Origin of the sequence: Candidatus Methanoperedens sp. (genome assembly GCA_027460535.1) — an archaeon.
Classification (GTDB): domain Archaea; phylum Halobacteriota; class Methanosarcinia; order Methanosarcinales; family Methanoperedenaceae; genus Methanoperedens.
In genome coordinates this window covers 1-109,546 of record JAPZAR010000011.1, presented here as the reverse complement: position 1 = coordinate 109,546, position 109,546 = coordinate 1, and the positions used below count along the sequence as shown (strand labels likewise).

Annotated in this window: 142 protein-coding genes and 1 tRNA gene (1 of these 143 cut by a window edge); 94 read left to right on the top strand and 49 right to left on the bottom strand. The window is 45.0% G+C overall.

What is annotated here, in order from left to right; translation table 11 throughout:
* The 5 genes in view from O8C65_05045 to O8C65_05025 are tightly spaced (at most 7 nt apart) and all read left to right on the top strand, a layout consistent with a single transcriptional unit that may run on beyond the window.
* Positions 1-170, top strand: the 3' end of a protein-coding gene (locus O8C65_05045; protein MCZ7356279.1) for a hypothetical protein. 400 nt of this gene lie to the left of the window's left edge; the window shows 170 of its 570 coding nt (coding positions 401-570); its start codon lies off the left edge, out of view; its stop codon occupies positions 168-170.
* Positions 158-1,822, top strand: a complete 1,665-nt coding sequence (locus O8C65_05040; protein ID MCZ7356278.1) for a hypothetical protein — start codon at positions 158-160, stop codon at positions 1,820-1,822. Before O8C65_05045 ends, O8C65_05040 begins: the two co-directional genes overlap by 13 nt.
* Before the next feature lie 7 nt (positions 1,823-1,829).
* A complete protein-coding gene (locus O8C65_05035; GenBank protein MCZ7356277.1) occupies positions 1,830-3,617 on the top strand; it encodes an Ig-like domain-containing protein in 1,788 nt (595 codons plus the stop codon).
* 7 nt (positions 3,618-3,624) lie between these two features.
* Positions 3,625-4,344 (top strand): hypothetical protein, encoded by a 720-nt coding sequence (locus O8C65_05030; GenBank protein MCZ7356276.1) that lies wholly within the window; start codon positions 3,625-3,627, stop codon positions 4,342-4,344.
* 1 nt (position 4,345) lies between these two features.
* Complete coding sequence (locus O8C65_05025; protein MCZ7356275.1) at positions 4,346-5,707, top strand: hypothetical protein; 1,362 nt, start codon at positions 4,346-4,348, stop codon at positions 5,705-5,707.
* A 137-nt stretch (positions 5,708-5,844) separates the two neighbouring features.
* Here O8C65_05025 and O8C65_05020 read toward each other — a convergent pair whose 3' ends face one another.
* Genes O8C65_05020 through O8C65_05010 form a run of 3 tightly spaced genes read right to left on the bottom strand, consistent with a single transcriptional unit; the run spans position 5,845 to position 7,342 of the window.
* The gene (locus tag O8C65_05020) at positions 5,845-6,453 is read right to left on the bottom strand and encodes a ZPR1 zinc finger domain-containing protein (protein MCZ7356274.1); all 609 of its coding nucleotides are present in this window, start codon (positions 6,451-6,453) and stop codon (positions 5,845-5,847) included.
* Entirely contained in the window at positions 6,450-6,818 is a 369-nt protein-coding gene (gene sepF, locus O8C65_05015; protein ID MCZ7356273.1) for a cell division protein SepF, read from the bottom strand. Before sepF ends, O8C65_05020 begins: the two co-directional genes overlap by 4 nt.
* Positions 6,819-6,859: 41 nt before the next feature.
* Entirely contained in the window at positions 6,860-7,342 is a 483-nt protein-coding gene (locus O8C65_05010; GenBank protein ID MCZ7356272.1) for an RNA-binding protein, read from the bottom strand.
* Positions 7,343-7,430: 88 nt separating this feature from the next.
* On the opposite strand from O8C65_05010, the gene O8C65_05005 reads away from it, so the two are divergent.
* The 6 genes from O8C65_05005 to O8C65_04980 are packed head-to-tail and all read left to right on the top strand — an operon-like array spanning position 7,431 to position 10,787.
* Positions 7,431-7,646 carry an LSm family protein gene (locus O8C65_05005; GenBank protein MCZ7356271.1) on the top strand — a complete coding sequence of 72 codons (216 nt, stop codon included), beginning with the start codon at positions 7,431-7,433 and terminating at the stop codon, positions 7,644-7,646.
* A 16-nt stretch (positions 7,647-7,662) separates the two neighbouring features.
* The gene (locus tag O8C65_05000; GenBank protein ID MCZ7356270.1) at positions 7,663-7,833 is read left to right on the top strand and encodes a 50S ribosomal protein L37e; all 171 of its coding nucleotides are present in this window, start codon (positions 7,663-7,665) and stop codon (positions 7,831-7,833) included.
* A gap of 11 nt (positions 7,834-7,844) precedes the next feature.
* Entirely contained in the window at positions 7,845-9,329 is a 1,485-nt protein-coding gene (purF, locus tag O8C65_04995) for an amidophosphoribosyltransferase (GenBank protein MCZ7356269.1), read from the top strand.
* Between the two features lie 52 nt (positions 9,330-9,381).
* Positions 9,382-10,014, top strand: a complete 633-nt coding sequence (locus O8C65_04990) for an Era-like GTP-binding protein (protein MCZ7356268.1) — start codon at positions 9,382-9,384, stop codon at positions 10,012-10,014.
* A 6-nt stretch (positions 10,015-10,020) separates the two neighbouring features.
* Positions 10,021-10,377, top strand: coding sequence for a DUF2073 domain-containing protein (locus O8C65_04985; protein MCZ7356267.1), 357 nt, complete (start codon positions 10,021-10,023; stop codon positions 10,375-10,377).
* Positions 10,377-10,787, top strand: coding sequence for a Zn-ribbon domain-containing protein (locus tag O8C65_04980; protein ID MCZ7356266.1), 411 nt, complete (start codon positions 10,377-10,379; stop codon positions 10,785-10,787). Before O8C65_04985 ends, O8C65_04980 begins: the two co-directional genes overlap by 1 nt.
* On the opposite strand, the gene O8C65_04975 is transcribed toward O8C65_04980, so the two are convergent.
* Together O8C65_04975 and O8C65_04970 are read right to left on the bottom strand one after the other, a co-directional pair.
* A complete protein-coding gene (locus O8C65_04975) occupies positions 10,778-11,212 on the bottom strand; it encodes a hypothetical protein (protein MCZ7356265.1) in 435 nt (144 codons plus the stop codon). The genes O8C65_04980 and O8C65_04975 overlap by 10 nt on opposite strands.
* A 58-nt stretch (positions 11,213-11,270) precedes the next feature.
* Positions 11,271-11,888, bottom strand: coding sequence for a class I SAM-dependent methyltransferase (locus tag O8C65_04970; protein MCZ7356264.1), 618 nt, complete (start codon positions 11,886-11,888; stop codon positions 11,271-11,273).
* Positions 11,889-11,940: 52 nt separating this feature from the next.
* Between O8C65_04970 and thiD the strand changes: the two genes are divergently transcribed.
* A complete protein-coding gene (gene thiD / locus O8C65_04965; protein ID MCZ7356263.1) occupies positions 11,941-13,260 on the top strand; it encodes a bifunctional hydroxymethylpyrimidine kinase/phosphomethylpyrimidine kinase in 1,320 nt (439 codons plus the stop codon).
* Positions 13,261-13,276: 16 nt separating this feature from the next.
* On the opposite strand, the gene O8C65_04960 is transcribed toward thiD, so the two are convergent.
* On the bottom strand, positions 13,277-13,483 hold the full coding sequence (locus O8C65_04960; GenBank protein MCZ7356262.1) for a 4Fe-4S binding protein: 207 nt from the start codon (positions 13,481-13,483) through the stop codon (positions 13,277-13,279).
* A 51-nt stretch (positions 13,484-13,534) separates the two neighbouring features.
* Between O8C65_04960 and aroC the strand changes: the two genes are divergently transcribed.
* The 5 genes from aroC to O8C65_04935 all read left to right on the top strand — a co-directional run bounded on the left by aroC (position 13,535) and on the right by O8C65_04935 (position 17,762).
* Positions 13,535-14,629 carry a chorismate synthase gene (gene aroC / locus O8C65_04955; protein ID MCZ7356261.1) on the top strand — a complete coding sequence of 365 codons (1,095 nt, stop codon included), beginning with the start codon at positions 13,535-13,537 and terminating at the stop codon, positions 14,627-14,629.
* A gap of 21 nt (positions 14,630-14,650) precedes the next feature.
* Entirely contained in the window at positions 14,651-16,264 is a 1,614-nt protein-coding gene (gene sepS / locus O8C65_04950) for an O-phosphoserine--tRNA ligase (protein ID MCZ7356260.1), read from the top strand.
* Positions 16,261-17,112: a shikimate kinase gene (locus O8C65_04945; protein MCZ7356259.1), complete on the top strand. Its 852-nt coding sequence runs from the start codon at positions 16,261-16,263 to the stop codon at positions 17,110-17,112. Before sepS ends, O8C65_04945 begins: the two co-directional genes overlap by 4 nt.
* Entirely contained in the window at positions 17,103-17,387 is a 285-nt protein-coding gene (locus O8C65_04940) for a chorismate mutase (protein ID MCZ7356258.1), read from the top strand. The genes O8C65_04945 and O8C65_04940 overlap by 10 nt, the downstream gene beginning before the upstream one ends.
* Positions 17,388-17,609: 222 nt before the next feature.
* Positions 17,610-17,762: a hypothetical protein gene (locus O8C65_04935; GenBank protein MCZ7356257.1), complete on the top strand. Its 153-nt coding sequence runs from the start codon at positions 17,610-17,612 to the stop codon at positions 17,760-17,762.
* On the opposite strand, the gene O8C65_04930 is transcribed toward O8C65_04935, so the two are convergent.
* From O8C65_04930 to ftsA, 3 genes are all read right to left on the bottom strand, one after another.
* The gene (locus tag O8C65_04930; protein MCZ7356256.1) at positions 17,740-18,120 is read right to left on the bottom strand and encodes a type II toxin-antitoxin system death-on-curing family toxin; all 381 of its coding nucleotides are present in this window, start codon (positions 18,118-18,120) and stop codon (positions 17,740-17,742) included. The genes O8C65_04935 and O8C65_04930 overlap by 23 nt on opposite strands.
* Positions 18,121-18,294: 174 nt before the next feature.
* Positions 18,295-18,780: a tryptophan-rich sensory protein gene (locus O8C65_04925; protein ID MCZ7356255.1), complete on the bottom strand. Its 486-nt coding sequence runs from the start codon at positions 18,778-18,780 to the stop codon at positions 18,295-18,297.
* Positions 18,781-18,792: 12 nt separating this feature from the next.
* A complete protein-coding gene (gene ftsA / locus O8C65_04920; GenBank protein ID MCZ7356254.1) occupies positions 18,793-20,139 on the bottom strand; it encodes a coenzyme F390 synthetase in 1,347 nt (448 codons plus the stop codon).
* Between the two features lie 449 nt (positions 20,140-20,588).
* On the opposite strand from ftsA, the gene O8C65_04915 reads away from it, so the two are divergent.
* Positions 20,589-22,421 carry a tetratricopeptide repeat protein gene (locus O8C65_04915; protein ID MCZ7356253.1) on the top strand — a complete coding sequence of 611 codons (1,833 nt, stop codon included), beginning with the start codon at positions 20,589-20,591 and terminating at the stop codon, positions 22,419-22,421.
* A gap of 189 nt (positions 22,422-22,610) precedes the next feature.
* On the opposite strand, the gene O8C65_04910 is transcribed toward O8C65_04915, so the two are convergent.
* The 3 genes from O8C65_04910 to O8C65_04900 are packed head-to-tail and all read right to left on the bottom strand — an operon-like array spanning position 22,611 to position 23,409.
* The gene (locus O8C65_04910) at positions 22,611-22,964 is read right to left on the bottom strand and encodes a DUF86 domain-containing protein (GenBank protein ID MCZ7356252.1); all 354 of its coding nucleotides are present in this window, start codon (positions 22,962-22,964) and stop codon (positions 22,611-22,613) included.
* Entirely contained in the window at positions 22,961-23,257 is a 297-nt protein-coding gene (locus O8C65_04905; GenBank protein ID MCZ7356251.1) for a nucleotidyltransferase family protein, read from the bottom strand. Before O8C65_04905 ends, O8C65_04910 begins: the two co-directional genes overlap by 4 nt.
* Positions 23,254-23,409 carry a hypothetical protein gene (locus O8C65_04900; GenBank protein ID MCZ7356250.1) on the bottom strand — a complete coding sequence of 52 codons (156 nt, stop codon included), beginning with the start codon at positions 23,407-23,409 and terminating at the stop codon, positions 23,254-23,256. Before O8C65_04900 ends, O8C65_04905 begins: the two co-directional genes overlap by 4 nt.
* Positions 23,410-23,923: 514 nt before the next feature.
* On the opposite strand from O8C65_04900, the gene O8C65_04895 reads away from it, so the two are divergent.
* From O8C65_04895 to O8C65_04865, 7 genes are all read left to right on the top strand, one after another.
* The gene (locus O8C65_04895) at positions 23,924-24,655 is read left to right on the top strand and encodes a hypothetical protein (GenBank protein MCZ7356249.1); all 732 of its coding nucleotides are present in this window, start codon (positions 23,924-23,926) and stop codon (positions 24,653-24,655) included.
* A gap of 41 nt (positions 24,656-24,696) precedes the next feature.
* On the top strand, positions 24,697-25,020 hold the full coding sequence (locus O8C65_04890; GenBank protein ID MCZ7356248.1) for a cupin domain-containing protein: 324 nt from the start codon (positions 24,697-24,699) through the stop codon (positions 25,018-25,020).
* A 339-nt stretch (positions 25,021-25,359) separates the two neighbouring features.
* A complete protein-coding gene (locus tag O8C65_04885) occupies positions 25,360-27,012 on the top strand; it encodes a hypothetical protein (GenBank protein ID MCZ7356247.1) in 1,653 nt (550 codons plus the stop codon).
* Positions 27,012-27,299 carry a hypothetical protein gene (locus O8C65_04880; protein ID MCZ7356246.1) on the top strand — a complete coding sequence of 96 codons (288 nt, stop codon included), beginning with the start codon at positions 27,012-27,014 and terminating at the stop codon, positions 27,297-27,299. The genes O8C65_04885 and O8C65_04880 overlap by 1 nt, the downstream gene beginning before the upstream one ends.
* A gap of 34 nt (positions 27,300-27,333) precedes the next feature.
* Positions 27,334-28,269: a TRC40/GET3/ArsA family transport-energizing ATPase gene (locus O8C65_04875; protein MCZ7356245.1), complete on the top strand. Its 936-nt coding sequence runs from the start codon at positions 27,334-27,336 to the stop codon at positions 28,267-28,269.
* Between the two features lie 5 nt (positions 28,270-28,274).
* A complete protein-coding gene (locus O8C65_04870; GenBank protein ID MCZ7356244.1) occupies positions 28,275-29,216 on the top strand; it encodes an ArsA family ATPase in 942 nt (313 codons plus the stop codon).
* A 73-nt stretch (positions 29,217-29,289) separates the two neighbouring features.
* Complete coding sequence (locus tag O8C65_04865; GenBank protein MCZ7356243.1) at positions 29,290-31,329, top strand: DNA topoisomerase I; 2,040 nt, start codon at positions 29,290-29,292, stop codon at positions 31,327-31,329.
* 2 nt (positions 31,330-31,331) lie between these two features.
* Here the strand turns inward: O8C65_04865 and O8C65_04860 are convergent, their stop codons facing one another.
* Positions 31,332-31,553 (bottom strand): sulfurtransferase TusA family protein, encoded by a 222-nt coding sequence (locus tag O8C65_04860; GenBank protein MCZ7356242.1) that lies wholly within the window; start codon positions 31,551-31,553, stop codon positions 31,332-31,334.
* Between the two features lie 197 nt (positions 31,554-31,750).
* On the opposite strand from O8C65_04860, the gene O8C65_04855 reads away from it, so the two are divergent.
* From O8C65_04855 to O8C65_04830, 6 genes are all read left to right on the top strand, one after another.
* A complete protein-coding gene (locus tag O8C65_04855) occupies positions 31,751-32,101 on the top strand; it encodes a roadblock/LC7 domain-containing protein (protein ID MCZ7356241.1) in 351 nt (116 codons plus the stop codon).
* A 71-nt stretch (positions 32,102-32,172) separates the two neighbouring features.
* Positions 32,173-33,345 (top strand): redox-regulated ATPase YchF, encoded by a 1,173-nt coding sequence (locus O8C65_04850; GenBank protein MCZ7356240.1) that lies wholly within the window; start codon positions 32,173-32,175, stop codon positions 33,343-33,345.
* Between the two features lie 492 nt (positions 33,346-33,837).
* Positions 33,838-35,922, top strand: coding sequence for a minichromosome maintenance protein MCM (locus O8C65_04845; GenBank protein ID MCZ7356239.1), 2,085 nt, complete (start codon positions 33,838-33,840; stop codon positions 35,920-35,922).
* Positions 35,923-35,931: 9 nt separating this feature from the next.
* Positions 35,932-36,216, top strand: a complete 285-nt coding sequence (locus tag O8C65_04840) for a DUF424 family protein (protein MCZ7356238.1) — start codon at positions 35,932-35,934, stop codon at positions 36,214-36,216.
* Positions 36,213-36,872 carry a hypothetical protein gene (locus tag O8C65_04835; GenBank protein MCZ7356237.1) on the top strand — a complete coding sequence of 220 codons (660 nt, stop codon included), beginning with the start codon at positions 36,213-36,215 and terminating at the stop codon, positions 36,870-36,872. Before O8C65_04840 ends, O8C65_04835 begins: the two co-directional genes overlap by 4 nt.
* The gene (locus O8C65_04830) at positions 36,865-37,926 is read left to right on the top strand and encodes a phosphoserine phosphatase (protein ID MCZ7356236.1); all 1,062 of its coding nucleotides are present in this window, start codon (positions 36,865-36,867) and stop codon (positions 37,924-37,926) included. The genes O8C65_04835 and O8C65_04830 overlap by 8 nt, the downstream gene beginning before the upstream one ends.
* Here the strand turns inward: O8C65_04830 and O8C65_04825 are convergent.
* Entirely contained in the window at positions 37,889-39,028 is a 1,140-nt protein-coding gene (locus O8C65_04825; GenBank protein MCZ7356235.1) for a TIGR04013 family B12-binding domain/radical SAM domain-containing protein, read from the bottom strand. The two genes, O8C65_04830 and O8C65_04825, sit on opposite strands and share 38 nt — an antisense overlap.
* Before the next feature lie 35 nt (positions 39,029-39,063).
* Between O8C65_04825 and O8C65_04820 the strand changes: the two genes are divergently transcribed.
* Positions 39,064-39,891 carry a hypothetical protein gene (locus tag O8C65_04820; GenBank protein ID MCZ7356234.1) on the top strand — a complete coding sequence of 276 codons (828 nt, stop codon included), beginning with the start codon at positions 39,064-39,066 and terminating at the stop codon, positions 39,889-39,891.
* 5 nt (positions 39,892-39,896) lie between these two features.
* On the opposite strand, the gene O8C65_04815 is transcribed toward O8C65_04820, so the two are convergent.
* Positions 39,897-40,874: a methanogenesis marker 2 protein gene (locus tag O8C65_04815; GenBank protein MCZ7356233.1), complete on the bottom strand. Its 978-nt coding sequence runs from the start codon at positions 40,872-40,874 to the stop codon at positions 39,897-39,899.
* Positions 40,875-40,959: 85 nt separating this feature from the next.
* Here O8C65_04815 and O8C65_04810 point away from each other — a divergent pair, with 85 nt between their 5' ends.
* From O8C65_04810 to O8C65_04785, 6 genes are all read left to right on the top strand, one after another.
* Positions 40,960-41,319 carry a BlaI/MecI/CopY family transcriptional regulator gene (locus tag O8C65_04810; protein MCZ7356232.1) on the top strand — a complete coding sequence of 120 codons (360 nt, stop codon included), beginning with the start codon at positions 40,960-40,962 and terminating at the stop codon, positions 41,317-41,319.
* The gene (locus O8C65_04805) at positions 41,316-41,996 is read left to right on the top strand and encodes a M48 family metalloprotease (protein MCZ7356231.1); all 681 of its coding nucleotides are present in this window, start codon (positions 41,316-41,318) and stop codon (positions 41,994-41,996) included. Before O8C65_04810 ends, O8C65_04805 begins: the two co-directional genes overlap by 4 nt.
* 24 nt (positions 41,997-42,020) lie before the next feature.
* Complete coding sequence (locus tag O8C65_04800; GenBank protein MCZ7356230.1) at positions 42,021-42,974, top strand: zinc metalloprotease HtpX; 954 nt, start codon at positions 42,021-42,023, stop codon at positions 42,972-42,974.
* Positions 42,975-43,031: 57 nt separating this feature from the next.
* The gene (locus O8C65_04795; GenBank protein MCZ7356229.1) at positions 43,032-43,574 is read left to right on the top strand and encodes a nitroreductase family protein; all 543 of its coding nucleotides are present in this window, start codon (positions 43,032-43,034) and stop codon (positions 43,572-43,574) included.
* A gap of 1 nt (position 43,575) precedes the next feature.
* On the top strand, positions 43,576-43,827 hold the full coding sequence (locus O8C65_04790; protein ID MCZ7356228.1) for a sulfurtransferase TusA family protein: 252 nt from the start codon (positions 43,576-43,578) through the stop codon (positions 43,825-43,827).
* Between the two features lie 609 nt (positions 43,828-44,436).
* Positions 44,437-44,958 (top strand): hypothetical protein, encoded by a 522-nt coding sequence (locus O8C65_04785; GenBank protein MCZ7356227.1) that lies wholly within the window; start codon positions 44,437-44,439, stop codon positions 44,956-44,958.
* Positions 44,959-45,290: 332 nt separating this feature from the next.
* Here the strand turns inward: O8C65_04785 and O8C65_04780 are convergent, their stop codons facing one another.
* Positions 45,291-45,518: a hypothetical protein gene (locus tag O8C65_04780; GenBank protein MCZ7356226.1), complete on the bottom strand. Its 228-nt coding sequence runs from the start codon at positions 45,516-45,518 to the stop codon at positions 45,291-45,293.
* A 47-nt stretch (positions 45,519-45,565) separates the two neighbouring features.
* Complete coding sequence (locus tag O8C65_04775) at positions 45,566-45,823, bottom strand: hypothetical protein (GenBank protein MCZ7356225.1); 258 nt, start codon at positions 45,821-45,823, stop codon at positions 45,566-45,568.
* 57 nt (positions 45,824-45,880) lie between these two features.
* Between O8C65_04775 and O8C65_04770 the strand changes: the two genes are divergently transcribed.
* From O8C65_04770 to rqcH, 5 genes are all read left to right on the top strand, one after another.
* A complete protein-coding gene (locus O8C65_04770) occupies positions 45,881-46,402 on the top strand; it encodes an S-layer protein domain-containing protein (protein MCZ7356224.1) in 522 nt (173 codons plus the stop codon).
* A gap of 3 nt (positions 46,403-46,405) precedes the next feature.
* The gene (locus O8C65_04765; GenBank protein ID MCZ7356223.1) at positions 46,406-47,452 is read left to right on the top strand and encodes an mRNA surveillance protein pelota; all 1,047 of its coding nucleotides are present in this window, start codon (positions 46,406-46,408) and stop codon (positions 47,450-47,452) included.
* Entirely contained in the window at positions 47,449-48,144 is a 696-nt protein-coding gene (locus tag O8C65_04760; protein MCZ7356222.1) for a DUF434 domain-containing protein, read from the top strand. Before O8C65_04765 ends, O8C65_04760 begins: the two co-directional genes overlap by 4 nt.
* A gap of 92 nt (positions 48,145-48,236) precedes the next feature.
* Positions 48,237-49,100 (top strand): RimK family alpha-L-glutamate ligase, encoded by an 864-nt coding sequence (locus O8C65_04755; GenBank protein MCZ7356221.1) that lies wholly within the window; start codon positions 48,237-48,239, stop codon positions 49,098-49,100.
* A 55-nt stretch (positions 49,101-49,155) separates the two neighbouring features.
* A complete protein-coding gene (gene rqcH, locus O8C65_04750; GenBank protein ID MCZ7356220.1) occupies positions 49,156-51,120 on the top strand; it encodes a ribosome rescue protein RqcH in 1,965 nt (654 codons plus the stop codon).
* On the opposite strand, the gene O8C65_04745 is transcribed toward rqcH, so the two are convergent.
* On the bottom strand, positions 51,121-52,149 hold the full coding sequence (locus O8C65_04745; protein MCZ7356219.1) for a hemolysin family protein: 1,029 nt from the start codon (positions 52,147-52,149) through the stop codon (positions 51,121-51,123).
* A 95-nt stretch (positions 52,150-52,244) separates the two neighbouring features.
* Between O8C65_04745 and O8C65_04740 the strand changes: the two genes are divergently transcribed.
* The 3 genes from O8C65_04740 to O8C65_04730 are packed head-to-tail and all read left to right on the top strand — an operon-like array spanning position 52,245 to position 53,876.
* Entirely contained in the window at positions 52,245-52,496 is a 252-nt protein-coding gene (locus tag O8C65_04740) for a KEOPS complex subunit Pcc1 (protein ID MCZ7356218.1), read from the top strand.
* Positions 52,497-52,533: 37 nt separating this feature from the next.
* Positions 52,534-52,890 carry a prefoldin subunit beta gene (locus O8C65_04735; protein ID MCZ7356217.1) on the top strand — a complete coding sequence of 119 codons (357 nt, stop codon included), beginning with the start codon at positions 52,534-52,536 and terminating at the stop codon, positions 52,888-52,890.
* Positions 52,891-52,892: 2 nt separating this feature from the next.
* Complete coding sequence (locus tag O8C65_04730; GenBank protein MCZ7356216.1) at positions 52,893-53,876, top strand: DHH family phosphoesterase; 984 nt, start codon at positions 52,893-52,895, stop codon at positions 53,874-53,876.
* On the opposite strand, the gene O8C65_04725 is transcribed toward O8C65_04730, so the two are convergent.
* Positions 53,853-55,391 carry a 2-isopropylmalate synthase gene (locus O8C65_04725; protein ID MCZ7356215.1) on the bottom strand — a complete coding sequence of 513 codons (1,539 nt, stop codon included), beginning with the start codon at positions 55,389-55,391 and terminating at the stop codon, positions 53,853-53,855. The genes O8C65_04730 and O8C65_04725 overlap by 24 nt on opposite strands.
* Before the next feature lie 377 nt (positions 55,392-55,768).
* Here O8C65_04725 and O8C65_04720 point away from each other — a divergent pair, with 377 nt between their 5' ends.
* From O8C65_04720 to O8C65_04695, 6 genes are all read left to right on the top strand, one after another.
* A complete protein-coding gene (locus tag O8C65_04720; GenBank protein MCZ7356214.1) occupies positions 55,769-56,059 on the top strand; it encodes a hypothetical protein in 291 nt (96 codons plus the stop codon).
* Positions 56,056-56,352, top strand: a complete 297-nt coding sequence (locus O8C65_04715) for a nucleotidyltransferase family protein (GenBank protein ID MCZ7356213.1) — start codon at positions 56,056-56,058, stop codon at positions 56,350-56,352. Before O8C65_04720 ends, O8C65_04715 begins: the two co-directional genes overlap by 4 nt.
* Positions 56,345-56,692 (top strand): DUF86 domain-containing protein, encoded by a 348-nt coding sequence (locus O8C65_04710; protein MCZ7356212.1) that lies wholly within the window; start codon positions 56,345-56,347, stop codon positions 56,690-56,692. The genes O8C65_04715 and O8C65_04710 overlap by 8 nt, the downstream gene beginning before the upstream one ends.
* Positions 56,689-56,829, top strand: coding sequence for a hypothetical protein (locus O8C65_04705; GenBank protein ID MCZ7356211.1), 141 nt, complete (start codon positions 56,689-56,691; stop codon positions 56,827-56,829). The genes O8C65_04710 and O8C65_04705 overlap by 4 nt, the downstream gene beginning before the upstream one ends.
* A 168-nt stretch (positions 56,830-56,997) precedes the next feature.
* Complete coding sequence (locus tag O8C65_04700) at positions 56,998-57,237, top strand: hypothetical protein (GenBank protein MCZ7356210.1); 240 nt, start codon at positions 56,998-57,000, stop codon at positions 57,235-57,237.
* Positions 57,234-57,812: a nucleotidyltransferase gene (locus O8C65_04695; protein ID MCZ7356209.1), complete on the top strand. Its 579-nt coding sequence runs from the start codon at positions 57,234-57,236 to the stop codon at positions 57,810-57,812. The genes O8C65_04700 and O8C65_04695 overlap by 4 nt, the downstream gene beginning before the upstream one ends.
* Positions 57,813-57,851: 39 nt before the next feature.
* Here the strand turns inward: O8C65_04695 and O8C65_04690 are convergent, their stop codons facing one another.
* The 6 genes from O8C65_04690 to O8C65_04665 form a co-directional block, all read right to left on the bottom strand.
* Positions 57,852-58,481: a hypothetical protein gene (locus O8C65_04690; protein ID MCZ7356208.1), complete on the bottom strand. Its 630-nt coding sequence runs from the start codon at positions 58,479-58,481 to the stop codon at positions 57,852-57,854.
* Position 58,482: 1 nt separating this feature from the next.
* A complete protein-coding gene (locus tag O8C65_04685) occupies positions 58,483-58,902 on the bottom strand; it encodes a hypothetical protein (GenBank protein MCZ7356207.1) in 420 nt (139 codons plus the stop codon).
* Positions 58,892-59,881 carry a biotin--[acetyl-CoA-carboxylase] ligase gene (locus tag O8C65_04680; GenBank protein MCZ7356206.1) on the bottom strand — a complete coding sequence of 330 codons (990 nt, stop codon included), beginning with the start codon at positions 59,879-59,881 and terminating at the stop codon, positions 58,892-58,894. Before O8C65_04680 ends, O8C65_04685 begins: the two co-directional genes overlap by 11 nt.
* Before the next feature lie 2 nt (positions 59,882-59,883).
* Positions 59,884-61,368 (bottom strand): acetyl-CoA carboxylase biotin carboxylase subunit, encoded by a 1,485-nt coding sequence (locus tag O8C65_04675; protein MCZ7356205.1) that lies wholly within the window; start codon positions 61,366-61,368, stop codon positions 59,884-59,886.
* 3 nt (positions 61,369-61,371) lie between these two features.
* Positions 61,372-63,090 (bottom strand): sodium-extruding oxaloacetate decarboxylase subunit alpha, encoded by a 1,719-nt coding sequence (gene oadA, locus O8C65_04670; GenBank protein ID MCZ7356204.1) that lies wholly within the window; start codon positions 63,088-63,090, stop codon positions 61,372-61,374.
* A gap of 146 nt (positions 63,091-63,236) precedes the next feature.
* Positions 63,237-64,583 carry an ATP-binding protein gene (locus O8C65_04665; GenBank protein MCZ7356203.1) on the bottom strand — a complete coding sequence of 449 codons (1,347 nt, stop codon included), beginning with the start codon at positions 64,581-64,583 and terminating at the stop codon, positions 63,237-63,239.
* Positions 64,584-64,717: 134 nt separating this feature from the next.
* Between O8C65_04665 and O8C65_04660 the strand changes: the two genes are divergently transcribed.
* Entirely contained in the window at positions 64,718-64,846 is a 129-nt protein-coding gene (locus O8C65_04660) for a hypothetical protein (protein ID MCZ7356202.1), read from the top strand.
* Between the two features lie 5 nt (positions 64,847-64,851).
* On the opposite strand, the gene O8C65_04655 is transcribed toward O8C65_04660, so the two are convergent.
* Entirely contained in the window at positions 64,852-66,015 is a 1,164-nt protein-coding gene (locus tag O8C65_04655; GenBank protein MCZ7356201.1) for a tRNA (guanine(10)-N(2))-dimethyltransferase, read from the bottom strand.
* 40 nt (positions 66,016-66,055) lie between these two features.
* The gene (locus O8C65_04650; protein ID MCZ7356200.1) at positions 66,056-66,568 is read right to left on the bottom strand and encodes an NTPase; all 513 of its coding nucleotides are present in this window, start codon (positions 66,566-66,568) and stop codon (positions 66,056-66,058) included.
* 59 nt (positions 66,569-66,627) lie between these two features.
* Between O8C65_04650 and O8C65_04645 the strand changes: the two genes are divergently transcribed.
* Together O8C65_04645 and O8C65_04640 are read left to right on the top strand one after the other, a co-directional pair.
* Complete coding sequence (locus tag O8C65_04645) at positions 66,628-69,216, top strand: DNA-directed DNA polymerase (GenBank protein ID MCZ7356199.1); 2,589 nt, start codon at positions 66,628-66,630, stop codon at positions 69,214-69,216.
* 11 nt (positions 69,217-69,227) lie between these two features.
* Entirely contained in the window at positions 69,228-70,106 is an 879-nt protein-coding gene (locus tag O8C65_04640) for an ARMT1-like domain-containing protein (GenBank protein MCZ7356198.1), read from the top strand.
* A 15-nt stretch (positions 70,107-70,121) separates the two neighbouring features.
* On the opposite strand, the gene O8C65_04635 is transcribed toward O8C65_04640, so the two are convergent.
* The 3 genes from O8C65_04635 to O8C65_04625 form a co-directional block, all read right to left on the bottom strand.
* Complete coding sequence (locus O8C65_04635) at positions 70,122-70,409, bottom strand: type II toxin-antitoxin system RelE/ParE family toxin (GenBank protein ID MCZ7356197.1); 288 nt, start codon at positions 70,407-70,409, stop codon at positions 70,122-70,124.
* Between the two features lie 307 nt (positions 70,410-70,716).
* Positions 70,717-70,935 (bottom strand): hypothetical protein, encoded by a 219-nt coding sequence (locus O8C65_04630; protein ID MCZ7356196.1) that lies wholly within the window; start codon positions 70,933-70,935, stop codon positions 70,717-70,719.
* A gap of 145 nt (positions 70,936-71,080) precedes the next feature.
* Positions 71,081-72,037 carry a radical SAM protein gene (locus tag O8C65_04625; protein MCZ7356195.1) on the bottom strand — a complete coding sequence of 319 codons (957 nt, stop codon included), beginning with the start codon at positions 72,035-72,037 and terminating at the stop codon, positions 71,081-71,083.
* A 58-nt stretch (positions 72,038-72,095) separates the two neighbouring features.
* On the opposite strand from O8C65_04625, the gene O8C65_04620 reads away from it, so the two are divergent.
* Positions 72,096-72,773, top strand: a complete 678-nt coding sequence (locus O8C65_04620) for a YfcE family phosphodiesterase (GenBank protein MCZ7356194.1) — start codon at positions 72,096-72,098, stop codon at positions 72,771-72,773.
* Here the strand turns inward: O8C65_04620 and O8C65_04615 are convergent.
* Positions 72,770-72,985: a 4Fe-4S binding protein gene (locus O8C65_04615; GenBank protein MCZ7356193.1), complete on the bottom strand. Its 216-nt coding sequence runs from the start codon at positions 72,983-72,985 to the stop codon at positions 72,770-72,772. The two genes, O8C65_04620 and O8C65_04615, sit on opposite strands and share 4 nt — an antisense overlap.
* A gap of 162 nt (positions 72,986-73,147) precedes the next feature.
* Here O8C65_04615 and O8C65_04610 point away from each other — a divergent pair, with 162 nt between their 5' ends.
* The 4 genes from O8C65_04610 to O8C65_04595 all read left to right on the top strand — a co-directional run bounded on the left by O8C65_04610 (position 73,148) and on the right by O8C65_04595 (position 74,885).
* Positions 73,148-73,402, top strand: coding sequence for a cupin domain-containing protein (locus tag O8C65_04610; GenBank protein ID MCZ7356192.1), 255 nt, complete (start codon positions 73,148-73,150; stop codon positions 73,400-73,402).
* 184 nt (positions 73,403-73,586) lie between these two features.
* On the top strand, positions 73,587-73,730 hold the full coding sequence (locus O8C65_04605) for a DUF1016 N-terminal domain-containing protein (GenBank protein ID MCZ7356191.1): 144 nt from the start codon (positions 73,587-73,589) through the stop codon (positions 73,728-73,730).
* Between the two features lie 147 nt (positions 73,731-73,877).
* A complete protein-coding gene (locus tag O8C65_04600; protein ID MCZ7356190.1) occupies positions 73,878-74,099 on the top strand; it encodes a hypothetical protein in 222 nt (73 codons plus the stop codon).
* Positions 74,100-74,144: 45 nt separating this feature from the next.
* The gene (locus tag O8C65_04595; GenBank protein MCZ7356189.1) at positions 74,145-74,885 is read left to right on the top strand and encodes a phospholipase D family protein; all 741 of its coding nucleotides are present in this window, start codon (positions 74,145-74,147) and stop codon (positions 74,883-74,885) included.
* Between the two features lie 391 nt (positions 74,886-75,276).
* Here the strand turns inward: O8C65_04595 and O8C65_04590 are convergent, their stop codons facing one another.
* Both O8C65_04590 and ala read right to left on the bottom strand, forming a co-directional pair.
* Positions 75,277-75,549: a hypothetical protein gene (locus O8C65_04590; protein MCZ7356188.1), complete on the bottom strand. Its 273-nt coding sequence runs from the start codon at positions 75,547-75,549 to the stop codon at positions 75,277-75,279.
* Positions 75,550-75,661: 112 nt separating this feature from the next.
* The gene (gene ala / locus O8C65_04585) at positions 75,662-76,648 is read right to left on the bottom strand and encodes an alanine dehydrogenase (protein MCZ7356187.1); all 987 of its coding nucleotides are present in this window, start codon (positions 76,646-76,648) and stop codon (positions 75,662-75,664) included.
* 161 nt (positions 76,649-76,809) lie between these two features.
* Here ala and O8C65_04580 point away from each other — a divergent pair, with 161 nt between their 5' ends.
* The 3 genes from O8C65_04580 to O8C65_04570 are packed head-to-tail and all read left to right on the top strand — an operon-like array spanning position 76,810 to position 78,295.
* A complete protein-coding gene (locus O8C65_04580) occupies positions 76,810-77,049 on the top strand; it encodes a hypothetical protein (protein MCZ7356186.1) in 240 nt (79 codons plus the stop codon).
* Positions 76,995-77,570, top strand: coding sequence for a 4Fe-4S binding protein (locus tag O8C65_04575; GenBank protein MCZ7356185.1), 576 nt, complete (start codon positions 76,995-76,997; stop codon positions 77,568-77,570). The genes O8C65_04580 and O8C65_04575 overlap by 55 nt, the downstream gene beginning before the upstream one ends.
* Positions 77,571-77,578: 8 nt before the next feature.
* Positions 77,579-78,295, top strand: a complete 717-nt coding sequence (locus O8C65_04570; protein MCZ7356184.1) for a phosphoadenylyl-sulfate reductase — start codon at positions 77,579-77,581, stop codon at positions 78,293-78,295.
* 15 nt (positions 78,296-78,310) lie between these two features.
* On the opposite strand, the gene O8C65_04565 is transcribed toward O8C65_04570, so the two are convergent.
* The gene (locus O8C65_04565) at positions 78,311-78,730 is read right to left on the bottom strand and encodes a type II toxin-antitoxin system VapC family toxin (GenBank protein MCZ7356183.1); all 420 of its coding nucleotides are present in this window, start codon (positions 78,728-78,730) and stop codon (positions 78,311-78,313) included.
* The gene (locus tag O8C65_04560; protein MCZ7356182.1) at positions 78,727-78,966 is read right to left on the bottom strand and encodes an AbrB/MazE/SpoVT family DNA-binding domain-containing protein; all 240 of its coding nucleotides are present in this window, start codon (positions 78,964-78,966) and stop codon (positions 78,727-78,729) included. Before O8C65_04560 ends, O8C65_04565 begins: the two co-directional genes overlap by 4 nt.
* Positions 78,967-79,381: 415 nt before the next feature.
* On the opposite strand from O8C65_04560, the gene sat reads away from it, so the two are divergent.
* On the top strand, positions 79,382-80,518 hold the full coding sequence (gene sat / locus O8C65_04555) for a sulfate adenylyltransferase (protein MCZ7356181.1): 1,137 nt from the start codon (positions 79,382-79,384) through the stop codon (positions 80,516-80,518).
* 10 nt (positions 80,519-80,528) lie between these two features.
* Here sat and O8C65_04550 read toward each other — a convergent pair whose 3' ends face one another.
* The gene (locus O8C65_04550) at positions 80,529-80,951 is read right to left on the bottom strand and encodes a DUF86 domain-containing protein (protein MCZ7356180.1); all 423 of its coding nucleotides are present in this window, start codon (positions 80,949-80,951) and stop codon (positions 80,529-80,531) included.
* Positions 80,941-81,360: a nucleotidyltransferase domain-containing protein gene (locus O8C65_04545; GenBank protein MCZ7356179.1), complete on the bottom strand. Its 420-nt coding sequence runs from the start codon at positions 81,358-81,360 to the stop codon at positions 80,941-80,943. The genes O8C65_04550 and O8C65_04545 overlap by 11 nt, the downstream gene beginning before the upstream one ends.
* A gap of 118 nt (positions 81,361-81,478) precedes the next feature.
* Here O8C65_04545 and O8C65_04540 point away from each other — a divergent pair, with 118 nt between their 5' ends.
* Genes O8C65_04540 through O8C65_04525 form a run of 4 tightly spaced genes read left to right on the top strand, consistent with a single transcriptional unit; the run spans position 81,479 to position 84,454 of the window.
* Positions 81,479-82,036, top strand: coding sequence for a sulfite oxidase-like oxidoreductase (locus O8C65_04540; protein ID MCZ7356178.1), 558 nt, complete (start codon positions 81,479-81,481; stop codon positions 82,034-82,036).
* 38 nt (positions 82,037-82,074) lie between these two features.
* Positions 82,075-83,112: an amidohydrolase family protein gene (locus tag O8C65_04535; protein MCZ7356177.1), complete on the top strand. Its 1,038-nt coding sequence runs from the start codon at positions 82,075-82,077 to the stop codon at positions 83,110-83,112.
* Between the two features lie 12 nt (positions 83,113-83,124).
* Complete coding sequence (locus O8C65_04530; protein ID MCZ7356176.1) at positions 83,125-83,577, top strand: universal stress protein; 453 nt, start codon at positions 83,125-83,127, stop codon at positions 83,575-83,577.
* A 13-nt stretch (positions 83,578-83,590) separates the two neighbouring features.
* Positions 83,591-84,454: a CBS domain-containing protein gene (locus O8C65_04525; protein ID MCZ7356175.1), complete on the top strand. Its 864-nt coding sequence runs from the start codon at positions 83,591-83,593 to the stop codon at positions 84,452-84,454.
* Positions 84,455-84,459: 5 nt separating this feature from the next.
* Here the strand turns inward: O8C65_04525 and pyrE are convergent, their stop codons facing one another.
* The 3 genes from pyrE to O8C65_04510 are packed head-to-tail and all read right to left on the bottom strand — an operon-like array spanning position 84,460 to position 85,992.
* Positions 84,460-84,996 (bottom strand): orotate phosphoribosyltransferase, encoded by a 537-nt coding sequence (gene pyrE / locus O8C65_04520; protein ID MCZ7356174.1) that lies wholly within the window; start codon positions 84,994-84,996, stop codon positions 84,460-84,462.
* A 1-nt stretch (position 84,997) separates the two neighbouring features.
* Positions 84,998-85,534, bottom strand: a complete 537-nt coding sequence (locus tag O8C65_04515) for a CDP-2,3-bis-(O-geranylgeranyl)-sn-glycerol synthase (GenBank protein MCZ7356173.1) — start codon at positions 85,532-85,534, stop codon at positions 84,998-85,000.
* Positions 85,528-85,992, bottom strand: a complete 465-nt coding sequence (locus O8C65_04510; GenBank protein MCZ7356172.1) for a cytidine/deoxycytidylate deaminase family protein — start codon at positions 85,990-85,992, stop codon at positions 85,528-85,530. The genes O8C65_04515 and O8C65_04510 overlap by 7 nt, the downstream gene beginning before the upstream one ends.
* A 164-nt stretch (positions 85,993-86,156) precedes the next feature.
* Between O8C65_04510 and O8C65_04505 the strand changes: the two genes are divergently transcribed.
* The 5 genes from O8C65_04505 to groL all read left to right on the top strand — a co-directional run bounded on the left by O8C65_04505 (position 86,157) and on the right by groL (position 91,215).
* Positions 86,157-87,083 (top strand): protein translocase subunit SecF, encoded by a 927-nt coding sequence (locus tag O8C65_04505; protein MCZ7356171.1) that lies wholly within the window; start codon positions 86,157-86,159, stop codon positions 87,081-87,083.
* Complete coding sequence (locus tag O8C65_04500; protein ID MCZ7356170.1) at positions 87,080-88,732, top strand: preprotein translocase subunit SecD; 1,653 nt, start codon at positions 87,080-87,082, stop codon at positions 88,730-88,732. Before O8C65_04505 ends, O8C65_04500 begins: the two co-directional genes overlap by 4 nt.
* 43 nt (positions 88,733-88,775) lie before the next feature.
* A tRNA-Thr gene (locus O8C65_04495) sits at positions 88,776-88,849 on the top strand.
* Between the two features lie 469 nt (positions 88,850-89,318).
* Positions 89,319-89,591, top strand: a complete 273-nt coding sequence (gene groES, locus O8C65_04490; GenBank protein ID MCZ7356169.1) for a co-chaperone GroES — start codon at positions 89,319-89,321, stop codon at positions 89,589-89,591.
* A gap of 1 nt (position 89,592) precedes the next feature.
* Entirely contained in the window at positions 89,593-91,215 is a 1,623-nt protein-coding gene (groL, locus tag O8C65_04485; GenBank protein MCZ7356168.1) for a chaperonin GroEL, read from the top strand.
* 263 nt (positions 91,216-91,478) lie between these two features.
* Here groL and O8C65_04480 read toward each other — a convergent pair whose 3' ends face one another.
* Together O8C65_04480 and O8C65_04475 are read right to left on the bottom strand one after the other, a co-directional pair.
* Positions 91,479-91,820, bottom strand: a complete 342-nt coding sequence (locus tag O8C65_04480; GenBank protein ID MCZ7356167.1) for a DUF86 domain-containing protein — start codon at positions 91,818-91,820, stop codon at positions 91,479-91,481.
* On the bottom strand, positions 91,810-92,100 hold the full coding sequence (locus tag O8C65_04475; protein ID MCZ7356166.1) for a nucleotidyltransferase family protein: 291 nt from the start codon (positions 92,098-92,100) through the stop codon (positions 91,810-91,812). The genes O8C65_04480 and O8C65_04475 overlap by 11 nt, the downstream gene beginning before the upstream one ends.
* Before the next feature lie 88 nt (positions 92,101-92,188).
* On the opposite strand from O8C65_04475, the gene O8C65_04470 reads away from it, so the two are divergent.
* From O8C65_04470 to O8C65_04425, 10 genes are all read left to right on the top strand, one after another.
* Positions 92,189-93,169, top strand: a complete 981-nt coding sequence (locus tag O8C65_04470; protein MCZ7356165.1) for a DUF2254 domain-containing protein — start codon at positions 92,189-92,191, stop codon at positions 93,167-93,169.
* A 305-nt stretch (positions 93,170-93,474) separates the two neighbouring features.
* Positions 93,475-93,777 carry a UPF0175 family protein gene (locus tag O8C65_04465; GenBank protein ID MCZ7356164.1) on the top strand — a complete coding sequence of 101 codons (303 nt, stop codon included), beginning with the start codon at positions 93,475-93,477 and terminating at the stop codon, positions 93,775-93,777.
* Positions 93,774-94,280: a hypothetical protein gene (locus O8C65_04460; GenBank protein ID MCZ7356163.1), complete on the top strand. Its 507-nt coding sequence runs from the start codon at positions 93,774-93,776 to the stop codon at positions 94,278-94,280. Before O8C65_04465 ends, O8C65_04460 begins: the two co-directional genes overlap by 4 nt.
* A gap of 615 nt (positions 94,281-94,895) precedes the next feature.
* Positions 94,896-95,303 carry a hypothetical protein gene (locus O8C65_04455; protein MCZ7356162.1) on the top strand — a complete coding sequence of 136 codons (408 nt, stop codon included), beginning with the start codon at positions 94,896-94,898 and terminating at the stop codon, positions 95,301-95,303.
* A 30-nt stretch (positions 95,304-95,333) separates the two neighbouring features.
* On the top strand, positions 95,334-95,495 hold the full coding sequence (locus O8C65_04450; protein MCZ7356161.1) for a hypothetical protein: 162 nt from the start codon (positions 95,334-95,336) through the stop codon (positions 95,493-95,495).
* A gap of 58 nt (positions 95,496-95,553) precedes the next feature.
* On the top strand, positions 95,554-95,982 hold the full coding sequence (locus O8C65_04445) for a flavodoxin domain-containing protein (GenBank protein ID MCZ7356160.1): 429 nt from the start codon (positions 95,554-95,556) through the stop codon (positions 95,980-95,982).
* Positions 95,983-95,992: 10 nt separating this feature from the next.
* Positions 95,993-96,148 (top strand): hypothetical protein, encoded by a 156-nt coding sequence (locus O8C65_04440; GenBank protein MCZ7356159.1) that lies wholly within the window; start codon positions 95,993-95,995, stop codon positions 96,146-96,148.
* A gap of 162 nt (positions 96,149-96,310) precedes the next feature.
* Positions 96,311-97,504, top strand: coding sequence for a flavodoxin domain-containing protein (locus tag O8C65_04435; GenBank protein MCZ7356158.1), 1,194 nt, complete (start codon positions 96,311-96,313; stop codon positions 97,502-97,504).
* Between the two features lie 31 nt (positions 97,505-97,535).
* Positions 97,536-97,727 carry a YHS domain-containing protein gene (locus O8C65_04430; protein ID MCZ7356157.1) on the top strand — a complete coding sequence of 64 codons (192 nt, stop codon included), beginning with the start codon at positions 97,536-97,538 and terminating at the stop codon, positions 97,725-97,727.
* A gap of 41 nt (positions 97,728-97,768) precedes the next feature.
* Positions 97,769-99,373 carry a tRNA uridine(34) 5-carboxymethylaminomethyl modification radical SAM/GNAT enzyme Elp3 gene (locus O8C65_04425; GenBank protein MCZ7356156.1) on the top strand — a complete coding sequence of 535 codons (1,605 nt, stop codon included), beginning with the start codon at positions 97,769-97,771 and terminating at the stop codon, positions 99,371-99,373.
* A 27-nt stretch (positions 99,374-99,400) separates the two neighbouring features.
* Here O8C65_04425 and O8C65_04420 read toward each other — a convergent pair whose 3' ends face one another.
* Positions 99,401-100,141 (bottom strand): Nif3-like dinuclear metal center hexameric protein, encoded by a 741-nt coding sequence (locus O8C65_04420; GenBank protein MCZ7356155.1) that lies wholly within the window; start codon positions 100,139-100,141, stop codon positions 99,401-99,403.
* A 118-nt stretch (positions 100,142-100,259) separates the two neighbouring features.
* On the opposite strand from O8C65_04420, the gene O8C65_04415 reads away from it, so the two are divergent.
* Positions 100,260-101,225: a H4MPT-linked C1 transfer pathway protein gene (locus tag O8C65_04415; protein MCZ7356154.1), complete on the top strand. Its 966-nt coding sequence runs from the start codon at positions 100,260-100,262 to the stop codon at positions 101,223-101,225.
* A gap of 334 nt (positions 101,226-101,559) precedes the next feature.
* Here O8C65_04415 and O8C65_04410 read toward each other — a convergent pair whose 3' ends face one another.
* Both O8C65_04410 and O8C65_04405 read right to left on the bottom strand, forming a co-directional pair.
* Positions 101,560-101,886: a DUF5615 family PIN-like protein gene (locus tag O8C65_04410; GenBank protein ID MCZ7356153.1), complete on the bottom strand. Its 327-nt coding sequence runs from the start codon at positions 101,884-101,886 to the stop codon at positions 101,560-101,562.
* A 46-nt stretch (positions 101,887-101,932) separates the two neighbouring features.
* Entirely contained in the window at positions 101,933-102,181 is a 249-nt protein-coding gene (locus O8C65_04405; protein MCZ7356152.1) for a DUF433 domain-containing protein, read from the bottom strand.
* A gap of 774 nt (positions 102,182-102,955) precedes the next feature.
* On the opposite strand from O8C65_04405, the gene O8C65_04400 reads away from it, so the two are divergent.
* Positions 102,956-103,162, top strand: a complete 207-nt coding sequence (locus O8C65_04400; protein ID MCZ7356151.1) for a hypothetical protein — start codon at positions 102,956-102,958, stop codon at positions 103,160-103,162.
* 107 nt (positions 103,163-103,269) lie between these two features.
* Positions 103,270-103,488 (top strand): hypothetical protein, encoded by a 219-nt coding sequence (locus tag O8C65_04395; protein MCZ7356150.1) that lies wholly within the window; start codon positions 103,270-103,272, stop codon positions 103,486-103,488.
* Between the two features lie 253 nt (positions 103,489-103,741).
* Here the strand turns inward: O8C65_04395 and O8C65_04390 are convergent, their stop codons facing one another.
* Positions 103,742-104,029, bottom strand: coding sequence for a type II toxin-antitoxin system HicB family antitoxin (locus tag O8C65_04390; protein ID MCZ7356149.1), 288 nt, complete (start codon positions 104,027-104,029; stop codon positions 103,742-103,744).
* Between the two features lie 238 nt (positions 104,030-104,267).
* On the opposite strand from O8C65_04390, the gene O8C65_04385 reads away from it, so the two are divergent.
* The 4 genes from O8C65_04385 (at position 104,268) to O8C65_04370 (ending at position 105,548) form a co-directional block, all read left to right on the top strand.
* Positions 104,268-104,465 (top strand): hypothetical protein, encoded by a 198-nt coding sequence (locus tag O8C65_04385; GenBank protein MCZ7356148.1) that lies wholly within the window; start codon positions 104,268-104,270, stop codon positions 104,463-104,465.
* Between the two features lie 226 nt (positions 104,466-104,691).
* Positions 104,692-104,976 (top strand): hypothetical protein, encoded by a 285-nt coding sequence (locus O8C65_04380; protein MCZ7356147.1) that lies wholly within the window; start codon positions 104,692-104,694, stop codon positions 104,974-104,976.
* Positions 104,942-105,178, top strand: a complete 237-nt coding sequence (locus tag O8C65_04375; protein ID MCZ7356146.1) for a hypothetical protein — start codon at positions 104,942-104,944, stop codon at positions 105,176-105,178. The genes O8C65_04380 and O8C65_04375 overlap by 35 nt, the downstream gene beginning before the upstream one ends.
* 4 nt (positions 105,179-105,182) lie before the next feature.
* Positions 105,183-105,548 carry a hypothetical protein gene (locus O8C65_04370; GenBank protein MCZ7356145.1) on the top strand — a complete coding sequence of 122 codons (366 nt, stop codon included), beginning with the start codon at positions 105,183-105,185 and terminating at the stop codon, positions 105,546-105,548.
* A 268-nt stretch (positions 105,549-105,816) separates the two neighbouring features.
* On the opposite strand, the gene O8C65_04365 is transcribed toward O8C65_04370, so the two are convergent.
* Complete coding sequence (locus O8C65_04365; GenBank protein MCZ7356144.1) at positions 105,817-106,878, bottom strand: transposase; 1,062 nt, start codon at positions 106,876-106,878, stop codon at positions 105,817-105,819.
* A 369-nt stretch (positions 106,879-107,247) separates the two neighbouring features.
* On the opposite strand from O8C65_04365, the gene O8C65_04360 reads away from it, so the two are divergent.
* On the top strand, positions 107,248-107,370 hold the full coding sequence (locus O8C65_04360; GenBank protein MCZ7356143.1) for a hypothetical protein: 123 nt from the start codon (positions 107,248-107,250) through the stop codon (positions 107,368-107,370).
* Positions 107,371-107,405: 35 nt separating this feature from the next.
* Here O8C65_04360 and O8C65_04355 read toward each other — a convergent pair whose 3' ends face one another.
* Together O8C65_04355 and O8C65_04350 are read right to left on the bottom strand one after the other, a co-directional pair.
* A complete protein-coding gene (locus O8C65_04355; GenBank protein ID MCZ7356142.1) occupies positions 107,406-107,756 on the bottom strand; it encodes a DUF5615 family PIN-like protein in 351 nt (116 codons plus the stop codon).
* A complete protein-coding gene (locus tag O8C65_04350; protein MCZ7356141.1) occupies positions 107,753-107,983 on the bottom strand; it encodes a DUF433 domain-containing protein in 231 nt (76 codons plus the stop codon). The genes O8C65_04355 and O8C65_04350 overlap by 4 nt, the downstream gene beginning before the upstream one ends.
* Positions 107,984-108,299: 316 nt before the next feature.
* On the opposite strand from O8C65_04350, the gene O8C65_04345 reads away from it, so the two are divergent.
* The 3 genes from O8C65_04345 to O8C65_04335 form a co-directional block, all read left to right on the top strand.
* Complete coding sequence (locus O8C65_04345; protein ID MCZ7356140.1) at positions 108,300-108,455, top strand: hypothetical protein; 156 nt, start codon at positions 108,300-108,302, stop codon at positions 108,453-108,455.
* 171 nt (positions 108,456-108,626) lie between these two features.
* A complete protein-coding gene (locus O8C65_04340; GenBank protein MCZ7356139.1) occupies positions 108,627-109,250 on the top strand; it encodes a hypothetical protein in 624 nt (207 codons plus the stop codon).
* A 25-nt stretch (positions 109,251-109,275) separates the two neighbouring features.
* Positions 109,276-109,546 (top strand): IS1 family transposase (locus tag O8C65_04335; protein MCZ7356138.1); only part of this gene is annotated, 271 nt, incomplete at its 3' end.

Genomic DNA, 109,546 nt, shown 5'->3' with positions numbered 1-109,546 from the left:
TCTGGAATGGAAAACCTTCGGATAATGCAGTCACAGTGTCCAGAAAGCTCGTTTTGCATGATGAAGATATGAGTCTGAATCCCGAACTTAGCGACATTATACCTGATATGAATCCCAGCACGCAATTTTACAATATCATAGATGTGAGGCTGATAATGTGGCAGATGTAATATCCAACGAAGAGGGGCAGCTCATGCTGCTGACAGTTTTTTTGATAGTTATCGGAGTTGTAGGTTACACAAGCCTCCTGAACAACATGATTTTTACCGCCAACATGCCCTCTACAGGGCTTGATGAATCCAAGCAGGATGTCAGGGATTTCAGATTAATCACCGAGTCCGAGATATTAAAAGCAATAGACTATTCCAATATCTCAGTGGCTGATCCCGACAATCAGACACAGTTAAAGAATTATTTTCTAAATTACATGAATTCGTATAACGATACGGTAAGAAAAATGTACTCAGCACGGGGTGCTTCGGTCGAGGTCGTACTGAATAACGTGTCGTTCAACAAAACAGCAAGCAATATTACAGTGAACAAGTACTCCATAACACCGGAAAACCATACATTCTCCGACAGATCTCTGATCATACCCATGGACGATAACCAGACACACATTATGGAGGCATATGGACTCGTCTTTAAGATTGCAGATGATACCGGGAGTTCAGGGCTGAGCGGTATACGGATTCCTGTTTGGAGCATACTGCAAAACCCGGTAAACAGTTCTGTACCCGACTTCTACATCAAATTGTACACAGATGACAACGCCTCAAGCACGGGAGTGGGTAACGTCACGTACAGGAACTACTCCGGTGGTCCGTTCCTGATCGAAGCAAGTGACATAGATCCGACGGAGAGGCAGATGATATTGGCAGAAGCCAAGAACAAGAGCGTCACAGTTCATGAACTCTATGAGAGTATCATTTACAACCAGAGTGTGAAAATGATCATGGCACCCAGGGTCGCGGTTTATCCCAGTAGCGATTTGGGCCCAATGTCGGATTATTATGCAGATGGAGAGATCCCATACACTGCACTCAGCGACCCGGATATATTAAACGGGAATCTTACACAGTACGACATACTTACCATTCCTCATCATAATATGGCTTCGGAGCCGGCAAATGTAATAACTGCGATCGTTGGATGGGTAGCGAACGGCGGTGTTCTGCACGCACAGTGCGAGGCGACGGATACCATGGATACTGCAGTTGAGAATTTCGCAGGTTCTGCAAAACCCTGGTATGGCTTTATAGGCATAAGCAAGTCAGATCATGTACCAGGTGATGAAACGTATATCAGGCTTTTAGACAATGCCACAGCTTTCAATGCATCATACTCGTTTAATACATCCCCGCCAATGCCTTTAGAAGGACTTGCAGACCCCGGAGCGCCTTACAGTCCGCTCGCTCAGTCAAACAATACAGCTGGGATTTTTGGAGAGACAGGGGGCAGTACATCAGCGTTTTCACTGCGCGATAATGGCAGCCAGGTGAACCCCAACACTAATATCCTGGGAATTGCAGTCAATGCAACCAACGCGCCGGTTTACGCGGATTACGACTCTGACGGCGTCAAAGAACCGCAGTTGATGTATGTACAGGCACCGTACGAAAATGGACTGGTGACGTATATTGCCGGGCACGATCTAACCAAACGCACTGGCGCTGCAGAGCGGTTTATATTTGAAACGTTCCTGGTGGCATCCATGAGGCAGCAGGCGGTCACTTCGGTCATTGCGAAAAATATCAATGTTACAATAAAATATTATGATGGAAAAGTGAGATACTCCGATACATTCCTTGTTAGCGATTGAGGCTTGGATGAGAACGAGAAGAATAATCTCAGATGAATCTGGTATTACCATTGCAGTCGAGACGATCCTGATGTTCGGCATATCCGTTATTTTTCTTGGAATGATATTCCTGTCTTTCCAGGGCTTGAACCAAAAGCAGGGCAAAATTTTGATGCAGGAAGAATATCTGGCATTAGGCAATGAGATCGCTAAAAGGATGTCTGATATGGTCGTGGAGGCCAGAGCAAGCCTTTCTTCAGGGTCACGAACCGCTATTGAATCGGAATTCTCGATGCCCGTGAAAATAGCTGATAACACATATTCCGTCAAACTATTGGCTGGCAAAATCATAATCGAATCCACAAGTGGTCCTTATGTGAGCGTGGAAGTACCCCTTGACTCGAACATAAGAGTGGCGGAAAACAGTACGATCCAGAGCTTAAGCGATACGTATAAATTGGAATATGATTCGCGAAGCAGCGCAATATTCTTCAAGGACGGCGGTGTAACGCCCCCGCCAGACTTCAACAGCCCCATCATCTCTATTGTTTCTCCGCCCGGAGGTTCCACCCTCAACAACACGGTGCATATTAATGTCAGCGTGTGGGATGATGTGGGTGTGACCCGGGTGGAGTACTATGTTAACGGAACTTATGAATATGCGGCGGGTTCCTCATTCAACTGGTCATGGGATACAAGAGCGATGACAGATGGGAACTATATTATTACTGCCATCGCTTATGACGCAGCAGGGCATACGAAACCCGCCTCCCGCAATTACACCGTGTATAATCCGGTCTCCTATCCGCCCATAGTTTCCGCATTTTCTCCACCCGATCTTTCCTCCACGGATTTCCACAGGCCCACCATACAGGCCCAGATAAGCGATGATAAAGGAATAAATTTTTCATCTTTTATATTATTAATCGATTCCATGAACCAGATATCAAATGCCACATTTACTACCGTGAGTCCCAAACTTACGACCGTCAACTACGTTCCCGTGCAGAGCATGAGCGAGTCTGGACATAATGTGCAACTCTACGTGAAGGACATTGATAGCACCGTACATGGGACCTGGGCGAACTGGTCATTTAATGTAACCCCGATAATAGACTCTGATAATCCTTCAACATCCATTCTGTCCCCTGTTCTGAGTTCTGACATCCCACCCGGGAATCCCATAAAGGTAACGTACATTGCGTCTGACAACAGTTCAGGTCTTGATAATCTAACCATTAATGTTACGCGAACAGGGGGAATAGTGTACTCACACAAAGAAAATGTCTCCATATATCCCACGGTCGTAAACAGCATAGACCCCCCGGAAACATGGACCTTCAATGCCACATATGTGAGCGGCATGAATTATACCTTCAATATTACCGTGTTTGATAGGAGCGGAAAATCTGCATTTGCTACCGCGGGACCATTTAATGTATCACTTCCAGGTCAGGCAAGTGAGCTTGAAGTTGATACAAGTGGACTTGCAACAGGACCTGGTGGCAAGAGCCTCAATAACATCAATCTCAGAGATAACGTTTCGGATACAGTAACCGTGTCCATAAAGAAAATCACTATTACATGGAATCCTTCAGGCCCAAATATCGCCACATTGAAAATTGGCCCGTCCACCTACTGGAGCGGCAATAGCCCTTCCGGAACCCAATTGACCTTAATCCCTTCCTATACGGCCCTGAACACTGCCAAATCCATGGATCTGACATTCAATAGTGATATCAGAGGGAAGGATTTCACCATCGAGTTCCTTTTGGGTGACAGCACCACACGGACGGTCACCTTTACTGCACCGTAGGAGGAACATGAAAAAACTCATACTATCTGAAAGCGCTGTTTCCGAGGCCATGAGTTTCTCATTGACTTTAGCGATTGTAATTCTCGCAAGCGCCATGGTTTATTTTCAAGGCGCACCAATGCTCGATAAATCAGAAAAAACCGCCCATTTTCAGGAGATGGAGAGGAGTTTTCTTTATCTATCTCAAAATATCGGAAAAGTTGGCGCCGATAGAGCCCCTATCAGAATCACGGAACTGAAAATAAAAGGTGGAATTCTGGCTGTCCGCCATAACAGCTCAATTACGATAGGCAGCATACCATTCAACCTGGGCTCCGTAGAGTACATGTATGAAGATAAAACACTTGCCTATGAAAACGGCGGTATATGGACAAAATATCCGAATGGCGCCGTGATTATAGTGTCAAAACCCTCTTTCTCGACGGGGAACACTACTACGATACCGGCTTTTGAATTAGCAGGTGACTACTGGGTGGGTGGGGATGGGATTATGAGGGTGAATGGTAAGATTTTTTCTTCTTCGCTCCTCACCGTTGATGCCGTGAATGGTAATGTCTCGATGGTGATACAGAGTGATTACTACAAAGGATGGGCGGAATACCTGGGGGATATAGGAGCGAAAGATATAGTCATTGACGATATGAACACTACGGTGTCGTCAAACATTACTGCCAACGTAGTGAACGTTGACAGTAGCCAGATAATCACCAGCATACTAACAGGTTAAAATGAACTCTGTGAAAATAAAAATTTTGAAATCTGAAGATGCGGTCTCAGAGACAATAGGTTATTCTCTCATTCTCAGCATCGTGCTGATCGGCTCCTGCGTTATGGCAGTTATTGCATATCCCATCCTGGTAAATATAAAGGATTCCGCATTCATGGAAAGTGAGGTAGAGGCGCTCACGATGATAAATGGAAGAATCAGCATGGTGGCTTTTGGGGTTTCACCCTCCCAACTCTCACATATGGACCTCAATGGCGGGACTTTAATGGCTGAGAATGTGACCAGCAACCGATTGAGTATAATCGTGGTCAATGAGTCTGGTTATCAGCTTGAAATATTCAATAAATCATTGGGTTTGATAGAATATGCTGTGAACAACAACAGAATTGCCTACGAAGATGGGGGAATGTTTAGGATGTTTCCCTCGGGAGAACCTGAGATGATTTCTCCTCCAGAATTCTACTATAACGGCGAAACACTGACAATCCCGATAATAAGGATCAATAGCCAGGGGTCGATTGGCGGGAAAGGAGTTGTAAACGTTCTTTCGGAATCACATGATGCCCCAAGAAGGATTTATCCTAATCTTACCACGAGCAATCTCGTAAACCCACTTTACGGAAAGCAGATAAAAATCAGGCTAAAGAGCGACTACTATAAAGCGTGGGCTCAGTATATACAGGAGAGAACCGAGGCCATTCCACTCATGAACGATGTAACCCACGAAGTAATAGTTTCATTCAACTCACATCCCAGTAACGGACCTCAAGATTTGATTGTCCCTATTGAGGTGGTGGGGTTAGACGTCACAAATAATACACCTCTCAACCAGTTTAGATTCAATCTTACCGGGGTCGAGGCAAATCTCCAGATCGACCTGCGTGCGCCTACCGCCGATTCAGACGTGTTCCATCTGAATCTTCAGAAAAAATGTGGAGGTGGTCAGGAGGGAGCATATGTAGTAGTGTCTTATAATAAAGGTAGTCTAAATGAGACGTGGGGGTCATGCAACGAAATGATCATTACCAACAACTTATCTATCGATTTGCTCAATTCAAGTATTCTTGCAGATTATACATCAAATGTTCAGTCAGGCACGTGGCTCAATGAGGCTTCCTATACAGGGACTTATCAAAAGCCAGGTAATCAGGGTCCAGTGCCTCTTGGCGTAATCTTGCAACATTATATGAAATTGATTAGCGATACAGGTACATTCGCGATCTACCAGGGTAATAAAAATGGCGACCAGTGGAGTGGTTTTAACCAGGACAACTCAACCTATGTGCTTGACTACAACATCCTGCCTCCGAACATCAATTATATGCACATCGTGGATTATAACGTTAATGTCAGCTTCCATTAATGCGAGTTAATTCATAACCCGTTTCTATTCCCTTTTTTGTATTTTAGCCCAAGGGCACTTTCGTTGAGTGATATCCGGGCAGCCATATATCCGTGCACCAGGAGCTTTCACTTTCGATGCAACTTGCAACATCCTCACTATTGCAGATTCTCATTGGAATCAATTTCTTCTTTTTCAAATACAATCATACCTGTTCTCAGATTGGCAGCTTCTTCCCCAGTAAGCTCCCTGCTGATGGCCTTCTCTGCAATTATGGCGCTGTTGCCCAGCGGGTCCTCTATTATAACTGTGACTTCATGCTCCCCTGCTTTTATTCTCTCGATTATCGACATTAGCTCATGGGCGCGCTCGGTCTTTCCTGCTTCTCCCCACCTCTCCACCATCTCCAGAATCTCTTCTACCCTTTCAAGCACCCCTTCGATATTGGATACGAAGGATTCAGAGGCAGGCCCCGGCTCGATGTCAATCCCGAGTTCGGGTATCCTGATAGTTCCCGATGTGGATCGCACGACCCTGGCATTCAGATCATCCAGGTCCCTGACCTTCAATTCAAAATGCACGGGCTCACGCTGGGCCATTATCAATGTATCCGTGTACCTGAACCCGCATTCGCAATTGGAAGTAATATGCATCACTTCCCCGAAAAACGGAATGTTCTGCGAAACCCAGTTCGTTATAAGTTCTTTATGGCACAGCGGGCAGGTGCTTCTTGTAACCGTTAAAGGGCGTATAAATTCAGAGTTCACTTTAGCTTTTGTCTGTCGATACGCACACCGCGCGGTGTCACAATGACCTGATCTTCCTTCACCATTGCTATATCTCCGTGAACATCGCTGACCACCTGTTTTAAATCCTTGATCGCCCTGTCGAAGAGCAGTTTGTCATGCTTGGCAGGCGATACATCGATTATGAGAATGTTGTTTTCATAAACCTGTTTCTTCAACTGGGGCAGCGTATCCAGACCTGACAGTTCAGCCACGCGAATGAACATGTTGGTGGGTTCATCTTTAAAACCTTCTTCAAATTCCGAAAGATCAAGTTCCTGATAATCCTCAGCCTCAGATCTTGCCTTTTTCCCGCTTCCAATGAGCTTATCTAGAAATTTAGCCATGAAATCATCTCCGTTTCCTCTTAATGTGTGTTTCTATTTATCTATTTCTGTTCAAGGTTCCAGAGTTCATCCCCAACATAATGGATGGATTTGACCGCCTTGCCTTTTTTCCCTGCCATCTCCTTCCCTGGCACAAGCGCTCTTCCGATCGCCAGAGCTTTTCCATGCGCTTTCTCCACAACGATCACAAGGTCCCCTTCCTCAATACCGTGGTCGGCTTCCGTTATGCCAGGACCCATAATATCAGCCCCGTTGATAACGAACTTCACGGCTCCCGGATCAACCACTACCCTTCTGCGCGCAGGGTTCAATTTAAGCGCACCTTTCACGGTGGGAAATATCTTTCCTTCAATTCTAAACAACAGCGGCTCTCCATCAACAAAAATGAAATCCTGCTCGTCGGTCTCGACATGCTCGAGTTTTTTGTTCGCAAAAGCTGACGCATCCCCGAAAGCTTCCACAATATCATTGATGAGAGCTTTTTCATCGGTCTTTCTCAATACATTCCGTGATCTTATCTTCATTTGCCACCAATAGTTTTAAATATTCTTCTGACAACAGTGGTGCACTATTTCGTTAATGGTTTAAATAAACTTTATTAAGGAGCATCTTATGGGAAACAGACCCCTCGACATTCTAAACAATGCGCTAAATAAATCGGTAATAATACGGCTAAAAGGAGCCAGAGAATTCAGAGGCGAATTGCAGGGATACGACATGCATATGAACCTCGTACTGGCGAATGCCGAGGAAATAAAAGAGACAGAAACTAAGAAACTTGGAACAGTAGTTGTACGCGGGGATAATATCGTATTTATCTCTCCATAGGAAAAGGTGATTGTAAATGTCAAAAGGTACGCCCTCAATGGGAAAACACCAGCATAAGACGCATGTAAAATGCAGAAGATGCGGTAGTGTCTCATTAAATACACACACAAAGATGTGTGCTTCGTGCGGATTCGGTAGAACCACGCACATGAGATCATACAAATGGCAAGAGAAATGCGGATATTAAGGTGACAACTATTGCATGAAGAATGCGGCGTTGTGGGTGTCTCTTTTAAGGATGAAGCATCCGCTGCGCTGTCAATCTATTATGCGCTTTATGCTCTCCAGCACAGGGGACAGGAATCCGCAGGTATAACTGTCCATGATGGCATGGAGGTCCGGACCCTAAAAGGGATGGGTCTTGTGCCAGAGGTTTTTAACAGAGGAGATATCCAGAAACTGAAAGGACATGTGGGGATAGGGCACGTTCGCTATTCGACCACAGGCGGATCAAAAATCGAGAATTGTCAGCCTCTACTTGTGAGTTTCAAAAGCGGGACAATAGCGATAGCCCATAATGGCAATCTCGTCAATTCAAAAGAGCTGAGAGCGGAACTTGAAAAGGAAGGAAGGATTTTCCTCTCCGACTCGGATACAGAGGTCATAGCCCATCTGCTCGTTAAGGAACTGATGCACACCGATCTTGAAGGCGCGGTCAAAGAATTGATGCGACGGCTTATCGGCTCTTATTCGCTTGTGATCTTAGTGGATAACAGTCTTGTAGTGGTCCGTGATCCGCTGGGGTTCAAGCCTCTTTGTCTCGGGGAGATAGATAACGGCTATATGGTGGCGTCTGAAAGCGCAGCAATAGACATCCTTGGCGGGCACCTCATCCGGGACGTAAATCCGGGCGAGATGATCATATTCTCCAACGGAAGCTACGAGAGCAAACAGATCGTGAAGGCAAAAAATCACGCCCACTGCGTGTTTGAGTATATCTATTTCGCGAGACCGGATTCAATAATCGACGGAGAACTCGTTTATAATGTGAGGATGCGCATAGGGGAGATGCTGTTTTGCGAACACCCTGTTGAAGCAGATATCGTTTCACCGGTGCCTGATTCAGGGATCACGTCTGCAATTGGCTTTTCAAAGAAATCCGGAATAGATTATATGGAGGGGCTGATGAAGAACAGGTACATAGGAAGAACATTCATCATGCCTGGACAGGATATGCGGGAAACCGCAGTGCGTCTCAAACTCAACACCATAAAACCCAATATCCAGGGCAAGAGCATCGTGCTTGTGGACGACAGCATCGTGCGCGGGACTACATCACGCCGTATTATCGACCTGATGCGCAAATCCGGGACAAGGGAGGTCCACATGAGGGTCGCAAGCCCCCCTATTATCTCACCATGTTACCTTGGGATTGACATGGCTACACGTGAGGAACTTGTGGCAGCCCATAAAACTATAAAAGGTGTTGAAGCTTTGATCAACGCCGACTCGCTGGGCTACGTTAGTATTGAAGGGCTTGTTAAGTCGATCGGGATCCCGATTGAAGATCTCTGCATAGGGTGCCTGTCCGGGATGTATCCTGTTGAGATTCCGGGGGAACAGTGTGCCAGAAGGCAATTGAAACTTTCAGAATTCAATGAACCCGTCAAAGAGCAGATGCTTCATGTCCCATTAAAGTCCAATGAAGCTGCCAGAAAAGAAAAACGATTCTTGGATTTCTGATTTGATAGAAAACTAATAAAGATAGAACAGATATTAAACACTGAGGCATACTATGGGCATAATAAAAAGGCTGGGGCTCAAATTTACCTGGTTAAAAAAAATATTCAGGAAAAAAAGAGCGAGAATAGGAATATATGGTCCTCCAAATGCTGGCAAGACAACACTGGCGAACAGGATCCTCAGGGACTGGACGGGAGATGCCATGGGATCGGTATCAAACATCCCGCACGAGACCAGAAGGGCCAGAAGGCGAGAAGGTGTGACGATAGAATCCAACGGGTCTTCTGTGACACTTGATATTATCGATACTCCCGGGCTTGCCACCAAGATCGATTTCCATGATTTTATGGCGTTTGGGATGGGCGAGGAAGAATCGAAGCGGCGCGCCAAAGAGGCGACCGAAGGAGTTATAGAAGCTGTAAAATGGCTGGATGAACTTGACGGCGTGATACTTGTTATGGATGCCACAGAAGATCCATATACTCAGGTCAATGTCACCGTGATAGGGAACATGGAGGCGCGAAAACTTCCGCTTCTCATTGCGGCGAACAAGATCGACCTTCCCACCTCATCGCCGGCAAGGATACACAGCGCCTTCCCCCAGCATCCACTTGTACCAATATCCGCTCTGGATGGACAGAACATAGACTTGCTGTATCAGGAAATTGCAGAACACTTCGGGTGAATCATAATGAAAGGAATTCAGTTGGACTTAATATCGGAAGATAAGCTTGATAACATGACCTCGATGGAAAAGGTACGTTTGATACTGGATGAGGTAAGGAGCGGGAAAATCCTCGTGCTTGAAAAAGGTCTCACACCGAGTGAGCAGACAAAGCTCATAGAGCTGACAATGACCGAAATCGGCCCGGATGATTTCTCAGGTATTGAGATAGAGAGCTATCCTGTCAAGCAGAACGATACTTTCTTTAATAAATTGCTCGGCAAAACCTCACTCAAAACAAGGCTTACAGTTATCGGGGCGGCGGCGCAGCTCAAGACGATTAAAAAGGACAGGGATTTGATCAGTGCCATGGTCTCACCATAATGCCGCATAAGTGTACCAGTTGCGAAAGCATATTCAAGGACGGGGCATCCATAATATTGAATGGATGCCCGAAATGCGGGTGGAACAAGTTCCTCTATGTGAAGGATGAGAAAACACAGGATTCGCCAGTAACTGAAGCGGGTTCAATCCCCCCGGCGGCGTCAAAGTTCATCAGGGAAGTCGATGAACTTATGGGAAAACCGGCGCAATCCGAATTAAAAGAGGCGAAAACGAAACCGCAGGAGATCGGGAACCGCGTGGAATCCGTGAGGATTTTATCGCCAGGGCAATATGAATTGAACCTTAATTCGCTTCTTGAAAGAGATGAAATCGTAATGGCGCTTAAGGAAGACGGCTCCTATATTGTCCATCTGCCGTCCGTTTTCAAGAAAAAGAAACATCAGCGGTAAAATATATTGGGTGTTGAATCGATGGAGGAAAACTCATGGGTTCGGGGAGAGTCGGGCGTGTATATGATCAATGTGTTTATTCTCTCTCCAAGCTTTCTGGAATCGTGTAAGTAATATCCCTTTTCATATCGCGATATGTTTTCCACCTTCAATATGGCCTTATTCTGATCCATTTTTACTATCTCATAATCAAAGTTTGAGAATACGGATCTCATATTTGGTTCCAGGGTCTTGCTTCCAAAAAGGAGAATATATAGTTTCGGCAGATCCCCCATGTCGTAATTCACTGTGAACGTTGCATCGGTCTTATCAAATTTGATTGTGAGGGAAGTAATTTCCAGGGACCGGTTTTCCTGTGCTCCTTCTGTAAATGGAATAATTGATGCAAATACAAGTATGGTTAGAATTGCGAGTGTGGATTTCATTTAGAGAACATTATACAACATGTAAGTATATATTTTTCTGCCCCTTTTAGCTCTATAGTCATGATTTTTTTGCAACAACGGAGATCATGTGCCGGGTGAATAACCTGCCATCGAATCGTTTTTCTTTCATGGATTCAACTATTTCACAGCCAAAACCCAAGAGCAAAGCAGTCAATTCCTGTTTATCAAAATAATGATATACGATACCATTTTTTCTTTTAAAAGTCCCGGGTTCGACCTCGCACCCTCCGTATCTCATATCCTCTACCCCGAAGACCTCGATGAACAAAAGGCCTCCACTTCGAAGGAGCCGCTTGAATTCGCAGATGGCCGCCTCTCGCTCTTTTAATAACAGGTGCTGCAGGACCCCGTAGCACCAGATGATATCAAAAGAGCCACCTGAAAAAGGCAGATCATAAATATTAGCGGCTAAAAAATCGATATCCAGTTTCCGTGCTCTGCTGCTCTTGCTTGCGGTCTTCAGGGCACAGGAGGATACATCCACTGCAACCACTTCAAATCCGCGCATCTTTAAGGGCTGTGAGTATTTGCCGCATCCGCAGCCTGCATCCAGCAATCGGCCCTTTTCACTATAAGGCTCCAGTAACTCAAGTGAGTAATGCCCCTTCCATAAATTGCTTTTATGCTCATTGTTCCATGCCTTGATGTGTTCCACAGGACGCTTAATTTCAACTGGAACTATTATAATGTATGCAGACCATTTTTACATGATGCCAACAGCAATGACCATAGCAGGTGTTGATTCTGGCGGAGGCGCCGGCATAACCGCGGATATAAAGACTTTCGCGGCTCTTGGAGTCCACGGAACCTGTGTAATAACCTCGGTTACGGCGCAGAATACAAAAGGTGTTCTGGATTCCTTTGACCTCCCGGTGGAATTCATAGAAGAGCAATTCGATGCCATAGTGAGCGATATCAGGATAGATTACGTCAAAACAGGGATGCTTTCATCTCCGGAGATTGTCAGGACTGTGGCAGGACTGATAAAAAGGGAAAAGCTTCCTCTAGTCATCGACCCTGTGATGGCAGCAGAGGCAGGTGGAAAGCTCCTGCAGGATGAGGCCATCGGTGTTTTAGTCGAAGAACTCCTGCCTCTTGCGAGGGTGGTAACGCCAAACATAGTCGAAGCTGAGAGACTTTCAGGTGTGAAAATAAAAGATATTAAGGATGCCAAAATGGCGGCTAAGAAAATTCACGAAATGGGTGCAAGTGCAGTAATCGTAACTGGAGGGCATCTTGAGGGAACTGATGTTTTTTATGACGGTGAAGCCACATATATAGAGGGAAAGCTATTGAAAGGCGGCACTCATGGCTCAGGATGCACGCACTCGGCCGCGCTCACGGCAGAACTTGCTAAAGGAACTCCTCTTATTGATGCAGCGCAACGCGCCAAGAAATTCGTGGAACATGCGATACTTGCAGGCATCAAAATAGGCGGTGGCGCTGCACCTGTGAACCAGTTAGGATATACGCTTGCAGATGCTGAAAGATACCGTGTTCTAAAGGACGTGGAGAAAGCCGTCGATATGATCGAAAACAATAAGGCTTTTTCAGAACTCATACCTGAGGTGGGGTGTAATATCGCCATGGGGATCCCAAATGCTTCTTCTATTTCAGATGTTGCTGCTGTTCCGGGAAGGATCGTCAGATTAAAAGGAGCGCCGCATGCTGTGGGTTGTGTATCTTTCGGCGCCAGCAGCCACGTTGCCCGGATCGTACTGACTGTGATGCAGCATGATAGTTCGATCAGGGCTGTGATGAATGTGCGGTATTCAGAGGAGGCGCTTTCTACTTGCAAGGAACTCGGTCTGAACGTGGCTTCGTTTTCGAGAAAGGATGAGCCTTCGGATGTTTCCACAATGGAATGGGGTGTGGCAAGGGCTATAAAGGGTGCGGGAAGGGTTCCTGATGTTATTTATGATACAGGGGGCGTGGGGAAGGAGGCGATGATAAGACTTCTGGGGAAGGATGCAATGGAAGTTGCGGGAAAGGCAATAGAGATAGCCCGCGCAATGATGAAACGCTAAAATATATTTTTTTTTATCAAAAGTGGCGCTCCAGTCGTATCGCCTTCGGCTTGCATGCCATCACGCAGTTCGTGCACCCGATACAGAAACTCTTATCCAGCACTTGCGCTACCTTTCTCCCGTTTTTCTCCACGATCCTGTATATCCTCGGCCCTTTCGGGCAAACCCTGATACATTCCCCGCATCCCGTGCATTTTTCAGGATCAACAAATATGTCAATCATAATTGTAATATTCCAAGCACTTATATAATCAATCAAACTTAATTAAGGTTCATGTCTGGAAATACCTTTGGCACGCTGTTCCGGATAACTACCTGGGGCGAGAGCCACGGCTGCGGCGTAGGGGTAGTGATAGATGGCTGTCCCGCGGGTCTTCCACTGGAAGAAACAGACATCCAGAAGGAGTTAGACCGGCGCAGACCAGGGCAAAGCACCATTACCACTCAAAGAAAAGAAGAAGACAGGGCCAAGATCCTGTCCGGGGTGTTTTCAGGAAAGACAACAGGTGCACCCATATCCATAATGGTCGAAAACAGGGATGTCGATTCAGGCAAATATGAAGAGCTTCGAAATACTCCACGCCCGGGGCATGCTGATCTGACGTACGAGTTGAAATACGGATTCCGGGATTACAGAGGGGGCGGCCGCTCCTCGGCGCGCGAAACGATCGGACGCGTGGCAGGGGGCGCGATTGCAAAGAAAATCCTCGCTCTTCACGGTACTGAGGTACTGGGTCATGTTGTGGAACTAGGTGGTATCCGGGCAAAGGAAATGACAATTGAAGATATCCGTGAAAACACGGAAAAAAACCCAGTGAGGTGTGCAGACCCTGAGACGGCGGTGGAAATGCAGGCCATGATCCATGCCGCACGCAGTGAAGGTGACAGTGTGGGAGGTATAGTGGAGATAATCGTCCTTGGAGTTCCAGGTGGTGTAGGAGAACCTGTATTCGATAAGCTCAGCGCCGAGCTTGCAAAGGCATTGATGAGCATCGGCTCTGTGAAGGGCATTGAGATCGGGGCTGGTTTCAGATCGGCATATATGAGGGGAAGCCAGGTGAATGACCCGATTAAATTATGCGATGAAAAACCGAAGTCAATCACCAATAATGCAGGAGGGGTCCTCGGTGGGATCAGCAACGGTGAGCCGATAGTATGCAGGATTGCAGTGAAACCCACTCCTTCGATCTCAAGAGAGCAGAGTACTATCAATTTAGACACGATGGAAGAGACTAAAATAAAGATCCAGGGTAGGCATGACCCCGCAATCCCGCCGCGCATTGTTCCTGTAGCTGAAGCCATGGTGGCGCTTGTAATCGCTGACCAGATGATGAGAGGCGGGTTCATAAGAACTTCATATATTGGATGATCACAGGAGAAAAACAGACTCATGAGATTTAATCCCGATGAAATCAAAGAAGCAACAAAGAAAGATTTTGACGCTGCATGGAACGAAGGGAAAAAATATGTCTCCAATCCGGGAATCAATGAAAAATATCCCCGTGCTTCTCTGAAATATGGGAAGCCCCATCCAGTTTTCGATACGATCCAGCGCCTCCGCGACGCATATATGCGCCTTGGTTTTGAAGAGTTCATGAACCCCATCATTGTAGAGGACAGGGAGATCCACAAGCAATTCGGCTATGAAGCACTGGCAGTCCTGGATCGCTGTTTCTACATTGGCGGCCTCCCGAGACCCAATGTGGGGATTTCGGATGAAAGGATAGAAGAGATAAAAAAAATCCTTGGGGACTTGAATGAGGAAGGTGTGGAAACGATAAGACAGATACTTCATTCCTACAAGAAAGGTGAGATAGAAGGGGATGACCTCGTGCCGGAAATGGCGAAAGAATTGAAAGTCCCGGATTCCAAAGTTGCTGTTATGATCGACCATGTATTCCCGGAGTTCAAGTCGCTTGTACCTGTCAGTTCGCAGAATACGCTTCGCAGCCACATGACCTCAGGTTGGTTCATCAGCCTTGGAGAGATGTGCGATTACCGAAGTACTCCCCTGAAGCTCTTTTCCGTAGACAGGTGCTTCCGCCGGGAGCAGGCAGAGGATGCCACGCGTCTTATGGCTTATTATTCCGCATCCTGCATTATAATGAATGATAATGTGAGCGTTGATGATGGGAAGGCGGTCGCTGCAGGGCTTCTCAGCCAATTTGGATTCTCCAATTTCAGGTTCAGGCCTGATGAAAAGAGGAGCAAGTATTATGTCTCTGACACTCAGACCGAGGTCTTTGCCTTTCACCCGAGGCTTGTGGGTTCAAAGACAAAGTACAAGGACGGCTGGGTGGAGGTGGCGACGTTTGGGATATATTCACCTTCTGCTCTCTCGCAGTACAATATCCCCTGCCCCGTGATGAACCTGGGTATGGGAGTCGAGCGCCTTGCAATGATACTGCACGATTCAATGGATGTCCGAGCCCTGACGTATCCACAGTTCCAGTATAAGACCGGATGGGTGATGCCAGATAGCGAGATTGCCTCCATGATATATGTGGAGGATGCGCCTGTGACAGAGACCGGGAAAGAGATACAGGCCGCTATCGTCAGGACATGCGAGCAATATGGAAATACCCCGAGCCCGTGTGAATTCACTGCATGGGAAGGACAATTGCTTGAAAGGAATATCAGGGTAAAAGTCGTTGAGCCGGAGGAGAATACCAAGCTCTGCGGCCCGGCAGCTATGAATGAGATCATCTCTTATAAGAACGACATCCTGGGGTTGCCGAGAACTTCAAGATGGGATGATGCATTTAACAATGGCGTTACAACGGGCATCAGGTATATCGATGCATTTGCAGCGAGGTGCGCGAAGGAGATAGAGGATGCCGTGCAAAAAGGCAGCCCTTCAGAGACCCGTGTGAGAATCATCAAGGTACCTTCTGAGATAAATATCAGGACAGACCCGATAGTGCAGAGGTATATTACGGGGATGAAGAAAAAGATAGATACAAGAGGACCTGTTTTCACAACAGTGAGAATGGAAATATTATGAAACAGTCAGGATACGCATACGCCTGCGGAGCAGGAACGATAATCAATGCGATCGCAACATGGAAAGGAGCAGCATTCGGGATTGATTTGCGGACAGAAGCGGAAGTCACACTCACAGATTCCGGAAAAATACAGGGCTATATGGAGGAAGGTGGGGACACCACTCTTATCGAACGCTGCGTTGAACTTACCCTTTTCCGCTTTGGCTCAAAATCCGGTGCAAAGGTTGCGACAAAAAGTCAGATACCAATAGCAAGCGGGCTTAAGAGCTCAAGCGCCGCTGCAAATGCCGCCGTGCTTGCCACTCTTGATGCGCTGGGTGAATCGCTTGAACCACTCGAGGCGATAAAAATAGGCGTTCAGGGTGCGCTTGATGCAAAAGTAACGATCACGGGCGCGTTCGACGATGCCTGCGCCTCCATGCTTGGCGGGTTCGTTATTACGGATAACAAAAATAAGGAGCTTATCAGCAGATCGGAGCGCGATTCAGAGGTGCTTATTCTCGCTCCTGAAAAGAAGGCATACAGCTCTGCAACAAACGTGGCGCGTTCAAGGCTCGTGGGACGCTGGGTGGAGCTTGCATATGAAGAAGCCGTTGCGGGGGATTACGAGAAGGCCATGACGCTTAACGGTTTCCTGTACTGCGCAGCTCTCGGCTTCAGCACGGAGCCAATGTTTGCGGCGCTCGAAGTGGGCATCGAGGGCGTGAGCCTCTCGGGTACGGGGCCTGCTTATGCGGCGCTTGGAACCCCGAAGCTCCTTGATAAACTCGAGCCCGTGTGGTCGCGTACAGGCGGAAAAGTGATAAGGACTAAGGTAAATAATGCGGGTGGGAAGATATGCCGTTAAAAGAGGTAAGGGCAAAGATAGAGAAACTGGATAATCAGATACTCCGCCTCATTGAGCAGAGGACGGCACTTGCCACAGATGTACTTGAGGCCAAGAAAGCCATTGGAATGCCCATTAATGATAATGAGCAGAACAAAATCGTACTGGACAGGGTGGCGAACGCGGCGACCGAGGTGGGGCTGGACGGCGAAGAGGTAAAGAGGATTTTTGAGATATTGATAATGATGAACATCGAGCGGCAGCATGAGTTGAGCGGGGAAGGGAATTTGCCGTAATCGATAAAAAAAGAATGTGTGTAAAATCTTTTGGTGTTAAATCTCGTATAAAGTAACTTTGCGCTCTTTGCGTGCTTTGCGGTGCAGGATTTTTCACCGTAGAGGGCGCAAAGTACGCAAAGGGTTTGCTCAACACCAAACTTTTTTACAGTTCCAAAAAAGAGATAATATCTAAAAATAGATAAGCATGTCTTAAATACAAAGATAGCCAAATGAACCAAAATGGTAAAATGTCTGAAGAAAGAACCTCTTGAAGCACCAACCCACCCATTAGTCGCAGAAAGGGAATTGGGATTATCCCCAGAAGAAAAGCAAACTGTGAAAAAAATAATGTTCAGGAACGATAAAGTCCTCAGAATGTTAGCCGAGATGTAATCTTCTTCGCCTTTTCTTTAATCCATTTTTCTATCGTTTTGATAGAGATCTTGTATTCAGCGATATTTTGCATAAAGCCGACTTTCTCTTCGGCTTCTGCCTCCAGATAATATCCCTCATCATCAAGTACTTTTTCGGCAGTAACTAATGCTGTCCTCTTATTCCCATCGAAAAATGGATGCTGCGCAGTAATCGTGTGTAAAATCAAAGCTGCTCTCTTGAAAATAGTATTTTCACGGTTCACCTTATAGACCAATAATTCCAGCGTCCCATTATCACGTATTCCATCGGTTCCACCGTATTCTTTTATGAGTTCGTCGTGAATTTCTATTATTTTATTTGCTGTAAGATATTCCATCAGGCTCCTCTTTACGCCCTATTGTACCACCATTCCAAGAACTTTCCTGATGGAATATCTGCAAAATTTAGTCAGCAGATTCATCTCGCATGGACTCATCCCTTTAAACCTGCCGCTTGTTGTGATTGTTCCCGCCCCAACAAATACGTGCAAATAGCCCTTTCTTTGGGGTACTCATGGATTGAGCCTCATTATGTAGAAATTAAGAATCGCAGCAAAACTTACCCAGATAATGTAGGGCAGGAGCAATAATCCCGCAGTCCTGGAAACCTTTGAAAAATAATATATTGTAAGCGCGATCGCTGCCCAGAGTATAACGATATCCACGAAAGCATAGAATGGAGAGTGAAGCTCAAAGAACAGAAGCGACCAGAGTACATTCAAAACAAGCTGGATACTAAATATGGAGAGCGAGGTTTTTACTTCCTTATTCGGCCATCTCTTCCACACAAGAAAAAGTGATATCCCCATCAATACAAAAAGAATGGTCCACACGGGAGCAAAAACCCAGTTCGGTGGGTTGAAAGATGGTTTTTGCAGGGATGCATACCAGGTAGTTATTGAGGGAATTGTAAAAACCGAGCCAATGAATCCTGCGAAAAGACAAATCGCTATGCTCATTATTAACTTTGCGATATCGATCACGTTTCTTCTGTCCATACTTTCAAACCTCTATCTTCTATCCACGAGGCGCCTGGGTCTTCCCTTGATGCGATGCAGTTCAAGGTCTTTAGGCCCTGCGAAGTTGAAGACCATCTTGAACATTCCCTCACTGTGGGCTTGTGCAAGCTGCGGCTTAAATTTGAAAAAAGCCTTCAAGAAATTCTCTTCCACAAGCGCCCTGTCACACTTTTCCGGGTCAAAGCATTCAACGCTCAATCTCATTATGATCTCTCCCTCATCTTCCCCTCCGTAGAGGAAAGCCTCGTATTCACCAGTAAGGTATTCCATGTTCTCGCGCTGGAAAACCCCTCGTTCCACATCCACCCGGTTGAAGGGCGTCCCTGCCACCCAGCAGGTCTCGGATTCTCGCTGCGGATTCGTGATCTTCATGTGGGTCCTGCCGCAGGGGCATCTTTCTCTCGTAACGACAGCGGAGGTATCCTCGGTGTCGTAATTGAGAAGGAGGCTTCCGCACTTTCCCCCAACTGGTAGGAGCGTTGTCAGAACCACCCTTCCGCATTCCCCATCTCGCACGAAGCCGCTCAACCCGGGATCGTAGATATCCAGATGCACAAGGTCCTCTGGAACATGTAGCCCGCTGACGTCAGTGCACTCTCCGCACATTGTTCCCTCGGTGCTTCCATAGGTGTTGTAGACATCGCATCCCCATAGTTCGGCAAGATAGGCGCGCGATTCATCCGCGAAACTTTCACCGCCCACGACGAGCCGCTTGACGCTGGACTCTTCTGGAAGGATCTTTTCTTCTTTCATTTGCCTGGCAAGTGCCAGCAGCTTGAAAACACTTCCCACTATTCCCGTAGGCCTGTAATTTTTTATGACACGCGCGGGGAAGGTGCATTTCCCTTCCGGGATTATCGTCATACCTATATCACGGGCTGCAAGTGTCATCGTGTTGGCGCCGACATTCATTCCATAGGAAGCGCACACAACTACCCTGTCACCGGGTCCAAAACCCTGCGAGATGAATATCCTGGCGTATTTCTCAGCATACCGCTGCCAGTCCTCCCACGTGAGAAAGAATGCTTTTGGCGTTCCGCTTGTCCCGCTCGTCTCGTGAAGCGTAAAAATATCCTTCCAGTCCACGCTCCTGAAAAGAAAATCCGAACTCTCGGGGGGCTGATTCTCACGGATTGTTCTTCCTGAAATTATCGGAAGTCCTCTCAGGTCTTCATGGGTGCGTACCTCTGATAGTTTAATGCCATGCTCATGGAACCATTTCCTGTAAAAAGGCGAATGCTCACTTGCGTATTTGACCGTGTAGCGTATACGCTCTTCCACAAGAGCATCGAGGTCACCCCGACTCATGGTCTCTATTCTTTCGTTGAAGAACACAATTAAATGTTGTGGCTTTTGGGATATAGGTTTTTGGGATTTTGAAAATATGATGTTAATTTTGAAAATATGGCAGAGAGAACTTACAAGAATTAAATAGCTGCTTAAAATAACTCTATCCTTGTAGTTTCTTGAAACTGATACTTAATTTTTCACTATTCAAGTACGGGGTTATGGTCAAATTGTGGTTATGTTTTATCCATTATTTTTGAATAATTGATGAATAGTTTTTTTCATTATGTGGCAATCTCTTAAAATAGTTTATATTTAAAGACATTTTAAGTTTCATAACTTATCATTATATAATTGCAGAGAAAATCATTTTTTCTTAATTCTTAAAATAATTTTATTAATTCCTGAAATCCTCTATCCAATTTATATTAGGTGGACACCATTATAATAATTAATTTTATATGCATAATGAGAAGAAAACGAAATAAGGCTGGAATAACATGACAATAAAGGCATTAACATTGGGTTTGGTTTTGCTTCTGCTTTTAAGTGGGATTGCTAAAATTGGTTATGCTCTTACAGACTCAAATGGCGGAATAAACCCACAGGATGCGGATGCGTGGTTTAATAAAGGGCTCTCTCTTTTTAACATGGGCAGGTATGAAGATGCATTAGCAGCTTTTGATAAAGCTACCGAAATAAATCCACATGACGCAGAGGCATGGTACAATAAGGGAGTCGTTCTCGATAAACTGGGCAGGTATGAAGATGCATTAACAGCTTATGATAAAGCTATCGAAATAAATCCACAAAACGCAGATATTTGGAACAATAAAGGAGTTGCTCTGGGTGAAATGGGCAGGTATGAAGATGCATCAGCAGCTTATGATAAAGCTATCGGAATAAATCCACAATATGCAGAGGCATGGTACAATAAAGGAGTTGTTCTCGGTGTATTGGGCAGATATGAAGATGCATCAGTAGCTTTTGATAAAACTATCGAAATAAATCCACAAAACGCAGTGGCGTGGTACAATAAAGGAGTTGTTCTCGATAAACTGGGCAGGAATGAAGACGCATTAACAGCTTACGATAAAACTATCGAAATAAATCCACAAAACGCAGAGGCATGGACTGGCAAAGGTGTTGCTCTCGGTAAACTGGGCAGGTATGAAGATGCATTAGCAGCTTTTGATAAAGCTCTAGGAATAAATCCACAAAACGCACAGGCATGGAACAATAAAGTAGTTGTTCTTGATAAGCTGGGCAGGTATGAAGATGCATTAGCAGCCTTTGATAAAGCCATTGCAATAAATCCACAAAACGAAGAGGCATGGAACAGTAAAGGAATTGCTCTCGATAAGCTAGGCAGGTATGAAGATGCATTAGCAGCCTTTGATAAAGCCATTGCAATAAATCCACAAAACGAAGAGGCATGGAACAACAAAGGAGTTGCTCTCAAAAATCTAGGCAGATATGAAGAAGCTAATGAAGCCCTTAATAATGCTATAATTTACAGCAAAAAAGATATCGTAATCGGGACTGATATTTATGTGGAACCAAGCACTAGTGAATTCATAAACCAATTAAAATTAAATATACGGTCATTAATTGACCCTAACTCATACATTAAACCTCAAAATATCCGGCTAAATTACAAATTGAATGGACTTGCCAAAAATGATATATTTGCTTATTCCAATGGTTCCTATAATGGGACAATATCAGTTGATTTGAAGCAAAATTTAGATTTCCCTTTCGAGGACTTAACCACTGAAATTTTAGTTTCTCCAGCGAATAATACTCTTGGGATAAATATACCTACCTCTTATTTGATTAACTCTACAGACACAACTATTCTTATTAATGCATGGAATCAACCGAGAACTCTTGAAATAATTAATAAAAACAATAAAATAAAAATTACAGTAAATAGGGCAGATAAATCGGAAAGCATCGTATTATATATTTTTGGAGTAGCAATTAATTTTTTATATCTTTATTTCTTCATCATTTATAATCCAAATAAGAGGTTAGATATAATGACTGCTTTTACCAATCTCGGATTTATTTTCACTGTGACGTTTGTCATTTCTAATATGAAAGGGCATTTTTTGAATGTTTTTGCAATACCGTTTATATTTTCAATAATCGTTTTTTCAATAATTGCTATAAAAAGAACCCGGTTTATGGGGAAAAATAATATTCAAGATATCGAAAAAGAAAACAAAGCTTCAAAAGATGAATCGAAGGAAATGTTAAAACAGAGTGACGAAAAAATAGCTGAAATAAAAGAAATGCAAGCTGAATTGAAGCACGATGAAGAAGATTAAATTAAAATCTGAATGAAATATATATAAAAGTTTTTTTGCTTTACCAATAATCAAGAAGTTATTGGTTAAAGTCCTGTGTTTGTGACTTTATTGATGAGTTGGAAGACTGCATATAATTTTTGTTATGCATTTTTGAGATAGCTTCCATAGATATCTCCAATCAAACTACTATCAAATGCAGACTTGGGATTATCCACCCCTCTCCATATCTTCCAGAACCTTTGAGACCGGGATTTTCAGGTGAGGCACATCTTCCTTTGCTGTCTCCCATAAAATTTCTGAATCAACTCCAAAATATTCATGAACAAGCCTGTCCCTCATTCCTGCCATCTTTTTCCATGGTACTTCTGGATATTTCTTTTTTATTTGTTCGGGGATATTCTTGGTAGCCTCACCGATAATTTCTATGGCGCGAACCACGCTGTAAATTGTCTTTTTATCTTTAATGAACTCCTCAAAATCCATTCCCTCAATGAAATTTCCAGCATCATTTATGGAATCAAGTATGTCCTGAACAAAATCCCCATAATCCCGTTTCTTCATACGTTGATTACCTCTTCAAGAATATGCTTGCCAATTCTTGGTTTTAAAGCCTTCCTGGATACAAGATCTACTTTGACTCCCGTATTTTTTTCCAGAAATTCCTCCAGTTCCATAAATTCAAAAAGACCCACAGGCTCCTGAAATTCCACCAGAATATCCAGATCGCTGGATTTCTTTTGTTCTCCTCTGACGTATGAGCCAAAAACTCCGAGTGTTTTAACTTTATATTTCTCTTCAAGAACAGGTTTATTTTCTCGAAGCTTCATGATAATCTGGTCAATTTTCTTTTTCATGCCGCCAGCTCCCCATTCATTTCACTGATTATCATATTCATTCCATCCCCAATGGGCCGAAAAATGATGTTGCGTCCGTCAAATGGCGTGCCCTCAATATGGAAACTTGAGGCAACATGTTCTTTCATCATCCCCATCCTTTTGGACTTCATTGAACTTTAATGCTCCTGACTTCCAAAAACTCATTTCTGGAAATTCCTGTACACTGTTTTATCGTAGACCCATGCATATTACACACTTATTAATTTTTGTCATAGTATATAAAGTATAATTTTTATCATTTATTTTTTAATAGTAAAGGAGTCATAACTTCCAGTAACCGTGAACCAAGCAAATAATTTCTTTTAAAATTTTGTTGTTTGGTGTTGGACAATTATGAATGGAACACAGATGACACGGATTTGACGGATTTTCACGGATAATTTCAATCCGTGCGCATCCGTATCATCTGTGCAATCTGTGTCCCGTCTCGGTTCGTCTTTGTTCAGCAAAAACCATCCGAACAACTTTAACACCAAAAGATTTTACACCATCCTTCCGAATAATTATAATGTTCGCGAAGATTCATCATAAAACATCACGGTAACTTTGCCCATCAACCGCGCTCTCAAGAACCAACTATTTATCTCTTAAAATCAATATCCCTCTAAAGGAGCAGCAGTGGAGATGAAACAGATACAGATAACATTAACACCCCCGGAATCGAAGAGAATTATAGCCATGGGAGTGAAGAGGCTTCCGGTTATCCAGCAGGCCATGAAAAAGGGAATAATACTGATAGCTCTTGGCACCACGAACGCATATGTTGCAGAGGAGCTTACAGGCAGGCAGATAGACCATTTCAGATACGGTGCGGGATACATTGATGGGACTGCAGCGGTTGTTCCGCAGGATAAACGCCTTCCCCAGATCGCCCTGAAGAACGGGAAGGAAGTGAATTCAGAAACCATAATAAAAGAAATGACGGCGCAGGATGTGGTCATAAAAGGGGCAAACGCCATTGACCCTCAGGGAGTGGCAGGTGTGATGATGGCAAATCCGGCCGGAGGTACAACGGGAACTATACTGGGGCCTGTCATGGCCAGAGGTATAAACCTCGTCATTCCGGTGGGACTTGAAAAATCCATTCCATACTCGGTAATTGAGATCTCAAAACGAATAGGTATCCAGCGGTGCAGCAAGGCAAACGGTCTCCCGGTGGGATTGATGCCGCTTTTCGGTACGGTTGTTACGGAGATCCAGGCGCTGGTCCTGCTTGGCGCTGAGGATGTATTCCCGATAGGCGCGGGGGGTGTAAACGGGGGCGAAGGCTCCATAACGCTCTGCGTCACGGGGGAAAAAACCGATGAGATTTTTGAACTTGTGCAAAAGGTAAAAGAGAAAAAAGGGGAATTTTAGCAGATCGACAGCGGATGAACGCATAAATAGGTAAAAAACTCATGTTCTTAAAACAGATAGAAAATGGTCTTGACCTCACGGATGAGGCAAGAAACATCGCAGCAGTTTATGATACATCGCTTCAGCCAGGTGAAACCATTCCGGTCCATTATCATCCGGGGCTTGAAGAGATCTACTATATCCTTTCAGGATACGGTGCAATAACAATAGGAGAGGAAACACGGGAAATTTCACGTAATGATGTTGTGTATATACAGCCGCTTGCGCCACATACTTTATTGAATACAGGAAAAGTACCTTTGAGGTTCCTTACTGTATCTGTAAGGATAGTGGAGAACAAGGAAGATATGCCCTATACCGCTTAAAAAAAACCCCGCTATATTTTCCTCTTTTTGCGTTCATTATCTGAGACTTTTTAATTTATTCTGGATAAATGAGTCCCATCCGGGATAATCTACCACAGAGGACACGGAGAGCACGGAGAGTTGTTGCGTTTCTCTGTGTCCTCTGTGCTCTCTGTGGTTTTTCAAACCAGAAAATAATAAAAAGTCTCCATTATCCACAAGATATAATATGATGCTCAGTGCCACCGATGCAGTTGCAGGGCAGCCTGCGCGAAAAAACACATAGCGAAACCTTAATAAACATTGATGGTGTTTTCATGATGACACCAATGGGGGTGTCGGAAAAGGAGGATTTGAAGGATGTTGGTGAACGCAGCCATGATACTTATTGCAGGTATCATAGTCTATCTTCTGGTCTACTATTACAGGGTGAAAAAGATCGATCGCGACGTAATGAAATGTGACCCGGCGCGGGCAACCCCGGCCAGGGTCTATATGGACGGCGTGGAGTATTTCCCCACAAACAAGTTCGTGCTCTTTGGCTTCCAGTTCAAGAGCATAGCAGGCCTTTCGCCAATCGTGGGAGCAATCACTGCCGCCCTGCTCTGGGGCTGGCTGCCCGCGCTCATCTGGATACTTGTGGGAAACATCTTCATCGGCTGGGTGCAGGATTACTTTTCCTGTATGGTCTCATTGAGGAACGAAGGCAAAAGTTTCGGTCCGCTGTCATATGAACTCATAAGTCCGCGCACAAGAAACATCCTTATGGTCTTCCTTGTTTTCTACCTGATCCTTATCATGGCTGCCTTCGCAAGCCTCGCGGCAGGAATGCTCAAGGCAAGTGTCAATTCCATTCTCCCGACCGCAACGGTAATCTTTGCAGGTATATTTGTAGGCTTACTCATCTATAAATTCAAGATTAACCCATTCGTGGGAACCGTATCAGGTATAGTGTTAGTTATAGGTGGCATTTTTGCTGGCGCATCACTTCCGGTCAGCATCGCTGACGTCAATATCTGGCTTCTGGCCCTCCTTGTGCTCTGCTTCATAGCCGCCCTCACGCCGATATGGAGCTTCACCCAGCCCACGATCTATATGTTCTTCTACGTGGTGTTCTTCGGGCTCATAGCCCTCGTCGCCTCCCTTATTTTCGGCCACCCTGATTATGTCATACCGAATTATACCGGTTTCTTTGCGGGATTGACGGGTTCAGCCGCAATGCCTCTCTGGCCTCTCCTTTTCGTAACGATAGCTTGCGGGTCTGTCTCGGGCTGGCACAGCCTGGTGAGCAGTTCAGCTACCTCAAAGCAGATAGAGAACGAACGCGACGTCGCTCCGGTAACCGCGGGTTCCATGCTTGCCGAAGGGGCGCTTGCCCTTCTGGCGCTCTCCATCGTGGCCGTGCTCCCGGCATCGAGCACACAGGGTCTTCCAGCCGCGGCAATATTCACAAAAGGGGCAGGGTCGCTCCTGGGGGGTAGCAATACGGCCCTTGCATATGTGGGGCTCATATTTATTGCCCTGGCGCTTGCCGTCATGATGCTTGTGGTGCGCCTGGGCAGGCTTACGATACATGAAATAGGCGGGGAAAGAGTGCCCCTGCTCCGGAACAAGTACATTGCCTCCATACTCTTCCTGGCAGTGACTTTTGTACTGGCAAGCCCCACCTTCGGGGGCACATGGTTCTATATCTGGGTTTTGTTCGGCGGGTCAAACCAGCTCATGGCAGGGCTTTCACTGATGCTTATTACGTTATGGCTTATCGATACCAAAAAGAGCTGGATGATCTCAGGAATCCCCGGAGTATTCATGATCATCACGACGATCGCGGCCCTGGGTTACGCGAGTTATCAATCTCTTACAAAGGGATTTGCCTCGACCCCGATCGCTGCGGGGAACATAGTGGCAGGAATCATAGGGGTCATTCTGATAATCGCAGCACTTATGATGTGTATTGACATATACGGAGCTTTCCAGAGAAGAAGAATTAGCCGGCAAAATGAGGTGCAATAATGGATAAGCAGAAAAATGAGAAAAAAGGACTCGCATCTATAAAGAGCGCAATCAAGGACTTCGTATACGGGATGGCGGCGCATGACATGGTGACATATTCGCTCCGAACCCGCATGCATATGGAGAATCTGTTCATGCTTATCGTCATGGGCGACATGCTGGGGATTCCGGTGCTTCCGCCGTATTATTCGCTGCGTCTGCTGCCTCATGTCGTGCCGCATGTGAAGACCTGGAAAAGGACACTCCTGCGGGATCGCGATGTGACTGACAGGATGTTCGGAGGATGAATCTATTCTCAAAGACATAATTGAACGCCCCGGTATGAAGTACCTGCTCTTCGCAGGTAAGGGCGGTCTCGGAAAGACCACTCTTTCAGCAACTACGGCGCGCTATCTTGCATCAAAGGGTAAAAAGGTCATCGTTTTTTCGACCGACCCGCAGGCATCCCTCACCGATGTATTCGAGCAGGACCTTTTCGGTAAAGGTGAAGTGCAGCTTGTCCCGAACCTCTTTGCCCTTGAGATAGATGCCGACAGGGTGGTCTCGGAGTACCAGGCCAGTGTCAGGAAAAAGATTTTGGACATGTACGGCGAGGTGCCGGAAGAGATCGAAGATTACATCAAGAGCGCATCAGCGCAGCCTGCCATGTCTGAAAGCGCCACATTTGACAGCATGATTGAACTCATTATGGCAGGGAACTATGATTACTATATCTTCGACATGATGCCGCACGGGCATGCTATACGGTTCCTCTCCATGGCATCCCTCCTTGACGTCTGGATAAACAAAGTCGTGGATATACGAAAGGATTCGCACGATGTAGACGACAGGGTCAAAAGGATATCAGGCAAAAAGCAGGAATCCGGGGAAATGGGAATTCTGGAGGAGCTCCAGGATATCAAGAACCGGCTAGGTTTCATGGCAAAGATCATAGGCGGACGTGATACGACCGCTCTCTTCTACGTGGTCATCCCTGAACAGATGGCTATCCTTGATACCGAGATAGCGATCAAAGAGTTCAAGAAATTTGGGATTGAACTATCCGGGATCATCGTGAACCAGGTGTACCCGCGCGAGTTGCGCGATGACCAGAATGTGCCCGATTTCCTGAAGAGCAGGGTCAGAATGCAGCAGGGCAACATGGAAATCATACGCGAGAAATTTGGTGACAGGCTAGTGGCAGAGGTTCCGATGATGGATCGCGAACCGAAAGGACTGGCTATGCTTGAAAAGACTGCCGGTATAGTGTATGGGTGAAAGAGATGAGTAAACTTACTGAAGGAAAAGCCAAATATCTTTTCTTCGGGGGTAAGGGAGGCGTGGGCAAAACAGTAATGGCCTCGGCAACAGCGATTTATCTTGCATCGATGGGCAAGAAGACGCTCCTTTGCAGCACGAACCCGGTGCACAGCCTCTCAAGCTGCTTTGGACAGCAATTCATTGGCCGCGGGGAAGCGCCAGTGGAGGGATGCAGTAACCTCTTCGCACTTGAGATCGAGACAGGTGCAACAGTTGAAAAGTACCGCGAGAATACGCGCAGCAAGATCCTTGATTTCCTGAAATATGCAGACATCCCGATAGACCCCACGCCTTTCGTGGATGCTGCGACCACGAACCCTGCCTTTGAAGAATCGGCGATGTTCGATAATGTCATGGATGTGATACTCCAGGACAGGTATGATTGCTATATCTTTGATACGGCCCCGGTCGCGCATACATATCGCCTTCTTGGAATGAGCAAGATGTACGACATGTGGCTTGGGAAAATGATAAAGAGCAGGGAAGAGGCTATGTGCCTGAAGAAATCGCTTTCTTTCAAAAAGGAGAAAAAAGAGGTTTGTGACCCCATGGTCGAAGGTCTTCTGGAATCCAGGCGTAAGACCGAGGAGATAAGAAAGCTCCTCACCGACCCTGCCCTCACAGCATTCTATTTTGTCACGCTTCCGCTTGCACTCCCAATTTCAGTCGTGGAGCGGTTCATCTACTGGGTGAGAGCATTCCAGATTCCCGTGGGCGGGGTGATAGTGAACCAGGTCATGCCACATACGGACTCACACTCTTCCTTTGTCGTGAATAAACAGGCCGAACAGGAGCATTATCTTGAACTCATCGATAAAAAGTTCGGGGGGCTGGTTGTGGCAAAGATCCCCATGTTCGAGGATGAGATCAGGGGAATCGAGATGTTAAAGAAGGTTTTGAAATAAGGTCTTCAGGAAGTTTGGCAACCAAAACTATTTAAATAAGTTACAGACTAATCCAGACGGCTCTGAGGATACGATGCATCTTATCATAACAGAAAAACATGATACTGCCAAGAGAATCGCGGCAATACTTGCGGAAAAGAAGCCGACGAAGGAGAGAATAAACGGAGTCGACACGTATAAGTTCGACGGTACGAAGGTCATAGGACTGTCAGGGCATATCGTGGAAGTGGATTTTCCCAAGGATTACAATAACTGGCAGAAAACAGACGTAAAAGACCTGATACATGCCGATGTATTGACGATACCCACACATGCCAATATTGTTACTGCCATTCGGAAACTCGGGAAAGAGGCAGACCATCTCACCATTGCTACAGACTACGACAGGGAAGGTGAGTTGATCGGCGTGGAAGCGCTGAAGGTGATAAAAAAGGTAAATCCGGATATATCGGCAGACCGGGTGCACTACAGCACCATAACCCCGGGAGAGATAATAAAAGCCTTCTCTACCCCAACCAAAATAGATTTCAATCTTGCAGCCGCGGGAGAGTCGCGGCAGGTCATTGATCTGATATGGGGAGCCGTCCTCACACGTTTTGTGTCGCTGAGTTCAGGCAGGCTCGGAGACAAGTTCCTCTCTGTGGGAAGGGTGCAATCGCCCACACTTGCAATAATAGTGAATCGCGAAAAAGAGCGCGATATTTTCGTGCCTGTCCCCTACTGGGAACTCTTTGCTAAACTTGTGAATGGGGGAGAATTCGAAACCCAGCATAAGAATGGGCGATTCCTGGACAAAGCCGAGGCCGAAGCTATAATGGCGAAACTCGGAAAAACCGGCACCGTAAAAAGCATTGCACTCGGGAAAAGAACCGAAAAGCCCCCAACCCCGTTCAATACCACGGAGTTCTTGAGGGCAGCGAGCGCGATAGGGATTTCAGCAGCAAATGCCATGCGCATAGCCGAGTTCCTCTACGTTAATGGGTTCATTTCCTACCCGCGAACCGATAATACCGTTTATCCAGCGACCCTTGATACAAAAGACATTATCAAATCGTTTCTAAATACCGAATTCAAGGAGTACGCGCAGAAGCTGCTTTCCATGGAGCTCACCCCCACACGGGGCAAAAAGGAAACCACAGACCATCCACCCATCCATCCCGCTACGCCTGTTAAAAGAAGCGAGCTCAGGGAGGATGAATGGAAAATATACGAACTGGTGGTGAGACGGTTTTTTGCAACATTCGCAGGAGAGACCCATTGGGAGACCATGGCAATCACGGTAGATATCGGCGGCGAGGAATTCGGTGCGAACGGTGCCAGGCTTATCGACCCGGGCTGGAGATGGTACTACTCATATAATGTTCCTGAAGATAGGATATTGCCCCAGCTTATGGAGGGCCAGGTTTTGACCGTAAAAGAAGTGAATCTCGTCGGGAAGGAGACCCAGCCCCCTTCAAGATACGGGCAGGGCCATCTTATAAAGATCATGGAAGACCTGGGGATCGGGACAAAATCTACGCGCCATGAAATAATATCCAAGCTCTATTCAAGGGCGTATGTGCACGGCAATCCCTTGCAGCCCACGAAGACCGCTTATGCCGTCATTGAAGCGCTTGAGAAATATGCAAACACTATTACGAAACCCGAGATGACAGGCAAGCTGGAACATGACATGGATGAAATATCCGATGGCAAGATCACCGAGGATTTCGTCGTCAAAGAATCAAGAGAGATGCTGGATGAGGTGTTCAGGGACATGTCTAAAAACAAGGAACTCATAACAGAATCCCTGAGGAACGGGTTGTACGAAGACCGTATTATAGGGACATGCCAGAAATGCTCTTCCGACCTCATAATCCGCAAATCCAAAAAAGGCTCACGGTTCATCGGATGTTCTGCTTATCCGAAATGCGATTTTACCCTGCCGTTGCCAAAAAGCGGACAGATTGTGGTCACTGATAAGCAGTGCGATGAACATGGTCTTTATTACATCAAGATAATAAATAAAGGGAGGCGCCCCTGGGACATAGGATGCCCGCACTGCAATTTCATTGAGTGGAAGAAGAAACTCGAAGAAGAGAAGAAAGCCAGTCCTAAAAAAGAAGCTGAATAAACTTATTCTCTTATGCGGATTATTATTCTAAAGAAATTCCCCTCATCTTTGATACTTACGATCTCCTGATCGTGGATCTTGCTCCAATTCGGTATGGTCTCCTTTGCTGTAAGGTCATCGGCAATGATCTCAAGTTCTTCACCAGGGTTCATTTCCGATATCTTGCGTTTCACATAGAAAAGCGGAAAAGGGCAAACCTTACCCCTTACATCAAGTTCTTCCATATGATCGTAAATGGATTTGATGATATTTCAATTTTATTACATTATTAATTCCATTGGATTTTGTTCCGTCTTTTTTTTAGCGGGTTTGATGAAATCTATGGCATCCCTTTGCCTTAAAAAAATCCTTCTTTGAAAAGGAAAAAAATATTAAGCGGTACGTCGATAGTAGATTAAGGGAAAATATGAAAGGGGGAAAGATGCATAAAATATTCAGTGAAATTTTATTTGATTTAGAAAAAGTTAAGGGTGTGAAAATGATCGCGCTGGCAGGACGAGATGGTTTTCTCATCGGCGATTATGAAAGTGATGAAATCGAAACGTTGACCATGATGTCAGCAGTCTTGTTAAGGGCCGCCGAGGCGGCCACCAATAAATTAGAAAAAGTAAGCCCCGATCGTGTGATCGTAGATTATGAAGGCGGTAAGCTTATTACAGCTACTGTCGGGCAGAAAGCACTGATTTCAGTTATGGCTGCGCAGGATGCTGCCCTTGAACCTATTTTCAGTGAACTTGAAAGGACCGTGGGCAGGATAAAAGAGATCCTTTAATAGTAATGAACTCAGGCAAATTGCGAAGCTAATTAGATAAGAGTTAAGTTCACTTGTGATGTATTCAGAGCATGGCTGTTTCGATAGCGCTTGCAGGAAAACCAAATTGTGGGAAATCAACGTTTTTCAAGGCTGCGACGCTGGCAAATGTTGAGATCGCAAATTATCCCTTCACCACCATTGATGCCAACCACGGGGTAGCGTATGTGAGAACAACCTGCCCTTGCAGCGAGTTAAAGCTCGATTGTGGAAACTGCAGGGAAGGTATAAGGTTCGTGCCCATAGGTATGATAGATGTGGCGGGACTTGTGCCCGATGCCCATAAAGGACGCGGGCTCGGAAATGCCTTTCTGGACAATTTAAGGCAGGCAAAAGCAATAATTCATGTGATAGATGCCTCAGGTGGCACGGACATAGAAGGGGCCCCGGTGCCGGTGGGTTCTCATGACCCTCTTCTGGATATAGAATTCCTGGAAACAGAAATAACGATGTGGATCTCTGGTATCTTAAAGCGGAACTGGGAAAGGCTGGCCCGTAAGGTACAGGCAGAGGGATTGAAATTAGAAGAGACAATTGCAGCACAATTGGAAGGCGCCGGAATTACTGAAGCTCATGTGAGAACAGCAATTACCAAGCTGAAACTTCCCCGCGACAAACCGCATATGTGGACGGATGAGCAGATAATCCAGCTTTCAGATTTGCTCAGGGCAGAAAGCAAGCCTCTTATCATAACAGCAAATAAGATAGATGTGGCGTCGCAGGAGAATATCGACAGACTTGTGAAAGTCGGAGCAATACCTGCAAGTGGAGCAGCGGAGGTGGCTTTACGCATGGCTGATAAGAGCGGGGCGATCAAGTACATTCCCGGGGATGCAGATTTTACAGAATCACCGAACTTATCTGCGGTCCAGAGAGAAGCGCTCTTGAAAATACGGGCATTGATGAAGAAAAATGGGGGCACGGGGGTCCAGAAATGTATCAATGAAACCGTTTTCAAGCTTCTTGACCTGATAGTAGTTTATCCTGTTGAGGACGAGAACAAGTTCACGGACAAGAATGGTAAGATGCTACCTGATGCATTCCTGCTCAAGAAAGGAAGCACTCCCAAAGACCTGGCTTTCATGGTACACACTGACATCGGCAAGGGATTTCTTTATGCAGTGGATGCCCGCACCAAGATGCGTCTCGGCGAGAAACACGAATTGAAGAACGGGGATATCGTGAAAATCGTCGCAGTGAAATAACAGTAGAGAAATGGGAGATCAAGCAAGCGTAAATTATAAATACTTTAGTTCGTATACATACGAATTGCAGTGGGCAGAAAAACCACTTTTTTAAATACACCACCCCCTAAAAATCCCTAACTGCCCACTATCCTCCTAATGAGCTTCCATGGAAAACGATATCATTGAAAATTCTCCAGTCGAAACAGGGGTAAAAATACCCAGAATTGCGTCACGGAAGGCAAAAAATGGTTGGAAATCAACATTATGAAATATGCAACCATGCCTATAACCGTGAAGTGCCGGCTGAATTTGTTGCGTTTAATATTTCATCATGATAATAACAATTATTATTTATTTCTCCAATAGAAATAAAGGGGTTGAATAATAAAGAGTAAAATAAATCATGAGCAGACATATTACTTCATTAAACATGTATAATTTAATTCGAATTTTATATCGGTTTAGCCTCTCGAAACCTTGATGTACTCTTCGTACTTAGTAGTTTCAAAAATGGCACAATCATCGAACCAGGTATGGGAAGATTTCTTCAAGCGTTATTACTGGGAGAGCATCCTTGAACTTGCCAAGAATTATCCGGAAAAACGCAGTCTGACGATTCAGTTTTCTGATCTTGAGCGGTTCGATATGGAGCTTGCCCGAGAACTTGTAGAACATCCCGATTCCGTAATGAAACATGCAAACGAGGCACTTGCGGGGATTGATTTGCCCGTGGATGTTGTTTTTTCCGGTGCCCATGTTAGAATTATCAAACTGCCGGAACGCATCCAGATACGGGAACTCAGGTCCGCCCACATCAACAAGTTCATCGCGGTTTCCGGCCTTATAAGGAAAGCCACCGAAGTGAGGCCAAAGATCGTAAATGCAGCGTTCAAATGCCAGAGATGCGACCATGTCACTTTGATGCCTCAGGGCGAGGGTAAGTTCGTTGAACCGTATGAGTGCGAGAACGACGTTTGCGGGCGCAAGGGCCCTTTTAAACTGGTCCATGAAGAATCGGAATTTATCGATGCGCAGAAGCTGCGGGTACAGGAATCACCTGACGACCTGCGAGGGGGTGAGCAGCCCCAGACGCTGGATGTGGATGTGGATGACGACCTTGCCGGGATCGTGGCCCCGGGCGACAGGGTGGTGGTTTCGGGGATATTGCGCTCATTCCAGAGAAGCACACAGCAAGGGAAGAGCACGTTCTTCGATCTCGTGCTTGATGGGATCTCCACCGAGATAGAGGACAAGGAATTTGAAGATATAGAAATATCAAAAGAAGAGATCGAGGAGATACTGGCACTTGGCAAAGACCGGGAGATCTATAAGAAGGTGATATATTCAATAGCGCCTTCCATATATGGTTATGAGGAAGTCAAGGAAGCAATGGCGATGCAGCTTTTTTCCGGGATACCGAAATCGCTGCCAGATGGGACACGCATACGCGGGGATGTCCATATCCTTCTTGTTGGTGATCCCGGAGTTGCGAAATCCCAGATGCTGCGCTACGCTGTAAGGCTTGCGCCGCGCGGTATTTATACAAGTGGCAAAAGCTCAACTTCCGCAGGTCTTACTGCCACTGCGGTCAAAGACGAGTTCGGAGAAGGGCGGTGGACGCTTGAGGCCGGTGCGCTCGTGCTTGCGGATATGGGGCTTGCGTGCGTGGACGAACTCGACAAGATGGAACCGGATGATCGAAGTTCAATGCATGAAGCAATGGAACAGCAAACAATAAGCATAGCCAAGGCAGGGATCATGGCTACGTTGAAATCACGCTGTGCGCTGCTTGGAGCGGCGAACCCAAAGTTCGGAAGGTTTGACAGGTACGAACCTATTGCAAAGCAGATAAACATGCCCCCTGCTCTTCTCTCGCGTTTTGACCTTATTTTCATCCTGACGGACGAACCATCGGTCAGCCGGGATACGGCGATTGCTGAACATATCCTGAAAGCACATTATGCCGGCCAGCTCTCGATGAGAAGGGATAATGTGCTCAATTCAGGCATAGAACAGGAAGATATCACAAAAGCCATGGAGGTCATACAACCAGTTATCCAGGCTGATATGCTTCGAAAATACATAGCTTACACAAAGAGGAACATATTCCCGATTATTGAGGATGATGCCAGGAAGCAGCTGATCGACTTCTATCTCAGTCTGCGAAAGCAGGGCGAAGACCCGAATTCTCCCGTCCCAGTGACCGCTCGCCAGCTCGAAGCCCTTATCCGACTTTCCGAAGCGAGCGCACGCGTGCGTTTGAGTAATATAATAACGACCGAGGATGCGGACCGCGTCATAAGGATCGTGATGGCAAGCCTTAAGCAGGTCATGACCGACCCGGAGACAGGAAGGCTTGATGCGGATATCATCAACGTGGGCATGGGCAAGAGCCAGCGGGACAAGATCAAGGTACTGAGAGAGATCATAAGGGAACTCCAGGATGAAAATAAAGGGCCGGCACCCATAGAAGACATTATAAGAAAGGCGGAAGAATCAGGTATCAAAAAAGATACTGTTGAAGATATGATACAAAAATTAAAGAGCGCGGGAGAAATAATTGAAGCGAGCAATGAACGGTTCAGGGTTGTCTAAAACATGTACATGAAAAAATATGATGCAGAGATGAAAATCATGGTCGCCGTCTGCGACACGGAAATAATAGGTAAAATTTTCCGGGAAGGCGATCTTGTTCTAAAATTGGAAGAGGGGTTCTATAAAGGTGATGAGGCTTCCGAGAAAGAGGTTAAGGAAGCCCTGTCTGGTGCAACCATCGCCAACATAGCAGGGGAGAAATCGGTGGCATGTGCAGTTGACTGCGGCTGCATAGACCCTGAAAACGTCATATTTATCAAAGGTGTTCCGCATGCTCAGATGGTGCGATTATGACCGGATTAATTGAAAGCGAAAAATTAATTGAACTTGTTATCGAAAAACATAAAAAATTTCTTGATGTATATAATACAGAATTTTCAGATATTGACAGCAAGTTAATGGCTATTCAGAAGAAAGCTGACGAGATTAAAAAAGAAAAAGAGACCACAGAATCAAGGATCTCTGTCCTTAATGAGAAATATCATTTGCTTTTCTACCAGGCTAAAAAACTGAGGGAAGAGGTATTCGGGCAGGTGATCGAAAAGATGCGGTCCATTAAGGCAGCAAATCTTCAAGATATGGTACGCCTTTCGGGAAGGATAGAAGAGATTGAGAAAAAGGTTCAGGATTCAAAAAATATTGAGGATGAAGAAAGGATAATAGTGGAATTAAAGAGACATTTCTATGATTTTGAATCCGGGGCAAGGAAAGGTGGAGTGATCATAACCTGCAAGGCGATAGTAGATAAATTGAACGAGGCCAATTCTTGCCATAAGGAATTCCTCTCTATTGGGAGTAAACCCAAACAGCAAACTGTATCCGCCCAGGATTATGATAAACAAGAGAAAGAAATCGAAGGCCGTCATAGCTGGTTGAGGCACAGGATAGAAAGTCATAACAGCGCTTCCACTTACTGGGAAAAACAAAAAGGGGGAATAAAGGTTGACTGAAATGGATAATGCAAATTCAGATAATCTCCCGGCGCAGGTTCATGAACAATTGCCAGCGTTATTACCAGAAGCGCCTGATGAGGTGAAAATCGAAAATGCATCGCATCAGGAAGCAGGGAAGAAGGAGGATGTGCCTCAAAAAGTATATCCGAAACTTCCGGAACGGGAATTGAAAGAAAAAATAAATGTTCTCAGGCAAAGGATTGAACAAAATGAGAGAGAACTGAAGAATACCTTCAGGGAAATCTCGCTGCATAATGATGTGGGGCAGGAATCAAAGGCCAAGCGTGATAGTTTGAACGCAAAGGTGAAAGAACTTTCCCCGAAAGCGGCAGACCTTAGAAAAAAACGGGATGAAACAAATGCAAGGATCGCGGAGCTGAAATCCATGAGGGATAAGCTCAAGAACAGGGGAAAGGAATTCAGTGAGAAAATCGGGGAACTTAAAAAAACGCGTGACGATCTGAACACGGAAGCAAGGGGTAGATTCGAAACTCTTGAGAAAGCTTACAGCGAGGAACTCAACATTTTCCTGACTGCCGACATACCGCTTGAGCATGAAATCAATGTCTATAATCGGCTCATCGAACTGGCCAGGAGACTTGAAGCCACCAAAAAAGCCAATGTGATACATAATGAGATTTCTGTAGAATATAACCAGGCAAAGGGGATCTTTACAGATATGGATTCTTTGCATGCGAAGATCCAGACCCTTGCACAGGAATCCCAGAAATACCACGAGGAGATGATAGCGTTGTATAATGAAATCGACGCGATCAGAAAAGAGGCTGATTCTTACCATGCCCAGGTATCAGAGAAATATAAGGGCATAGCTCCGCTTCGAAAGAGAATAAGCGCTCTCAAGGCTGAAATTCCTAGACTCAGGGATGAGCTTGGAGTCTATCTTGAGCAGATGAAAGAAATCCAGTTATCTAAGGATGAGAAGAAAACCGAAGGGAAACGTGAACTTGCCAAGGAGAAGTTCCAAAAATCAGGGCGCGTGAGTCTGGAAGAGTTCAGGATTCTTGTTGAGAATAAGGATATCCAGCTTTAGACCACCTGCCGCTTGTTTTTCCATGAAGTGCAAGTTCGCCCATTATTTTTCCCACCTCTCCCGATAATGGGGCTGGCCTCCCGCCCTCAAGCGCCGTCCCCGGCAGAGGCATAAAAAAATGCGAATGCACTTTTCCTCCTTTTCCGGTGAGCAATTTGATAAGCCTGAGAGTTTCAAGCTGGTCGTCACTGGTCTCATAGGGCAGCCCGAAAATGAAATCCACCACGGGCGTGAATCCATGCTGCAAACATTTCTCGGCCCCGATAACGATGTCTTCAACGGTGTGACCCCGGCGTATAAGGTCGAGGATTCTCTGGCTTCCGGACTGTCCCCCCATGCTGATCGTGGTATTTGCGCAATGTTCGGATACAAGCTCAAGAAGCCTGTCGCTTATGAATTCAGGCCTGACCTCCGACGGGAATGTGCCGAAAAATATATTCCCATCGCGCGGCAAAGAGGAGAGCAATGCCTCTATCTTTTCAATGCGCGGATGGATGCCGTCAGAGCCATAGGCAAATGCGTTGGGGGATGTGAACCTCACGTCTTTTAGGAACTTTGCGTACCTGCATATCATATCAATGCTGCGGTGCCTCATCCCGTGACCGAACAACTGCGGCGTCTGGCAGTAAGCGCATTTGAAAGGGCAGCCCCGGGTAATTTCTATTGTGCTGTGAATCACGTCAGGATTAAAAGGGGGGTATCTGTCCAGATCGATGCTCTCTCTCTTTCCAGTGAATATCATCCTGCCATCATTTTTGAATGCCATACCTTTAATTGAGGAAATATCCTTTCCATTTTGCAGCGCATCTGTGAGTTCCGGTAGTGTTCTCTCGCCTTCTCCAATGACCACATAATCAAAATACTCAAGCGTCTCCTCGGGGCGAGCCGAAGGATGAGGACCGCCGGCAATGAATATTGAGCTTGTTTTTGATTGCTCCACTTCGCGAAAAATATATGAAGCCTGCGGCGTGGCAAAGCTGTAGATCATAATGCCATCGACCGGCCCCGAAACAATATTTGAGCCGGGAAGAAGAGGCACAAGGGCTGCGATGCTCTGCATGTTATTTCTAAAATACCTGAAATTGATATGAGAGAAATCCATTAAAAAGTCTTTTACATTATGGAATACTAATAAACATGGTGGAGAAATTACCGGATAATAATAGGTTCCTAAAAATTCTGACGGTAATCATCAGTATTTTATTGATCGGCACGTCCGTTCTACTATTTGATAATATTCAAAAATTGAAGCTTCAAGATATAACTATAGGCGAACTCAAGAATCTTTCAGAAAACCAAAAAGAAAGGATAACCCGGCTTGAATCAAGCATAGCTGACCTCAGGCAGAATTTATCCATGAAAGATGAGCAATTAAGAAACGAGACTGTGGCCAGCCAGAAACTTCAACAGGAAATCATCAACCTCACAATGGTCGCCAAGAGCGACTATGGCGTGGTAGCGGTGGACCAGAACGAAATAGGTCATGTGATCCCGGTGGAGGTCGTCCTGAAGAACGGAAATGGCAGTCTCTTTATCAATGTTGCCAACGTGCTTTTCGATCCGACGCTTCAATTCTCAGCGCAGACCGCAGTGCGTGTCGCCCGTGAAGTAACCAGGACAAGCCTTTCTAATAAAGATGTGTTGATCAATATAGAAGCACCCGTGGAAGCGCCGGGTTTGGAGATTGCGGGAGGGAGTGCGGGCTCTGCCATGACCCTTGCGGTTATAGCTGCCATGGAGGGCAAGAAACTTAGGAATGACGTGTACATAACGGGGACAATAAACGAGGACCATTCAATTGGCAAGATCGGGGCAGCGAGGGCAAAAGCGCTTGCTGCGAAACAGAATGGGGCAGTTATGTTCCTCGTGCCGCTGGGGCAGGCAAGTGATGTAGGCTATATTGGAATCGAAATAAGGGAAGTTGGAACAATCGAGGAGGCTGCAAGATACGCGATCTCCTCCTGAAAACCCTATTGAGTAATCCCGGTGACGACATCAGTCTTGAAATCAAATACGGTGGCGCACTCATTCAGATGGCAGATGTCAAGCCTCGATGTACCTTCTATGATGCCGATGTTTGCTGCCGTATATCCTCCCTCCTCAAAAAGGCGTATCACTTCATTTTCCTTCTCAGGAGAACACGTCAATATGAATCCCGTCGCAGGATGAACCTTTAGCCATTGAGCAAGATCAATATTTTCAGGGACAGGTATCTTTTCAAGATATACTCTTGCGCCTTTTGAACTGGTCTCAAGGAGCATGCCAAGTGTTCCGATCAAGCCCGGATTGCTTATGTCCTTTCCTGCCGTTACAAGTCCCCTCTCTCCTATTGTCTGCATCACCCTGTACTTAGCACGTACTTCCTCAGGTTCCTTCATGGTCGTAGAGTCAAAACTGAAGGGCGAATTGGGGCCGATCCTTCCTTTCATATCATATGCAGCTATTATGGAATCTCCAGTGCGTGCCGTACCGCTTCTTATCTCGCATCCTTTTTTGACAGTCCCGATGATTGCCACTGAAAGCGCGGTGTACGGTGTATCGGGGTGCAGATGACCTCCCACCATCGGGACGCCGAATTTTGCTATTCCATCCCTGATGCCTCTTAGCAGTTCCTTGCATGCATTCTTATCGTCGGAAGAAAGCACATTCACCATGGCTACGGGTTTGCCGCCCATCGCAGCTATATCGTTAACATTGACGAGCACGGAAGTGTAGCCCGCCCACCAGGGGCTTGCATTGATGAGCCTGCCCCAGATGCCGTCTGCTGCAAACAAAATATAATCCTCTCCTCCGATATCTATCACGGCTGCGTCATCGCCGAAATCTACAACAGAATTAGCATATTCAGAGCGAACGCTCTCGAAGATATTGATCAGGTCTGCAATGGGCTTTTTTCGGGTCACGCCCTCGAATTCCCTGATCTCTCTGGCTATCTTATGCAAATCCATGGTACTCTAACCATGCAGGTTTGTTAATTATAGTTTTTGGGTTTTTCCCGCAATCTTTAATACTGTTTACGTCAATTGTAAACTCATGGTTAAGCTTGATCAGATTAATATCTCTAACGATGGTCTCACAAAGTTCTTCAGTCCCATTGAAGCAGAGATTATGAAGGTATTATGGGGTGAAGGTGAGATGACCACATCGGAGCTTACAGAAAAGACAGAGATACCACTGACAAGTGTGGCGGGCACACTTGACAGGCTGGTCAAAGCAGGATATGCGATGCGGCATGTCGAAAATATTAATGGGAGGGTTCGATATGTGTATGAGCCAGCTTTCTCTGAAGAAGAGGCTGCTTCTGAAATCACCACGAAGATCCTGGATAGTCTTGTGGATGCCTTCGGGCCTGTCGCACTTGAGAATTTCTCAAAATACAGTGATAAGAAATGAATATATTTAGTGAATTCAATTGCTTCGGGCTTTGCCTGAAGTTATCAGATCTTGCTCCTTATGTCGGGCTTATTGTCGTTATTTCGATAACATTACTGGCAGCGAGCCTGATAATAAGGAATCCAAAACAGAGGCTTTTGACATTTGTTTCTGCTCAGGGAGCTGTTCTTTTGGCTATCGTTTCTGCATTTTATTTGATGAAATGCAGCGGTATGCTGACTTTGTATCTTTACTTCGCTTACGTAGTGATATCTTCTGTAATAATGTTCGGAGTGCTTCGGTTTTATGACAGGATACTGATCAAGCGTCTCAATGCCAGGCCGGCAGTCAGTATCTTGGAATGGACACAGGAATTCGTGGACAGGCTGACGTTTGCTACGATATACTATTACGATTCTGCAATACCCAGAGCTTTCGCATCAGGGAAATCGATTTTTCTGTCACTCGGGCTTCTTGAGCTATTGAGCGATGAGGAATTGAAGGCAGTACTGGCACACGAGGCCTGGCATATCCGCAACAATTCCACAACGCCGTACTTGAAACAACTGGCACTCATGACATTCTCGTACCATAAGGAATCGGAACTTGAATGTATGGCTGATAGCTTCGCAGTCGAAATAGCAGGAAGCGAAGCGCTGGCATCGGCGCGCAATAAATTGGACAAAGTATTTATCTGAGAAAAAGTAAAGATAGTGAAAATTATGTGGCTTAAATTGAGACTATACCTTGTAATGGCGGTTATGTTCGCCATAGTTTACGGACTTGTGGCATTTGCGGCAAGTTACATGGGAGTGACAGGATTTTATTTCTACGGGATCCTGGCTTCGGTGATGCTGTTCATTCAGTATATGATCGGCCCAAAGATGGTAGAATGGTCTATGGGCGTGAGATATGTAAGTGAGACGGAATATCCTGCGCTTCACAGGATGGTCGGCGAACTTGCAAGCTATGCAAGAATCCCCAAACCAAGAATAGGCATCGCAAAAATACCTGTCCCCAACGCTTTCGCATTCGGGAGATGGGAGAGCGATGGGCGGGTGTGTGTTACCGAAGGGATAATGAATCTTCTGGATGAAAAAGAGCTCAGGGCTGTTCTCGGGCATGAGATGTCACACCTGAAACACAAGGATGTTGTGGTACTGACGATGATCAGCGTAATCCCGATGATATGCTGGTATCTGGCATGGAACTCGCTCTTCTCGGGCGGCAGGGAGCGCGGTAATAATGTCCTGATTGGGATTGCCGCATTTGTGCTATACCTGGTGACAAATCTTCTCGTGCTGTATGTGTCGAGGGTCAGGGAATATTATGCCGATGAAGGCTCAGTAGAGCTTGGCAGTGCACCTCATCATCTAGCTTCCGCTTTATACAAACTCGTTTATGGGAGCGCAAGGGTATCGAAGGACTCGTTAAAGCAGGTAGAAGGAATGAAGGCGTTTTTCGCAAATGACCCGTCACTTGCAGGCAACGATTTAAGGGAATTATCTCAGATTGACCTTGACAGAAACGGAAGCATAGACCGGAACGAATTAATGATGCTCAGAACCAAGCCAGTTAAAATAAAGACCACGGATAAGATCATGGAAATCCTGAGCACGCATCCCAATATGCTCAAACGCATCCAAAGATTATCCACGCTTCAATCCGCATATTGATTTTTTAAAACCAAAAGAGTTATATTCTCGAGGGCTTAAGGCTAAAGAAGGGAATGTATGGATGTCTCGGAAGCGGTCAGGAACAGGAGTGCGGTTCGCCAGTTCAAACCAGAGTTGATCAACGATGAAGCGATCGGGAAAATACTTGAAGCTGGCAGATGGGCTCCAAGCCCGTTTAATACCCAACCATGGGAATTCATTATCATAAAAGATAAAGAGACCCTGAAATCAATCTCGAAATTTGCCAGATATTCCGGTTATCTTGAAGCGGCTCCCATGGCGATCGCGGTTGTCGTGCCGCCTGTGAGCGGGAAATTCTCATGGGTGGAGAGCATCGGAGAGACCAGGTTCGCCGCAGCTATGGCCGTGCAGAATATGATGCTTGCAGCAATGGAACTGGGGATAGGTACGTGCTGGGTAAGTATAGAAAGGGATAAAGTCGGTGAAATACTTAAAGTGCCAAAGACTAATTTCGTATTGACAATCATTCCTGTGGGCTATCCCGAGATCGTTCCGCAGAAGCATGATGAAAATTCCAGGAAAAGGCTTGAAGATATGGTATTCTACGATTATTATGGCAAGAAGGTAGGACCTGATTGAAATGAACGAAGAAGAAAAGATCAAACCTGATAGATTACTTGATTGCGTGGGGCTCTTTTGTCCTATACCGATCTTTAATACCACGCAGGAAATGGAAAATATTGAGGTAGGGCAGGTACTGGAGATGGTGACGGATGATCCTGCCGCAGTGCAGGATATCCCGCGCTGGGCCAAGAGGGCCGGGCACCAGTTCTTAAAGTTGTTCAAAGAGGGAGAGCATTTCCATTTCCTGATAAGAAAAGGGAAAGGATAATATTCCTGGATTTTCCTTGATGAATATGGATTTATTTAAGACACAAACTGTGAATAAGTGTGTTCAAGTAAAAAAATACTACCCCTCTACTTCAAATGGAAAATTAATCCTGTAAAATTAGCCGGACTTTATAGGGGATTAAGCCCTCTCAAAGGGTTATACTGGTTTTGCGCTTCTAATATGCTGTATTTTGAGAAAATCTCTCTTAATTCAATATCTTTAATTAGAATTTATTCGGAACCTTGGTTTCGATTGAAAATTGTGAATAAGTGTGTTCAAGTAAAAAAATACTACCCCATTATTTCAAATGGAAAATTAATCCCAAGAATATTAGGACATTTAATACCAGAACAAACGTTTTCAACGATTTATTTAATAAATACGATTTTAAGAACTGTTTTTTATCAAATAAACTGTTCAGGATGTTTTTTTTTGTATACAACTAAATATAACCTCTATTTCATCTGAAAAGCTTATATAGTTGGACTTTCATATGAAGTGTCGTTCACAATTTCACCCGATTGGAGACATCGGAGGGGAAATCCGGATGCTCCGGAGGCGTTGCTGTTCGCCTCAATGAGGCGAACAGCCCTCATATTTTGAGGTATTATGAAAATACGGTTGGAAATCGAAGGAAAAAATGCAGGCACAGTAAACTACAAGGGCCCCGATTCAACCCTACTTGCGATCAAATACTTAAATTCTGTGGATGCCGATGAAGTCCAGATCAATATAGTTCAAGATGACGGCACACGGGCATTCGGAGAATTCGAGGGCGAGTTCCTGGCGGTTTCTGCTATCAAGTTCATCGAGTCTGTTGTATTGAGTGACATGGAAGCAACTGAAACATCCATTTCTTCAAACTCTGCTGCGCCAAATCTCACTCTAAAAGAACGGTTAGAGATGTTCTTAAGATTTGAGTTCTCCGGGGTCTGGTTCTCATCCCTTGATGTAAAAAAGAGATATGAAAGCATTTATGGAAAAATCGGCCTGAGCACGGTATCCACGTATCTTGCCAGAATGCACAGGGACAATAAACTTGAAAAACGCGGGAATCACGTCAACAGGGAATTCATGTTAAGAGATATCAATAATCCTTTAAAGGATATTGAATACGTGTCTGTAAAATGATGATAGGGTTGATGAGCTGACCCCCCGCGGGCTTACAGCACCCTCGCAACACTGATTTTGTGTTGTCTTCGCCGTAAATTGCACTCCATGTGCTTTCTTTGGCACCCTTTTGGAAGAGATCCAGTCAAACCGCCTTCCTGTCAGACCTTGAAAGGTCACCGGGAATTTACACCCTGGAAGTCGGAATATTTCCGAGGTTCTTCTGCCGATCACTTGCTAGCTCATCGTAGCGTGCACCCATTACACTAGATGTGTAACGAGCAAATTACTATATTGTTCCGCCACAATTAATAGTTTTCGATAACAGAAGAGGTAAAGAATATGATAACAGATTAACTGTTGATAGTTTCAAGCTTGAACATCACATCCAAACCCTTAAGCGTCATCTGGACCTTATCACCGAACCGCAGGATCTCATCCACTTCGACATTCTTTCTCCATTCATAGACAAAATCATGGGTTCCCTGCATGGGTTTAAATCCGAGTGACATAAGGCGCTGATTGATTTCTGAAGGCTTGCCACCTTCGCTGCTGAACCATACGATCAAATAACTTTTCATAAATTTCACAGGTGCATTATTGTTTTAATGTTTTATCATGTTTTTGGTCATCGTTTTTCAGTAAATCCAAGTTCGGATAATAAATTCCTGGCTATATTCAGTGAATCCTCCTCATTAGCTGCCTTGATGATCATCCTGCCGCTCGGGTACATCGAGATTTCCACACCACTATAATTCAGCAGCAGAATGTGCTTTGTCGCCACTTTTGAATTGAGCTTAAGGCTTGCCTTCATTAAATCTAATTTGATATTAGTGGTCACCTCAAATGCGGTCCTTCCAGAGCACAACCTGACCGATATTGCCATGGTTCATTGAGATGCAAAGGAAATATATAAGCATGCGTACAAACTCAATGAAAAAATATGATGGGACGAAATGTACTGATATTATTCCTATGTTCGGTCGCTTTCATATCCGCAGGTTCAGGAGCCGGCGGCATACTGCTGAACGGGACAGGCTTTTATCTCACCACGGGGGAGTCGCAGGAGCTGTACCAGGGGTATGCGCTCAGTTTGAAAAGCGTAAGCAGTGACGGTTCGGTCTGGCTTCAGTTAACGGAGGGAGATAAAGTAGTAAAAAGCGATATTGTATACAGTTCTGGATATTTCATGTACAACAGGACCAATACCACAATACTCTCTGTTTTGGTAAACAAGGTTTATTTCGGGTCGCCAGAACAAAGCCTTGTATCAATTTCCATATATCAATTCATTGATCCCGATTTGCCTGCCACAAATGGGACCACGATAATTCCTGCGAATACCATGCGTCAAAATGACAACAATTCTCTTCCGAAAATACAGGCTACCAGTGAGCCTTTGATATGGGCTCTGGGAATTGTCTTCATCATAATTCTTTTTTATGTTCTGCGCAAATTTTGGTGAAGCATGAAGGTCCTGAAAAAAGAACTGCGTTTCGGTGAAGGCGAAATTTCACTTATCACAGAATCGCTGGACGATCTCTGGCATTTGAAATATATTCTTGAGCCCGGAGATCTCGTATTTGCATTTACCAAAAGAAGAATAGAAGGGGCCACGGATAAATTACGACCTGAGAAGGCAGATAAGAGAACTGTAAGGCTTGGTATAACTGTGGAAAAGGTGGAATTCCATAAATTCTCAAACCGCCTGCGTGTGCACGGTACAATCCTTGAAGGCATAGATACGGGGGCATACCACACAGTGAACATAGAAGAGGGAACGAATCTTTCAATAGTGAAGAAATGGAAAAACGACCAGATAGAGAGGATAAAGGAAGCCGAGATAGCAGGTCTGCGCCCGAAGGTTATTATAGCTACAATAGAGGAAGGAGAGGCCAGCATAGGTATGGTAAGGCAATTCGGGGTTGAAGAATCATCCTCCCTGCGCCAGTCGCTCGGTAAAGGCGAGGGGAATAGACGGAACGAGTTCTTCGGCGAGTTGGCAGCGCAATTGAAATGGGCGTCAGAAAAAGTGGATGCTGTGATACTTGCGGGTCCTGGCTTTACAAAAGAGGATTTCTTGGATTTCTTGAAACCAAGAGACCAGGAGCTTGCAAAGAAAATAGTTCTTGAAGACACTTCATCCATCGGGATATCGGGATTTCAGGAAGTGTTGCGGCGCGGCGCTGTGGACAGGATAATGGAAGAATCAAGGATCGGCAGGGAAGCCTGCCTCATTGAGGATTTGATGAAAGAGATCTCGATGAACGGCAGGGCAGCTTACGGTATGACCGATGTCAGGAATGCACAGAGCCTCGGTGCGATAGAGACATTATTGATCACTGACGAACTTTTGCGGACAGAACGCGAGGGAAATTCAATAGATGGCTTCTTAAAGAGTGTTGAACATTCCCAGGGAAGGATCGTGGTGTTCAGCACGGAATTCGAACCAGGAAAGAAACTTGAATCGCTGGGCGGGATTGCGGCGCTTCTGCGATTCCGGGTGAGCCCATGAATCTGGAGGATGCGGCTATGGACATCAGGTACCTTCTCGACAGGGGTTATACCCAAAGAGCAGTTGTTGCTTTTGTATGCGATCATTACCGTCTTGGTGCAGATTCAAGATACCTTCTCGCAAGGACTGTTCTGGGGGGGGAGGTTTCAGAAAGTAGGCAGGCTAAATTTTTGCCTTGCGATAGCATAAATGAAAATAATATTATGATTGATGGATATAATATCATTATCGGTATGGAGAGTATTATCGAGAAAAAGGCATACCTTTGTGATGACGGGGTTATTAGGGATATCAAGGGAACGTTTCGAAATTTTAAGGCTTCAGAAGGTTCTGATAAGGCAATTGAGTTGATATTGGAGTTCTTAAAAGAGGCGAATCCGTCTTATGTTTGCTTTCTTCTGGATTCACAGATAAGCAAGAGCGGTTTGCTTGCAAGGGTGCTACGCAAGGGAATCGACGAATTTGGATTAAAAGGAGACGCAAGAACCTCGAAACAGGTGGATTATGATCTGAAGTGTTCAAAGGACATTGTTGCATCAAGCGATGGCGTGATAATAGATGCTGCTGAGAAGGTGGTGAATTTCCTGTACTGTTTGGTATCCAGATTCAGGCATCTTGAGACGGGAGTTGTGCGAGCCAGTTCCAGACAATTTTCAAAATATCCCGCCAGGCCGCGCACAAGGAGCTTCTAAAGATGATCGAATTCAAACTGATTGAGCAAAAGGGCGCGGGTAAAGCGGTATATTATGTCATCAGATAGGTTGACGCAAAGGTTGATACTCTCATGAAAAGAGTTGGGATTGTAGTTAGAGACCCTGATGACTGGACAGGTGTGGCTCTCTTTAATTCTGTGAGAGATCAAGGGATGCAGCCTGTAAAGTTCAGCTTCAGCGATGCGACTTCGAATATCTCATCGGGTAAAATACATGCAGACGGAATTGACCTGACCGAACTTTCCGCAGTTATCGTCCGGGACATGGGACCTGTGACCCAGAATGGCACTGCGTTCAGATACGATATTCTCAGCCAGCTCAAAGAACTTGGAGTTGTAGTCATCAATTCCCCTGAGTCAATATCAAGGGCGGCAAACAAGTACATTTCAAGCTATTTGTTTCAGAAGAACGGAATATCGACACCCAAGACAGTGGTAACCAATAACATCAAGGATGCTCAAGATGCTCTTGCTTCTTTCGGGCGCGCCGTGGTGAAACCAGTGTTCGGGTATAAGGGAATAGATGTTGAGTGCATAAAAAATGGAGAGCGTGGGACACTGAGACTTAAAGAGCTATTTGAAAAAAATGGTCTTATATATATCCAGGAATTCATTCCCAATCCCGGCAGGGACATCCGTGTGTTTGTTGTGGATAATAAGGTAGTAGGTTCAATTTACAGGATCGCTCCGGCAGGAAGCTGGATAAATAACCTTAGCCAGGGAGGAAGCGCGAAATCCTGCGAACTGACAGATGAACAGGAAGAGCTGGCCTTGGAAGCCGCAAAAATCATAGGCACGGTCTATGCAGGCGTGGATATTATCGAGGGGGATTATGTCATTGAGATCAATGGAACGCCTTCGGGTAAGGGGATATTCGAAGCATGTGGCGTGGATGTGACAGTGAAAATAACCGAGTATCTGAAGGGTCTGATTTGATCATCTGCGCGGCATCCCATTAGCTTAAATTAAATCGGTCACATATGACCCTCAAATGAAACAGGAAATGTCTAGCGTGGATGTTGCCGCGCTCATCAAAGAACTCCGCCCCCGTCTTCTCGATGCAAAAATCGCGAAGATATATCAGCATTCACCTGACGAGGTCAGGATAGGACTTCATATTTTCAAAGAGGGAAGAACGAATCTGGTAATCGAGGCGGGACGGCGCCTTCACCTCACTGCGCATCCTGAGGTTGCCCAGAAACTCCCGCAGTCCTTTCCCATGCTGCTGCGCAAACACCTGAGCGGAGGCAGGATAACCGAGATATTGCAGTATGATTTTGACCGCATAATCGAGATACATGTCCAGCGAGGGGAGGATAAAACAATCCTGCTCATCGAACTTTTCTCAAAAGGTAATATTATCCTGCTGGATGCTGAAAAACGGATAATCCTGCCATTAAAATCCATCAGTTTCAGGGACAGGAGAGTTGTGCGCGGAGAGACCTATGAACTTCCGCAGGCGCAGCTTTCCCCCATCACGGCAAAGCTCGATGAGTTAAAAGAGATTTTCTCGCAATCCGATTCGGACATTGTCAGGACAGTGGCAACACGTATGAATATGGGCGGGCAGTACGCTGAAGAGATCTGCCTGCGAGCGGGCATTGACAAAGGCACGCCGGCAAGGGAGATAAGCGATGCGATGCCTGTATTGAATGCGATACAAGAAGTTTTCAAGCCTCTAACTTCAGACCTTAAGTCTCATATCGTTTTCAAGGATGGAAAAGCGATAGACGTGCTTCCACTTCCACTATCTCAATACGAAAAGCATGAAAAGAAATATTTCAACACTTTCAACGAGGCGCTGGATGAATATTTCGGTGCTGTAACAGGAAGAAAAGCGGCAGAAGCAAAAGAAGTTCCAGGAGAGAAGAAGCCTGAGAAACCCGGATTGTATGAGTACCGCATGCAAAAACAGATGCTTGCACTTGGGAAATTCAAGGATGAAGAAGAGAAACTGGTACACAGGGGCGAGCTTATCTACGCACATTATCAGATATGTGATGGGATTTTGAAAGCCGTCAAAAGCGCCAGGGATAAAGGGTATTCATGGGATGAGATCGGGAACATCCTGAAAAATTCAGATATGCCCGAAGCCAGAGCGATAAAATCCATCAATCCTGTAAAAGGAACCATCAATGTTGCTCTTGACGGAGAAGAAGTAGAACTGGATATCAAACTAACGGTAAACCAGAATTCCCAGGTGCATTACGACAAATCCAAAAAACTCTCCTCAAAGATAAAAGGCGCACTTTCCGCGATAGAGGAAACAAAGAAATTATCCGGAAAAAAAGAAGCTCCAGAGATCAGAAGGAAGACGGAAAAACCCAGACAGAAGTGGTTTGAGCAGTTCAGGTGGTTCATCTCCTCTGATGGGTTCCTCGTTATCGGAGGGCGGGATGCGCAGAGCAACGAAGATATCGTGAAAAAATACCTTGAGAAAAGGGATATTTTCTTCCACGCCCACGTCTCAGGTTCGCCAGCGGTCCTGGTAAAAACAGAGGGAAAAGAAGTTCCCGATACAACGCTTCTTGAAGCTGCGCAGTTCACGGTCTCCTATTCAGGTATATGGAAATCGGGACAGGCAAGCGGTGATGCCTACTGGGTGCTTCCAGAGCAGGTCTCAAAGACACCGGAATCCGGAGAGTATGTTGCAAAAGGGGCTTTCGTGATAAGGGGGAAGCGCAATTATTTTAAAGACGTTATCCTGGGAGCTTCTCTGGGTATAATTTTCAATGAGGAGAAAAGGCTGATAGGAGGGCCTTTGAGCGCGGTGAAGAAAAGGGCAGAGCTTATTATCGAGATAGAGCCAGGAGAATTCAACCAGAACGACCTTTCAAAGAAGATATACCGTATGCTCTACGAGAAATTCGAGGATAAGAAACTCATCAAGACCATCGCCTCGCCAGACAGGATAGCGATGTTCCTGCCGCCGGGCGGGTCGAGGATGAAGGAGTGACTACATTTTTTGAGCTGAACTTTCAGCTTCCATATCGTACTCATCGAATATCTCCCCCACCAGTTCCTCCAATATATCCTCGATAGAGACAAGTCCGATAACCTTCATATCATTGTCTACCACTACTGAGATATTCATTTTCTTTTGCTGCAATTCTTTCAGTATCAAAGATATCTCCTTTCCTGCTTTCACCACCAGGAGTGGGCGCAGGATCTGGTATACTTTTAACCTGGCGAGATCAATATCCCTGAATTTAAGAAGATCTTTTGCATAAATCATTCCTACGATGTTATCAAAATTCTTTTTATAGACAGGTAACCTGGAATGCCCAGACTGATTAATTTCTGCAAGCGCGGCTTCGAGCGTTTCAGATTCTTCTATGGATACGATCTTATCTCTCGGGGTCATAACCCCGTGCGCCTTTTCATCAGTAAAATCAAAAACCTTACTTATTATTTCCCTCTCGTGTTTTGCGATTGTCCCCTCTTTTTCACCCACCTTCAGCATCATTTCAATTAATTCCTCAGTAACGAAAGGATGCCTTACACGTTCCCTCCCTCCCAGGAGTAGAATCATGGAATTTACGATCGTTGTAATGAACCAGACAACAGGTCTTAGGATATTGATTATCGCCACAATGGGATTAGCGACATGCATAGCTATGTATTCAGAGTTCCTGGAAGCCAGGGTTTTTGGGAAAACCTCACCGAAAACAAGGATGAACAGGGTCATCACGCCGGTCGCTATCGCGATACCTGACCCTCCAAAAGTGCGCAGCGCCGCATCTGTAGCCAGTACCGCTGCGCTTATATTTACGATATTATTCCCTATCAGTATTGCAGCAAGGAAGAGTTCCGGGTTTTCAAGCAGTTTGACCAACACTTTTGCATTCTTATTCCCGGTTTCAGCCAGGTGCCTGATACGTATTTTATTCACCGAGAGAAGTGCGGTCTCTGAAAGTGAAAAAAAAGCAGATAATACAATCAGTACGGATATTATTATTATTTCAACTGCAATCCACGAATCCATCGGATTTAATCATAGCTATAATATCGGTATCGCTTAAAAATTTAATGGAATGAGTCACTGAAACTTAAATATAAAGGTAAAACTTATCAGTGCTCATGCTCGTACTCGCGGAATTTGAATTTGATTTCGGAAGAAACGCCAGGATAATCTATGAATCACTGCTCCCGGAGCTGGGGGAGGATTATCAGCGCACAAGATCAACTCTCAGGCTGGAGGGCAACGCACTTTTTCTGAATGTGGAAGCCAGTGACATTGTATCGATGCGTGCGGCCCTGAATGGATGGCTTCGATTGATAAAGATCTCCTTTGAGATGGGTTCTATCGCGAATGCACAAATTATAAATTGAGGCTTGGCAATACTACACCCAGATATAGGTGAAAAAAATGAGTCAGGAATTACCCCCACAAATTAAGAACCAGCTTGCACAGATGCAGCAAATTCAGCAGCAGGCGCAGGCAATCGCAGTTCAGAAAAATCAGGTAGAGATCACATTGAAAGAGACTGAACTCGCGCTTGAGGAACTTGAAAAACTTGATTCTGATGCTGTTGTGTACAGGGCGATAGGAGATCTTTTGATCAAATCTGAACGTGATAAGACAAAAGATTATCTCAAGGAAAAAAAGGACACACTTGACCTTCGAATGCAGACCCTCGCACGCCAGGAAGAACGCGCACAGAAGAGATTCCAGCAATTGCAGGAGCAACTCAAACAGGCTATCGGTACCCCGGTTGCCCAGTGATCATGGAGATAGACGAATCAGAATTCTATAGCCAGCTGCTGGATTACCATAATATACTTTACCTGTGCCACCGCAATGCAGACCCTGATGCGCTTGGAAGTGCATTTGCATTAAAAGAAGCAATTGGAGGCACGATAGGTGTCATAGACGGATGCGACAGGGTAGCATCTGTTATCGCCAGGCAACTTGGTATCGAATACGTCACAAATCCTGCGGATGATTATGACATGGTTGTGGTAGTGGACACATCTACCCTTGCCCAGTTGAATGGCTTTCAGTTAAAGAAATATGCGGTTATAGATCATCACGCTACCACTTCATTGAATGAGAATGCTGCGTTTTGCCTTCACAGGAACAAGAGCTCGACTGCGGAAATTGTCCTTGAAGTTTTAAACAAAATGGGAGCTCCGATAATGCGGCGCGCGGCATTTGCGCTTATTTCGGGTATTATAACCGATACCGGGAATTTCAAGCATGCATCGGCGGATTCCTTTAAGGCAGTTGCCGCCCTTATAGAATTAAGTGGCATCGAGTACAGCGAGGTGATGGATGCCCTGTCATCTCTCCCGCAGGATATTTCAATGCGTATCGCTTTCTTAAAAGCTGCCCAGCGCACGTCGATCGAGAGGGTGAATGAATATATTATCGTTACTTCTCAAGTGAGTTCCTTTGGGGGGGCAGCGGCCTCGAATCTGATCTCTATCGGAGCGGATGTGGCTTTTGTGGCATCAAAGGAGGACAATCTCGTCAAAGTGAGCGCGAGGGCAAGAAAATTTGCCATAAATGCAGGCGTCAATCTTGCAAGATTGATGGAAGAGATAAGCGTTAAATTCAACGGTACGGGGGGAGGGCATGAAGGTGCAGCAGGTATGGATGTCTTTGGCGACCCTGAACAGATACTTGCAGGCTGCAAAGAATATGTCAAGAAATCGCTTTCAGACCACCAAACGCATGTGCAAGAATTAAATCTTGTCCCTTCCTCTTAAAAGCTGGTTTATTGCCGCCACGAGAGCCTCGACGGACGCCATGACTATATCTTCGTTCGTGGCACGCGCAGATACCACTCTGCCTTTTTCATCCTCAACCCCGATTATTACCTCGGCAAGGGCATCAGAGCCGCCCGATATCGCCTCGATCCTGAAATCGCGGAGTTTGACCTTGTAATCACCGAGGATGCTTGTTACGGTATTCAGTGCCGCATCCACTGGCCCTACGCCGATATTTGCACCAATGCGCTCTTTTCCATTAACGATGGCTTTTACAGTCGCCGTCGGGGTAATGATATTCCCGGTCATAACGGATACTTCTTTCAGGACTATAGCCTGCTCGCCTTTTGAAGTTGTACCTATGATCGATTCTGCTATGGCATGGAGGTCGGCATCGGTCACTCGCTTGCCCTTATCGCCAATATCTTTTATTCTCTTCAAAATGTCGTTTAGCTGCTCTTCGGTAGGATGAAGGCCTGCACTTTCAAGCGATTGTTTTACTGCATGCTTTCCAGCATGCTTCCCGAGCACGATGCGGCGGCGGTGCCCCACCATCTCAGGGGTCATTACCCCTGGCTCGAAGGTGTCAGATCTCACGAGCACCCCGTGCGTGTGTATGCCCGATTCGTGGGCGAAAGCATTTTCCCCAACGATTGGCATTGTGGGCGGCATTCTTACCTCGGTCAGCCTCTCGACCAGATGTGATGTCTCGACAATATACTGGGTATTGATATTGGTCTTCGCGCCGTACAGGGAATGCAGTCCCATGACGGTCTCGGCAAGGTCTGCGTTGCCTGCACGCTCGCCCAGGCCGTTAATTGTGACCTGCACCTGACTTGCCCCCGCCTCGACTGCGGCAAGGCTGTTCGCCACCGCAAGCCCGAAGTCATTATGGCAGTGCACATCGATGGGAATTTTCACGTTCGCAGCGACCTCGCTTATGAGCTTATACATGGCAGAAGGCACAGCTATGCCAACGGTATCAGGCACGTTTATGATATCGCAGTGCGCGGCTTCCACGCCTTTATAAATGCTTATGAGGTAATCCATATCAGTCCTCGTTGCATCCATGGCAGAGAACATACACTTTACGCCGTGGTCTTTGATGTATTCAACAGCGTCTATCGCCATCTTATACACTTCGTCCCTGCTCTTTTTGATAGTGCTTATGCGCTGAACATCGGATGTGGAGACAAAGGTATGTATCATGTCAACGCCGCAGTCAAGGCATGCGTCTACATCGGATTTTATTACCCTTGAAAGCCCACATATCTGTAAATTGAGGCCTGCATCGACTATTTTCTTTACTCCTGCCTTTTCCCCCTCCGAAGACATGGGGAAACCAGCCTCGATGATATCCACGCCCAATTTATCAAGCTGCCCTGCAATGAGAAGTTTTTCCTCAGAGGTTAGCGATACGCCGGGGGTCTGTTCCCCATCCCGGAGCGTGGTATCAAAAATGCTTATTTTCTTGTTCTGAAGCGATTCAATTACGTAAAAGACGATCCCTTCTATTTGTCATAGTATATCTTGCCTGAATTGCGGTTGATGATATAAAAACTTATGTCACAAGTGTCACACTACCCGATTTGTAGGAAAACATATTTCATGACATCAAATATTGAAAAGTAAAATCAACAAGTGCAGTTAGAATTCAGTAGAATAACCTTAACTTGTAAAATATTATAGAGCAAAAAGAATTTAACAAACCTTAACTATATTAGCATCAGCATGTCTGCTATTAACAACTCTGCATCAGATTGTTAACATCCTTTGAGGTAAGATAAAAATGGTGGAAAGTATGAATCGCCTATGCTCACCGAAAAACTTTGTAACATCGTATTATTTCCTGAAGCGCGGACAAAACTTCCTCAAATATACGGTGATAAAAATTGATAAATAACGTAAGACCAGGAAGCAATATTAAAAGTTTCAACTGGCTGGAGCCTGTTGAGATTAAACTTATCGAGGATACAGGGGAATATGTGCACATTGTTGGCGCAACAACTCTTTCAAGAGAGCATATTGATCAAATAATTCCTGCTGAGAAGTTTTCAAGAATTTTAATTGAAGGAATAAATTCTGCGTTTTCTGCAGAGTCTTGGAAAGTCTTTCTGGCAGGAAGGGAAAGGTTGAGAGAGGAAATAAGAAGAGAAACGGTACAGACGAGGCTGGGCGGATGAAGACATTAGAAGAGATAAAAAAAATCCTTAAAACGCACAAAGGAAAACTGAAAGAAAGATTTGGGGTAAATGAGATCGGGATATTTGGTTCAATCGTGAGGGGTGAACAAAAAGAAATCAGTGATGTAGATATTCTTGTTGAGTTTGAAAAGCCGATTGGCTGGGATGTTGTTGACTTGGCTGAATACCTTGAAGCAATTTTAGGTATTAAAGTCGATCTTGTATTGAAAGGTGGAGTTATAAGAAAAACTGCCCTCTGGAATTACATAAAAAAGGAATTAGTGCATGTCTAAACGAGATTATAAATTGTTTTTATCTGATATTCTGGAAAGTATACGTAGAATCGAAACCTATACATCCGGTTTAACATTTGAAGATTTTGAAAAAAATACCATAGTATCGGATGCAGTGGTAAGAAATCTTGAAATAATAGCGGAGGCTATAAAAAATATTCCTCCTGAAATAACTGAAAAATACACACAAATCCCATGGAAGAAGGTAATAGGTTTCAGGAACATTGTCATCCATGCATATTTTACTGTGGATTTGAAAAATGTATGGTATATCGTTAAAGAACAATTGCCAGAGCTTAAAATCCTAATTGAAAAAATAATAAAAGAAGGAGGAAAATGAAACCATTCCATACAGTTGCTATCCTTAATGATGATGTGACAATGAGAGAAATCGAAGAGGGATTGCAGGATATTAAAGCAGGTAGAGTCATCAGATTCGGGGATTTCTTAAAGAAACATGGGTATGAAATTGAATAATACGCCGCATCCGCTGCTAAGGCAAAGGCGCTGTTCTATCAATTTCTGAGCGTCTCGGGAATAATTTTTTTATTTATCAAACGATTTGCAATAATCTCAGGATATGAACAAGAATATTTATGCAACATAGCCTATAATATAGGATTGTCCAAAAGCAAAAGTTACAATATGAATAAAGAATTGACCGGTAAAGACTGGAAGGCCTTTGCAAACTGGGAAAGGAATTACAAGAAAAAGTTTCTCAAAACTCTCTCAGTAGATTCAGCCTTTGAAATCTTTTCTGAACTGTGGGAAGCGCATACCAAATTCTCGGCAAAAGAGATGGAAAAATTCAGAAAAAGAAGAATGGAAGAGCTTGTGATGGTTCGAAAATCCTTTGATATAATCCAAAAAAGGTTGCATGCATGAATAAATTGGAAGAGGCCTTAAAAGACATACAAGACTTCTTACATACTCAAAATATACCTTATATGGTCATAGGGGGCATAGGTAATCTTGTATGGGGCGAGCCGCGGCTTACTGTGGACATCGATATCACTGTCTATATCTCTAATGCACAGGAGCAGGATTTTATCAAAGAGGCAGGGTCGAGGTTCAAAATACTGGTTGAGAATCCAGAAGATTTTGTCAGAAAAACCAGGGTACTACCAATCGAGATCGTGAAGGGCGTAAAGGGGGATATTATTATGGCAGGACTTGATTATGAAAAGACGGCGATTGAAAGGGCGATTGAGGTTGAAATATCAAAAAATACCAGGGTCAGGGTATGCACTGCCGAGGACCTAATCATCCATAAAGTGATATCAGAAAGGGAAAAAGATTGGCAGGATGTTGAGGGAATCCTCTTAAGAAGAAGCGATCAGCTTGATAAAAATTACATTCTCAACTGGCTTTCACAATTTGCTTCCGCTCTTGATAAACCTGGCATTCAAAACCGTTTTGAAAAATTGTGGAAAGAGATAGTGGAAAGCGAAAAAAAATGAAAATGTACGAACATCATTCAGATAGTTATTGTCAATTTTTCACCTGTACCCGTACTCCCTTTTCGCCTTCATCAAATCCCCTATTTTCGTCGAGGTCAAAAGTTCGAACACTATCAGCAATAGAAAGAGATAAAAGAGATTTACAGCCGCCACGGAAGCACCTTTATCCAGGGCAATAACAGCAACGATAAGCGGCGCCGCAACTGTCCCGACGACCCCGGATAGATGCATGAGCGCCCTCTTTTTCCCCGGGGCTTTAAGATACGAGGAAAAATCGATCCGCAGCGTTGGCTCTATCCGCGCCGGGCCGTTCAGATAATAATGCGAGAACCTTATGCCTGCGAGTGCGCCCGTAATGTAATGCGAGAGCGAGTGAAGCGTTGCCATCAGCACAAGGGCGCTGATGTATAGCATCCAGTTTGAATTTATCTGGAAAGCCAGAACCAGGGTGGCAATCGTGAGAACGGCTTCGAGCAGGTTGCCAACCGGCACGCTGATGGTGAACGATACCGTTTCTTTGAACCTCTTCAGGCTTATGTTTTCTACGAGCACGAGCAATCCGTTGTCATTTATTCTTTCTCGTTTTATCTGGCTGATAATCTCCCGGAAGGCTTTTCCATCGTAATTCTTATCGAGCTTCCCAAGCCTTTCTCTTAATTCCCCATTCATACTACCTCGTCACAGTTATTACAATATCCTTATTCTCAAGCACTTTGCCATCGTTAATTACCTGCACACGGACAGGATATTTTATCTCTTTACCCGCAGCAAGTTCGGCCCTGAAATCCACTATCCTGAACCCTGAGTCCTCGCCCGGACGCAGGCTGCCTATGTCGTAGCTCTCGTTAATGAACCTGATATACTGCCTGTCAGAGGCGTTCATGTTAAAACGAACGAACGGGTGGATAGTGGTTTTTCCATTGTTGGTAACCCGTATCATGACCTTGGCAGCATCCCCGCTTTTCATTGTAAGTTCAGCAGGTTTGATATCAAAGACAATGTCCTTGATGGGAATCGTGCTCTCAGATAAGCATCCAGCAGAAAATATTGATGCAATCAGGATGAGAATAACAGCTATGTTAAGTCTCATATCCTCTTCTCAGGTGTTCGCAGTTCCCTGCGACTATCTTCTCAAGCTTGCCTTCACCGGTTTCCAGTATCAGTGCTCCTTCGTTATCCACCCCGATTGCTTCACCGTAAATAGTTTTTGTCTGGGTTGATATCTTGACCCATTCCCCTATGGTGGCTGACATATTCCGCCATTCTTCCAGAATGGATGAAAAATCATCTTTCTGGAATCTCTGATAGAGAGCCTCAAACTCTTCAAGTAACCTCTGAACGAATTCGACCCGGTTTATTTCATGCCCGAGTTCCCTTTTCAGGGATGTGGAGCTATCCCTGGCCTCTTCGGGGAACGTCTCTGTATCAATGTTGGCATCTATACCGATCCCGACCACACAGTAATCTATCAGGTCAATTTCAGCTTCGATCTCGGTAAGAATTCCGCATACTTTCTTTCCGTTTATTAGCACGTCATTGGGCCATTTTATTTTTGCAGGAAGCCCCAGGGCCCGGATTGCTTTCGCGACGGAAACACCAGCAAGTAGCGTGATCCTGGAAGCATACAAAGGCTGTATTCTGGGTTTGAGGATTATTGAAAGCCAGATGCCTCCCTCCGGAGATATCCATTTCCTTCCCAGACGCCCTCTCCCCCCGGTCTGGGATTCAGCGATCACCACAGTGCCTTCTTCAACGGACTTGGCTATCCCCCGGGCTATTATATTGGTGCTTTCGGTTTCCTTGAAATACTGGATATTTTTGCCGATCATGGCAGTCTTAAGACCAGCCCTGATCTCACCCGTTGTCAATTGGTCAGGTGAGGTTATGAGCGAATATCCCAGATTTGTTGAAGAGTCAATCATGTATCCTTCCTCCCTCAATGCCTGGATATGCTTCCAGATCGCAGCTCGTGAAACTGAAAGTTCATTGGCAAGTCGCTCACCCGAAATTCGTTCGCCTTTGCTTTTGATCAGCCTTTCAATTATCTTATCTTTTATCTTATCTTTTATATTCATTTCGCTCCCCCAGCTTTTGCGCTCTGCATATATGCACCAACAGCTGCAGTTATTGCAGCAACCTTCTTATCCTCAACACCCAGGGCGGAGGCAAGAGTAGCGCCCTTCTCTTTTTCAGCCTCTACTATCTTCTCTACCTCAGCAATGATATTGTGGTCTTCTATGAAATGCGTTGTCAGCTCACCACGCCTGAAATATTCGTTGTTCATCACGGCTTTGTGGAAAGGTATGTTGGTGGTCACCCCTACGATGATATATTCGTACAGAGCCCGTTTCATCCGCGCTATCGCCTCATCTCGGTTCCTCCCAAAAACCGTGAGTTTTGAGATCAGCGAGTCATAGAAGGGTGTTATGGTGTATCCTGTGTGGACGCCGCTATCTACTCTCACGCCCGGACCACCTGATGACCTGTATCTTCGCAGTTTTCCCGGGGCGGGTGTGAAGTTGTTAAGCGGGTCTTCTGCATTCAGGCGGCATTCGATCGCCCATCCGATCTGCCGTATATCATTCTGTTTATAGGTCAATTCCTCCCCCGCTGCGATCCTCAATTGCTCTTTTGCAAGGTCCACCCCGGTAACAACTTCAGTGATCGGGTGTTCTACCTGAAGCCGGGTGTTCATCTCGAGGAAATAGTAGTTCCCTTTGGAATACAGGAACTCTATGGTACCGGCATTGGTATAATTGACAGCCGCTGCCGCTTTTACAGCATCTGTTCCCATCTTTTCCCTTAGATCGGGGGTCATGATAGGGGATGGAGATTCTTCGATCAGCTTCTGGTGCCGCCGCTGGATAGAGCACTCCCGGTCGCCCACATGGATAATATTGCCGAATGAATCTGCAAGGATCTGGAATTCGATGTGGCGCGGTTCTTCCAGGTACTTTTCTATGAAGACCGTGGCATCCCCAAAAGCCGATTTTGCTACCGAGCGCGCTGACTCTATCATCTGGATTAGCTCGCTGCTTTTCCGGACCACTTTCATCCCGATGCCCCCGCCTCCTGCCGAGGCTTTCACGATCACAGGATAACCGATATCTTCGGCGGTTGCAAGAGCTTCATCAAAATCATTAATACCGTTCTTGCTTCCTGGTATTACAGGGATTCCCGCGGCTTTCATTGTTTTTTTTGCCGCGATCTTGCTGCCCACGCTCTCGATGACCTGGCCCGAAGGGCCAATGAATGTTATCCCCTCCCTCTCGCACCGCGAGGCGAATTGAGGGTTCTCGGCAAGAAAACCGTAACCTGGATGGATTCCCTCAGCCCCGGTCTTATGCGCAACATCAAGTATACTGTCCATATTCAGGTAGCTCTGGCTCGCCGGGGCAGGACCGATGTAGTATGCTTCATCTGCATATTTTGCAAAAAGGGCGTTCTTATCTACCTCTGAATAAACTGCTACTGTTTTTACATCAAGCTCCCTGCATGCGCGCATGACGCGGATTGCGATCTCACCCCGGTTTGCGATCAGTATTTTCCTGAACATATTCTACCCGATGATCAACAATGTATCTCCAGCGCTCACTGTGATGCCTTCTTTAACGAATATGTCTTTCACGGTGCCGGCATGGGGTGCATGGATGTTATTCTCCATCTTCATGGCTTCCAGGACCATCACTACATCTCCTTTGGCGACCGGATCTCCTTTCTTGACCTTTACTTTCAGGACCATTCCCTGCATGCTTGCGGTTACGGCGCCGTCCATGGTTTTGGGGCCTTCTGCGGCTGTTATCGACTTTACTGCAATCCCACCGCCCACGGATATGATCTTTACATTGAACTCATCGCCGTCCACTTCCACCCTGAATTCGGTTGGCATCGGGGCTCCTGCCTTCCCGTTATTCGGTTTTGGAGCTTCCAGAGTTTCCTCTTTAGCCTCGCCCCTCAGGAACTTTGGCGCTATTGCGGGATACAGGGCATAAGTCAGGATATCTTCTGGTTTCTTGACAATCCCAAGCGCATATGCTTCTTTTGTGACCTTCTCAAGTTCAGGCGGCAAAAGGTCTGCCGGGCGGCAGGTTATGGGCTTTTCATCCCCCAGTATTTTTGCGATGATCTCCTTGCTTATGGGTGCAGGCGTGCGTCCGTATAGGCCTTTGACATAATCCTTTACTTCTTTCGGCACGACTTTGTAGCGCTCTCCCATGAGCACGTTCAATACCGCTTGCGTACCTACGATCTGGCTTGTGGGTGTGACCAGCGGCGGGTAGCCCAGCTCTTCTCTCACCCTGGGCATCTCGGCAAGCACTGCATCGTACTTATCAAGGGCATTCTGCTCTTTCAACTGCGATACCAGATTGGAGAGCATCCCTCCAGGGATCTGGTACTTCAACACGTTCGTGTCTATTCTCTCTGAGATGGGGTCAAGGATCCCCCGGTATTTCTCTTTAAGTTCCTCAAAGTATTTCTTTATCTCTGTGAGAAGGAAGAGGTCAAGACCGGTATCGTATCTCGTTCCACGCAGCGCCGCCACAGTTGTTTCAGTCGGTGGCTGCGATGTGCCCCAGGCGAAAGGGGAGAAAGCCGTGTCCAGGATATCCACGCCAGCCTCGCAGGCAAAAAGATAGCTCATCGGTGCCATCCCGCTTGTGCAGTGGCTGTGCAGATCAACCGGGATACTAATCTCTTCTTTCAGTGCTGTAACGAGGTCAAAGGCATTCTGAGGCGAGATGAGACCTGCCATGTCCTTGATGCACAACGAATCGCAACCCATCTCCTCAAGCTCCTTTGCCATCTTGACATACAGCGGGATGGGATGGACTGGGCTTATGGTGTAGCACACAGTGCCCTGCACATGTGCACCCACGCGCTTTGCTGTCTTTATCGAAACTTCCATGTTCCTTATGTCATTGACCGCATCGAATATCCTGAAAATATCAATCCCGCTTTCCCCGGCATGCTCAACGAATTTTACAACAATGTCGTCGGAGTAATGCCTGTAACCCACGAGGTTCTGGCCGCGCAGCAGCATCTGGAGGGGTGTTTTCTTGATCGCTTTTTTGAGCGCCCGCAGCCTGTCCCACGGATCCTCGTTCAAATACCGTATAGATGAGTCGAAGGTGGCACCGCCCCATACCTCGAGCGAAAAGAAACCCGCCTCATCCATCTTCTCGGCTATAGGCAGCATATCCCTTGTTCTCATGCGGGTGGCGATAAGGGACTGGTGGGCATCTCTGAGAGTTGTGTCTGTGAGTTTTACCTGGGACATGATTTCTGTGGGCTTAATTGGCTTTGGTGTTATTTAATTTATGGTATTTTTCGGGGATTTTTAAAATTGCTAGTTTCCCCATTTTTTTGGTTTCTGGCTCTTGCGGAATAAAAGAAACCGCCTGCAGTTTGGGAGACTACCTGACCTCAAAACACCAGCAAAAACAACCATAACGGAATAAATGAAACCATTACACCATCGATCTCCCTCTCTTCCATTAGCGTTTTTGTCACAACATACGCATTTTTAACACTAAAATCCTGGCAAAAACTCAATATCCCCTTCAAATCCGAATCATCAATAGAAGACCTGTATTTTACTTCAATAGGAATTAATTCAGACCCATAACTCATAATAATATCTGTCTCGTTCTTTTTTTTGTCAAGCCAGTAGAATATCTTTCCCATAGGGTAACTGGAAACTTGCTTGAGGCAGTGCAGATATACACATGTCTCGGCATCAAAACCGATATCCTGGTGCCCACCTATGGAATTCTTAAGACCTAGATCGCAGAAATATATCTTTTTTTCCTTTCTCTCTGAAGCCTTTTTGCTTTTTGTATAAAAATCTGACAGATATATGAGATGCGAACGGGCGAGATGGAAAATATATTGTTTTGAGGTCTCCTTGTCCCCATCATTCTGTTTTGCGATTCCAAGGTAACTGAAACGCTTACTTGAATGAGCGGATACGAACCTGAAAACGGATTCAAGGAGCAGCGGGTCGCGAATCCTGAAAATTCTTACAATATCCCTGTAGATCAGGAGGCTTGTATACTCCTCTGACAGTATTTTGAACCAGGTTTCCTCATTCTTTATATCGAACCATTCCGGGAATCCACCCACGTTCAGGTACTGCGATAGGAAACCAGCTATCTCGTTGATTTTCGGGGAAAGCTCATAATACATTTGTTTCAGCGATTTAAATTGAAGCGCAGCCTTTTGTATCTCTATGTTGTTGAACTGCAAGAACTCCCTGAATGTAAGAGGAAAAACATCAATAAAGCTTATTCTTCCTGCAAGGCTTTCTGATGAGTTCTTATAGATAAGACTGGAAGATGAGCCTGAAACAATGAATTTTGAAGAATATTTGAGGTCATAATATTTTTTCAAGAGCTGTTGCCATCCCCGGACATTTTGGATTTCATCAATGAACACATAGATTTTTATATCTTTCAGGGAAACCATATTATTCTGCTGACAGAAATCAAGTGCTTCCTCAAGGTTCGCTCTTCCAGGTTTCTCGAAGTCATCTGCATTTATGTAGAATATGTTTTTGGGGTCAGTACCATTGTCAAGAAGATGCCTGATTGATTGATAAATAAGCGTTGATTTGCCGCTTCTCCTTATACCAAGGATTGCAAGGAGCTTCTGATCTTTTAATCGCTCCGTTATCTGTCCAAGGTATTCCCTCCGGTTTATACCAATAAGCTCTTCAGGCACGCTTCCCGATGCCCACCATGGGTTTCTCTCGATGATGCTTCTTTCATACATAATTATTACTAGTATATTAGTAACAAGCTATATATTTTTAGCGGTTATGATAGTAATAAACTTTATCAAAACAAGCTAAAACCAATACAATTGATAATTTTAAATATGGATTCCAGGATGTTTTCATAAACAAATTGATAGACAGAATGGAACAGAACAAGGATATTTTTGTAAAAATTATGGATGATAAAGTTGTTGCCGATGTGGTAAAGGATTATATGCTGAAAAAAGTTTATAAAAGATTACATGAAGAGAATTTATGATGAGACTATTTTTTTAATGAACTCCTTTCCAGTTCACTTCCTCCAGCTAGTTCCCTCACAATCCCCTTTATCTCCTCCATCCCTGCTTCCGTCTTGAACGAAATTCCCGAAAAATGCGTTCTCGAAGCCTGAAAACCTCGTTCCTTCAAAGCCAGGATGAGTTCATCCGTTGGCATCGCAGTAATCCCGAGCGACTTGCAGATCTTGTGATAATCGTAATGCATCGGGACATCAAGCTCATCCCTGCATGATATGATCAGCTTTTCCGCATCATCAAACTCTCTCTTCCTGACCTCGCCCAGTACCTCTTCGCAAAAATCCTTCTCATGCAGCCTGCCGAGCCACAGAGGTCCTGCCAGCGATGTGGTGTGCCCGCACGCCGGGCATTCCTCTTTCATATGAACTGCCAGCCCGTGTTTCCACTCTCTTGCACCGCAGTTGAAACAGTGGGAAATGAAACCCATGTTGCCCAGGCACTCATCAGCATCTTTGATACCTTTTTTAACCCCGGCAAAGAGCCTGACATAATGCGCCGAGGCGTATGATAGCAAAGGTGTCATCGCTTTATCATATTTCGCAAGCGTTCGGGCAACAGCACCCATAAGTATCCTGATCCCCATCTCAGGATAATATTCGGTCTTCAGAGGCACGGCAGCATAATTCCTGATACCAGCTTTCTTGTGCGCGCCGCAAAGGGGCGCGGTATCGGTTGCCGTGATGCAGAGCAAGCGCTTCGTTGAGAAGCATGCCGCGTCCAGGAACGGCGCTGGGGTGCCGAATGGGTCAAGGTCGATTATGTCGAAGCTATTGTCCAGCATCATCACGTTGGCATTCCTCTTGATCGCGGTGCAGTTCGTCAGGCTATTCAGTTCTATATTTTTCTTTATGAGGTCGAAGGAGGTCTCGTCCCAGTCGCTCATCGTGGCTCTGAGGCCGACCTCCCTGGCAATGCGAAGGCCGCGGATGCCTGAGGCTGATAATGCATCAAGATAGGTATATTCGGGATTATTTTTTGAAAAACATGCGATCGCTGCAACTGCAATATCCCGGTTCATCCGCATGGCGGGATTATAGAATACCGCAACAGAAGATGGAGGGAAGCTTGCGTTCTCATCCGGGATGGGAACCTCTACGATTGTTGTGCCTTCAGTGATGATTTTCGTGAGCATCGCGGAGCCCTATTAACGGGGATTGTTTTTAAAGTATCTGTTAATGAGATTCGTTAAATCTGCCCGCTATCTCCGAAACCAGCCTTTCCCTGTTCTCCGGTGTTACGGTATAAATCGTAAATTCCTTCCGTATCCTCTCCGCGACCGGATGGCTGGATTTCTGGTGAAGCACAACCAGCATATTTTTATTGGAATCAAGCGCTTCCTCCACGGTTTTTATAAATTCCGAGGACTTGAACTCCATAGGCGCTATCTCATCGATAACGATCAAATCTGAATTCATGGCATTTTTGATAGCAGCAACTCCGATGCTGTTCAGATCCTCGATATTGACATGGTAACTGCCAACGCGCGGCCCTGTACCTTTCTTATGGGCAAGTATACCCTGCTTTCCGGTGGTGATATCCCTTATTTCGAATCCCACGCGGGCGCCATTTTCCCTGATGTCGGCGCTCGTCATGCCGCCGTAGGTGCAGGTGAGTTTCTTCAGAACGTTGCGGCAGACCGTGGATTTTCCTGTGCCTGGGCTTCCAGTTATTGCGATTCGGAGCATAATATAAAATATTAATGCAAAGACTTAAAGCCATAAGAAGATTAAACGAAATTATCATTATGAACTTCCAGATTCTCGATGCGGATTACACATACAGCGACGGCAAACCTGTGGTGAGACTCTATGGAAGGGACGAATCCGGAAACAGCGTCTGCTGCTCGGTACTCGATTTTGAACCGTATTTTTATGCAAAGGCCGAACCTGAAATGGTCGTGATCCTTCAGGAGAAGTTCAAGGAACACATAAAAAAGATCGAACCAGTCCAACGGTTTGAACCTATCGGATATTTCAAGAATCCGGTCAACATGCTCAAGATAACCCTCTTTGACCCCAAAGGCGTTCCAATTATCAGGGATGATGTCAGGAACATGGTGGGTGATGTGTATGAGACGGATATACTTTTCAGGAACAGGTATATGGTGGACAACGGGCTTGGCGGGATGGGATGGGCAAGGGCTGAAGCATGTGGTAATTCAAAAGACAATGGCGTTCTTAGCAGTATTAAAATAACATCAAGAAAAGTCGAGCCTTTGGAAATCCTGCGAAATGCGCCGCTGCGGCATCTTGCTTATGATATCGAGTGCCTGCCTTTGGATGGCGCGATGCCTGTGCCTGAAACCTCTCCTATTATCCTGATGAGTCTTGCATTTGAGCCTGATTTTAACGGTAAAAAGACTCTTGTCCTTGTGGGAAAGAAAGCGCGCATGGTTGGGGACGTGGAGGGCTGCGCAAGTGAAGAGGCAATGATGAGGCGGTTTTTCGAGATTGTCAGGGAGTACGACCCCGATATCCTTGTGGGCTATAACTCCAACAGTTTCGATATTCCCTACATCGTTGAAAGGATAAAGACACTCAACATGAAAGGCGCCAGGATAGACCCTCTCATGGGCAGGGACGGGAGGTCTGTATATTTTAAGAGATTCGGCAACACCACGCGTGTAAGCGTGATGGGGCGGATTGTCATGGATGTGCTTCCCCTGCTTCGAAAGGAATTCTCCCTTAAGCAGTACACGCTCAGGAACGCGGCAAAAGAACTGCTCGGCCTTGAGAAACTTGACATACCTTTCCTTGAGATGGAAGACTACTGGAAAGATGACGGGGAGAAACTCTCGAAATTCATCGAGTATGCCAGGCGCGACTCCGAGCTTGCCCTCGCGTTCCTTTTAAAACTCCGTCTTATCGATAAGTATATTGCTCTTGCCAGGGCGAGCGGGACTCTGCTCCAGGATATTCTTGACGGGGGGCAGACCCAGATGGTGGAGAATATCATTCTCCGCGAATACATGAAGCACAACCGCGTTCTTCCTGCAAGACCTACGGGCGAGATGTCGGATGGGAGGTTCGATGAAGGCGAGGAACTGGCAGGGGGTGAAGTTCTGCCCCCGAAGAAAGGGCTGCTTGAAAATATCGTGATACTTGATTACAAATCTCTTTACCCGACTATAATGATGGCTCACAACCTGTGCTATACCACCGAGGTGGTGGATGAGAGACCGGATGAGGTGGTCAAGGCACCATCAGGCGGTGTATTTGTTTCGCAGAAAATTGCAAAGGGTATCGTGCCAGCTATACTTGAGGAGCTTCTTAACAGGAGGCAGGCCACCCGGGAAAAAATGAAGACAGCAAGTGAAGAAGATGCACGCGTGCTGGATGCCACCCAGCAGGCGCTCAAGATCCTTCTTAACAGTTTCTACGGGTATTCTGGATATGCGAGGGCGCGGCTTTACAGTTTGACCCTTGCAAGCGCTGTCACAAGTTTCGGGCGCGAGAACATCCTGCGGACAAAAAGCCTTATCGAGAATGAGATAAAGGAAATAATCCTGACTGACGGAGGCGCTTTTACAAAGGTTGAAGCAAAAGTGGGGAAGAGAATTTGTTTGTCGGTGGTTTACGGGGATACTGACAGCGTGTTTGTAAATCTCCTGGATAAAGAGATCACGCTTGATGATGCAGAACTCGTCGGACGAAAGATCGCTAAGATCGTGACATCATCACTCCAGAAACCAATGGAGCTTGTTTTTGATTCGTTCGGAAGGCGCGCTATATTTATAGCCAAGAAGCGATACGCAGTGCTGGTGTGGGAGAAATCCAACGGCGTAATGAAGGAGAAGCTCAGGGTTAAAGGCATGGAGACTGTTAGGCGGGACTGGTGCGAGCTTACTACGAAGACCGTGGAAAAAGTGCTTGAACTTGTGTTGAAGGAAGGGAAAGTGGATGATGCAGTAGAACTTGTGAAAGGCACGATAAACAGCATAAGAACAATAGATGCAAGAAAGGACAGCAAGCTGTTCGAGGACCTGATATTAACAAGGCAGTACACCAAAAAAGTCGAGAGCTATAAGAACAGGCAGCCGCACATAACTGTTATAGAGAAATCAAGAAAAAGAGGAATAATCGCAAACGTGGGGGATAGGATTCCTTTTGTCATAATTGCAGGAAAAGGACTGTTCGTGGACAGGGCAGAAGATCCTGATTACGCAAGGGAGAAAAATCTACCTCTGGATGTTGATTACTATATCAATAAACAGATACTTCCTCCTGTCGCGCGCATATTATCTGATTTCGGCGTGAAGGGGGAAATGTTAAGATGGATGGGGGAAAAGAAGGTTCAAACTGAAACGAAACAGAGGCAATTGTTCGAATTTTAGGAGCATAAAGATTGAAGACCCATCCGAGATGCGCGCCGTGTTTATTGTCAAGAGTGCAGTTCGAGGCAGAGCTTTCCACAAAGGACATAGCCATGCAGAAAAAAGCTGTGCTTGCCGGGATAGAAGTGCTGAGGAAATGCCTGGCGGATGGAGCGCCTGCCACACACCTGTCCACGAAGATACACAGGGAGGCTTACAGGGTGCTTGGGGACATAGACCCGTACAGGGAGAAAAAAAGGCAAAGCAATGAGGCTGCAAAAAAGCTTTTCCCTTTTGCGAGAGATTTTGTTGCGGAAAAGGATTCGTTCAGGCGCGCGGTGCTTGCGTCGATCGTAGGCAACTCATTTGATTTCGGGGTTCTTGGGTTCGATGCGGATAAGGAAATAGCAAAGGAAACCATGCTCAGGCAATTTGAGTCCGGTCTCGATGTGGATGACACAGAGAAGATGAAATCGCTGCTGGAAAACGTGGTATATCTTGCGGATAACTGCGGTGAGATAATATTCGATGCCCTGTTATTTGAGGAAATTAAAAAGCTCGGAGGCAGGATAACCCTGGTTGTCAGGGGCGCACCCATACTCAATGATGTAACGATGAAAGAGGCAAGAGAACTCGGTCTTGACAGGAAGGTGAACAGGGTGCTCACAACAGGTTCAAATGCTATTGGTTTATGTCTCAGGGAAGCCCCTGAAGAGCTTGTGATAGCACTTAGGGAAGCGTCGCTTATCATCAGCAAGGGTATGGCGAACTACGAGACAATGTCCGAGTATGATTTCAGGCCGATCGCATATCTTCTGAAAACCAAATGCGAGACGGTGGCAGAGGCGCTTGGACTTTCCAGGAATATGAATGTGGCGAGAGTGGAAGAAAAACAACACATCTCTGAATAATTTCAAAACTAATTTTTATAAATATATTTCATCGTGGTGTGCGAAATCCAGAAATTCTACCAATCGCTCTTCTTCATTTACGGTGAAGGTCAGAACATAAGGGTCAAAATGCACGCGCCGGATGTTTTTCATGCCGTATTTCAGAGGCTTGTAATGGGTAGGATGTTCTACGATTTCAGAAATCTTCTTTTGAATACGCATAAATAGTAACGTGTCCTTCTTTTTTAGCTTCTTTAATTTCTTTGTAAGCTCGGGCTTTATCTCGATAGAATAAGATGTTGATTGTTGTTTATTTTTATTCATATCTTGATAACGCCTCTAAATTATTTTTTAGTCCACAACCTCAATGGGGGAAGGTTTATTTTTCATGCCTCATGCATATAAATGTAGTGTGTTTATATAAAGCCTTGCGATATCGTTTATAGGTAAATGATGTCATATTATATTTTTATATAATTAAAAACACGACAAAAAAGACAAAAAACATTATCCAACCAATGGTTGACAATCTTTTAGAAACGGTGTCATTTTGACTATTTTATTAAGATTTAATGAGTTAAGTCTAATTTTATACTTTATAAAATCGCCCAAAAATTCTTTCCTAAAGCCATTATTTTTCTTCAGAGAAGTATCTTTCAAATTCTTCGGCGCTCTTGAATCTTACGCCCTTCTGTTTCTGAATTTTTTCCAATTTCTTAAGATATTGTGGGTTTACTTCTCTGTGAATATCCTGATCAATTTCATTAATGACAATCTCTAATCTATTCATCTGTTCCTTTAGAGACGCAACATCATCCGCCATTCTTCTGATAAGTTCAGCTTCAGCCATTTATATCCAAGTATAATTGCTTTTAGTAACATATAAAACTTTAGTGCAAATAGAGGAGATTTTACACACCCATCGCATTCGCAATCGGCGCCAGCGGTTTTACCATGCCCGATGCGCCGACTTTTGCATCCCTGGGATAGAGTTATCAAAGTATCAATTCTCCAAGTTCTTTCTTGATACCTTCTATTTCATCGGGATTCGGTTTTCTTGGAAAATTGTACATCTTCGAAAAAGTTTCGTTCGCCATCGGCCGGTTGCAATCAGGACATCCTGATGTCTGAAAAGCCCTTCCGTCTTCGATAAGCTCAATGATCAAATCCCTTGTCGCACCAAAGTCACACAGTTCACCGTTTGAAAACCTCATTTCCGAATATTCCCCCTCCACTATCAGGTGTCGGGCCAGCTGCACAGTGCGATAATGCTTCATCGAATTAGATTTTTCATAGAGTCTTAACTGTGCTCCTGGAACATACGTATAGGAGAAAAGTGCGGGACATATATTACTCTTCCATAATTCCCGGATGATCCGGACAGCTTCCTCATCGCTTTCCCCTAGCCCGATAATAAGATGCGTCCCGACCTTGTTGAATAGGCGGGCTGCCCTTTTCATACCGTCCAGATGTTCATCCCATGAGTAAGGCCCACCTGCTTCATTTCCTTTTATTTTACCGAACAACTCAGGCGTGCAGGCATCAAGTGGTATCACAAGTTCTCCCACCCCGATTTGTATTAACTCCAAGTATTTCCGATCACTGAGGGGAAAAACAGAAAGCGATATTGGTATCTTGCTTTCTGCCCTGATGCTCTTGATCAAATAGACCGTATCCAGCCACCATTTATCATATAGCGCGGTCTGTATACAGGCGCGGGCAAGATAGCCACGATCAAACGCGATTTTCAACCTCGAAACCACAGCATCGAGGTCAACTGGTACGTACAGGCCCCTGGCTATATGGATCAGATCAGCGCTTGCGCCGGAAGCCTGGGCGCAGAATTGGCAATTTGCCTTGCAGCGTTTTTCAGTGTAGATCTGGAGATACGCAGTCGTTGGGGGCGTATCCATCTGCACAAGTTCAAGCCCGAGAACTCCTAAGGTTCCCATTGATGCCCTGACTTTCCTCATCAGCAACTATTTGTGAAACCAATGTATATTTAGTATTGTGCTTGTCGGCTTGATAGCGGATGTTCATTCCAATGCAGTCGCATTAAAAGCCGTGCTTTCAGCCCTCGATGATATGGGCGTAGAAAAGATATTGCATGCTGGCGATGTCATTGGCTATAATCCATACCCAAATGAGACAATCGAATTATTCAAAAAGAAAAATATAATTTCCATTCTCGGGAACCATGACAGAGCATTGATTACGGGTGATACTTCCGGATTCAATCCATATGCTGCTATAGCTCTTATTTGGACTGCAGATGTCATATATTCCGATAATTTCTGTTACATTCAGTCACTAAGAAATGTGGAATTCGTTTCTCCAGGAGGAAGCAGAATATCCATTGTGCATGGAAGCCCGACGGACTTCGATGAATATATTTATCCGGAAAACGCAAATCCTGAGCTTCTTTCAAATTTAGATTGCGATGTTCTGGTTTTGGGTCATACTCATGTCCAGTTTAAAAAAGAATATCCTTCGGGGATGGTCATAAACCCGGGTTCAGTAGGCCAGCCGAGGGATGAAAATCCAGATGCAGCATTCGCTATTTTAGATACGGATTCTGGAAAAGCGCACCTGCACAGGACGAGTTATGACATCGAAAAAGTGATTGGTGATATCATTTCAACGCCTCTTCCCCAAGTGCTTGGTCTCCGGCTCAGGCTTGGCCTCTAGCATGAACTGTGCTTAATTGCCTTTGTGGGGCATGCGTCCACACAAGCACAGCATTCAATGCAATCATCCACGCGGTTCGCATGGGCCTTGCCTTCTGTGAGGTCATAGACATTGGTCGGGCACACGTTCACGCACTCCCCAGCCCCGATACATTTGTCCTCATCCACTTCGATCGAGAAACCCGCTTTACTTGAATATTTTTTAACTACCATGATTTTTTCTCTCCTAATCGGTTAGTGTTATTATTGAAAATTAAAGGTTTTGGTTAAAGATAATATATGGTTGGGTGGGAGAAGATAGCACATGGTGGCGTAGATATGCTTCAATATAAGATCAACTTTAATAATATCGAATGGGAATCTCCAATAGAAGGAGTGAAATATAAAAAATATAATCATAACAACAAACAAATGCGGCTTATAGAATATACAAAAGAAATGCCGCCACACTGGTGCGAAAAAGGTCACTATGGTATGATCCTTGAAGGCGAAATGGAAATTGAATATCCTAATGGAAAAATAATATACAAAAAAGGAGACGGTGTATTTATCCCGGATGGGGCAGAGCATAAACATAAAGGCAGGGTCATAACGGAATCTGTGAAAGTGATTTTCATTGAGGATGTTTAACAACTGTGTAGGGCTGAATAACGCTTTGAATCTGACTTTCATAGAATTGTGAAAAATATATATCGACAAAAGCAAAGAAAAGAATAACTATGGCAGATATGCATCCGAGTAAACCGTTTTTTAACGATATAAGAGCAATTCTTCAACAGGCAAGGCTGAAGGCATATACTGCCGTGAACTTGTTATGGTAGAGGCGTACTGGCGGATCGACAAACGGATAGTTGATGAAGAGCAGCATGGAGAAGCCCGCGCAGAATATGGCAAACAGCTTATCAAGGAACTTTCAAAACAACTCTCTGCTGAATTTGGACGGGGTTCACAGAAGTAAACATCTGGAATTTCAGGCAGTTTTATCTCACCATTCCCTGGAAGTGAAATTCTCTACACACTGCGTAGAGAATTAACATGGAGCCATTACCGCCTGATTTCAGAACAAAAAAGATTAGACGGAATAAGGATGGCAGGAAATGAGTGAGTGGAACGAATTCACGAGATCCGTGCAAGCGAAAGCGGGGGAAAGCCCATGTATATGGGGGATTGGAGCAGGAAACTCGATGGCTTTTCTCAGGTTCTATGGGATGATATTTTACAAAATTCAGTCGGGGGATCGCATGAAGTTTCGGTGGCACTGGCTTATGCCATATTCAGGAGACTACGTGGTAATAAAAAATTCAAAAACAACAAAGATATATACTGATGAAGCAATTTTTAGCCACAAAAACCAAAATAAAACTAAATAACTATGGCCGAATTTTTAGACACACAAGGAGTTTCCTACTACTTAAAGAAACTCATCAACAACTCAAATGACAAGTTGTATTTAATCAGTCCATATTTGCAATTGAACAATCAACTTAAATTGTCTTTAGAGGACAGACATAAATTTTCCATAGACATAATTATTATTTACGGAAAAGTAACAGACATAAATCCGGACGACAGCGCTTGGTTACAATCCATGCCTGGAATCAAGCTGATGTTTCACAAAGACCTTCATGCTAAATGTTATTTCAATGAAAAAGAAGCGATAATTACCTCAATGAACTTGTATATGTTTTCACAGCAGAACAATGTTGAAATGGGAATTTATATTTCAAAGGAAAAAGATGAAGACCTTTACAATCAAGTTGCGAAAGAAGTTGACAGAATAAAAAGGGGTAGTGAACACAGAACAATCTCCGTTCAAAAGGTTGAGAATAAAAAACCAGAAACAACTAAACAACAATCATTTCCAAAAGCTGAAAATAGAAAACACAATAACAAACAAACAGGTTATTGCATCAGAACAGGAGTGGAAATTCCTTTCAACGTTGAAAAACCGATGAGCTATGAAGCATTTAAAGTTTGGAGTCAATTTGGAGATCCTGACTATCCAGAAAAGTTTTGTCATTTCTCTGGTGAACCATCAAACGGTGAGACAAGCGTTAGTAAACCTATACTGAAGAAGAACTGGAAAAAAGCAAAAGAGATATTTGACTTTTAGGAAGTGCGGATAAGAATAGATTGGCGTAAAACGTCGCCAACGATTGAGCTTTTCGCAAAATCCAAAGGATTCACATAAATCGCAATTTGAATACGCAAACTGAACAGTATGTTACTCTATCGTAGGCTTTAAAGATAAAGAAGAACTGAAGAGCAGGGATTATCTTTGATCTCAGGGATTTCGTTACAATTTGTGCCACTCATCCGCTGTTACCAAATGACCTATAATGTCCTCTAACTCTCGTATCATAAACCTGAGTTGAGGTACTGAGTATTCAGCATTGGAAGGAATCGCCATACGATGCTGCTCATATATCATAAACTGGTGACGGGTGCCGGAATACGGACCCTCAAAGCCAAGTTTCCGCAACCGTTTGATGAACTCTCGTCGCTTACACGGCTTCCACTTGCTCATAAGTAGGGGTAGTATTCAGATTAATTTTTGCTATTACTGGCAAAGGATGACCCAATTTCAGACCGACCAGAATCCAATCTTCAAGAGTTGAGTGCAACTCTTCTTCACAATTACGCAATGTCGAGCCAAGAGCCACTACACCTTTGCATGAAGGAATCCGCCCGCTAAATGTACCATCTTCTAGTTTATCATAGACAGCTTTCGCCATAAGCTGATTTACATAATCGGTCAGTATAAATCGAATTCTCATTGCATCTCCTATCTAAAAGGGCTTCGTGAAGTGTTAAAATATTTAATTATTTAACCAATTATTCAATAATAAAGTTTGTGGTAATGTCAGAGATTTTATCGGAGGTTAATTTTTAGAACTGCTGCAACTTTATCCCGATCTTTTTCTCAAGCGCTTTCTGATACACCATATCCGCAGTCGCAACATCCTGGATCGCAAGCCCGGTTGAATCAAAAACAGTGATGTCGGAATCTTTTGTCCTGGCTTTTTTCTTTCCTGCGATCACCTCTCCAAGCTCGCAGCAGATATCCTTTTCAGAGAGTAGTCCCTTTGATATGGGCACGTTGACCTCCCCTGAATGCGAAGCCTGGGGAATATCATCCACAACTACTCTGGCGCGCTTCAAGATATTCGGGTCAAGCTCCTCCTTTCCTGGAGCATCGGCGCCTATTGCATTGATATGTGTGCCTTCCGATATCCACTCGTTCATAACTATGGGCTCTCTTGATGGCGTTGTCGTTACTATGATATCGCAGTCGCAGACATCCTCGATGCTTTTCTTGGGGATTATATCACAGCCTGCTTTTTTTTCCATTTCCTTTTTGAACGCAAGCGTACTTTTCTCCGAGGCGCTTGTGGCTTTTATTTCCTCGATATCAATAACTTCATTGATTCCCATAAGCTGGGTAACTGCCTGGTTCCCCGTACCCACAAAACCCACTGTTTTCGCATTCTTGCGTGCAAGATATCTCACTGCAACGCCGCCAGCTGCTCCTGTCCGCATATTCGTCAGATAAGTCCCGTCCATTACTGCAATGGGCGCACCTGTCTCTGTTGAATTCAGGACAACAAGCGCCATCACCGTAGGAAGACCTTTTTTGGGATTATCCGGATGAACGTTCACTATCTTAACCCCGGTGATATCCTGCTCTTCAAGATAAGCAGGCATCGTTCTCAGGTCACCGTTGTGCTTTTTGAAATAAAGATACAGCTTCGGAGGCATCTGTACTTTCTTGAGGCCGTGCTGCCGGAATGCCTCTTCTACTACCTTAATAGCACCTTTCATATCGAGGAGCGATTCCACTTCTTTCCTGTTGAGCCAGAGAATCTGATTTTCCATACTTTTCCCCCTGCTGTAGTCCTGATTATGTATTATCGATAATCAGATAAATAATGTGCTGTTTTATTAACAAATATTGCCTCATTCATCAGGTATATTTAAACTTTAACTATTCATGCTCCAGAATTGTATAAATATCATCCCGAATATCGAGGAGCATCATGAGCCTTGAAAAACTTGACGTAGCGACTTTAAAAAAATCCGGTTACATGAAACAGCGCCAGAAAGACCTGTTCGTGGTCAGGCTGCGCATGCCCTGCGGCAATGTCACCTGCGACCAGCTTTCCGGGATAAGCCGGATCACCCAAAAATATGGGACAGGATACATCCATATAGCGGGCCGCGTGTGCGCAATATCATTTCATGCCCGGGAAATCTTGAATGTAATTACGGGATCATAGATACATACGGACTGGCAGGAATACTGGATAAGGAATTCTTTGGCGAGGACATGCCTGTAAAGATAAAATTTGCCGTGACGGGATGCCCTAACGCCTGCGCCAAGCCGCAAGAGAACGACCTTGGGGTAATGGGGATACTCAAACCCGCCATCAATACCGGTGAGTGCACAGGCTGCGGGACCTGCACATTCATGTGCCCCGAGAAAGCCATCGTCCTGGAAGACGATAAAGCGAAGATACTCTGGGACAAATGCAACCTGTGCGGCGCTTGCATCGGAGCCTGCCCGTCGGATCTCATTACAGAGGAATGGAAAGGGTATAGACTCTTTGTCGGCGGGATGATAGGGAAACACCCGAAACTCGGAAAAGAATTAACAGACGCGAAATCCCCTGAAGAGGCGGTCGCTATATTCAGGAAAATAATAGAGTGGTCAAAGAAAAATACAAATGTCGGGGAAAGGTTCGGGGACTGCCTTGAACGAGTGGGGCTCGAGAGGTTCGGGAAAGAGATACTTGGATGAGGATAACAATGACAGAAATTAATATTGAACAATCAGCAAAAGAATACGAGAAAAGGTCGCCGCAGGAAATCCTGGAACTTGCGCTTGGGAAATTCAAGAGCATCGCAATATCATTCAGCGGCGCCGAGGATGTGGTGCTGATCGACATGGCAAAAAAGATAAGAAATGATTTCAGGGTCTTTACACTCGACACCGGACGCCTCCATGCTGAGACTTATCAGTTCATCGAAGACGTAAGGAATAGATACAATGTCAATATCGAGGTGTTTTTTGCAAATCGGGATGCGACCGAGAAGCTGGTCAGGGAGAAAGGATTGTTCTCATTCTATAAGGACGGCCACAAGGAATGCTGCGATGCGCGCAAAGTGGATCCTCTTAAGCGAGCCCTCAACACGGTTGATGCCTGGATAACCGGGCAGAGAAAAGACCAGAGCCCCGGAACACGAGCTAATGTACCCGTCGTCCAGAAGGACCCCACTTTCGGGACTGGAAAGCTTGTGAAATTCAATCCGCTCGCCAACTGGACATCAAAACAGGTCTGGGATTATATCAGGGAGAACGATGTTCCCTACAATAAGCTCCATGAAAAGGGTTTCGTCAGCATAGGATGCGAGCCCTGCACGAAACCAGTGATACCAGGCCAGCATGAGCGCGAAGGGCGCTGGTGGTGGGAAGATGCCACCAAGAAAGAATGCGGGCTGCATGCAGGGAATGTGAAGAAGTAGTCCGAAAAGAGGTATTCAATCTGGAATTTCCCCGAGAGTTAAAACCTCAATTTCCTCCACAACGCCCAGTCTTTCGTCATTGGTTACGAAGACATCCCCATTTCTTGTGATCACAGATGCCAGCTGGATTGCATCGGGTGTTCTTATCCCATATTTTGCCCGAAGTTCAGCAGCTTTTATTGAGACCGATTCGTCCATAGCCACCATCTCAAGCCGAGCTGCCAGGATTCTTTTATACTGCTCAACAAGATCGAATCTTTTTTCCCTCAGAGGTTTTACAAGCAATTCAAGGAGCGTCACGTAAGAGGTTATCCCGATGGCTTTTCCCTCAGAAATCCTGTCTACCAGCGGTTCAATTTTTCTTAGGTAAAAAGGATGTTCCTCTATATAATAAATCAGCACATTGGTGTCAAGTCCTATCCGTTTATATTTCACCAACTCTTCCGCTCCTTTTTAATATACTCTTCAACATCGACATCTTTCCATATTTCCTTGCCAAGTCCCTTTAAATTCTTAAGAGATAATGGCTCTCTGGTTTCGACTTTTTTCATCACAATCTCATCGTCTTTCTCATAGACCTGCAATAAATCCCCTTTTGATATTCGAAGCAGTTCACGTATGCTTTTAGGTATTACCACCTGGAACTTATGACTCACTTTTGTAAAAGGCATGGTTGTACCATATGGTTGTACTGATATTTTAATCTAATCAATTTAGAAATAGATGGCGAGATGTGGAGGAATCCGATGCAATAACTTATCAGGCTCGGATTGAGGGAGTATGCAGTGAATCTGCACAAAGCTTAGGAAAATAACCCTGAGGGAAGATGTGAGCCGAAGAGAGATGCTGTATCTGCTTATGGAACATGGGATAAAGGGAAATGTGACGTTAAAACACCAACAGAGATCGCTGGAATATGTTGAGGGGCTGCTGAAATCATGAGTTGGGTTGAAAATATCTTGTGATGTAATAATTTTACTTCCGGGGATTATCTCTGAGTTTATTTCGAATCCAGATATCCATTTTGCCCCTTCGCAAACAATTATTAAACAGAAACTACATTTGACCGCAAAATCCGGGATTACAATGACTCAAATAAAACCTCATGGCGGAAAGTTAATCAGCAGAACATTAACCGAACAGAAACGAAAAAAGATCACCGAGCAGGCTTCTGAATACCAGAGCGGTCCGATCAGCGTTGACCTGATGAAGGATGTGGAGAACATCGCTTCGGGATTGTTCAGCCCGCTTGAAGGTTTTAACTGCCGGGAGGATTATGAAAGCATCCTCTACAATAAGCGCCTCTCAAACGGTCTCCCGTGGACGCTTCCGATCGTGGTTGACACTGATAATAACCAAATAAAGGAAGGAGACGATATTCTCCTGAAAAGCAATGAGCATCTTGTGGCTTTAATGCAGGTTGATGAGATCTACAGCTACGATAAAAGGGCCTATGCAGAGCAGGTTTTCGGGACTAACGATGCCGCCCATCCAGGAGTGGCAAAGACATATTCCATGAAAGATACGCTGCTGGGCGGCAAAATAAATCTTATTAATGAGTCAAAATCGCCATATTACAAGTATGCGCTGAAACCCACGGAAACGCGGAACCTCTTCAAGGAAAAAGGATGGGAAAAGATCGTGGGATTCCAGACCCGTAACGTGGCGCACCTGGGTCATGAGTATTTGCAGAAATCGGCGCTCACCCTGGTGGACGGGCTTTTCATAAATCCCGTCATAGGCAAGAAGAAGAAAGGCGATTTCAGGGATGATGTCATCCTTGAAAGCTACGAGGTTCTTATCGATAATTACTATCCCAAGGATCGTGTCGTTCTTGGCATATTCCAGACCGAGATGCGCTATGCCGGCCCGCGTGAAGCGATATTCCACGCCATCGTTCGAAAGAACTACGGTTGCACGCATTTCATAATTGGAAGAGATCATGCAGGCGTGGGAAGTTATTATCATCCATATGCAGCACAGGAAATATTCAAAGAGTTCCCCGATATCGGCATCGAGCCCATGTTCTTCATGTCATTCTTCCACTGCAACAAATGCGGTGGGATAACCAATGACAAGGTATGCCCCCACAATGACAGGATAGATTTCTCAGGCACAAAGATGAGGCAGATGATAGAAGCTGGCAAGAGGCCGCCCGCGGATTCCATGCGTCCGGAAGTGGCGGATGTGATATTGAAGTCAGGGAAGCCGTTCGTGGAATAGAGGGATTTTTTCACTCTTTTTCCAGATACTCTAAAATTGCCTTTTCAAATTCCAGCACATCACCCAGCTCAGAATTGATGATCTCAAATACCCGCAGGTTGTCGATATCCCCATACCTGTGGACTAACAGATTCCTGAAGCCTGCCATATCACCAAGTCTCGATGCAAGTCTTTCATCCAGGACTCCCCGCTTGCCGAGCAGGTAAAAAATCTCCCTGTAGTCTTCTGCCCTTCCGAATCCTTTGGCCGCAATAATATGGTGCGCGATATCGATGCAAGCCTCTATCAGCTCTAAAAGCGAATATTTTGCGGATTGCAGGTTTTTATAGCTGCCTATAAATTCCTCTTCATTCATTTCTCTAAATTCACTGAGAAACTCAATATCTTTATCAATTACATCGAATTTAGCAGAAATTGTTTCCTTATCTATCAAGCAATATCCTCTCCTTTCGCATCCTGTCGTACTCTTCCAGGAAGGGTTTAAAATCAAGATATTTCCTGATTGTCGAAGTCTCAAATTCAATCCTTTTTTTATCATCCCGGCAAAAAATGAGCCTGCCATTCAGGACCTGATGCAAGAACCGAAGCGTCCCCCTGTTCAGTATTCTGACGTCGATGTCACGTTTAGTTTGTAAGGCGTCTTTTAATTCGCCTGCTATTCGTTCAGGGTACAGGCCGCCGCCCTCTTCATCATGTGTTAGTAAGAGTCCAATGTCCAGGTCGCTGTCAGGTCTTTCATACCCTTTTGCGTACGAACCGAACACATATGCTGCCACGATTTCATCGTGTGCTGAAAGGGTACGGCTAATTTTTTCAAGAATAACTGATTTTGCCTCGTGCATAGACTTGATTCTAATTGTTTTTGTAAAGTAAAAGCGTATCTGTATGTTAATCGTCCTTTTCACAAGAAAGTTAATCGTTATACTTAATATTCGAAGTATCCATTACTTAATTAAACTTATGGAGCGACTTCCACCTAACCAGCGCCTGAGAACAGATTTTCCTGTACTGCATTTCGGGCAGGTACCGCGGTTTGACAGGAGTATATGGGATTTCCGCGTTGAGGGACTCGTGGAAAACCCGGTCAGATTGACTTATGATGAATTACTGATGCTCGAGAAAACGACCGATATAAGTGATTTCCACTGTGTAACCGGGTGGAGCAAATTCGATCTGAAATGGGAAGGTGTTCGTTTCCTTGACCTTGCTATCCTCGTAAAACCCAAAAATAATGCCAGGTTCGTAACTATTGAGTGCGATGGCGGATACACCACCAGCCTGCCGATTACGGAGCTGATGGAACCCGATGTGCTCTTTGCCTATAATTATGAAGGAAAGCCGCTTGAAGCCATCCATGGAGGGCCGCTCCGCCTTGTTGTTCCCAAGAAATATGCATACAAGAGCGCCAAATGGGTGCGCAGAGCGGTGTTCACCGAGGAGCAGGAGCCTGGCTTCTGGGAACAGAGGGGCTATAGCAACAGCGCGGACCCGTGGAAAGAGGAGAGGTATTCGTATTAGACGAAAAAAGCAAATAGCTTGAGAGAAGACTAGACCGCATGGAACTCAAAGGGACCATAATCTACGGGGATGACTTTGAGGCCGTTGATGGTAAGCTCATAATTGAGGACGGCATAATCAAGGATTTTGAAGATTGCACTATTGCAGCAGATACCATAATCGCCCCATGCTTTGTGAACGCCCATACGCATATAGGGGATTCCGTGATAAAAGATCCACCCTATCTCCCTCTCCCAGAGCTCGTGCAGCCTCCGCACGGATTAAAACACAGGGTTTTGCAGGGTACCTCCCGCAGCGACCTGGTGGCCTCCATTAAAGCGAGCATCATGGACATGATAAAAACCGGCACTTGCGCATTTGCGGATTTTCGGGAAGGAGGTATTGAAGGCGTGAAAGCACTGAGAGATGCGATGGGTTCCAGCGATAAGATCGAAGCAAAGATTTTCGGAAGACCCCTGAACAACGACATGAGCTATCTTGATTGTTGCGAAGGGACCGGCTTGAGCAGCACCAGCGATTCAGAAATAGAGATCATAAGAGAAATTGTAGGGCGGACAAGGGAGAAAGGAAAGAAATTTGCCATCCATGCAGGGGAAAAGGATTCATCTGACATAATGCCAGCACTTGAACTGGAGCCAGATCACCTGATCCACCTGACAAAAGCAAATAAGAAAGATATCAGTTCAGTCTCAAAAGCCAGTGTTCCTGTTGTGGTATGCGTTCGTTCGAATTTCCTGACGAATTCGGGCATCCCGCAGGTTAAGGAAATGTTAAGTGAAGGTATCCTTGTTGCAGCGGGGACTGATAACGTAATGCTCAATTCCGTCAATATGTTCTCTGAGATGGAATTTCTTGCAAAAACAAATATTTATGATGACAGACAAGTATTTAAGATGTGCACGCTAAATGGAGCAAAAATATTAGGAATAGAAAATGAATTGGGCTCCATCGAAAAGGGGAAAAAAGCAAGACTGATGATATTGAATAAAAGATCCAATAATATGCAGGGTATAAGAAATCCATTAAGCAGTCTGGTGAGACGGGCAAGACCTGATGACATTATCGGAATAATATAAAGGAGAGAACGTATGGCAAGCAAAATGTGTAAAAAGATTTTAATCGCAACAGACGGTTCGGAGTATACGAAAAAGGCGGTTGACTACGGAATTGATCTGGCAAAGAATACCGAGGCAAGACTTTATGCTATTTATGTTATTGATACCGCGGCTTTTGCATCAATCCCGATGGATGCCGCATGGGAAAGCATGTACGAGCTTTTGAGGCAGGAAGGCGATGAGGCGACAAAATACGTAGCCGATAAGGCGTCAGCCGAGGGATTGGACCTGGAAAGGCTCACGATTGAAGGGCATCCAGCAGAGGAAATAATCAAATATGCTGAAAAGAACTCAGTGGACCTCATTGTCATGGGGACGCTGGGAAAAAGTGGCCTTGACAGATTCCTGCTTGGGAGCGTTGCAGAGAAGGTAGTTCGCATCTCGAAAATACCTGTTCTTGTGGTGCGTGGGAAAAATAAAAAGTGAAAGGGAGTAAATAATGGCTGAAGCTCCGGAAAGCATCACTGTTGAGGAAGTTATGGTCAAGGATGTTGCATCTGCAGAATTACCCGGGTCCAGGGATGAAGTCCTTGAGATACTAAAAACTAAACATATCTCCGGGGTTCCTATCGTGAAAAATGGTGAGGTGGTCGGGATTGTGACCCGGACGGACCTGTTGAAAAACCCAGAAGAAGAACAGATCGCAATAATAATGACGAGGAATCCGGTAACGATCTCCTCAGAAAAATCCATAGTCGATGCAGCAAATGCAATTCTGCAAAACCACATCAGGCGTTTGCCAGTGGTTGATGGCACTTCTCTTGTCGGTATTGTCACCATTGCAGATATTGTCGGGGCAATAGCGCGACTGGATATTACCAATCCCATCAGTGATTACGTGGGAAATAATGTTGTGACGGTCTGGAGCGAGACCCCCATTTCCGTAGTAGGCGCGATAATGGAACTGGCAGATGTAAAAGCTGTTCCGATCCTGGACACAAATCTCGTTCTCTTAGGTGTTGCTTCCGATAAAGACCTCATCGCCGCAACTGTGATCGAAGACCGAACAGAGATGTCAAACATGTCTGCGGGGTCGGATGACGATGCCTGGACGTGGGAATCACTGCGTGATACCATGAGTCTATATTACAGCGTATCAAAAATGAATTTGCCAAGTTCACCCGTAAAAGGTATAATAAAGCTCAAGGGTGAACCTGAGACCGCAGTATTGAGTTCGCAGGTCAGCGATTGCGCCAGGAAAATGAGGCGCAACAGGATAGACCAGCTGCCTGTAATTACGAGCACGCGGAAACTGTTGGGGCTTCTGCGTGATAAAGACCTGCTGAAATCCATTGTAAATTAATCATTCTATTTAGTTTTATTTTTTAGCAGGTCACTGACCTTCACGAGCGAGATGAAGTCAATTTCTGCATCTTCAAGATTTCTCATAGCCCCTTCTTCGCGGTCTACAACCGCAATCACATGACGGATTACGAGCCCCTCATCCCTTAATATTTTTGTGGCTCTTATTACAGAGCCGCCTGTAGTGGTCACATCCTCGACCAATACTGCCGACCGTCCTCGCTCTATTTCACCCACGATCCTGTCTTTTGTGCCGTACTCTTTGGTCTCCTTCCTTATTATCAGGAGACGCAGGTCGGTTTCAAGGGCCGCAGCGACAGCTATGGGTACGCCTCCCAGGGCCACGCAGCCTATGTAATCAGCGTAAATCGAGCGGGTGTTCAATACCTCTGAAATGCAATGTGCTATCATTTTCAATATGCGAGGATTCGTGCTCGCCTTTTTGATATCCACATAAAAACTGCTTTTCTTCCCCGAAGCAAGCGTGAACTCGCCAAATTTTATGGCCCCGCATTCCTTAAGAGCATCTGCAAGAGTCTCCATTCTACCACGGCTCCTTTTTCACTTTTAGATAATATCCGAGAATATTGGTCAGGCGATGAAATATTGGCGTCAATATGAGGACGGCAATCATTACCTGTATAGTGAAGTTCGAAGTGAACCATGCAGGGTCAAAAATATACGTGAGGATCCACGCGCCTGCGACGAAATCAAGCTGATCTGCAAGCGGGAATTTTGCCCCTCGCTCGAACCCGAGCCTTCTTTTAAAAAAGCTTTTAATAATATCCCCCAGAAGTGCGCCCAAAGAAAGTGTAATTATAGCCGCGAAAGTAAAACTTCCAAGCCAACTGACCGGTGAAAACTGCATCAGGGCAATGCCAGCAAGTATCCCACATGCCGTTCCCCCGATCAGACCACGTATCGTTTTCCCATCGCCGAGTATCCTTCTCCCGTCCCTCCAGTTCTTCCCAAGGTCTATCGGTGTCCCCCCGCCGAACACTACGGCCGTGGGATTGGCGATATAAGCGGGAATCATCAGCCAGACAGCCTGTATTACCACTTCAATTATTCCCTCTAGCATGAATCCCCGGGGGAACTGCCTGAAAATTGTTCGACCCTAACTCCGGCCTTCTCAAAGAATTTTAAAGCATCGCTATCAGGATAGACAGTTCCGAAGACCACTTTTTCAATATTGGCATTGATGAGCATCTTTGCGCAAAGGATGCATGGCTGATGCGTGCAATAAAGCGTTGCGTTCTCGATGCTTACCCCGTGCAGCGCAGCTTGTATGATAGCATTCTGTTCCGCATGCACGGCCCTGCAGAGTTCATGCCTCGTTCCCGAAGCTATATTGTTCTGCTGTCTTATGCAGCCTATCTCAAGGCAGTGCGGAAGATTCCGGGGCGCGCCGTTATAACCCGTGGAAAGTATCCTTTTATCTTTCACGATGACGGCGCCTACCTGATTTCTCAGGCACGTCGAGCGCTTAGCAACAATGCCGGCAAGTTCCATGAAATATTCATCTATAGTGGGACGCATCAGGGATTAATATACAGCAAATGATAAATATTTACCGAAGCTTGATCCTGACCGGAAGCTGGCCAGCAACTTCAGTTTTTCAAAGCAATAGATTATCAAATAGCAAAAGGTAAATATATTGATACTAATCTAGACGAGTCCTATGAGCCGTAAGGAGAATCGCGATGAATTTGTTTAATGAAAAAGTTATAGAAACGTACGTCAAAAGCTTCAGCTTAAAACAGATGCTGATTATTCCAGCAATACTTCTCATATTATCGCTTTCTATCCTGGCCATTACGACCTATAGGACCGGCGCGCCTGTAGAACTGGGTATGGAATTCAAGGGAGGTACAGCGATAATCTTTGATAGCTCAATGACGCTTGACCAGTTGAAGGAGGAGTTTCAGAACTATCCGGGCGTAGAGGTGCGAAAATATAGTGTGGGGGAACGTAAAATAATGCAGTTCAGCCCCATGGATCCATCTTTAAAGCAAGATCTGATCACGAAAGCAAAATCTGAGTTCGCCAATGTCGAAATAAGGGACATGGGAGAACAATTCAGTAAATCTCTCCAGGGGCAGGCCGTTCGTGCCATAGTTATCTCGTTCATTTTTATGGCAATCGTGGTCTTCATAATCTACAGGACTCTTGTTCCGTCGCTAGCAGTAGTGATTTCAGCATTTGCTGACATCGCCTTTGCTGCGGCGATGACCGATGTATTCGGGATATTGATGTCCCTCGGCACTGTAGCAGCTCTTCTGATGCTTATCGGTTATTCTGTTGACACGGACATACTTTTAACAACGCGATTGTTAAAGCGCAAGGGTGAATTGAACGATAAGATAAAGGATGCAATGGTCACAGGACTGACCATGACGACTACTGCACTCGCCGCTCTTGTTGCATTGTTCGTTGTATCTTCAGGTCTTATTACATCATTCACACGTATTGATATCATAAAAGACATTTCTGAAGTCCTTATTTTTGGCCTGATCGCAGATATGATAAACACATGGATGACCAATGTAGGGATCTTGAGATGGTATATGGGAACAAAACAACCTGAGAAAAGAATTGAAAAATCAAAAAAGAGGAGGCGGACAGCATGAACGATCAGGAACCATTCTATAAGAATATACGTGTCATGCTGCTCGTACTGGTAATCCTGGGCTCTATTGCCTCCATAGCCACATTTGGACTAAAATATGGCCTTGACCTGAATGGCGGTTCATGGCTGCAGCTACAACTGCAGGGTGCCGTCGCACAGGTTGATGCAGACGAAGGAAAAATAATCCAGGCAGAATTTGGAAGATTGCTTAATGATACGTCGATCACGATCAATGAAGTGACTTCAAGTTCTGTCACTTTTACAACATCGAAAGAAACCACTAAGAACGTGATAGATTCATTTGGATTTGGTACATCATCAATATCCAGGGGCACTGAAGGCGGCACTAAAGTAACATTGCAGACAAACAAAATAGCGGTGATACAGAAGTATCTGCAGAATAAACTGAATACAGAGGTCGTTCCCATTCAGGGCACTGCCATCACGTTCGAAATAAGAAAAACGGTGACTGAAGCATCGTTGAATGACATTTTAAAACCTGTTGGAGGAAAAGTCATTCCGCCATTTCGGGTTGGGGTGACGAAAGATACAAGTGACCTCACCATCAAGGTTCTTAATGCGAAACTGAATCCGATAGCCCTTAAACAAATAACAATTACGCCTATCGGAGATAATTACCTTCTCGTTGATATGCCAGGAATTGCAGTAGAAGAAGCAAGAAGACTTGCATTGACCCCCGGCAAATTCGAGATCAGGATACAGGTGCAGGGGAACGAGACCGCTCATGTAGTTTATGGGACCGAAATCAAAAGGGTGGATCCGGTCCAGACACAAAGGGGAAATGCGTGGGGTGTGCCTTTCGAGCTCAGTGATGATGGTGCTACAGCGCTTCGAGATGCAGCGATAAAATATGGCGCAGTGACCAACCCCGGTGCCCATTACCTGAGCATGTATCTTGATAATAACCTTGTATTTGATGCACCGCTGGCCCCCGACCTTGCAAAGAACATACAGAGCGTACCTGTGAAAGACCTTGTCGCCACTACAGGAACAGGCGATGATGGCCATACAAAAGCAACAGAACTCCAGCTCCACTTGAGAGCAGGAGCGCTGCCTGTCAATGTGAATGAGGCAGGTTCAGGCGAGGTCCCTGCACCTCTCGGCCAGAAATTTAAGGAGCAGGTATTGATTGCCGGACTTATAGCTCTGATACTTGTTGCGATTGTTGTTGCCCTGCGATATAAACAGCCCAACATAACGATTCCTATGCTCGCTACGTCTTTCAGTGAAGTCATCATCATACTGGGTTTTGCATCGCTCCCCTTTATCGGATTGCAGCTTGATCTTGCGACCATTGCAGGTATTATTGCGGTCATAGGCACAGGGGTAGACCATCTCATAATCATCACGGATGAAGTGCTTGCTGGCGGCTTCATGCCTCCAAATAAGGTGTACCAGTCCCGAATCTCGAAAGCGTTTGCAATTATCTTTGCTGCCGCCGCGACGGTTCTTGTGGCAATGTTGCCCCTTATCTTGTTCATGGATTCCAACGCCCTCCGGGGTTTTGCTGAAATTACCATAGTGGGCGTGCTTATCGGGGTCTTTATAGCAAGACCTGCATACGCAGTGATCATACAGGGCATACTTGTGCCAGAGGAGCCGGATATAAAATTGGTTGATGAGGACTGAATACCGAAGCTTTTAAATTTTAGCCCGACCTTAAAAGCCCACCGCCTCGGTGGCTCAGCCTGGCAGAGCGAGAGATTTGTAATCTCTAGGTCGAGGGTTCAAATCCCTCCCGAGGCTTCATCGCTTATCTCAGATCACATTGCCCGGGGTTGTATCTGTCCATCCACTGCGAGGATACAAATGGGGCCAGCAATTAAAACCAGGAAGACCGTAAGAGAAAAGGAAGCAAAAGGACGATAGGAAATAATATCATCTCTTATAACCTATTCTTAACAGGTTCAGATTTCTGGAATTTATTTTTATCAATTTATTATATTTTTGAGCAACTTTTATATAGAATTGCAAACAATGGAAAAACCCCGTGCATGTGGGAAAATTGCTAGAAAGGATCGAATATTTACGGAGGTTACAATGGCAGGATATTTAACGGGTCAGCCCGTGTTAATTATGAAAAGCGGCGTTATCGCCGAAGATTGAGGATTATGAGGCCGGGGGCGGCTGCCGCAGTTCTTGCGGGCGGATTTCTAAAAAGCGTGAAAGATAATTATATCATAAAATTTTTTGAGTTAAAAAGAAGGTGAAATCTATGAAAATAAAACCAATAGGGAAACGAGTTTTAATTAAACCTATGAAAGAAGAAGAAAAGACCAAAGGCGGGATATTTATTCCCGAAACTGCAAAGGAAAAGAAAAAACAGGGGATAGTCGTTGAATTAGGCACAGTCGAAGAAAAGGAATTCCCCATAAAAAAAGGGGACATAATATTATATGCCGGGTATAGTTCAGAAGAGATGGAAGTGGATGGGGAAAAATATCTCATCCTGGATACAAAGGACGTAATCGCAAAGATAGAGGGATAAAATGGCAAAACAATTGATATTCAATGATGAAGCGAGGCACGCTCTATTGAAAGGTGTGGATCAGCTGGCCAATACTGTAAAGATCACACTGGGACCGAAGGGAAGATACGTAGTCCTTTCAAAGAGTTTCGGGAGCCCCGTGATCTCCAACGACGGGGTCACGATAGCCAAGGAGATCGACCTGAAAGATCCTTACGAGGATATGGGCGCCAAGCTTGTGAAAGAGGTGGCGACCAGAACCCAGGACGTCGCAGGTGACGGAACCACGACTGCCACGCTGCTTGCGCAGGCCATCCTGCATAACGGCATGAAGAACATCACCGTGGGGGCGAATCCTATCGAGATCAAGCGTGGCATTGACAAGGCGACGGAGACAGTGGTGAAATCCATCAAAGGAATGAGCGAAGAGGTGAAAACGAAAGAAAAGATCACACAGGTAGCCACTATTTCGGCAAACAATGACGAAGAAATAGGGAATCTCATCTCCGATGCCATGGATAAAGTGGGAGCTTCAGGTGTCATAACAGTGGAAGAGGCAAAATCCATGGAGACATCGCTTGAAGTGGTGGAAGGAATGCAGCTCGATAAAGGATATCTTTCGCCGTACATGGTCACGGATAAGGAAGGAATGGAAGCTTTGCTTGAAAATCCGCTGGTTCTCATGTATGACAAGAAGATAAGTTCGATGAAGGAATTTATTCCCGTACTTGAAGCTGTGGTGAAGGAAAACAGGCCACTGCTCATCATAGCCGAGGATATTGAAGGAGAAGCGCTGGCCACCATCGTGCTGAACATCATTCGCGGGGCACTCAAGGTATGCGCCGTAAAAGCGCCCGGTTTTGGCGACGAACGCAAGGAGATACTGGAGGATATAGCCATACTCACGGGCGGGAAGGTTATAAGCGAAGAGCTGGGCATGAAGCTTGAGAATGCAAAGCTCCTTGACCTTGGAAGCGCGAAGAAGATAAGGGTGAACAAGGAAAAGACCATCATTATCGAGGGGCAGGGAAAGAAAGAGGATATCAAGAGAAGGATTTCCGTCATCGAGGGACGCGTCAAGCTTGAGGAATCCGAGTACAAGAAGACCGACCTTAAGAAGCGCCTTGCCAAGCTTTCGGGCGGCGTTGCCGTTGTGAACGTGGGCGCGGCAACGGAGACCGAGCTAAAGGAAAAGAAGATGCGCATAGACGATGCCCTGAATGCAACGAAGGCAGCAATAGAGGAAGGCGTTGTGGCAGGCGGCGGCATCGCGCTGCTCCGGGCTGCAAGTTCGCTTGATAGCCTCTCTCTGGAAGGAGATCAGATGATCGGTGTGAATATCATCAGGAAAGCGATCGAAGAGCCGCTGAAACAGATCGCGATAAATGCAGGCAAGGAAGGCTCTGTGGTGCTAGAGAAATTGAAGGCTGAAGCCAATCCGAACATGGGCTACGATGCAAAGACCGATGCCTATAAGGATATGATCGAAGCAGGCATCATAGATCCTGTAAAGGTGGTGCGCACCGCCCTGCAGAATGCAGCCAGCATAGCAGGCCTGATGCTGACCACGGAAGCCCTTGTGGCAGAGATACCTGAGAAGAAGAGCGAGATGCAGATGCCGGGGCCGGAAAGCTACATGATGTAATTTGGAATTGGATCAGTAGGAACAGATGGGCACAACGGGTGCCCACGATTTTTATTTTTTTTAATATAAGCGCTTTATTCCGGCCCTTTGTGCTGCGATAATCATATCTTGCAAGTATTTTTTTTCTTACTTTGGCTTCCTGCACACAGATGTGGACAGCGTCCGTACTATGCTCGACACGCGTGTGGTTACTTTGGCCTTATTGATGTGCAGCTTGCGGCGCAAGCATATTCGGCGAGGGTGATTGAAGGTAGATTGTCTTATTAATCGAATTCTTTTTCTTTTAGGATCTTTATGCTTTTTTCAATCTCAGGAAGCTTATTCTTGATAACATCCCATACTATGTCCCAGCTAATTCCAAAATATGCATGAATCAATTTGTCTCTCATTCCCGCAATTTTCTTCCATTCGATTTCGGGATATTTTTCTTTTAAGGGATTGGAAACGTTTTTGGCTGCCTCACCTATAATTTCTATGCTTCTTGGAAAAGCGCGTTTTAAAACTTCATTTTTCATGAGGTCTCCAAGCTCTAAATTTATGCTCTGCGTCTTTAGAAATCCAATTTCATCGAGAATATGTTTTATATAAACTTCATCACTTTTCACACCAGACGACCTCTTTTTCCACATAGGGACGAATATACTTGTCCAACCCGCTAGTGGTGATTAAATCAACCTTTTTTCCAAAAAGGTCTTCAAGGTAGAAGCTCAATTCCATAAAGTTGTCAAAGCTTATTTTTGTGCTCACAAACTCCACCAGCACGTCAACATCGCTTTCTTCCTTAGATTCTCCCCTCGCCATTGAGCCGAAAACACCAATTTTTTTGACTCCAAACCTTTCTTTCAGGAAAGTCTTATTTCTCTTAACGATTGCAAGAACATCCATAATTATGCTTCTATCTTAATATTGACCATATAGCACATCAATCTTTTCAATAGTTTTATACGTCTTACAACTGTCTCTACTCGTTGGTATGCCGATTAAAGAGTTCAAATCAAAGATATTTCCTTGGTTGAACGAACCGAAATGGTTGAACAGACTGACGCTATATTTCGCTCTCGGCGCCGTTATAATTACAGCCTTGCATATCGTTTTCTCTTATCGTTACTTCCTTCACACCGACGTGGACAGTGCCCGATACATGCTCAGCGCGCTCGTGCAGAGCGAGGCTGCAATCGTGGCGCTTGTGGTGACGTTGAGCCTTGTTGCCGTGCAGCTTGCGGCGCAGTCGTATTCGGAGAGAGTGAATGAGGTGTTTAAGAAGGCGCCGGATTTGTGGATACTGATGGGGATTTATGGGATTGCTATTTTTTACGGGCTGGGTGTGCTGAAGATGATTGAGAATCCGCAGGTGGGCAGGCTATCGAATCTTGAGGCGCATGTTTCGTTTGCTTATTATCTTGGAGTATTTGCGTTTGTGGCGCTGGTGCCGTATATTTGGAACACTCTCGAATTGCTGAAGCCCACTACTGTGATTAATATACTGGCTGAGAGGATAACAAGGCAGAATATTCTATCCTCTATACAATTAGACAAGAAGAACCCAATTCAACCTATAATTGATATGGAGAAAGACCCGATTCAGCCGATTATTGATATAGTGCGCGGCTCGATGATGAAATATGACTATGAAACCGTTAGAGATGGATTGAAAGCCATAGGTGAAAATACTGGCCGTGTATTCAAAAATGAAACTTTATTAAAGGACGAAGAAGGAAAAATATCAGAGCATGTTTTTAATCACTTAACAAGAGTTGGAAAACTGGCTATAAGTAGAAAAGATGAAGACTCTATATTGGAAGTAATTGCCAATTTGTGTAATAATGGAAAAATAGCTGCAGAAAGAAAGCTTGATGTTGCGATTGAGTATATCGAAGATTACCTAGTACAGATTGGATTGGCAGCCGCAGAACCATACAAAATAATGAACCTTATTTTTCAAATCCCTGGATAGTTTTCAAACTCTCCAAACCATTCTTTACAATTTCATCAATTTCATCAGGGTTCATTTAAGGTCTACATATTATCTAATAGTAAAACTAATATATAAATTATTATTCATAGTATATAGCTGTCCATTCCCGCATCTATTTTTCTAGGTTTATTGTTTAAAATAGAAAAAAGGCATCCTCACTCCAGCCCGAAATGCTTCATATTCCAGTCCGCAATCGCCTCAGCATCATTAATCACCTTGCTACAAAAAAGACGCAAACCGCAACCAACAGGCTTAAGTATACGTTATAATAAAATGTAATCATTATGAAAACAATCTCCATCCGCCTGCCAGAGCAATACATAAACGATATCGAAGAAGCCTGCAAGCAGGAAGTCCTCGACAAAGGCACGATGCTGCGCAAGCTCATAGGCGAGGCGCTCCGTGAATACCGGATAAAAAAAGCCTTTCAATCATACGCTGAGGGGAAAATCTCCCTCTGGAAAGCTGCAAAGAAGGCTGGAATAACATACAGAGCAGCACTTGAGGAGATCAAGAGGCGTAACCTTCCCTTCAGATACGAAAAAGAGGATTTGAATGCCGATATTAAGTGGGCTATGAAGGCATGATAGTAAGCAATTCGGGTCCGCTCATCCATCTTGCAAGAATAGACCGTCTTAAACTTCTTAAGGAACTGTTTGGCGAGGTGGTAATACCGCATGAGGTCAAACTTGAGGTTGTTGACAGGGGTAAGGACGAGGGCGCAGCAGATGCTTTTTTGATAGAGAGTGAACTGGAAAACGGATGGCTATTGATAGACCAGGGCAAAAGTAGCGGTGTAAAGGAAATTGCAGAAAGCGCTGGCATAGATATTGGAGAGTCATCCGCAATAATGCTTGCAAGAAAAAGGAAATGCCTGATACTCATTGATGACCTTGCAGCAAGGAGGTTTGCAATTGGAATGGGGCTTGAGGTCGTTGGTTCAATAGGTGTACTGATAAGGTCTGCTAAATTGGGGATAATATCTAAAAGTGAGGCGCTGGATGCTCTGGATAAACTTGCAAGAGTGATGTGGCTCGGTGTTGATATTTATGAAGATGCAAGGAATGCCATTGAAGGTATTAGATCGTAGTATTAAAAAAACATGAGAGGGGATGGATGTTTTTCAAGCTCTTGCGGACGATAGGAATAAGCAGAACCTTATCCTGATCTTAAAAGGTCGCAAACCAAAGGGGTAAAATCCGGGTTGTTTTTCAAATCTTTGACTTTCCACCCTGCCAATAATCAGGTGTCCTTTAGGAGTCTACTTCAAAGGGTTAGGGGATGGATTGTTTTGATAGACGCAGCGAATTCCGCAATCACATGCACGCTTTTCTTCCCATGTCTGGTTTATGATGCGTGTGACACAACCAACCTTCAAATGCTTGCATTCCATATTTTTTTCACACAGTCTCCTATTAATCATTACCATGTCAATTCAGATTATGGTAATTATCATAATAATAATTATAATTATTAATCATATATATAGCTTTTCATTCTCATTGTTGTAATTTTTTTGGTGTTGCAGAGTCTCAAAAGATCGCAGATAAACACTGGTAATCCGGGTTAATCTGAGGTTTCTATATCGGTTGCATATATCTCTCTTAACACCAAACTCTCTTGCATCTTAAAAGTTCATAAACCTTTATCAGGTAGTATCGATAAACCAAAGTAAATCACAGTGATTATTAAGGGGTGAAAATACATGGTTTTCGATATAAGAACACAGGCTTTAGTAAACCTGGCTCTCCAGGTTTTGCTGATAATAATTTTATCCGCTGCGGTATTTCTTGCGAAGAAAAGGAATCTCGGAAAGCACTGCATGATAGTCAGAGCAGCAGTTATTGTGCAGATAATCGCAATCGCTCTCATAATGCTCCCCTCGCTGCTCGGGTATGTTGAAAATATAAAGCCAAACCTGTTCTTAGCGGAGATGCTGGCGCACCATACAATCGGTCTATTGCTCATCCTGGTGTGGATTTACATAAACCTGGTGTTTACGGGGAGGATGAGAAGCAGTATTAATCTAAAGACGGTCATGAGGCTGGCTTTAATGCTGTGGATCATCTCACTTATTCTTGGCATTCATATGTATACGAAAATATATCTGTGAGCGATATGCATCTGCCTATCTAAAAAGACCTTGCCCTCGGTTTCACAAAAAATTTCAGGCGAGTATCCAACCGGAAAGATAGGGAAAGGGCTGGTGCAGTTCGCCCTCAGGAAAAATCTCGGGAAGCATGCCTTCATAGTTGTGAAACCGTTTGAGATGGTGACGGATACGCTGTTCAGGGCCATGAAGTAGAAAAATTGCACGGGATAAAGTACAAATACAATGAAAAATGATTATATTTCGTGGGAGCATGTCGAAACTTGTGATCATTTACGGTACTGGATCGCATAATACCGAGCGGATGGCAGTGGCAATAGATGAAGGCGCAAAAGGCGAGGGCTTGGAGACCCTGTTGAAAAATGTGAACGAGGCGGACAGGAACGACCTAATAGATACAGATGCCGTTGCCATCGGTTCTCCAAATTACAATCATGCCATGATGCCAACAGTTCTAAAATTCTTAAATGATCTCGCGGGTATCGACCTGTCCGGTAAAGTGGGCCTTGCATTCGGGTCTTACGGCTGGAGCTTCGAGGCCACAGATGAGATAAACAAAAAATTATCATCTTATGGCATGGAGATGATACAGGATTTGTTAATAAAGAGGATGCCGGGAGAAGAGGAGCTTGAACTATGCAGAAGGGTAGGATCACTGTTAGCATGCAGAATCAAGAAATAAGGAGGTAAATATGTGCAGCGTAGGAGATTCATTTGGAGTAGAAATTGAAGGCGGTATTGATATGCATGAATATGAATGCAACAATTGCAGCAAGAAATTCAAGGGCATAGGCACAAATGTGCGGTGCCCGAAATGCAAATCCATGGATGTGAAATGCATGGAATAAGTTTTGTCGAAAAGGCAGTCCATCGTGAACCATGATCGGGGATAGGATTTTATTTTTCGGTCTCCCTGAGAGGGATAAAGCGATTGAGGCTGTAAAAGAACATTAGGTATGGTTCAATAGAATCAAAACCAAACAATGGTTTCAAGTTAGGAGTGTGATAAAATGGCAGTTGAATTGAAAGACGGCGTGTACTGGGTAGGGGTCGTGGACTGGAACATAAAGAATTTTCACGGTCATGAGTATTCGACCCACAGGGGCACTACATATAATGCTTACCTGATAATCGATGAAAAGATCGCCCTCGTGGATACCGTGTACGGGCCGTATTCGCATGAGTTGATAGAGAACATTGAAAAAATAATCGATATCAAAAAGATCGATTATGTTATTGCAAACCATGCAGAGACCGACCACTCTGGTGGTCTCCCGGAATTGATGAAACTCATACCGGATGCCACGCTAGTGGTATCAGAGAAGGGAAAGGAAAGTGTCTACAAACACTACCACTATCACTGGAATTTCAAGACAGTGAAGACCGGTGATACGATAAGCCTGGGCAGGAACAGTCTCGTTTTCGTGAGCGCTCCCATGCTTCACTGGCCGGACAGCATGTTCACGTACCTCACAGGTAAGAATATCCTGATGCCCAATGATGCTTTCGGGCAGCACTATGCGTCGTCATCGCGCTTTGATGATGAGGTGGATATGATCGAGGTCTACCAGGAAGCCATAAAATATTATGCCAATATCCTTACTCCTTTCAGCGATCTTGTGATAAAGAAAATTGACGAGTTTAAGAAACTCAACATCCCGGTGGATATCATTGCCCCGAGCCATGGAATAATCTGGAGAGAGGATCCTTTGCAGATCGTGGAGAAATATTATGAATGGGCCTCAGGGAAGAATGACGGGTCCGTGGTGATCATCTACGATACCATGTGGAAAGGCACAGAAAAAATGGCAGTGGCGATTGGGGAGGGGCTTGAAAAAGAAGGGGTGAAGTACAAACTCTTCAATATGGCAGTGTGCGACCGCAATGATGTGCTAACAGAAGTGTTCAAGGCAAAAGGGGTCATTATTGGTTCACCCACGCTGAATAACGGTCTTCTGCCCACCATCAAGCCCATACTTGAGGACCTGAAAGGATTGAGGTTCAAGAATAAAGTGGGCGCAGGATTCGGAACTTATGGCTGGAGCGGGGAGAACGTGAAGCTCATTGAGGAGAACCTTGAGAGATCCAGGATAAAAATTCTTCAGGAAGGCATCAAATTCAAGTGGCAGCCAACCAAGGATGAACTTGAAAAATGTGTGGAGTTTGGCAGGAACTTTGCGAAAGGATTATTCAGTTGCGAGTAAATAAAGATTCGGTATTAAGAGGAGGAAAATTATGGCAATAGACCCGGTTTGCGGAATGACAGTGGATGAGAAAACAGCGCAGCAGAAGATGGATTATAAAGGTACCACATATTATTTCTGCGCACCCGGATGCAAGAAAGCGTTCGAGTCAGAACCCGAGAAATACCTGAAGGGCGGGCCGAAAGGGATGCCCGGCAAGAAGCCCTGGTGGAAATTCTGGTAATTCCCAACCTTAATTACTCTGCATGCCAATAGAAGAACAGAATGACTGCGATCGAATCTGCATGCAGAGAACTCATAGAACAGATATTGCGAAAAGAGATAACTAACGAGCAGGAGCTGAACGCAGCCAAAAAAGAAATCAGCAAACGTTATAAGCTTTCGGCATTGCTAAGCAATTCTTCAATACTAGCAGCCGCAGAGGATGAGGAAAAGCAGAATGTTCTTTCCCTCCTGCAGCTGAAACCCGTGAGGACCATCTCAGGCGTTGCCGTAATTGCGGCGATGACCTCACCTGCCCCATGTCCTCATGGGATGTGCCTTCCATGTCCCGGAGGCCCATCCTCGAAATTCCAATCCCCTCAGAGCTACATGGGAGCGGAACCCGCAGCGAGGCGCGCGTTCGAGAATGATTTTGATCCTTATTTACAGGTTTCCTCGCGCTTAAAACAGCTTTTGCAGATAGGGCATAATGTCGAAAAAGCGGAACTGATCGTAATGGGAGGGACATATACGTCGCGAACGCTCTGCTATCAGGAATGGTTCGTGAAGCGCGCCATCGAAGCGATGAATGATTTTTACGGTAAGGAATGGCGGGATGGGAAAAGGTATATTTCGATCGAAGATGCCCAGGCTGCCAATGAAAACGCGCGGATCAGGAATGTGGGGATCACGATAGAGACAAGACCCGATTGGACTGAAAAAGAGCACATCGATACCATACTTGACCTCGGTGCGACAAAGGTGGAGATAGGCGTTCAGAGCACGTATGATTTTATCCTTGCAGGGATACAGCGCGGGCATACAGTAGCGGAAAGTGCGAATGCGAATAAAAGGCTCAGAGATAGCGGCTTGAAGGTCGGGTTCCACATGATGCCCGGGCTTCCCGGCTCGACGCCGGAGTCGGACTTTCGCATGTTCAGGACATTATTCCAAGATGAGCGCTTCAAACCGGATTACCTGAAGATTTACCCCACGCTCGTGACAGAAGGAACACGGCTTCACGGGATGTGGGAGCTCGGGAATTATGCGCCGCTTGAAGTTGAAGAAGCCGTAGAGCTGCTTGCGAAGGTCAAATCCATACTTCCGAAATGGGTGCGCCTGCAGAGGATACAGCGCGACATCCCTGCATACCAGGTGCTTGCCGGGATAAAGAAAAGTAATATCAGGCAGCTTGCGCAAGAGCGGCTTCTGCAAATGGGAGGCAGGTGTCGGTGCATCAGGTGCCGCGAGGTGGGGCATCGGATGCTTGCTGGCATGGAGCCTGAGAACATCGAGTTGATCGTGGAAGAATACGAGGCATGCGGGGGAAAAGAACACTTTGTTTCTTTCGAGGATACAGAGAAGGATATCCTTATCGGGTTCGTGAGGCTGCGTTTCCCGTTCGAGCCGCACAGGCGGGAGCTTCTCGGTGCGGCACTGGTGCGCGAACTGCATGTTTACGGATCTATGGTCCCGGTTGGCGCGGGTGCAAAGAATGCCCAGTGGCAGCACAGGGGATATGGGGAAGAGCTACTTTCCGAGGCTGAAAGCAGGGCACGTTCCCGCGGATATGAAAAGATAGCCGTGACCAGCGGTATCGGAGTGAGGGATTATTACAGGAAGTTCGGGTACGAGCGCGAAGGCCCGTACATGACAAAGAAACTGTGAACTCCTGGTCAAGCAACGGTACTATGTTTAGAGTCTGTCTGGAGCTACTGACTTTATCATGGGCTTATCCTCAATGAAAAACGAGGGTACAGGTAGTTTTTCGCAAAGCTTTTTCATGGCGGGCGCTTCGGTGGCGTAATGGGTGGCATCGAAAAGGCACAAATCCCCGGCATACCTTATCGCATCATGGCGCAGCTCACCGGACACGAGGGCATCCGCGCCGTGTTCGAGAGCGAAATCAATGTATTCCTTCCGGAACCCGCTTCCTCCGACCACCATGACCTTTTTTATTTTTCCATCCCCGGCGTACTGAACAGGAGCATCCAATTTTTTTGATAAAAAGTGAGCAAATCCATTCGAACTGCAAGGCTTGATTTCGCCAACGCGCCCGAGAGGAAGAGTAACGAGATTCTTCAAACCAAGTAGTCCTGCAAGCACATCATTCACCCCGCCTTCCACTTTATCATAATTCGTATGCATGGTGTAAATGGAAATATCGTTATCAATAGCGATTTTAAGAGAATCGGATAATCTCTTTGAGATCGTATTTACAGGATCGAATATCAACGTGTGATGAGTGATGAGAAGGCTGGCTTGAAGGCGCGCAGCTTCTTTTAATGCGTGATCCGTGGGGTCAAGTGCGACGGCTATTTTCCTTATGTCGTTGCCCCTGTCAAGCACAAGTCCTATTCTTCCTGCATCAAAATCCTCTGCAAGTTCAGGAGGCGCAATGGTTTCAAGGATCGGAATTATTTCCTCAAGCTTCATGATCGTCTGTTATTCGCTGGTTTTGGGATATAAATATTATCAATTGGTGATGTTTCATGAATTCCGGAACAGGCCATAATTCAATAACCTTTTTAACCTTCTCAAACAACTCCTATCCATGATCCTGGGCATTGACATCGGGGGCGCCAACACCAAGATAGCCTCTGCTGATGGAAAAACCTCAGAATTACATTATCTTCCCCTGTGGAAGAATGCAAGGCTGACAGAGTTTCTCATTGATATTTCAAAGCGGCTGGAACCCGAAAAAGTTGGTGTGGTGATCACGGGGGAGCTTGCAGATTGTTTTCCGGACAAGGAAACCGGACTGTCGTATATAATGGATGCAGTGAACAATGCCTTCAAAGATGCCTGGTTCCTGGATAGCGATGGTCATTTCACGAAAGAGAAGAAACGCAGCATCGCAGCAGCCAACTGGATGGCATCCGCGCTTATCGTCGGAAAAGAATTCACGGATTGTATGTTCGTGGATACCGGCTCAACGACAACTGATATCATCCCGATCAAGAAAGGTAAATCTCTTGCAGCAAGAACGGACTTTGAGCGCCTGAAAAGGGGCGAGCTTGTTTACACAGGGGCGCTGCGTACCAATATCGCTGCTGTTCTTGACAAAGTTGAGCTGGGTGGCGCAGTCTCGCGCATCTCGTCAGAGCTATTTGCGATAACTGCCGATGCTTATCTAGTTCTCGGTCTGATACCCCGGGAAGATTACACGTGCGATACACCTGACGGCGCGGGGAAGGAAAGGATCGATGCCCAGCGAAGGCTTGCCCGGGTGGTTTGCGCAGACCTTGCAGAGATCGATGAAGACGACCTGAATTCACTGGCTGAACAGGTTATGGAAAAGCAAGTTACGGATATGTCAGATGCCATTCATGATGTCGGGAAGACATGTGATTTGAATTTCATAGTTGCATGTGGTCTGGGTGAGTTCCTGGTTGAAAAAGCTGCTCATAAACTCGGGCTTGATATTGTGCTTGTCTCAGAAAAATATGGCAGGAAGATATCCAGGGTATTTCCTGCGTACGCAGTGGCGCAGCTCATGGAAAAGGAAACCTCAGATTAAGGCGCCCAGAGTCACGCCTCTGGAGGGCGTGTCCACGTCGACTGTCACGTCAGTCGATTGCGTATCCACGTATTGCTTCGCAATACGTGTCTGCGTCCTCAAGGGGCGCAACCCTTGATACGTGTCTATGCATTGCAGCGGGCATGACGCCGATGAACGCAGATTTACTGCGACGATGAGCACGGATGACACGGATTTGACGGATTTCCACGGATAATCAAAATTCTAGCGTTCCCGTGCCATCTGTACAATCCTGTTTATCACAAATGCCATGGAATTAAAAAGTTACGTAAGGACTTTTCGGTGTAAAGCGAGGAGCATTTATCACTCTTAATTATTTAAAATCATCCATTTTTATAGCTCTTACTTTGTCTTTGTTCACAACCACAAAATATCCTTCAAATGAGATATTTGCTTGTAATAAAAGCCATTTTAATAGTTGCAATATATATTTTAGCGATTTTGGAGTTACTCGTAAAAGAATTATCCCATGCGGTTTGTTAGATTTCTTTTTATAAATCAATTCTCCAAAATCTTTATCGAATGTAATTATTATCCAATTATTTCTTGAAGATAATTCTAACAACTTTTCATCGCTTGAGCCTGTGAAATCTTCCATAACTGATACTATCTTACATCCTTCCTTTCGGAGTTGTTTAATTAGGATAAGGGGATATTCTCATCAGCCAGAAAGGTGGGTGAATTGTTCAAGCGATAGCCTTTTGCGGAATTATGTAAATATGCTCTTCCTTCAGGAGCGATAGTGAATACTCTAGAGCTGCTAGGATGTCTTCTTTTTTGATATACGGATAATTTTCCATTATCTCTTCATGAGTCCAGTTGTTCGCCAGCAGTTCTAACAGGAGCTCAACAGATATCCTGGTTCCTTTTATAACAGGTTTTCCACCTAGAATATCGGGATCGCATACGATCCGCTTGAAAATTTCTTTTTGCATGATAATCAATCTATACAATCATCCTGATTGTGTATAAAAGTCTTGGTACTAACTGTGGACAGATATAGATAGAAACCTTCGCTTTGTCCTCTTTACGTGCCTTGCGGTATAAAGCGCCATATAATTATCACTCTTAAAATATTAATTCCCCGGCGCCCATATGTTCCCCGAACAACAATCCATGCCTTATTCAAACGGCGCTGGTCTTTTTCTATGAAGGGGGCGCTGCCGTTGCGCGTGGCTGCGTGGATAGTGAAGGTCGGGGATAGTGGAAGGGAGGAAGGGTCGAAATTCAAGAAATCGGATTGTTGTCGGAATAATCAACAATTTTGAAGGGCTCTGCCTTATGAAAATTACAAACCGCAGATGAAAGCGCCCAGAGTCACGCCTCTGGAGGGCGTGTCCACGTCGACTGTCACGCCAGTCGATTGCGTGCACACGTATGCCAGCGCACTGGCATACGTGGACGGGCGTCCTCAAGGGGCGCAACCCTTGACGTATGCCCGCAGGCATACGTGAGCGCGGAGTCGAGAACCCGCAGGGTTTCGGCATGATGAACGCAGATTTACTGCGACGATGAGCACGGATTTCTAAGGATAATTTGAATCTGTGCGCATCCTTGTCATTTGTCCGCTCCGTGCTCCATCAAAGGTGCAGCATATTTATTACCATTTAAATATTAAAACCCGGCGCCGCTTCCGAAGCCGCCGCGTTTTTTAACCCAATGTATTACTCGAAATGGTTAAGATCAAAGAATTTTATATTAGCCCTCAAATGAAGGGCGATATCAAGCTGACATGGAAAGATGTTGTAAAAGAAGCTCTCTCAAATATAGGTAATTCCGGACCTCTGGATGATATCAATTCGCAAATAGAGGGGCACTGGAAGACCCAGATAAATCCGACGCGGAGGGATACAGTATGGCGGACGCTGCAACAGTACAGCATTTTTTATCAGGAGGAGAAGGGGAGCAAGATATAGTATCTCAAGGAAGTGGAAAAGCCGCTTGAGGACTTCGACCCCGAGAAAAACCTTAAAAACCTCATGAGTTAATATAATATCAAGTACAAAATTGAGCAAGGTGAAAAATGGTAGATGTTGTTTTAAGACTTCCAAACGATTTCAAATGGATAATGAAGAATAAGGAAGGTTTGAAATGGGTAGAGTCAGCTATCATAAATAGGCTTTCTGAAATAAAAATTGGAAATCTTCTTGCCGAAAAGAGCGAGCTAAAAGAGAAGGATATAGCCGAACTCGATCATGTTATTAAACGCGCTCTCTACAATAAAATAAAGGCTGAGGAATGAAATTAGTAAAATCAATGAAAGATTTTTTTCCAAATAACGATTCACTGGCTAGCTATTTTCTTCAGGTTGCACTTATTGTCTTTTCAGCCATTCCTGCCTTTTAATATTAGCTTGTTTCAAAATTCGGGATAGCAAATCTACACTTATCTCTTTCTTATGTGGATTAGGTATCGTTAAAACAAGGTCTCCATTTATCATATAAGGGTGCCTTCCCCCGGAGAATGGACCTTCGAATCCAAAGTATTTCAGTCTTTTAACAAGCTGGTTCCATGATACCGGCATCAATTTTGCCAAGAGACCCCACAACCTTTGGTTCTTTGAATTTCTTATGACCGATCGAGGGGATTGGAAGACCTTTTTTTAATCTGATGATTATCCATCCTTCTATTGTTTCAGCAAGATTCCTTCTGCATTCCTCAAGGGTTTTCCCGGTCGCCCATATCCCTTTTAACCCCGGGACCTCCCCGTAATAAGGCTCATCGTCTTCAATTATTTCGTATTTTGCCTTTTCCAGTGCCGCGTTTATATATTCAAGTATCATGCTGAATCTCTTTATTCAATATTCATAATTACTCTTAATATAACTTTTTATACATCAGCGTACGGTGTTAATCAACAATTATATCTAATTTAGATATTTAAACTCCGGGTCAGGTCCTTTTCTGTGAAGGGGGCGCTGCCGTTGCGCGCTGCGTGGATAGTGAAGGTCGGGGATAGTGGAAGGGGGGAGGGTCGAAATTCAAGAAATCAGATGGATGCGGGAATGAAAATCCACTCTGATGGCTCGGTCTTTTGAAAATAAAAAACCGCAGATGAAAGCGCCCAGAGTCACGCCTCTGGAGGGCGTGTCCACGTCAACCGTTGCGCCATTTGACGTCGCACACACGTATGGCTCCGCCATACGTGGATATCGCTGCGCGATATGCCCGCAGGCATACGTGGGCGCGGAGTCGAGAACCCGCAGGGTTTCGGCATGATGAACGCAGATTTACTGCGACGTTGAACACGGATTTCAACGGATAATTTGAATCCGTGCGCATCCATTTCATCTGTGCACCCCGTGTTCCATCACAGGCGCCATATTATTTATTATTATCTAAATATTAAAATCCGGCGCTGTCCCCGAAGCCGCCGCGGTTTTTTAACCAAATGTAAGCATTACTCGAAATGGTTAAGATCAAAGAATTTTATATTAGCCCTCAAATGAAGGGCGATATCAAGCTGACATGGAAAGATGTTGTAAAAGAAGCTCTCTCAAAGATAGGCGATTCCGGACATCTGGAGGATATCAATTCGCAGATAGAAGGGCACTGGAAGACCGAGACAAACCCGACCTGGAGGGATACAGTGAGGCGGACGCTTGCGCAGTACAGCATTTTTTATCAGGAGGAGAAAGGGAGCGGGCATACCTCAACAAAGAGTTTATCAATATCGAACATTAATAATAAAACATATGGATTATTTGACCAACATAGACTCGAAGGTTAACGAGATTTATCTGAAGCATGCTGCAGAACTGGAAAAAGAACATGAGGGGGAAATCGTTGCCATCGATTTCGCCAAAGAGACTATAGTTGGTGTTTTAAAACAGGAAAATATTCCTGAATGGATTAAAAATCTCAAAAAAAGTAAGAAGAACGTTGCTTTTAGAAAAATAGGTTCCAAGGAAGCTGTATATCGTTTCAGGTGAGCCTTTGAGTCATGAAATCTTTTATGATTATATCGATTCTGACCCCGTAGTGCCAATAAGTATCGCAACATCTAACATTTCAAACAAATATCTCGCTTTTCTTGATACAGGTTCTGATGGTATAGCTATTCCCAGAGAACTCTGGGAGATGCTCGAACTATCTAACAACTATCCTATCAGAATACAGAGTGTTACGGGACTGTCCTGGTCTTACATCGATACTATTAAGATCGAAATCTTTGGTGACAGGCATGAAGTTCCGGCTGTTATGTCAGATGACCCGGAAATCCTGATCGGTATGGAGATACTTAGAAAATATATCGTTTGCTTCGATGGGATCAAGGGGAGAGTTGCGGTCAGGAGAAGCTGATCAAAAGCGCATCTATTGAATGCTTGGAGTAAGAAGCTTTAGCTTTGCGCTCCTTGCGTGCTGGTATGAAAAATAGTACAACTTCAAACGTTAAAAGATTAACCCAAAGTGAGTTTTCAGAGGTGTAGCTCAACCTACATAACAAAATATTATATTAAGAAAGCTCATTGTATCAAAATAAAATTTATATAATCACGTATAGATATATCTATTGAAGATAACCAAAGCTCAATGATGTTAGGATTTCAGACTCTATGCTTATTCTTTATTATCCTGCTACTGAACTTTTATTAACGGTATAGCCTGCTTCGCAAAGGATTCCTATCATTTCTTCGAAATCAAGGTCTTGCATCGGGATTAACTTCGGAAGTTTGATCTTCTTTTCTTTCATTTCTTCCTCAGAATATTTCTCATTGTTTGTGAGCAGATGATGGACGATACATGCAAGCTTCCTGGCAAGGGCAACTATAGCCTTCTTCCGTCCTTTTTTAGCCTGAAGTCTCTGGTAGAAAAACCGAAGCTTGTTTGGTTTTCCAATAGCAATCGAATTTGCTGCCAGAACAAGAAACGTTCGAAGATATTTATTGCCTCTTTTTGTGATGTGGCTGTTAGAGGATTTTCCTGCTGACTCATTTACAGCAGGTGCAAGACCGCTCCAGCCAATCGTTTCCAGACATTCTTTTACTACAAAAATGTCGCTCTGGCTCAACTCACCCTTTATAGCCTCTTTTATTTCAGCCTCCGTTGCTTTTATCCGTTTGCTTTTGAGTTCTCCAAATATTTGTTCTATGGATTTACCATCCAATATACCGTTCAGGATGATGGTACCGGATTTGCCGAATATATCTGAAAGAACTACAGAAATCCGAATGCCTGCCCTCTGTAATATTTTATGAACTCTGTTCTTGAATGCAGTTATTGCCTGGTTTAATTTTACATGTGTTCTTGTGAGTTCGCGTATATCACGTATTTCTCTGCATGGTACATAGGATGGTTTTATCTGACCATTCAAACAAACTTCAGCTATCCATTCCGAATCCAGGTCATCTGTCTTTCTTCCCGGAATATATTTTATCTGTAAAGGGTTCGCTACTATTGTTTCAACTTTACCTTCTAACATTGTGTAGGTTGGAATCCAGTAAATTCCGGTTGATTCTATGGCTACCCTCTGACAGTCATTCTCTACTATCCAATTTCTTAAGTCCAGTAAGCCTTCCAAACTCGTACTGAATTCCCTTGTATCTTTAATACCAGTTTGTGTCAGTATTGTTGCTGATAGAAAGGCTTTATGGACATCTATGCCGCAAGACTTTTCAACTCGTATATTCATATCTCAAACCACCTCTTTATGAGGAATCTGGTAAAAGCAGAGACTTGAAATAGTGACAATCTGGTATACGTACTCAAAGGTACAGTTATCCATTCGCAAGAAAAAGACCAGACTTTGCGACAGGTTTAAAAAACCCAAGCACGCGATTGGTCTTCTCTGCTCTTTACCATAGAACAAAAAGGCAATTTAACAATTATTAGTTTTTCTTTGTTGTCTATGAAAGCATTTCATAGCCGACTTTACGGTATAAAGCGCCCAACAATTATCACTCTTAAAATATTAATCCCCCGGCGCCGATATGTTCCCCGAATAACCATCCTCGCTTTATTCAAACGGGGCTGGTCTTCTTCTGTGAAGGGGGCGCTGCCGTTGCGCACTGCGTGGATTGTGAAGGTCGGGGATAGTGGAAAGGAGGGAGGGTCGAAATTCAAGAAAAGGGATGGTTGCAGGATGAAACAACCACTTCTAATGGCATCGGCTTCTGAAAATTGAAAACCGCAGATGAAAGCGAATAAACGCAGATTTTTTTAAGTATCCCTTATCTTTATTACATTATCTTTTAAAACGATAAATTTACGATTCACGTCGGTCGATTTTAAAAGTATAGCAAGAAGGTCAAATCTTGTTGCTGCATTGGTAGTTGAAGTTCTTATTAATATGATTCCACTGGAAGGTTTTTTTAGCCTGAAAACAAGCTCGCCAAAGTCTTTGTCGTCTGTAATCAAAATTCTTCCCTCTTCGTTTGCTTTTTGGAGAACTTCATCGTCAGAAGCAGAGTGTTTCCAGTCACCGACAAAAACAACATCGTATCCAGCATTCTTTAACATGACTGCAAGCCTCTTGCCTGTACACTCATCTATTAGAAATTTGACTTTCAAACCGTCTCCACAATAGGGATTATTTGTTCTCCGGCTACCACTTCTGAAACGTACCTGAGAGCAGCCCTTATATCCTCTTCTTTGAGATTTGGATATTCTTCGAGTATATCTTTTATACTCATTCCATCTGCCAGCCTTCTCAATATGGCATCCACAGGAATTCTCGTTCCTTTAATAATAGGCTTCCCAACCATTATTTTTGGATTTACGACTATTCTTTCTTCCATCTCTGTAATAGTAGGTATTGAGGGTATTATACTTTTCGTGAAAATCAGGTGCATAAGAACATGGAGACTCTTACTTTGCGTCCTTTGGGGTGTAAAGCGCGACACAATTATCACTCTTAAAATATTAATCCCCCGGCGCCGATATGTTCCCCGTATAACCATCCTCGCTTTATTCAAACGGCGCTGTTATTTCTCTGAGAAGGGGGGCGTTCCCGTTGCGCGTGGCTGCGTGGATAGTGAAGGTCGGGGATAGCAGAAGGGAGGGAGGGTCGAAATGCAAGAAATGGGATAATTGCAGGAATAAAAATCCACTCTGATGGCTCGGCCTTTTGAAAATAAAAAACCGCAGATGAAGGCGCCCAGAGTCACGCCTCTGGAGGGCGCATTCACGTATGGCTTCGCCATACGTGTCAAGACGAGTAAAATATCGACAAACCCAGATTTTTTAGAATGTTCGGCGCTGCCGATGTAAAGATGCTTTCGCTTTGTGTGCTTTGCGTGCTCTGCGGTATAAAGCGCCGCAGATTTATTACAATCCAAATATTAAAAATCCGGCGCCGTCCCCGAAGCCGCCGCGTTTTTTAACCCAATGCAAGTATTACTCGAAATGGTTAAGATCAAAGAATTTTATATTAGCCCTCAAATGAAGGGCGATAACAAGGTGACATGGAAAGATGTCGTAAAAGTAGCTCTCTCAAATATAGGCAATTCAGGACATCTGGATGATATCAATTCGCAGATAGAGGGGCACTGGAAAACCGAGACAAATCCGACCTGGAGGGATACAGTGAGGCGGACGCTTCAGCAGTACAGCATTTTTTATCAGGAGGAGAAGGGGAGCGGTATATGGTACCTCAGGGAAGAAAAACCTCTTCAAGAATTTGACCCGAAGAAGAACCCGAATCCGGCGCATGAAGATGTTCAGGGGATGCTGCTTGAATTAGGGAAGATATACGGTTATGAAACCTCGGCGGCAATCAATGATGCCAAAAAGAAGTTTATGAACATGCCCATTGAAGAAGTTGCAACCATAAAAGAATTTCAAAGAGATGTATTTCATCCGAAGGTTGTAGAAATAGTGAGCCATATAGACGTTTTATGGTTTGGCGGGGATACTGATATGCTTGTGCCAGAATTTGCTTTTGAAGTTGAGCATACGACCGATGTGACAAAAGGACTCGGGAGGCTTCTTGACCTTCATAGATCTGGTCAGAGAACAAAACTTTGGTATTGTCCTGAAATAGACCGCATAATATATATGGTATAAAATCCATTAATACAATGTGGTATTAATGGCTAGACCTAGAGGAAAAATCGACATTACATGTCAGAATCCAGATTGCAAATATTTCTCAAAGGAAGAAGGAAAGGACATACTGAAACGTGGAAAAAATCGAGCAGGGCATCAGCAGTATTATTGCAATCACTGCCGTACCTGGTTTGTTGAAACAGCAAATACACCACTATATCATAAACATCTATCCAGAAAAGACATAATCCAGATTTGCAAACATCTTGTTGAAAAAAATGGTATTAGAAGCATCGAACGTATTACAGGTTTTC

Coding starts and splice junctions, on each gene's coding strand:
- O8C65_04805 (MCZ7356231.1), top strand. CDS start 41,316: ATGAATATATTTAGTGAATTCAATTGCTTCGGGCTTTGCCTGAAGTTA.
- O8C65_04395 (MCZ7356150.1), top strand. CDS start 103,270: ATGGTAGATGTTGTTTTAAGACTTCCAAACGATTTCAAATGGATAATG.
- O8C65_04765 (MCZ7356223.1), top strand. CDS start 46,406: ATGAAGGTCCTGAAAAAAGAACTGCGTTTCGGTGAAGGCGAAATTTCA.
- O8C65_04860 (MCZ7356242.1), bottom strand. CDS start 31,553: ATGGAAGAACTTGATGTAAGGGGTAAGGTTTGCCCTTTTCCGCTTTTC.
- O8C65_04650 (MCZ7356200.1), bottom strand. CDS start 66,568: ATGCTCCGAATCGCAATAACTGGAAGCCCAGGCACAGGAAAATCCACG.
- O8C65_04735 (MCZ7356217.1), top strand. CDS start 52,534: ATGAGTCAGGAATTACCCCCACAAATTAAGAACCAGCTTGCACAGATG.
- O8C65_04755 (MCZ7356221.1), top strand. CDS start 48,237: ATGAAAAGAGTTGGGATTGTAGTTAGAGACCCTGATGACTGGACAGGT.
- O8C65_04930 (MCZ7356256.1), bottom strand. CDS start 18,120: ATGGAATATCTTACAGCAAATAAAATAATAGAAATTCACGACGAACTC.
- O8C65_04530 (MCZ7356176.1), top strand. CDS start 83,125: ATGGCAAGCAAAATGTGTAAAAAGATTTTAATCGCAACAGACGGTTCG.
- O8C65_04870 (MCZ7356244.1), top strand. CDS start 28,275: ATGAGTAAACTTACTGAAGGAAAAGCCAAATATCTTTTCTTCGGGGGT.
- O8C65_05035 (MCZ7356277.1), top strand. CDS start 1,830: ATGAGAACGAGAAGAATAATCTCAGATGAATCTGGTATTACCATTGCA.
- O8C65_04685 (MCZ7356207.1), bottom strand. CDS start 58,902: ATGAGACTTAACATAGCTGTTATTCTCATCCTGATTGCATCAATATTT.
- O8C65_04440 (MCZ7356159.1), top strand. CDS start 95,993: ATGTGCAGCGTAGGAGATTCATTTGGAGTAGAAATTGAAGGCGGTATT.
- O8C65_04795 (MCZ7356229.1), top strand. CDS start 43,032: ATGGATGTCTCGGAAGCGGTCAGGAACAGGAGTGCGGTTCGCCAGTTC.
- O8C65_04695 (MCZ7356209.1), top strand. CDS start 57,234: ATGAATAAATTGGAAGAGGCCTTAAAAGACATACAAGACTTCTTACAT.
- O8C65_04540 (MCZ7356178.1), top strand. CDS start 81,479: ATGGAGCGACTTCCACCTAACCAGCGCCTGAGAACAGATTTTCCTGTA.
- O8C65_05005 (MCZ7356271.1), top strand. CDS start 7,431: ATGGGAAACAGACCCCTCGACATTCTAAACAATGCGCTAAATAAATCG.
- ala (MCZ7356187.1), bottom strand. CDS start 76,648: ATGGAAAATCAGATTCTCTGGCTCAACAGGAAAGAAGTGGAATCGCTC.
- O8C65_04900 (MCZ7356250.1), bottom strand. CDS start 23,409: ATGAAGTCCAAAAGGATGGGGATGATGAAAGAACATGTTGCCTCAAGT.
- O8C65_04460 (MCZ7356163.1), top strand. CDS start 93,774: ATGATAGTAAGCAATTCGGGTCCGCTCATCCATCTTGCAAGAATAGAC.
- thiD (MCZ7356263.1), top strand. CDS start 11,941: ATGATGCCAACAGCAATGACCATAGCAGGTGTTGATTCTGGCGGAGGC.
- O8C65_04780 (MCZ7356226.1), bottom strand. CDS start 45,518: ATGAAAAGTTATTTGATCGTATGGTTCAGCAGCGAAGGTGGCAAGCCT.
- O8C65_04405 (MCZ7356152.1), bottom strand. CDS start 102,181: ATGCAAAAAGAAATTTTCAAGCGGATCGTATGCGATCCCGATATTCTA.
- O8C65_04605 (MCZ7356191.1), top strand. CDS start 73,587: ATGGTAGAGGCGTACTGGCGGATCGACAAACGGATAGTTGATGAAGAG.
- O8C65_04820 (MCZ7356234.1), top strand. CDS start 39,064: ATGGTGGAGAAATTACCGGATAATAATAGGTTCCTAAAAATTCTGACG.
- O8C65_04675 (MCZ7356205.1), bottom strand. CDS start 61,368: ATGTTCAGGAAAATACTGATCGCAAACCGGGGTGAGATCGCAATCCGC.
- O8C65_04390 (MCZ7356149.1), bottom strand. CDS start 104,029: ATGATACTTGAATATATAAACGCGGCACTGGAAAAGGCAAAATACGAA.
- O8C65_04850 (MCZ7356240.1), top strand. CDS start 32,173: ATGGCTGTTTCGATAGCGCTTGCAGGAAAACCAAATTGTGGGAAATCA.
- O8C65_04790 (MCZ7356228.1), top strand. CDS start 43,576: ATGAACGAAGAAGAAAAGATCAAACCTGATAGATTACTTGATTGCGTG.
- O8C65_05030 (MCZ7356276.1), top strand. CDS start 3,625: ATGAAAAAACTCATACTATCTGAAAGCGCTGTTTCCGAGGCCATGAGT.
- oadA (MCZ7356204.1), bottom strand. CDS start 63,090: ATGTCCCAGGTAAAACTCACAGACACAACTCTCAGAGATGCCCACCAG.
- O8C65_04470 (MCZ7356165.1), top strand. CDS start 92,189: ATGCCGATTAAAGAGTTCAAATCAAAGATATTTCCTTGGTTGAACGAA.
- O8C65_04745 (MCZ7356219.1), bottom strand. CDS start 52,149: ATGGATTCGTGGATTGCAGTTGAAATAATAATAATATCCGTACTGATT.
- sepF (MCZ7356273.1), bottom strand. CDS start 6,818: ATGGCTAAATTTCTAGATAAGCTCATTGGAAGCGGGAAAAAGGCAAGA.
- O8C65_05025 (MCZ7356275.1), top strand. CDS start 4,346: ATGAACTCTGTGAAAATAAAAATTTTGAAATCTGAAGATGCGGTCTCA.
- sat (MCZ7356181.1), top strand. CDS start 79,382: ATGACTCAAATAAAACCTCATGGCGGAAAGTTAATCAGCAGAACATTA.
- O8C65_04465 (MCZ7356164.1), top strand. CDS start 93,475: ATGAAAACAATCTCCATCCGCCTGCCAGAGCAATACATAAACGATATC.
- O8C65_04890 (MCZ7356248.1), top strand. CDS start 24,697: ATGTTCTTAAAACAGATAGAAAATGGTCTTGACCTCACGGATGAGGCA.
- O8C65_04560 (MCZ7356182.1), bottom strand. CDS start 78,966: ATGCCTTTTACAAAAGTGAGTCATAAGTTCCAGGTGGTAATACCTAAA.
- O8C65_04705 (MCZ7356211.1), top strand. CDS start 56,689: ATGAAACCATTCCATACAGTTGCTATCCTTAATGATGATGTGACAATG.
- O8C65_04590 (MCZ7356188.1), bottom strand. CDS start 75,549: ATGAGAATTCGATTTATACTGACCGATTATGTAAATCAGCTTATGGCG.
- O8C65_04525 (MCZ7356175.1), top strand. CDS start 83,591: ATGGCTGAAGCTCCGGAAAGCATCACTGTTGAGGAAGTTATGGTCAAG.
- O8C65_04770 (MCZ7356224.1), top strand. CDS start 45,881: ATGATGGGACGAAATGTACTGATATTATTCCTATGTTCGGTCGCTTTC.
- O8C65_04510 (MCZ7356172.1), bottom strand. CDS start 85,992: ATGCGTCCCACTATAGATGAATATTTCATGGAACTTGCCGGCATTGTT.
- O8C65_04985 (MCZ7356267.1), top strand. CDS start 10,021: ATGAAAGGAATTCAGTTGGACTTAATATCGGAAGATAAGCTTGATAAC.
- O8C65_05000 (MCZ7356270.1), top strand. CDS start 7,663: ATGTCAAAAGGTACGCCCTCAATGGGAAAACACCAGCATAAGACGCAT.
- O8C65_04975 (MCZ7356265.1), bottom strand. CDS start 11,212: ATGAAATCCACACTCGCAATTCTAACCATACTTGTATTTGCATCAATT.
- O8C65_04910 (MCZ7356252.1), bottom strand. CDS start 22,964: ATGAAGAAACGGGATTATGGGGATTTTGTTCAGGACATACTTGATTCC.
- O8C65_04665 (MCZ7356203.1), bottom strand. CDS start 64,583: ATGTATGAAAGAAGCATCATCGAGAGAAACCCATGGTGGGCATCGGGA.
- groES (MCZ7356169.1), top strand. CDS start 89,319: ATGAAAATAAAACCAATAGGGAAACGAGTTTTAATTAAACCTATGAAA.
- O8C65_04800 (MCZ7356230.1), top strand. CDS start 42,021: ATGTGGCTTAAATTGAGACTATACCTTGTAATGGCGGTTATGTTCGCC.
- O8C65_04570 (MCZ7356184.1), top strand. CDS start 77,579: ATGACAGAAATTAATATTGAACAATCAGCAAAAGAATACGAGAAAAGG.
- O8C65_04615 (MCZ7356193.1), bottom strand. CDS start 72,985: ATGGTAGTTAAAAAATATTCAAGTAAAGCGGGTTTCTCGATCGAAGTG.
- O8C65_04710 (MCZ7356212.1), top strand. CDS start 56,345: ATGTCTAAACGAGATTATAAATTGTTTTTATCTGATATTCTGGAAAGT.
- O8C65_04785 (MCZ7356227.1), top strand. CDS start 44,437: ATGAAAATACGGTTGGAAATCGAAGGAAAAAATGCAGGCACAGTAAAC.
- O8C65_04840 (MCZ7356238.1), top strand. CDS start 35,932: ATGAAAAAATATGATGCAGAGATGAAAATCATGGTCGCCGTCTGCGAC.
- O8C65_04810 (MCZ7356232.1), top strand. CDS start 40,960: ATGGTTAAGCTTGATCAGATTAATATCTCTAACGATGGTCTCACAAAG.
- O8C65_04895 (MCZ7356249.1), top strand. CDS start 23,924: ATGAAACAGATACAGATAACATTAACACCCCCGGAATCGAAGAGAATT.
- O8C65_04630 (MCZ7356196.1), bottom strand. CDS start 70,935: ATGGCTGAAGCTGAACTTATCAGAAGAATGGCGGATGATGTTGCGTCT.
- pyrE (MCZ7356174.1), bottom strand. CDS start 84,996: ATGGAGACTCTTGCAGATGCTCTTAAGGAATGCGGGGCCATAAAATTT.
- O8C65_04515 (MCZ7356173.1), bottom strand. CDS start 85,534: ATGCTAGAGGGAATAATTGAAGTGGTAATACAGGCTGTCTGGCTGATG.
- O8C65_04925 (MCZ7356255.1), bottom strand. CDS start 18,780: ATGGACAGAAGAAACGTGATCGATATCGCAAAGTTAATAATGAGCATA.
- O8C65_04645 (MCZ7356199.1), top strand. CDS start 66,628: ATGAACTTCCAGATTCTCGATGCGGATTACACATACAGCGACGGCAAA.
- O8C65_04655 (MCZ7356201.1), bottom strand. CDS start 66,015: ATGCTCACGAAAATCATCACTGAAGGCACAACAATCGTAGAGGTTCCC.
- O8C65_04835 (MCZ7356237.1), top strand. CDS start 36,213: ATGACCGGATTAATTGAAAGCGAAAAATTAATTGAACTTGTTATCGAA.
- O8C65_04885 (MCZ7356247.1), top strand. CDS start 25,360: ATGTTGGTGAACGCAGCCATGATACTTATTGCAGGTATCATAGTCTAT.
- O8C65_04875 (MCZ7356245.1), top strand. CDS start 27,334: ATGAAGTACCTGCTCTTCGCAGGTAAGGGCGGTCTCGGAAAGACCACT.
- O8C65_04945 (MCZ7356259.1), top strand. CDS start 16,261: ATGAAACAGTCAGGATACGCATACGCCTGCGGAGCAGGAACGATAATC.
- O8C65_04935 (MCZ7356257.1), top strand. CDS start 17,610: ATGGTAAAATGTCTGAAGAAAGAACCTCTTGAAGCACCAACCCACCCA.
- O8C65_04815 (MCZ7356233.1), bottom strand. CDS start 40,874: ATGGATTTGCATAAGATAGCCAGAGAGATCAGGGAATTCGAGGGCGTG.
- O8C65_04475 (MCZ7356166.1), bottom strand. CDS start 92,100: ATGGATGTTCTTGCAATCGTTAAGAGAAATAAGACTTTCCTGAAAGAA.
- aroC (MCZ7356261.1), top strand. CDS start 13,535: ATGTCTGGAAATACCTTTGGCACGCTGTTCCGGATAACTACCTGGGGC.
- O8C65_04740 (MCZ7356218.1), top strand. CDS start 52,245: ATGCTCGTACTCGCGGAATTTGAATTTGATTTCGGAAGAAACGCCAGG.
- O8C65_04940 (MCZ7356258.1), top strand. CDS start 17,103: ATGCCGTTAAAAGAGGTAAGGGCAAAGATAGAGAAACTGGATAATCAG.
- O8C65_04345 (MCZ7356140.1), top strand. CDS start 108,300: ATGGCTCGGCCTTTTGAAAATAAAAAACCGCAGATGAAGGCGCCCAGA.
- O8C65_04915 (MCZ7356253.1), top strand. CDS start 20,589: ATGACAATAAAGGCATTAACATTGGGTTTGGTTTTGCTTCTGCTTTTA.
- O8C65_04455 (MCZ7356162.1), top strand. CDS start 94,896: ATGGTTTTCGATATAAGAACACAGGCTTTAGTAAACCTGGCTCTCCAG.
- O8C65_04880 (MCZ7356246.1), top strand. CDS start 27,012: ATGGATAAGCAGAAAAATGAGAAAAAAGGACTCGCATCTATAAAGAGC.
- O8C65_04400 (MCZ7356151.1), top strand. CDS start 102,956: ATGAAGGGCGATATCAAGCTGACATGGAAAGATGTTGTAAAAGAAGCT.
- O8C65_04375 (MCZ7356146.1), top strand. CDS start 104,942: ATGGATTATTTGACCAACATAGACTCGAAGGTTAACGAGATTTATCTG.
- O8C65_04825 (MCZ7356235.1), bottom strand. CDS start 39,028: ATGGATTTCTCTCATATCAATTTCAGGTATTTTAGAAATAACATGCAG.
- O8C65_04435 (MCZ7356158.1), top strand. CDS start 96,311: ATGGCAGTTGAATTGAAAGACGGCGTGTACTGGGTAGGGGTCGTGGAC.
- O8C65_04505 (MCZ7356171.1), top strand. CDS start 86,157: ATGAATTTGTTTAATGAAAAAGTTATAGAAACGTACGTCAAAAGCTTC.
- O8C65_04595 (MCZ7356189.1), top strand. CDS start 74,145: ATGGCCGAATTTTTAGACACACAAGGAGTTTCCTACTACTTAAAGAAA.
- O8C65_04380 (MCZ7356147.1), top strand. CDS start 104,692: ATGAAGGGCGATATCAAGCTGACATGGAAAGATGTTGTAAAAGAAGCT.
- O8C65_04445 (MCZ7356160.1), top strand. CDS start 95,554: ATGTCGAAACTTGTGATCATTTACGGTACTGGATCGCATAATACCGAG.
- O8C65_04430 (MCZ7356157.1), top strand. CDS start 97,536: ATGGCAATAGACCCGGTTTGCGGAATGACAGTGGATGAGAAAACAGCG.
- O8C65_05010 (MCZ7356272.1), bottom strand. CDS start 7,342: ATGAAGATAAGATCACGGAATGTATTGAGAAAGACCGATGAAAAAGCT.
- O8C65_04425 (MCZ7356156.1), top strand. CDS start 97,769: ATGACTGCGATCGAATCTGCATGCAGAGAACTCATAGAACAGATATTG.
- O8C65_04760 (MCZ7356222.1), top strand. CDS start 47,449: ATGAATCTGGAGGATGCGGCTATGGACATCAGGTACCTTCTCGACAGG.
- O8C65_04365 (MCZ7356144.1), bottom strand. CDS start 106,878: ATGAATATACGAGTTGAAAAGTCTTGCGGCATAGATGTCCATAAAGCC.
- O8C65_04960 (MCZ7356262.1), bottom strand. CDS start 13,483: ATGATTGACATATTTGTTGATCCTGAAAAATGCACGGGATGCGGGGAA.
- O8C65_04980 (MCZ7356266.1), top strand. CDS start 10,377: ATGCCGCATAAGTGTACCAGTTGCGAAAGCATATTCAAGGACGGGGCA.
- O8C65_04545 (MCZ7356179.1), bottom strand. CDS start 81,360: ATGCACGAGGCAAAATCAGTTATTCTTGAAAAAATTAGCCGTACCCTT.
- O8C65_04905 (MCZ7356251.1), bottom strand. CDS start 23,257: ATGAAAAAGAAAATTGACCAGATTATCATGAAGCTTCGAGAAAATAAA.
- O8C65_04350 (MCZ7356141.1), bottom strand. CDS start 107,983: ATGGAAGAAAGAATAGTCGTAAATCCAAAAATAATGGTTGGGAAGCCT.
- O8C65_04580 (MCZ7356186.1), top strand. CDS start 76,810: ATGAGCCTTGAAAAACTTGACGTAGCGACTTTAAAAAAATCCGGTTAC.
- O8C65_04415 (MCZ7356154.1), top strand. CDS start 100,260: ATGATCCTGGGCATTGACATCGGGGGCGCCAACACCAAGATAGCCTCT.
- sepS (MCZ7356260.1), top strand. CDS start 14,651: ATGAGATTTAATCCCGATGAAATCAAAGAAGCAACAAAGAAAGATTTT.
- O8C65_04500 (MCZ7356170.1), top strand. CDS start 87,080: ATGAACGATCAGGAACCATTCTATAAGAATATACGTGTCATGCTGCTC.
- O8C65_04690 (MCZ7356208.1), bottom strand. CDS start 58,481: ATGAATGGGGAATTAAGAGAAAGGCTTGGGAAGCTCGATAAGAATTAC.
- O8C65_04775 (MCZ7356225.1), bottom strand. CDS start 45,823: ATGGCAATATCGGTCAGGTTGTGCTCTGGAAGGACCGCATTTGAGGTG.
- O8C65_04535 (MCZ7356177.1), top strand. CDS start 82,075: ATGGAACTCAAAGGGACCATAATCTACGGGGATGACTTTGAGGCCGTT.
- O8C65_04700 (MCZ7356210.1), top strand. CDS start 56,998: ATGAATAAAGAATTGACCGGTAAAGACTGGAAGGCCTTTGCAAACTGG.
- O8C65_04865 (MCZ7356243.1), top strand. CDS start 29,290: ATGCATCTTATCATAACAGAAAAACATGATACTGCCAAGAGAATCGCG.
- O8C65_04385 (MCZ7356148.1), top strand. CDS start 104,268: ATGGCTCGGTCTTTTGAAAATAAAAAACCGCAGATGAAAGCGCCCAGA.
- rqcH (MCZ7356220.1), top strand. CDS start 49,156: ATGAAACAGGAAATGTCTAGCGTGGATGTTGCCGCGCTCATCAAAGAA.
- groL (MCZ7356168.1), top strand. CDS start 89,593: ATGGCAAAACAATTGATATTCAATGATGAAGCGAGGCACGCTCTATTG.
- O8C65_04340 (MCZ7356139.1), top strand. CDS start 108,627: ATGAAGGGCGATAACAAGGTGACATGGAAAGATGTCGTAAAAGTAGCT.
- O8C65_04730 (MCZ7356216.1), top strand. CDS start 52,893: ATGGAGATAGACGAATCAGAATTCTATAGCCAGCTGCTGGATTACCAT.
- O8C65_04420 (MCZ7356155.1), bottom strand. CDS start 100,141: ATGAAGCTTGAGGAAATAATTCCGATCCTTGAAACCATTGCGCCTCCT.
- O8C65_04855 (MCZ7356241.1), top strand. CDS start 31,751: ATGCATAAAATATTCAGTGAAATTTTATTTGATTTAGAAAAAGTTAAG.
- O8C65_04990 (MCZ7356268.1), top strand. CDS start 9,382: ATGGGCATAATAAAAAGGCTGGGGCTCAAATTTACCTGGTTAAAAAAA.
- O8C65_04635 (MCZ7356197.1), bottom strand. CDS start 70,409: ATGAATAAAAATAAACAACAATCAACATCTTATTCTATCGAGATAAAG.
- O8C65_04715 (MCZ7356213.1), top strand. CDS start 56,056: ATGAAGACATTAGAAGAGATAAAAAAAATCCTTAAAACGCACAAAGGA.
- O8C65_04845 (MCZ7356239.1), top strand. CDS start 33,838: ATGGCACAATCATCGAACCAGGTATGGGAAGATTTCTTCAAGCGTTAT.
- O8C65_04625 (MCZ7356195.1), bottom strand. CDS start 72,037: ATGGGAACCTTAGGAGTTCTCGGGCTTGAACTTGTGCAGATGGATACG.